Here is a 99,471-nt window from a genome sequence, read left to right on the forward strand (position 1 = left end):
GAGGTTCGGTGGGGGTCTCGCGGTGGGTGATTGTCCGGATCCCCACCGTGTTCCGGACGTGCCCGAGGGGCGGGCGGTGGCGGCCGGCGCGGTGGTCACCGCAGCGGCGTCGCCGTCACTGCGGGGTCATGCGCTCCGGCACGTCCGGGTGTTCCTTCAGCCAGGCGGCGACGGCTTCCTCCTCCTGGCCCTGGCCGCGGTCCTTGATCTCCTTCTCGAGCGTGCCGAGTTCGTCCTCGCTCATCGTGAATCCCTTGATCCACTTCGTGAGTTCGGGGTACTGCTCGGGGAACTTCTTGCTCGCGATGGTGTGGATGGTGTTGCTCTCGCCCCAGGCGCCCTTGGGGTCCTTCAGCTTGGTCAGCTCGTACTCGCTGTACGACCAGTGCGGCGACCAGAGGGTGACCGCGATGGGCTCCTTCTTGCTGTAGGCGCGCTTGAGCTCGGCCAGCATCGCCGGCGAGGAGCCGTCGACGACCTTGTACTCCTTGTCCAGGCCGTAGCCCGGCAGGACCTTGGTCTTGAGCAGGTCCATCTGGCCGGTGCCCGGCTCGATGCCGACGATCCGCCCGTTGAACAGGTCGGCCTTGCCCTTGAGGTCCTCGAGCGACTTGACGTCCTTGACGTACGAGGGGACGGCGACCTCCAGTGAGACCGGTTCGTACCAGGTACCGAGGTCGGTGAGTTTGTCCTTGTTCGGCTCGTAGAAGTTCTTCTGGGAGTGCGGCAGCCAGGCGTCGAAGTTGAGGTCGAGATCACCGGTGGAGAGGCCCGTGTAGACCGGCCCGACCTCCATCTGCTTCAGGTTCAGCGTGTAGCCGCGCCGTTCCAGGACGTTCTTCCACAGGTAGGTGATCGCGACGTCCTCCTCCCAGGGGAACCAGGCCACGTCCAGCGGACGCTTCGCCTCGGCGGGAGTGTCACCGGAGCCGGACGACTGCACGGGCGCGAGCTTGTCGACGATGCCCGGGTTGTCCTTCAGCCAGGCGCGGACGGCGTCCTGCTGCTTGCCCTTGCCGGCCTTGTTGATCTCGGCCTCCAGGCTGGTGAGTTCCTCCTCGGTCATCGAGAAGTCCTTCAGCCACTTGCCGACGGTGGGATGGTCGGCGGTGAAGTCCTTGCGGGCCAGGGAGTGCACGCCGTCGCCCTCGCCCCAGGTGCCCTTGGGGTCCTTCAGCTTCTTCAGGTCGAAGTCGCTGTACGCCCAGTGCGGGGACCAGAGCGTGACGACGATCGGTTCCTTCTTGCTGTAGGCCCGCTTGAGCTCGGCCAGCATCGCCGGCGTGGAGCTGTCGACGACCTTGTACTCCTTGTCCAGGCCGTACTCCTTGACGACCTTGTCCTTCAGCAGGCCCATCATTCCGGCGCTGGACTCGATGCCGGTGATCTTCCCGTCGAAGGTGCCGGCCTTGCCCTTGAGGTCCTCGAGGGAGTCGAAGTCCTCCATGTAGGCGGGCACGGCGAGTTCGAGCGACGTCTGGTCGTACCAGGCGCCGAGGTCCTCGAGCCGGTCGCCGTACTTCTTCCAGTACTCGGCGTGGGTGGTGGGCAGCCAGGAGTCCGTCTGGAAGTCGATGTTGCCCTGCGCGAGCGCGGTGTAGAGCGGGCCGGCGTCGAACTGCGTGGCCTCGACCTCGAAGCCCCGCTGCTCGAGGACCTCCTTCCACAGGAAGGTGGAGGCGACGCCCTCGTCCCAGGGGATGTAGCCGATGGAGATCTTCTCGCCGTTGCCGACGTTCTTGCCGTCGGCCGTGGTGTCCGTGCCGTCGGTGGTGCCGCCGAAGATGCTCATGCCGCCGGCCACCAGGGCGAGGACGACGACGCCGATCACGGCGACCTGCGGACGCGGCCGGTAGGACCAGATCTTGAGTCCTCCCTGCGCGACACGGGCCTTGGCGGCGGCGCGGCGGCCGAGCGGGGACACCTGGGTGCCCAGGGCACTGGTCATGCGGTCGAGGTAGATCGCCAGGATGACGATGGCGAGGCCGGCCTCGGCACCCAGACCGATGTTGAGCTGGCCGATGGCCTCGATGACCGCGCCGCCCAGGCCGCCGGTGCCGACCATGCCGGCGATCGCGGCCATGGACAGCCCGAGCATGATCACCTGGTTGACGCCCGCCATCACGGTGGGCAGCGCCAGCGGCAGCTGGACGCGCAGCAGGGTGTTGCGGGGCGTGGTGCCGAACGCCTCGGCCGCCTCCACGAGGTCCTTGTCGACCTGGCGGATGCCCAGCTCGGTCATGCGCACGCCGGGGGCGAGCGCGAAGATCAGGGTGGCGACGACGCCGGGGGCGGGGCCGGTCCCGAAGAACAGGATGGCCGGGATCAGGTAGATCATCGCGGGCAGCGTCTGCATGAAGTCCAGGACCGGCCGCACGACGGCGCTGACCCGGTCCGAGCGTGCCGCCCAGATACCCACGGGCACCGCGACGACCAGCGCGATGACGGTGGCGACGATGACCAGCGCCAGCGTGACCATCGAGTCCGCCCACAGTTCCATGGAGTCGAGGAAGGCGAATCCCAGGAAGGTGAGGACACCGGCGAAGGTGCCGCGCAGCCAGAAGGCGATCACCGCGAAGATACCGGCGAGCAGCAGCGGTTCCGGTGCCTGCAGGACGGCGTTGACACCGTCGTAGGCGCCGGTGAAGACGGCCTTGAAGAAGTCGAACAGCCAGGTCACGTTGTCGAGCAGCCAGTCGACGCCGCTGTTGACCCATTCGCCGAGCGGGATCCTAGGCACGGGCCATCACCTTCTCGCCCTTGCCCCGCTGGGAGTCGCAGGTGCCGGGAGCGGCCTCCTCGTCACCGAGGAAGCCCACGAGCCGCTGCCGGGGCACGACCCCGACGACCGCGCCCTCGCCGTCGAGGACCGCCACGGGGTGCGCCGCGCGGGCGCTGATCGCGCACAGCTCGGTGAACGGCGTCCGAGGGTTCGCGGTCTCGCAGTCGCAGTCGGCCTCGTCGCCGCGCACCTCCCGGTCCATCACGGCGCCGGCGGTCAGCACCCGGGAGCGGTCGACGTCCTGGGTGAAGGAGGCGACGTAGTCGTTGGCGGGGCGGATCAGGATGTCCTGCGCGGTGCCGATCTGCACGATGCGGCCGTCACGCATCACCGCGATGCGGTCGCCCAGGCGCATGGCCTCGTTGAGGTCGTGGGTGATGAAGACGATCGTCTTCTTCAGCTTCTTCTGCAGCTCCACCAGCTGGTCCTGCATGTCGCGGCGGATCAGCGGGTCGAGCGCGCTGAAGGACTCGTCCATCAGCAGCAGGTCGGCGTCGGTGGCGAGCGCGCGGGCCAGACCCACCCGCTGCTGCATACCACCGGACAGCTCGTCGGGCCAGGACTTCTCCCAGCCGGCCAGGCCGCACAGAGCGAGCGCCTCGTCGGCGCGGCGTTCGCGCTCGGCGCGGGGCACGCCCTGCACTTCCAGTCCGTAGGCGGCGTTCTCGCGAACGCTGCGATGCGGGAACAGAGCGAAGTGCTGGAAGACCATGCTTATCTTCTTGGAACGGACGTCACGCAGTTCCCGGTCGGACAGCGCGGTGAGGTCCTCACCGCCGAAACGCACCTGTCCGGCGGTCGGCTCCGACAGACCGTTGAGCATGCGCAGCAGGGTGGACTTGCCGGATCCGGACAGGCCCATGACGACGAAGATCTCGCCCGGCTCCACCGTGAACGAGGCGTCGATGACGGCGGCCGTGGTCCCCTGGTCGCGCAGCTCCTCACGGTCGGTCTCGTCGTTGCGCAGTCTCTCGACCGCCTGTCCCGGTCGTCTGCCGAACACCTTGTACAGATGTTCCGCTTCCAGTCTGGTTGACACGCGCACCTCGTTGTCTCGACGGCAATGGCAGGAGCGATGCCCGGCGGTAGGCTCACGCGGTCTTGAACTGCTGAAAACAGTTGAACCTGCAACCGGCATCGCTCCGTGCCCGCGCCTCCCCCGTTTCAGCCAAGGCAAACGTGTGTCCTGTTTCACAGAAGAAGCGCATGACGCGACGCGTCGCGCATCCCCACCCGCTGTCATGTGGCTGCGGGGCACTGTCGGTGGCGTACGGCATGATGCGCAACGTGACCGGACGACTCATGCTCCTCGACACCGCCTCCCTCTACTTCCGCGCCTACTTCGGCGTCCCGGACTCGGTCAGGGCCCCGGACGGCACGCCGGTGAACGCCGTGCGCGGGCTGCTCGACTTCATCGACCGCCTGGTCAAGGACCACCGGCCGACCGATCTGGTGGCGTGCATGGACGCCGACTGGCGTCCGAAGTGGCGGGTGGAGCTGATCCCCTCCTACAAGGCGCACCGCGTCGCCGAGGAGCGCCCGTCGGGCCCCGACGAGGAGGAGGTGCCCGACACCCTGTCCCCGCAGGTGCCGGTCATCGAGGCCGTCCTGGACGCCATCGGCATCGCGCGCGTGGGGGTCGCCGAGTACGAGGCGGACGACGTCATCGGCACGTTCACCGCGCGGGCGCGCGGTCCGGTCGACATCGTCACCGGCGACCGCGACCTGTACCAGCTGGTGGACGACGCGCGGGGGGTGCGGGTGCTGTATCCGCTGAAGGGCGTGGGCACGCTCCAGGCCACCGACGAGGCCGTACTGCGCGAGAAGTACGGGGTCGGCGGCGCGGGGTACGCGGACCTGGCGCTGCTGCGCGGCGACCCGAGCGACGGCCTGCCCGGCGTACCGGGCGTCGGTGAGAAGACGGCGGCCAAGTTGCTGGCCGAGTTCGGCGACCTGGCCGGGATCCTGGCGGCGGTGGACGATCCGGGGGCCCGGCTCACGCCGACCCAGCGCAAGCGCCTCACCGAGGCGCTGCCCTACCTGGCGGTCGCGCCCAGGGTCGTCCGGGTCGCGCACGGCGTACCGCTCCCGGACGTCGACACGACGCTGCCGCGGGCGCCTCGCGACCCTGACGCCGTACGGGCGCTGGCGGCCCGCTGGGGCCTGGGCGGGTCCCTGGAGCGGCTGCTGGCGACCCTCGCGCGGTAGGGGCCGAGCTGAGGGCGGCAGCACACGGGCAGGAGGGGTTCCCTGGACAGAGGTGTTAGGTTAGGTAAACCTAACCGAGCAACAGGGAGCCTCCATGGCAGAGCGACCGGGACGCCAGCCGCGCAAGCCGCACTCCGGGCAGGTGATCCGCACCGAGCAGCTGACCCCGCACATGCGGCGCGTGGTGCTGGGCGGTGACGGCCTGGCCGACTTCTCGGCGGACACGGCCACCGACCACTACGTGAAGCTGCTGTTCCCGGCCGAGGGCGTCACCTACCCGGAGCCGTTCGACATGAAGCGGATCCGCGAGGAGTTCCCGCGCGCCCAGTGGCCGGTGACCCGGACCTACACCGTGCGCCACTGGGACGCCGAGCAGCGCGAGCTGACCCTGGACTTCGTGATCCACGGGGACGAGGGGCTGGCCGGTCCCTGGGCCCTGCGGGTCCTGCCGGGCGAAACCGTGTTCCTCATCGGGCCCGGCGGCGCCTATGCTCCCGACCCGGCCGCCGACTGGCATCTGCTGGCGGGCGACGAGAGCGCGCTGCCCGCGATCGCCCGGTCGCTCGAGGCGATGCCGAGCGGGGCCAGAGTGCATGCCTTCGTGGAGATCGACGGCCCCCGGGAGGAACAGAAGATCGACTCCGAGGTGGCGGTCACCTGGCTGCACCGCGGGGACCGCCCGGTCGGCGAGGCGCTGGTGGAGGCCGTGCGGGGCCTGGAGTTCCCCGAGGGCCGGGTACAGGCCTTCGTCCACGGCGAGGCGCACTTCGTCAAGGAGCTGCGCCGTCTGCTGCGGGTCGAGCGGCAGATCCCGCGCGAGGACCTCTCGATCTCCGGCTACTGGCGGCTCGGTCACAACGAGGACGGCTGGCAGGCCTCGAAGCAGGAGTGGAACACACAGGTCGAGACGGAGCAGGAGCAGACGCCGCAGCAGGCCGCGGCAGCCTCCTGACCCGCCGCGCTCGAAACCCGAACCGGCGTCATCCGATCCGCCCGGCCTGAACGGGCGCCCTGCGGGGCGGCGCCGGTCGGGTGAACCCTGGGCCCCGCGCCGCGGTGGGCGGCGTGGCGAGGCCGGGCGGGCCGGGGTACTGGCCGAGGATCCGGCCGCGTGGCAGACACCTTCGAAGAACTTGTGGCCAAGCAGCGCGCGGCGGACGAGGCGCATGTCCGCGTACGCCATCTGCAGGAGACCTACGGCCCGCCCACCCGGACCAGGTGGAGCGGGCAGCAGACCAGTACCTGGGAGACCGCCTGGCGGGCCTGGCGCGACCTCGCCCGGGAGGTCCAGCTGGCGGTGAGCGAGTACGCACGGACCCAGGGAAAGCCGCGCCACGTGGTCGAGGCCGAGGTCAAGGAGGCGGTGCGGCACGAGGAACAGGGCGGGGCGGACATGTAGGGCCGTAACCTTGGCCCCCGTGAGACGCAGACGCCGGATCCTCCCGCCCTCCCCGCTGCCGCAGCGCGACGGTGTGGACCCGGTGCGGCTGCGGCTGCCCGCGGCGGGGCCGGGGGCCACCGTGCGGGAGCATCTGGTGGCCCGGCTCCCGGCCGGCGCCGGTGTCGTCGACGGCATGTTCGACGCGGGGCTGATCGTGGGGGCGGACGGGCGGCCCGTACCGGCGGACACCCCGTACGCACCGGGGTTGTACGTGTGGTTCCACCGGGAGCTGCCCTCCGAGGTACCGGTGCCCTTCCCACTGGAGATCGTGTACCGGGACGAGCACATCGTCGTCGCCGACAAGCCCCACTTCCTGGCCACCACACCGCGCGGCAGCCATGTCGCCGAGACCGCGCTGGCCCGGCTGCGCCGCGAGCTCGGCATCCCCCTGCTGGGTGCCGCGCACCGCCTCGACCGGCTCACCGCGGGGCTGGTGCTGTTCACCGTGCGGCCCGAGGAGCGCGGCGCCTACCAGACGCTGTTCCGGGACCGGCGGATGCACAAGGAGTACGAGGCCGTCGCCCCGCACGATCCCGCGCTCGCCCTGCCCCGGACCGTGCGCAGCCGGATCGTGAAGGAGCGCGGGGTGCTGACCGCCCGCGAGGTCGAGGGGGAGCCGAACGCGCTCAGCCGGGTCGAGCTCCTGGGCCACCGGGCGGACGGACTGGCCCGGTACCGGCTGGTGCCCGGCACCGGGCAGACCCATCAGCTGCGGGTGCATATGACCGCTCTGGGCGTGCCGATCCTCGGCGACCCGCTGTACCCCCAGGTGACCGCGCCCGTCCCGGCCGGTGACTTCCGGCGACCGCTGCAACTGCTGGCACGGACACTGGAGTTCACCGATCCGGTGACGGGTGTGGAGCACCGGCTGCACAGCCGCCGGACGCTCGCGGCCTGGACCTCGTACGAGCAGTGGGCAGCCGGTCAGTAACCGCCCCACCACCGCAGGAAGCGTTGCCGGGCACCGGCCGGGTGGGCGGCGGGTTCGGCGGCCGCGGTCGTCGTCGGTTCCGCCACCGGCCCGGCGGGCTGTGGCACGGGCGGGGCCGGGGCCCGCGGCGCGGGAACGTCGTGGTGCCCGAACGGCTCGGGGCGGTCGGCCGGCTCGGGACGGGCGGCGGGCGACGGCACGGCCTGCTCCGGCTCGGGGGCACCGATGTACCAGTTGGACCGCTGGGTCGGCTGGTGGTCGTGGTTCGGCTGCTGGGTCACCTCCTGGGGCGGCCTGGGCATGAACTGGACGGGCAGCTCGATGAGATGCCGTGAGGCGATGGACTCGGCGTGGCGCAGGTCCTCGTCGTCGACGTCGAGTTCGAGGTCGGGCAGCCGCATCAGCAGCGCGTCGACGCCGATCTCGGCGATGGCGCGCCCGATGTCCTGTCCGGGACACTCGTGCGGGCCGCCGCCGAAGGCGAGGTGGGAGCGGTTGCCCTGCATGTGGGCGGTGGGGTCCGGGCGTACCCGCGGGTCCACGTTGGCCGGTGCGGGGGCGAACAGCAGACCGTCGCCCTTGCGGATGCGCTGGCCGCCGAGTTCCGTCTCCTGCTTGGCGAAGTAGGCGAAGATGGTACTGAACGGCGGTTCGTCCCACAGTAGTTGCTCGACCGCCTCCGGCACCGTCATCTGCCCGCCGTTGAGCTGGGCGCGGAAGCGCGGGTCGACCAGCACCGTGCGCAGCACGTTGGCGAGGAGGTTGGCCGTCGACTCGTAGGCGGCAATGAGCACCACCCGCAGGTGCTCCCTGACCTCGTCGTCGGTCAGCCCGGCCGGGTGGGTGACGAGATGACTGGCGAAGTCCTCCCGCTGCTCCGCCCTGCGGCGCGCGGTGAGCCGGCTCAGGGCGCCCATGATGTACTCGTTGCTGGCGATGGCGGTCTCGGTGCCCCTGAGCATGTCACGGGCCGCCTCGACCATCCGGTCGTTGTACTCGTCGGGCATGCCCAGGACGTGGCACATCACGGCCATCGGCAGGTGCTCGGCGAACTGGCTGACGACCTCGGCCTCGCCCACTTCGCAGAACCGGTTGACGAGACGCTGGGTGCAGCGATTGATGTGTCGGCGCAGACTGCGGAAGTCGATGGTCGACACGGCGAAGTCGATCACGCCGCGCAGCCGCTTGTGTTCGTCGCCCTCGGCGTGGGCGCACATCGGCTGCCAGGCGATGTGCGGCATCAGCGGGTGGTCGGGTTTGACCAGGCCGTCCCGGAGCGGGGACCAGATACGGCTGTCCTTGGTGTACTGCGCGGGGGTGCGCACCATGTGCAGGTTCTCGGCGTGGCCGAGGACCACCCACACGGGCACGTCGTCGTGGAGCAGTGCCGGGGCCACGGGGCCGTGTTCGGCGCGGAGTTCCTCGTACAGCTTCTTCAGGTCCGCCGACTCGTGCAGCCGGGGCAGCCCCCCGGGGCCCAGGCCGTGCGCGGGGCAGCCGGGGGGCGGGCCGAGCCGGGGGGCGTCCGTTCCGGTCGGGGAGTGGGATTCAGGCGTCACAGTGGTCGCTCCGGAAAAGGAGGGAGAGCAGGGGGGCGGGAGGAGGTGGTTCGGGGCGCACGTCGCACAGGGGCGGGCCGGACGGCGGGTCTCAGGCGAGCGAGCCCGTCATGGCGAGCGAGTGCAGGAACCGCATCAGCGTCATCAGGACGTCCCGGCTGGAGGCCCGGCGCCGCACATCGCACTCCATGATGGGAATGTCCTCGGACAGGTCGAGCGCCGTACGCAGATCCTTCATCGGGTAACGGGGCGCGTCGGGGAAGGAGTTGACGGCGACGACGAACGGCACCCCGCGTTCCTCCAGCCGCCCCATGACGTCGAAACTGACTTCGAGGCGCCGCGTGTCGACCAGCACCACCGCGCCGAGCGCTCCCTCGAACAGCCCGTTCCACAGGAACCAGAACCGCTCCTGGCCCGGGGTGCCGAAGAGGTAGAGCACCAGCTGGTCGGTGATCTTGATGCGGCCGAAGTCCATGGCCACCGTGGTGGCCGTCTTGGTCGCGGAACCGAAGTTGTCGTCGACTCCGACGCCGGCCTGGGTCATGGTCTCCTCGGTGGTCAGCGGTTTGATCTCACTGACCGACCCGACCATGGTCGTCTTGCCGACCCCGAACCCGCCCACGACGACGATCTTCGCCGCGGCCTCGGCCGTGTGCGGCAGCTGATCCTCGGTCCGTGGGCCCGGGATGGTCTCAGAGCCTTTGAAGTCCATGCATCACCGCTTCGAGAAGGGAACGGTCGGGGAGCGCCTGACGGACGATCGGGGCGCGCGCCTGCACCAGTTCCGCCGTCAGCATCTCGGTGAGCAGCACGGTCACCACGCTGAACGGCAGGCTGAGATAGGCCGAGAGCTCGGCCACGGACAGGGGGGCGGCACAGAGCCGGAGCAGTGCCGCCTGCTCGGGTGTGGCGGAGGGCGGCGGATCCTCCACCCGCGCCACGATCAGTGTGACGAGGTCGAGGTTCGCGCGTTTCCCGTCCGCCCCGGCGACGACGTACAGCCGTTCCGGGTTGGGCAGCTCGCCTTCCTCGACCCGGGCCGATTTCGGAGGGGGGCCCTCCCCGGGGGTGCGCCTCTGGCGTTGCGGAGGCGTCATACGGTCTGCCCGTTCCGGCGGGGCGGGCTGGTGAGGTGGGCGCCGATGCGGACGACGAGGTCGCGCATCATGGCCCCCATCCGCCCGGGTTCGCAGGTCATGTCGGAGAGCACCGCGAGGTAGGCGTTGGCGCCGGCGGCCATCAGGTAGAAGTAGCCACCGTTGATCTCGATGATCACCATCTTCATCTCGCCGTCGCTGCGCGGGAGTTCCCCGGCGACGGCTCCGGCAAGGCTCTGCACGCCGGCGCAGGCCGCGGCGACCCGGTCGGCGGCGTCCGGCTCGCCGCCGTAGCGGGCGATGCGCAGGCCGTCCGCCGAGAGGACCACGATCATCTCGACGCCGGGTACGCCGTCGGCGAGCTCCTTGAGCATCCAGTCGAAGTTGGCGCGTTGCTGGATCACTTCAGGTCCCCCTCGTCGTCGGCCTCGGTACGGGCCGGTTCGTTGATCAGATGCAGGTACGCGGTCGGGTTCCGGGTGAAGTCGGTGGGGTGGACGCCGGGTTCGAGGTCCTTCTTCAGGCCGTCCCAGAACGCGTCGACCCACAGCCCGGGCTCGCGGTCGTCCTTCGGCTTCGCGGGCTCGGGTTCGGGCGTCGCCCAGGGGGACCGGACGGTCTCACCCCGTTCGGCGGCATCCCGTTCGGCCCGTTCGGCGGCGGCCTGTTCGGCGTACCGCTGGGACAGCGGGGTCTTCACCCGGCTGCGGCGCTGCGGCAGGCCGCCCGCGGTCCACTCGGTGACCACGGGGACCTCGTCCTCCATGGAGACGGTGGTGGGGATGGTCGGGCTGGTGGGGCGGCGCTTCTTGGGGGCGCGCTCGGGGCCCGGGAGCGCGTCGATCTGCATGGGCACCGAGGTCGCCCCGATGCCGTGGGCGAGGCCGACGCCGGGTTCGGTGGTCATCATGTCGCTCGGCACGACGAGGACGGCGCGGACGCCGCCGTAGGCGGAGGCCCGCAGCGAGACCTGCATGTCGTAGCCGGAGCAGAGCCGGCCGATGACGGCGAGGCCCAGGCGCGGGCTCACCCCGAGGTCCTGGAGGTCGACGCCGGCCTTGGCCTGCTCCAGCTTGGTCTCGATCCGGGTCCGGGCCTGCTCGTCGAGGCTGACCCCGGCGTCCTCGATCTCGATGGCGACGCCGGTCTGCACCTCGATGGCGGTGACGTGGACCTTGGTGTGGGGCGGCGAGTACCGGGTGGCGTTGTCGAGGAGTTCGGCGACGGCGTGGATGACGGGCTCGACGGAGATGCCCTTGATGTTGACCTTGGCGATGGACTTCAGGTCGATGCGGCGGTACTCGAGGATGCGGGACATGGCGCCGCGCAGCACGCTGTAGAGGGCGACCGGCTGGGGCCACTGACGTCCGGGACGGCCGCCGCCGAGTACGGAGATGGAGTCGGCGAGGCGGCCGATCATCGCGGTGCCGTGGTCGATGCGGAGCAGGTCGTCGAAGACCTCGGGGTTGCGGCCGTGGTCCTCCTCCATCTCCCTCAGTTCCTTGGCCTGCTGATGGACGATCGCCTGGACGCGGCGGGCGATGCTGACGAAGGAGCGCTGGGAGGAGTCGCGCAGCGCTTCCTCGTCGTCGATGATCTTCAGCATCGTCTTGAGGAGTTCGATCTGGTACTGGGGCAGATCACGCCAGGCCGGGTTGACCTCCTTGAGGTGGAGGAGCACTTCCCTGGGGGTGTTTCCGCGGTGCAGGAAGTCCAGGGCCTCGGGTACGACGGCGTCCGCGAAGTGCAGCGTCTCCGTGTCGTGGGCGGCGATCCGCGCCTCCAGATACGCACGGTGACGATCGTGCCCGGCACGCTCGTCCCGCAGGAGGCGGCCGCGGCGTACCGCCTCGGCCGCGGCGGCGGTCACCAGCAGGGTGGCGACGGCACCGCACACGCCGACGGCGATCCGGGCGGGCTCCGTCACCAGGGCGACGGCGGCTCCGGTTGCCGCGGCCATCAGTATGGCGGGGAGCAACAGCACGCGCGCATAGGGAAGTTCACGGCGAACGGGCGGGGATTGGACACTCACCATGTAGGCCTCTGAAACGAATCGGCTGATGGTCGGGGGACATACGAGATGTGCTGGATCAGGAAATCGAGGAAAACATCCGCACAATGGGGAACAAGCGCACGAATTCATCCCAACTCGGCGCGCTGCGGGCGAGCTTAGTCCGACCGGATCATCGCCGTGTCATATTCAGCAAGTGCCGGAAACGGCCGACGGGACAGGAGTACCCTCGAACCCATTTGCACGCTGGGATTCCGCTCGAACACCGTGCGTAACGGCGTACGGGTGTGCGGTACTCACTCACCGTGAAGAGTGAAGGGCGCCCGCGCCGCGCGGTGGCGCGGGCAAGGAGCGAGGTGGCGGGTCCTTCGGGGCCGCCCCTCTCGGAGAAGTCCGGGGCGGTGCCCGGCCCGTGCGGGTCCCGATTCTGCCCGCGGAACCACCACGTCATGCTCCCGGCAGGGGCGCACCGGACGCAGAAGCCCGGCGCGCACGGAGCGCGCCGGGCTTCACGGCGTACCGGACGGGCCGGTTCGGACCCGGGCCGACGGGGTGGGGCGCCGGGGCGGTCAGCCCACGGACGAGTAGGCCACCACTCCCCTCAGCAGCGCGTCCACCGCCCTGCGGGCGTTCTTCGCGACCGTCGAGCCCTCCGCCGCCGGTGCCGCGGCCGAGATCTGGCCCAGCACGTCGATGACCTGCTTGCACCAGCGCACGAAGTCCCCCGCCGGCATCTCCGCCTCGCGCAGCACCTCGTCGAGGCCCTTGCCGGACGCCCACATGTAGGCGGCCCAGGCGAAGCCGAGGTCGGGCTCGCGCTGCCCCACGCCCTCGGTCTGGGTGATCCGGAAGTCCTCCTCCAGGGCGTCGAGGCGCCCCCAGATGCGGACCATCTCGCCGAGCGCGGCCTTCGCCTTGCCGGTGGGCACCTTGGGCGCCATCGCGTCGTCGCTGACCCGGGCCTCGTACACCAGCGCCGAGACGCAGGCGGCCAGTTCGGCCGGGCCCAGCTGCTCCCAGACGCCCTCGCGCAGGCATTCGCTGGCCAGCAGGTCGAGTTCGCCGTACAGCCGGGCGAGCCGCTTGCCGTGCTCGGTGACCTCGTCGCCCCGCAGGTAGTCCAACTCGGTCAGCAGGGCGACGATGCGGTCGAAGGTGCGGGCGATGGTGTTCGTCCGGCCCTCGATGCGCCGCTCCAGCTGCGCGGTGTCCCGCCGCAGCCGGTGGTAGCGCTCGGCCCAGCGGGCGTGGTCCTCCCGGTCGTCGCAGCCGTGGCACGGATGCGCCCGGATCTCCTTGCGCAGCCGGGTGATCTCCCGGTCGTCGACCGCCTGGGAACGCCGCTTGCGGTGCCGCTCCGGCACTATGTGCCCGGCCTTGGTGCGCAGGGCGGACGCCAGGTCCCGACGGGACTGCGGTGAGCGCGCGTTGAACGACTTCGGGATGCGCATCCGCTCCAGCGCCTCGACGGGCACCGGGAAGTCGATCGACGCCAGCCGCTTGACCTGCCGCTCCGCGGTCAGCACCAGGGGGCGCGGGCCGTCGTGGTACTCGACGCCGCGGTAGCCGCCCGCACGGCCCGCGGGCAGCCCCGGATCGAGGACCAGCGCCAGCCCCGCGTACTTGCCGGTGGGCACGTGGATGACATCACCGGGCTTGAGCTTCTCCAGCGCGACGGCCGCCTCCGCCCGCCGCTGCGCCACGCCCTCGCGGGCCAGCTCCGTCTCCCGGTCCTTGAGGTCGCGGCGCAGCCGCGCGTACTCCTCGAAGTCGCCGAGGTGACAGGTCATGGAGGCCTGGTAGCCCTCGAGGCCCTCCTCGTTGCGCTGCACCTGCCGCGAGATGCCGACCACCGACTTGTCCGCCTGGAACTGCGCGAACGACGTCTCCAGCAGCTCGCGCGAGCGGTGCCGGCCGAACTGCTCGACCAGGTTGACCGCCATGTTGTACGACGGCTTGAAGCTGGACCGCAGCGGATACGTACGCGTGCCGGCCAGTCCCGCGAGGTGTTCGGGGTTCATGCCGCGCTGCCACAGCACGACCGCGTGGCCCTCGACGTCGATGCCGCGCCGGCCGGCCCGGCCGGTCAACTGGGTGTACTCGCCGGGGGTGATGTCGGCGTGCTGCTCGCCGTTCCACTTGACGAGCTTCTCCAGCACCACCGAGCGGGCGGGCATGTTGATGCCGAGGGCGAGGGTCTCGGTCGCGAAGACCGCCTTGACCAGGCCGCGGACGAACAGTTCCTCGACGACCTCCTTGAACGTCGGCAGCATGCCAGCGTGGTGGGCCGCGATGCCGCGCTCCAGGCCCTCCAGCCACTCGTAGTAGCCGAGGACGTGCAGGTCCTCGGTCGGGATGGAGGCGGTGCGTTCCTCCACGAGGGAGCGGACCTGCTCCCGCGCCTGGTCGTCGTTGAGCCTGAGGCCCGCGTACAGGCACTGCTGGACGGCGGCCTCGCAGGCGGCACGGCTGAAGATGAAGGTGATGGCGGGCAGCAGGCCCTGGGCGTCGAGCCGCTCGATCACCTCGGGGCGGCCCGGTGTCCAGACCCGTGAGCGCTGTCTGCGCTCACGCTCCCGGTCCGCCTCACGCATGGCGCGGCCGCGGCGCCGGTCGCCCCACGACGGGCGGGTCGCCTCCATCCGGGCCATCCGCACGAGGTCGGGGTTCACGGCCTTCTTCCGGCCCTCGCCCTCCTCGAACAGGTCGTAGATCCGGCGCCCGGCGAGCACGTGCTGGAACAACGGCACGGGCCGGTGCTCGGAGACGATCACCTCGGTGTCGCCGCGGACGGTGTCCAGCCAGTCGCCGAACTCCTCGGCGTTCGACACCGTCGCCGACAGTGACACCAGGGTCACCGACTCGGGAAGGTGGATGATCACTTCCTCCCAGACGGCGCCCCGGAAGCGGTCGGAGAGGTAGTGCACCTCGTCCATGACCACGTACCCGAGGCCGAGGAGCGTCTGCGAACCCGCGTACAGCATGTTCCGCAGCACCTCGGTGGTCATCACGACCACGGGGGCTCCGGAGTTGACGCTGTTGTCGCCGGTGAGCAGACCGACCTTGTCGGTGCCGTAACGGCGGCACAGATCGGTGTACTTCTGGTTCGAGAGCGCCTTGATGGGCGTCGTGTAGAAGCACTTCTTGCCCTGCTGGAGGGCGAGGTGGACGGCGAACTCGCCGACGATCGTCTTGCCGGAGCCGGTGGGCGCGGCCACCAGCACGCCCTTCCCCGCTTCGAGCGCCTGGCAGGACTCGATCTGGAAGGGGTCGAGGCCGAAGTCGTACATCTCGCGGAAGGAGGCGAGCGCGGTGGCCTGCTCGGCAGCGCGCCTGCGTGCTGCCGCATACCGCTCGGCCGGTGAGAGATCCTCTGTCATCGTGCTCTCGAGCGTACCGGGCCGCACTGACAACAGGACGATCATTATCCGGATCCGTTCCCGTCGGGCCCGCGGTACGCCCAGCTCAGGGGCCCACGACCCGTACCGCGCCACGGACACAGCGCGCGGTCAGCGGCAGCGGCCCGACCAGCTCGCCGTCCGCGTATCCGGTGACCTCCTCGGCCGCCAGCTCCACCCGCGACGCCCGGAACACGCTGACCTCGGGAAGGTGGACGTGGGTGCCCCGGTACACCGTCGGGAACACCCGCAGCAGCCTGGCGCGGCTGCAGTCGCCGACCACGGTGACGTCGAACAGCCCGTCCGTGAGGTCGGCGCCGGGGCAGATCCGCATGCCGCCACCGTACGACGCCCCGTTGCCGACGGCCACCAGCGTCGCCTCGACCTCGCGGACGGCGCCGTCGTCGAGGGTGATCCGGTACGGGATCGGGCGCAGTGCCGCGAGTTCGGCGACGACGGCGAGGTCGTACTTGAAGCGCCCCGCCGGCAGCCGCATCCGGTTGCCGCGGTCGTTGACCCGGGAGTCGAACCCGGAGGCGAGGACGGCTCCGAACCAGCGGTCGCCGACCCGTCCCAGGTCGATGTCGCGCACCCGTCCGCACTTGAGGGCGTCGGCGATCATCCGGCCTGCGGCGGCCGGTTCCCGCAGGGGCATGCCCAGCGAGCGGGCGAAGTCGTTGCCGGTGCCGACGGCGACCAGGCCGAGCGGGGTGCCGGTGCCGACGACGGCCTGCAGGGCCAGGTTCACCATGCCGTCACCGCCGACGGCGATCAAGGCGCCGGTGCCCTCCTCGACGGCGTCCCGCGCGCGGGCGAGCGCGTCCGCCGCGTCCTCGCCGAGAACGGTCCGCACGGAGAAACCGGCCGCACGCAACGCGGAAGCAGCCGGTCGCGCCGCACGGGCGCCCCGGCCGCGACCCGCGGTGGGGTTGACGAAGAGGGTGATCTCGCTGGTCACGGGAGTGACCTTACGAGGTCCGGCCCGGCCCTCAGGTCACGTCGTCATAACCGTTGACCCGGTCCCTGGCCGCCTGCTCGGGCACGGCGGCCACGGGTTCCGCCGGGGCGACGGCCTCGGGGGTGAGGTCCAGCTCGGAGGCCTCGTCGTCGGCGGGGCCCGCAGACACCTTGCGGGCGCGTCGTTTGTCGTTGACCAGCGAGAACGCCACAGCAGCGAAGTAGAGAAGGATGATGGGACCGGAGAGCGCGATCATTCCCACGGGGTCGGTCGTGGGCGTCGCGACTGCGCCGAAGACGAAGACACCCATGACGACACCCCGCCACCAACCGGTCATGCGGCGGCCGGAAACGATACCGACCATGTTCAGCATGATGAGCAGAAGGGGAAGCTCGAAGGCCAAGCCGAAGATCAGCACCATCCTGATGGTGAAGTCGAGGACCTCGTCGAGCGACAGGATGTTGGCCGATCCCCCGGGCGTGAGGCTGAGAAGCACCTTCACACTGATCGGCAGGATGACGTACGCCAGGTAGGCACCGCTCGCGAACAACGGGACCGCAACCGAGACGAAGATGTAGGTGTACTTCTTCTCGTGCCTGTGCAGTCCGGGGGCCACGAACGCCCAGAGCTGATAGAGCCACACCGGGCTGGAGACGACAAGGCCGGCCATGAGGCTCACCTTGATCGTCGTGGTGAACGGCGACGTCAGAGTATTGAACGACACAATGGCGCAGTTGCCGCCGTCGCTGTTCGCCAGATCCTCGCACTTCGGCACCGGCTCCGCGAGGAACTGCATGAGCTGCTCGCTGTAGAACGCAGCTGCGATCATCACCACGATGATCACGGCAACAGACTTGGCGAGCCGATTGCGCAGCTCACGCAGGTGTTCCACAAGAGGCATCCGCCCCTCGGGATCCTTCTCCTGCTTGCGGGCAGACTTGAGCAACCCACGTTCCCATCTCGTGCGGCGGGCCGGGGATCACCGGCCCTGCGTCAGCGCTTGGTCGTGTCCGTCGGCTCCGCGACCGGGCGGGAGCTGGTCACGTCGCCGGGGGCCGCCTGAATGGTGCGCTGTGCCGGGGGCTGCTCGTCGGCGGCCGGCGGATCGGCCGGGGCGGAGGACTTGTTCTCCTCCTTCATCGCCTTCGCCTCGCTCTTGAGGATGCGGGCCGACTTGCCGAGCGACCGCGCCATGTCCGGGAGCTTCTTCGCGCCGAACAGCAGGATGATGACGACGAGGATCAGAATGATCTCGGTAGGTCCGAGCCGTCCCATAAGTCTTTACCTTCTCACCGAGGCGGGTGGGTGGGTGGCTGTCCGACCGGTCGGACAGGTGCCCGAACGACGGCGCTGTCAGCGATCGTAACGCTCAGAGGTGAACCTCCGGCAATCCCCGTGCGTACTCCCGTCCGCGGTCCGGGCCTCGTTCTCCGGGCCGCGCTCAGCAGCGTACCTGCCGGTGCCCTCAACTCGACAGGGCACAGCGGGGACGCCGGATACGGGGCACTCAGAGCGCTTCGGCGGAGCGGGCCGCGCCGGTCGCCGCCCGCTCCAGGTCCTCCGCGGCCCGGTTGATGCGCCGCGCCGAGTCACTGACCTGTCTGCCGAGCCGCTCCGCCTCGACGAAGACCCGTACGGCGAACACCCCGAGCACCACGAGACCCAGGAACCCCACAGCAACCGCGAACATCGGCCAGAACATGGGGTCGAGCCTAGACCGTCCCGCCGCGGAGGTCCTACGCGGTGGAGTGCAGCCGCAGGGTGCTGACCCCGCCCCCGGTGAGCAGCTCGACGACCCGCTCTCCGGCCGGCCTGCGGACCGCGGTCTCGCACGCGGGGCAGGTGAACGAGTAGAAGGTGGTCCGTCTGCTGGCGCCTATGACCAGACGCAGCGCGCTCGCGGCGAGCTCGAAACGCCCCCTGCAGTCCGGGCAGCCCGCCCGGAACACGACCGGCGCCACGCTTCTCATCCCGGAGAACGCGGACGCCACCGTCATGCCCCGAACACCAGAGGTCGCCGACTCGCTCACAGTCCCCGCTCCTGCCTGTCGTCCTGCCCACCCCGGACCACGCGTACGGCGCGCGGTCCGCTCATCCGGCCGCCCCGGCCCCGTCGTACGCCGCCAGCGCCTCGCGGGCCGCCCGCCGGGCGCTCTCGGCGAGATCGTGCGGCGCGACGATCCGGCCGTCCCGCCCGAGCCGCAGCGCCAGCCGTCTCAGCGACGCCGGGTCGGGCGTCCGCAAGGTGATACGCAACCCGCCGTCGGCCAGCTCATCCGCGCTGTCGTGCGGGTAGTACTCGGCGACCCAGCGCCCGCCCGGACCCACCTCGACCACGACCTCCGGATCCTCCGCGGCCGGCTGTACCAGCCCCTCCGACAGGTCCCGCAGTTCGACCTCGGGCGGCGCGGACGGTTCGTCGAGGATGCGGATCTCGGCGACCCGGTCGAGCCGGAACGTGCGCCGCGCCTCGGAGCGACGGCACCAGGCCTCGACATAGGTGTGCCCGACGCTGACCAGGCGGATGGGATCGATCTCACGCTCGCTGAGCTCGTCGCGTGCGGGCGAGTAGTAGCGGATCCAGAGTCTGCGGCGCTCGGCGATGGCCCGGTCGACGTCCGCGAACACGCCGCCCTCGGACTCGAAGGTCACCGACAGCCGGGAGCTGGCGCCCGCCGCCTCACCGGCCGCCGCCTCCACCTTGGCGGTGGCCCGCAGCAGCGCCTGCCGGTCGCTCTCCCGCAGTCCGGGCAGCGTGGCCACGGCCCGTGCGGCGACCAGCAGGGCGGTGGCCTCGTCGGCGGCCAGCCGCAGCGGCTCCGCGGCCTCCGCGCCGAGGGCGGCCGGGTTGTGCCACCAGATGCGCTCGCCGTCGGTGTCGATGTCCAGCAGGTCGCCGCCGCGGAAGCTGGTGCCGCACATGGGCAGCACGTCGAGGTCCGAGACCAGCTCGTCCTCGGTGATGCCGAAGGCGCGCGCCACGTCCTCGATCCGGGCGCCGGGGCGCTCCCGCAGATACGTCACCAGGGAGAGCATCCGCCGGGTCTGGTCGATGGCGTTCACGGGCCTGACCGGTTTGCCTGCCACGTTCTCGTCCGTCCCCTCAGCCCTTGGCGACGGCGCGCAGCCGGTCCACCACGTCGGCCCGCAGCTCGGCGGGTTCCAGGACCACCACGTCCGCTCCGAACTCCACCAGCCAGGCGTCCAGGCCGTGCCCGTACGGAATCTCCAACTCTTCCCAGCCGTCACCGAGTTCCCGCACCGCGGTGGCTTTCGCCCGAAGGGGGTACCCCGCGTCGGAGCGCAGCCGGATGCGCGCGGAGCGGTCGGCACTCTCCCCCGCCCAGCTCGCCACCGTCTCGCGGACGGTGACGACGTCCGGCACCGGGGTGGTGTAACGAGTGCCGCGTGAGCGCACCTTGCCGGTGATCCGGGACAACCGGAACACCCGCTCGGCGCCTCGGTCACGGTCCCAGCCCGCCAGATACCAGTGGCCCCGCCAGCATTCCAGCGCCCACGGCTCGACGTGGCGGGATTCGGGTTGTACGGCGTTGGCCTTGCGGTAGTCGAAGACGACCGGCCGACGGTCGCGGCAGGCCAGCATCAGCGGTTCGAAGGCGGCCTCGTGCACGGGGATGCGCGGCTCGAGCGCACCGTGCGCCCCGTAGGGGTCGACGTCCTCGGGCAGCCCCGCCGCCCGCAGCTTCTGCAGGGCGCCGCTGGCCGCACCGGCCAGTCTGGCCTGCTGCCACACCTTGGCCGCCAGCCCCAGCGCGGCGGCCTCCTCCGCGTCGAGGGTGATGGGCGGCAGGCGGTTGCTGTCCCGCCGGGCCAGATAGCCGATCTCGCCGTCGAGGTTCTCGACGGTCTCGATGACGAGCCCGAGTTCGCGCAGATCGTCCTTGTCGCGCTCGAACATCCGGTTGAAGGCGTCGTCGGAGGCCGCCTCGAGGTAGGCCTCGACGGACTCGCGCAGCTCACGCTTGCTCAGTGGCCGCCGTGTCCCCAGCAGACACAGCGCCAGGTTCATCAGCCGCTCGGCCTTGGCAATGGCCATCGACGCCCTTCGCCTCCCTATGGTGCTCAGTCCGATGACCGTACCGCCCCGTGGTGGCGCGGCAAAAGCCGAGGGCCCATGCCCGGGCAGGCATGGACCCCAGGTGATCGACTCCGGTCGTCACCCGATCCGACGGCGATCAGGCCGCGATCGAGCGGGCGATCACACGCCGAGCAGGTCGACCACGAAGATCAGTGTCTCGCCGGGCTTGATCGCCGGAGTCGGGCTCTGGTCGCCGTAGGCGAGGTGGGCGGGAATGGTCAGCTGGCGACGGCCGCCGACCTTCATGCCCTGCACGCCCTGGTCCCAGCCCTTGATGACCCGGCCGCCGCCCAGCGGGAAACGGAACGGAGTGCCACGGTTCCAGCTGGCGTCGAACTCCTCACCCGTGCTGAAGGCGACACCGACGTAGTGGACGGTGACGGTCTGACCCGCCTGCGCCACCTCTCCGTCGCCCTCCCAGATGTCCTTGATCTCGAGCTCCGCCGGGGGCTCGCCGCCCGGGAAGTCGATCTCGGGCTTGTCGATGCTCACGTCTAACGCTCCTGCTTGTCTGCGGAAAGGCGAACACACACAGTCTTACATCACGCGCGGTCACAACTTCGCGAGGATGTCGACCGAGAAGACCAGTGTGGAGTCCTTCTTGATGTCACTGCCCTGCGGCGGGTTGTCGCCGTAACCCAGCTCCGGCGGAATGACGATGAGGACCCGGCTGCCCACCTTCTTCCCGGTGAGCCCCTGCGCCCAGCCCTTGACGACCTGCTGCAACGAGAACGAGGTCAGCTGCTTCCGGGAGTACGTCGAGTCGAACTCCTTGCCGCCGTCCCACAACACGCCCTTGTACTGCACGAGCACGCTGTCCTCGGCACCGACCTCCGGGCCGTCGCCCTCGAGGACGTAGCTCGACACGAGCTTCTTCGGGGCGGCCGCGTCGGGCACCTCGATGGCGGGGGCCTTGCCGTCGGTGTTGGTACCCACCTTGGGCAGACCGGTGTCGTCCTGGGCGACCTCGGTGCCCTCGGCGGAGCTCTTGGCGTTGAACGCGTCCTGCACGTCCACCACGAACACCAGCGTGTCGGTGCCCTTGATGCCCGCCTGCTCATTACCCTGCGTGCCGTATCCCCAGGTGGGCGGGACGGCCATCTCGACCCGGCTGCCGGTCTTCTTGCCGGCCAGCGCGTACCGCCAGCCGTCGATGATGCTGCCCTGGGCCAGCTGGATCGCCAGCGGGCTCTTGCGGTCGTAGGAGTTGTCGAACACCTTCGCGGTGCTCCACACCTGGCCCAGGTAGTGGGCCACCACGAAGTCGTTCTCGGCGATGGTCCTGCCGCCGCCCGCGATGACCGTCTTCACCGCGAGGTCCTTGGACGGATCACCGCTGCCCTTCTCGACCGTGGGCTTCTCGCCGAACTTCACGCCCGCGGTGATCGCCGGCAGCGGACCGTCGACGATCTTCGGCGACGGCGCGGCCGAGGCGTCCGGAGCCGACGGCGAGGCGCTCTCGCCGGCCCTGTTCGAATCGGACTCACCGTCGCCGCACGCGGCGAGAGTGACCAGTCCGGCGGGTACGGCAATGAGGAGTGAGCGTCGGCGCACGGTGGGGGCCTCGTAATCGTCGATCCTGTGGGTGGCGTCCGCGCAACTCTACGGCGTGAGAAGGGCGCCGCACTGAGTAACGTGCGGCGCCCGTGTGGCGTTCCGCGGTTCCCGGGATCCGCGGAGCGTCCTGTCTCACATTCCGGCGATCAGCTTCTCCACCCGCTCGTCCACCGACCGGAACGGGTCCTTGCACAACACCGTCCGCTGTGCCTGGTCGTTGAGCTTGAGATGGACCCAGTCGACGGTGAAGTCCCGGCGCTGCTCCTGCGCCCGGCGGATGAAGTCACCGCGCAACCGCGCCCGGGTGGTCTGCGGCGGAACGGACTTGCCCTCGAAGATCTTCAGATCGTCGCAGATCCGGGCGGCCTGCCCCTTCTTCTCCAGCAGGTAGTAGAGACCACGACGGCGGTGGATGTCGTGGTAGGCGAGGTCTATCTGCGCGACCCGCGGATGCGACATGGTCATGTTGTGCTTGGCCCGGTACCGCTCGATGAGCTTGTACTTCATGACCCAGTCGATCTCGGTGTCGATGCGGTCGAGGTCCTCGGCCTCGATCGCGTCCAGCGTACGGCCCCACAGTTCGAGCACCTGCTCGACGGTGCCGGTGCGGATACCGCGACGCTCGCAGAAGTCCAGCGCCTTCTCGTAGTACTCGCGCTGCACCTCCAGCGCGGAGGCCTCACGGCCGCTCGCCAGGCGGACCTTGCGGCAGCCGGTGATGTCATGGCTCACCTCACGGATCGCCCGGATCGGGTTCTCCAGGGTGAGGTCACGCATCACCGTGCCCGCCTCGATCATGCGCAGCACCAGATCGGTGGCGCCGACCTTCAGCAGCATGGTCGTCTCGGACATGTTCGAGTCGCCCACGATGACATGCAGCCGGCGATAGCGCTCGGCGTCCGCGTGCGGTTCGTCGCGCGTGTTGATGATCGGCCGGGAACGGGTCGTCGCCGAGGAGACGCCCTCCCAGATGTGCTCCGCCCGCTGACTGACGCAGTAGACGGCCCCACGCGGCGTCTGCAGCACCTTCCCGGCACCGCACAGCAGCTGGCGGGTCACCAGGAACGGGATGAGGATGTCCGCGAGTCGCGAGAACTCCCCGTGCCGCGCCACCAGATAGTTCTCGTGGCACCCGTACGAGTTGCCCGCCGAGTCGGTGTTGTTCTTGAACAGGTAGACGTCGCCTGCGATTCCCTCCTCGTGCAGGCGTCGTTCGGCGTCCACCAGGAGCCCTTCGAGAATGCGCTCCCCGGCCTTGTCGTGCGTGACCAGCTCGGTCACGTTGTCACATTCGGGTGTGGCGTATTCCGGATGCGACCCCACGTCGAGATAGAGACGGGCTCCGTTGCGCAGAAAAACATTGCTGCTTCGGCCCCATGACACAACACGGCGGAAGAGGTACCGCGCCACCTCGTCAGGAGACAGGCGCCGCTGTCCCCTGAACGTGCACGTGACGCCGTACTCGTTCTCCAGCCCGAAAATGCGGCGGTCCATGACTGAACATTACGCCCGATCCCCTGAACCCAAACGAGGTTCGAGGGCACGGTTCGGATCATTTTCCGAACCGACCGCAACGACAGCCCCCTGAACGGCAACCGCCAATACCCGTCCGGTGGAAATCAAAACCAGCAAAGCCACGGCTCCCGCGGCGGCCGGAACCGCGAACCCCCACTGCGCGCCGCCCGCCTCGACCACCGGGCCCGCCAGGCCCGTTCCCACCGAGGCACCCACCGTGAACATCGTCACCAGCCACGAGAACGCCTCCGTGACCGTCCCGGCCGGCGCGTGCCGGTCCACCAGCACGAAGGCACAGGCGATCACCGGGGCCAGGAACACACCCGCGAGCACCGTGAGGAAGGTCATCGCCACCGCGCCCGGCATCAGCGTCAGCGGCAGGTAACACACCGCCAGAAACGCGACCAGCACCTGAAGTCGCCGCGCCGGCTCACCCGCCCACTGCCGCGCCCCGTACGCCATACCACCGATGAGCGCGCCGAAACCGAGACCCGCCATCAGCCAGCCGTACACCTGGTCGCCCCCGTGCCCGTCCGCGTACGGCACCGACGCCACCGTGATGGAACCCATCGCGACACCGACGAACAGGAAGGCGCCCAGCAGCGCCAGCAGCCCCGGCGAGCGCAGCGCGCCCAGCCAGTGCGCCTCGCGCGGCGCCGAACGCCACGCGCGCGAGGGCGCCGACACGACCACGGACAGGGCGCCCAGCACCCCCAGCACGTTCAGCACCAGCAGCGCGGCCCGGGGCGACCACAGCGACGCACACACCGTCACGAGCAGCGGCCCGACGGTGAACATGACCTCCTGCGCCACCGCGTCCATCGCGTACGCCCGGTGGATCTGCTCCTGCCGGTGCAGCACCGAGGACCACAGGGCCCGCAGCCCGCCCTCCAACGGCGGCGTGAACAGCCCCGCGGCGGCCACCGACGCGTAGGCCGCGGTCCTCGGCTCGATCCCCACGAAGGCGAAGACCGCCATCGCCAGCGCCGACAGCACCGCGGCCGGCAACTGCACCCGCGGCTGCCCGCGCAGATCCACCAGGCGCCCCAGCACCGGCTGGCCGACCGCGTTGGCGACGCCGTACACCGCCGCCAGGGCACCGGCCAGACTGTACGAACCGCCCTGCGCGCGGACGAACAACACGATCGCGATGGCCGCGGTCGCGTTCGGCAGCCGCCCCACCAGCGTGCCCACCAGCAGCCGAGTGGCGTGCCGCGCCCGGAGAATCTCCAGGTATCCCGTGGCCATGCCGCGCCTCCACTCACTACCGGCGTCCACCGGAATCATCGACGTTGTACGTATAACTAAGGTCCCCATACGTACCATGTCGGCTGTTCACCAGTCCAGACGGAGTCCAGACGAAGGAGCGGCCCCACGGTGGCCCGAGCCCAGATCCGCCCCACGAGCAGGGACGTCGCCCAAGCAGCAGGCGTCTCCCAGGCCGCCGTGTCCCTCGTCATGGGCGACAAATGGCGCGGCCGCGTCTCGGAGGCCACCGCACAACGCGTACGCGACGCCGCGCACCGCCTCGGCTACCGCCCCAACCTCGCCGCCCGCAACCTACGCCTCGGACACACCCGCACCGTCCTTCTCGTCGTCCCCGCCCTCACCACCGAATTCTTCGCCGGCGTCTACACCGGAGCCGCCCGCGTCGCCGCCCAGCACGGCTTCGGCGTGGTCCTCTACCCCTCACCCGAGGGCATCGGCCCCGCCCGCAACCCCTTCGCCTCGGCGCAGGCCGCGCTCGACGGCGTCATCGCCTCCTCCATGGCCGCCGACGCCCTGACCGACATCCGCGGCGACCAGCTCCCCCTGGTCATGCTCGACAGCGACCCCGAGAGCAACCCGGGCGCCGCCACGGTCAACCTCGACATCGCCGACGGCATCCGCCAGATCACCCGCCACCTCGTGGCCCTGGGCCACCGCAGCTTCCTGCACCTGGCCGCCGACGTCCCCTCCTGGACCTTCGAGGTGCGCGCCCGCGAACTGACCACCCGACTGGCCGCGACCCCCGGCACCACGCTCCGCACGACCCGCTCGCCCATCTCCATCCAGGGCGCCGTCACCGCCGCCCAAGCCGCCCTCACCGGACCCGACCGCCCCACCGCCGTCATCTGCGACGACGACCAGCTCGCGGCCGGCACCTACAAGGCGGCCCGCCGCCTGGGCCTGCGCATCCCCGACGACCTCTCCGTCACCGGCCTCGACGACCTGGCCCTGGCCACGGCCCTCGACCCGGAACTCACCACGGTCCGCCTCGACGCGGAGCTCTTCGGCGAACGCGGCATGCAGGCCCTCCTCGCGGTCCTGGACCGCCGCGACCCCGAGGCCGGGGACATCCCCGTCCACCTGGTGCCCCGGGGCTCGACCGGCCCGGCCACCGCACACCCCTGAAACGGAAAGGCGACGGGGCGGGGACTGCCCCCGCCCCGCCACCGGCAGGCCGCTCCGAACGCGCCTACTCCTCGCTCTCGGCCTCGCTCCCGGCCCCGGTCTCCGTGTCCGCGTCGGCCTCCGCCTCGGACACCGTCTCCGCGCCACCGGCCTCCAGCAGCCGCGCCAGCCGTCGCCCCGTGATCCGCCGGAACTTCCGCTGCTGCGGCCGCGTGCGGTCCAGCACCGCCACCTCCAGCCGCTCCGCGGGAATCTCCCGCTCACCGCCGTTGGTGTCCCGCGACAGCGCCTGCACCGCCAGCTCCAGCGCCTGGGCCAGCGTCATCCCGTCCCGGTGGCGCTGATCCAGATACCCGCTGATCTGCTCCGCGTTGCCCCCCACCGCGACCGAGCCGTGTTCGTCCACGATGGAACCGTCGTGCGGCAACCGGTAGATCTGGTCGCCCTCCGGGGTCTCCCCGACCTCGGCCACCACCAGCTCCACCTCGTACGGCTTCTCCGCCGCACTCGAGAAGATCGTCCCCAGCGTCTGCGCGTACACGTTCGCCAGGCCCCGGGCGGTCACGTCGTCACGGTCATAGGTGTAACCCCGCAGATCGGCGTAGCGCACCCCGCCGATCCGCAGGTTCTCGTACTCGTTGTACTTGCCGGCGGCGGCGAAGCCGATCCGGTCGTAGATCTCGCTGAACTTGTGCAACGCACGGGACGGGTTCTCACCGACGAACACGATGCCGTCGGCGTACTGCAGCACGACCAAGCTGCGGCCACGGGCGATCCCCTTGCGGGCGTACTCCGCCCGGTCGGCCATCGCCTGCTGGGGTGAGACATAGAACGGCGTCGACACGGTTCAACCGTCCCTTTCTGTCGAAGTCACTGGATGGAGGTCCCTCGGCATCGAACCGCCCGCCCTACAGCAGCGAGGCCCGCGGGCCGTCCGGCTGCTCCAGCCGCCGCTCCAGCACGGACCGGGCGATCCCGGACGCCTCGTCCTCGGAGAGCCTGCGGTAGCCGTCCTCGGTGATCACCGTGACAATCGGGTAGATCCGCCGGGCGACATCGGGACCGCCGGTCGCCGAGTCGTCGTCCGCCGCGTCGTACAGGGCCTGCACGACCAGTGTGGTCGCCTCGGTCTCGCTCAGGTCGTCCCGGAAGAGCTTCTTCATGGCGCTGCGCGCGAAGACGGACCCGGAACCGGTGGCGGCGTAGCCCTGCTCCTCCGAGCGCCCGCCCGTGACGTCGTAGGAGAAGATCCGCCCCTTCTCCCGGTCCGTGTCGTACCCCGCGAACAGCGGGACCACGGCCAGGCCCTGCATCGCCATCGCGAGGTTGGACCGGATCATGGTCGACAGCCGGTTCGCCTTGCCCTCCAGGGACAGCTGCGTCCCCTCGACCTTCTCGAAGTGCTCCAGCTCCAGCTGGAACAGCTTCACCATCTCCACGGCGAGCCCCGCCGTACCGGCGATGCCCACCGCCGAGTACTCGTCCGCCGGGAACACCTTCTCGATGTCCCGCTGAGCGATGATGTTGCCCATGGTGGCCCGGCGGTCACCGGCGAGCACGACACCACCGGGAAAGCTCGCAGCCACGATCGTCGTGCCGTGCGGCGCCTCCACCGCTCCCTGGAGCGGTGGCAGCTTCCGCCGTCCCGGCAGCATCTCGGGCTGGTGATCGGAGAGAAAGTCCATGAAGGAGGAAGACCCTGGCGTCAGGAAGGCGGCCGGCAGCCGCCCGGTGCTAGGAGTGTTGGCTTCCACGAGGTTCCCTCCAGATAGGCGGCAGCCCGACGGATGGCGTCGGGATCGTCTCCCAACTTGCCGATGGCCGAATTGCAGTTGATGCACGGTACGCCACGGACCCTACCCGTCTTGCGGCAGTGATCCACACGTATGGCCGGGGCATTCCGCCACCGGCGAAGGCCGCCCGCGGTGCGGACCGACCGCACCGCGGGCAGCGCTTCACCAGCTACTCCCCCCGTACCCACGACCCTGACCTGCGACCTTCGAATCGAAGGTCGCCCCGGCCTACTGGCCGCCCTTCTGAACGAAGGACCTCACGAAGTCCTCGGCATTCTCCTCGAGCACGTCGTCGATCTCGTCGAGTACGGAGTCCACGTCGTCGTTCAGTTTTTCCTGGCGCTCCTTGAGGTCCTCAGAAGCCTGCGCGTCCTGCGTCTGCTCCTCGACCTCCTCCGTGGAGCGTGTGGCCTTCTGCTGCCCGCCGCCGGTGTCCTTCGTTGCCATAACCCTCACCCCGCTCAGCTCGCCCGACATGGTCGGCATTGCGCCGATCAGTGTTGATCAGTGTTGATCAGACCCTACAAGCCGGGTCCGACAGTGCCCCCGCACTTGCTCCAACGTACGGGGACCGTCTCGATGATTCCCGGCTCCGGGGTCTTCCACCCTGCCCGGCCGGCCCCTCCCGGGTTCCCAGATCGTGGTTCAGCTCCCGGACAACACCCTGACCAGGTCTTCCGCCGTGCGGCAGCGGTCCAGGAGCTCCTTGACATGATTACGCGTTCCGCGAAGCGGTTCCAGGGTTGGGACGCGCTGGAGCGAGTCCCGGCCCGGCAGATCGAAGATCACCGAGTCCCAGGAGGCCGCCGCCACATCGTCCGCGTACTGCTCCAGGCAGCGTCCGCGGAAGTAGGCGCGGGTGTCCTCCGGCGGCTTCGTCCGGGCCCGCTCGATGTCCCTCTCGTCCAGCAGCCGCTTCATGCGGCCGCGGGCGACCAGACGGTTGTAGAGCCCCTTGTCGGGGCGTACGTCGGCGTACTGGAGGTCGACGAGGTGCAGTCGGGCGGCGTCCCAGTCCAGGTCGTCCCTGCGCCGGTAGCCCTCCATGAGTTCCCGCTTGGCGACCCAGTCCAGCTCGCCGGCCAGGCTCATGGGGTCGTTCTCCAGGCGGTTGAGGGTGTCCTCCCAGCGGGCCAGGACGTCCTTGGTCTGGTCGTCGGCGTCGGCCCCGTACCGTTCCTCGACGTATTTGCGGGAGAGCTCGTAGTACTCCATCTGGAGCTGGACGGCGGTGAGTGTGCGGCCGCTGCGGAGGGTGACGAGCCGTTCCAGGGTCGGATCGTGCGAGATCTGGTGCAGCGTCCGTACGGGCTGGTCGACCGCGAGGTCCACGGCGATGAAGCCGTCCTCGATCATCGACAGGACGAGCGCGGTCGTGCCGAGCTTCAGGTAGGTGGAGATCTCGGACAGGTTCGCGTCGCCGATGATCACGTGGAGCCGGCGGTGTTTCTCGGCGTCGGCGTGCGGTTCGTCGCGGGTGTTGATGATGGGGCGCTTCAGTGTGGTCTCGAGGCCGACCTCGACCTCGAAGTAGTCCGCGCGCTGGCTGAGCTGGAAGCCGTGCTCGTGACCGTCCTGGCCGATGCCGACGCGGCCCGCGCCGGTGAAGACCTGGCGGGAGACGAAGAACGGGGTGAGGTGGCGGACGATGTCCGAGAACGGGGTCTCCCGCCTCATCAGGTAGTTCTCGTGGGTGCCGTAGGAGGCGCCCTTGTTGTCGGTGTTGTTCTTGTACAGGTGGATGGGCTGGGCGCCGGGGAGCGCCGCCGCCCGCTCCGCGGCCTCGGCCATGATGCGTTCGCCGGCCTTGTCCCAGAGGACGGCGTCGCGGGGGTTGGTGACCTCCGGGGCGCTGTACTCGGGGTGCGCGTGGTCGACGTAGAGTCGCGCGCCGTTGGTGAGGATGACATTGGCGAGGCCGATGTCCTCGTCGGTGAGCTGGCTGGCGTCGGCGGCCTCGCGCGCGAGGTCGAAGCCTCGCGCGTCGCGCAGCGGGTTCTCCTCCTCGAAGTCCCAGCGGGCCCGGCGGGCCCGGTGCATCGCCGCCGCGTAGGCGTTCACGATCTGGGACGAGGTGAGCATGGCATTGGCGTTGGGGTGGCCGGGGACGGAGATCCCGTACTCCGTCTCGATGCCCATTACTCGCCGTACAGTCATGCGGCCCTCCTTGCCCGGCGGCGTCCCCGGTCGGGGGCGCTGCTCAAGTACCGCTGGCGCTCCGTGCGTGTGCGGTGCCCGTCCCCGCACTGCGCGACTCGGCGGTACCGAAGAGCCTAGAACGCCTTTGCGCTGGTGGGGAGATCATTTGCGTCTTTGCCGTGTTCCCGGTCGTGTCCCGGAAAGCAGTCGGCTGCGGGTACCCGTCGAGGGCACCCGCAGCCGCCCTGCTTTTTACAGGTATTGACCGGTGTTTGCCACCGTGTCGATGGAGCGTCCCGTGTCCGCGCCCTGCTTTCCGGTGATGAGGGTGCGGATGTAAACAATCCGCTCACCCTTCTTACCGGAGATTCGGGCCCAGTCGTCCGGGTTGGTGGTGTTGGGCAGGTCCTCGTTCTCCTTGAACTCGTCCACACATGCCTGGAGCAGGTGGGAGACGCGGAGACCCTTCTGGCTCTTCTCGAGGAAGTCCTTGATCGCCATCTTCTTGGCGCGGCCGACGATGTTCTCGATCATGGCGCCGGAGTTGAAGTCCTTGAAGTAGAGGACTTCCTTGTCTCCATTGGCGTACGTGACTTCCAGGAAGCGGTTCTCCTCGCTTTCGGCGTACATCTGTTCCACCGCGGTCTGGATCATGCTCTGGACCGTCATGCCCCTGTCGCCGCCGTGCTCGGCGATGTCGTCGCCGTGCAGCGGGAGGCGCTGGGTGAGGTACTTGCCGAAGATGTCCTTGGCCGCCTCGGCGTCCGGACGTTCGATCTTGATCTTCACATCGAGCCGGCCGGGTCGCAGGATGGCGGGGTCGATCATGTCCTCACGGTTGGAGGCACCGATCACGACCACGTTCTGCAGGCCCTCCACGCCGTCGATCTCGGCGAGGAGCTGCGGGACGATGGTGTTCTCCACGTCGGAGCTGACACCGGAGCCGCGGGTTCGGAAGAGGGATTCCATCTCGTCGAAGAAGACGATGACGGGGGTGCCCTCACTGGCCTTCTCGCGGGCCCGCTGGAAGACCAGGCGGATCTGCCGCTCGGTCTCGCCGACGTACTTGTTCAGCAGCTCGGGGCCCTTGATGTTGAGGAAGAAGCTCTTGCCGGCGGCCTGGCCGGTGACCTCGGCGACCTTCTTGGCCAGCGAGTTGGCGACGGCCTTGGCGATGAGCGTCTTGCCGCATCCGGGAGGCCCGTAGAGCAGTACGCCCTTGGGCGGGCGCAGTTCGTGCTCCCTGAACAGGTCCGGATAGAGGTAGGGCAGCTCGACGGCGTCGCGGATGGCTTCGATCTGGTTGCCGAGGCCGCCGATCTGCTCGTAGCCGATGTCGGGGACTTCCTCGAGGACGAGCTCCTCGACCTCGCTCTTCGGGACGATCTCGTAGACGTACCCGGAGCGGGGTTCGAGCAGGAGGGCGTCACCGGGGCGGATGGTGATGCCCAGCAGGGGTTCGGCGAGCCGGACCACCCGTTCCTCGTCGGTGTGCCCGAGGACGAGGGCCCGTTCTCCGTCCTCGAGGATCTCCTTGAGGGTGACGATGTCACCGACGCGCTCGAACTCCATGGCCTCGACCACGTTGAGCGCTTCGTTGAGCATCACTTCCTGGCCACGCCGGAGCTCGTCGAGGTCGACGCTCGGGCTGACGTTCACCCGGAGCTTTCTACCGCCGGTGAAGATGTCGGCGGTGCCGTCCTCGTTCGCCAGGAGGAAAACTCCGAAGCCGGCCGGTGGCTGGGCCAGCCGGTCCACTTCCTCCTTGAGGGCCACGATCTGGTCGCGGGCCTCGCGGAGCGTGCCGGCGAGTCGTTCGTTCTGGGCGGACACGCCGGCCAGGTTGGTCTGCAGCTCGACGATCCGCTCTTCGAGAATCCTCGTGTGTCGCGGAGAGTCGGCGAGCTTGCGGCGCAGGACGGCGATCTCCTGCTCAAGGTAGGCGATCTGCCCGGCCGGGTCGTCGGACCCGCGTCCCGGGCGGATGCCGCGGTTCATGTCGTCGTCGTGGGCTGCCACGGTCCTCACCTCCTCCAAGGGGAGCTGGACGCTTCCAGACCCTACCTGGGCGGGTGTCGATTGAAACCCCTAGATCACAAAGACGGTCGAGGTGTGTCCGATCTTCACCCTTGCGCTCTCCCTCACGCCAGGGGAATACCCATCGAGGGTGACGGGAACCCCGGCGGAGGTAGGGTCGATGTGTTCAACACCCGTCGGAGCTGGCCGGATTCCCGTTCGGCCCGACGCGGGAGACGGCAGGGGAGATGAGCGTGCAGCAGGAGGCCGGAGTCGACGCCGAGGCTCTGGAGGTCTGGATCGACCAGGACCTGTGTACCGGTGACGGCATCTGCGCGCAGTACGCGCCCGAGGTGTTCGAGCTGGACATCGACGGTCTGGCTTATGTGAAGGGCCCGGACGACGAGTTGTTGCAGGCCGCGGGGGCGGCGGCGCGGGTGCCGCTGCCGGTTCTCACGGATGTGGTCGATTCGGCGAAGGAGTGTCCGGGCGAGTGCATTCACGTACGGCGCGTGGCCGACGGCGTGGAGGTGTACGGCCCGGACGCCGGGTGACCGTTGTGGAGCTTTCCGTCACCACCGTCCGATTTCTCCGATGTTCGTTCCCGCCTCACGCTCGCGTGGTTCACACGCTCCGGGCGTCAGAGGGCGTGGAGCGGACGAACGCGCCGTTGTCCCAGTGCCACTTCAGGCTCTTGCGCACATCGGGGCAGCAACTGGGTACGTCGGAGGACGAGTAGCCGAGGAGCGCCGCGGTGATCTCGCCGTCGCGTACGGCGAAGTCGTCGACGTTGGTGCGGTCCTTGGGGTCGACGAGGGTGGCCACCACGCGTGGAGTGCCGGCTCCGGCGGCCTCGGTCAGGACGTACATGCCGTCGGGCGGGGTGCCCATGGGTGCGTCGCAGTGGACGACCGCCACGGTCTCGGGCCGTCCGTCGCCGTCGAGGTCGCCGGCCGCCTCCTTCTTGACCACGGCCTGCACCGGACCGCATTCGATCGGGAACTCGACGTCCGCGGGGTCCGGCGGGGCGATGGGCGCCGGGGCACTCCTGGTCTGCGGGGCCTGCGGGTCGGGTGTCTGGGCCGCGGTCGCGGCCGGGGGCTGCAGCAGGCCGGAGAGCGCCACGACTCCGGCGACGGCCGTGGCGGTGGCGACCCAGTGGATCGGGCGGGTGTGCGTGTGGGCGAGTTCCGGGACGGCGGATGACTGCACGAGGAGTGTCTCCTGTGAGGGCTGTGCCGGTGGGGGTGGCCAGCATCGTGCCACACGTCACAGTGCGGGGGAACGCCGGGGTGGGCGGTTCCGGTGCGGGGCCCGGGAAGACACCGGCCGCCGTCGCGTCAACATGAGGGCGCCGTGGCGCAGTTCCCGGTGTGGTCCGGGAACTGCGCCACGGCGCCGGTGCGTTGTCGTGGTGGTGGGACGGGTCAGCGGGCGGTGCCCGCGTCGGCGTTGGGTCCCGAGTAGTCCTCGCCGTAGGCGCCCTTGGCGGGGCGGCGTCGACGCATGGGGGGCTCGACCCCGTCGGCGAGGCGGCGGGCGGTGAGCAGGAAGCCGGTGTGGCCGATCATCCGGTGGTCCGGGCGGACGGCCAGCCCTTCGATGTGCCAGTTGCGGATCATGGATTCCCAGGCGGTCGGCTCGTTGAAGGAGCCGATCTCGCGGATGGACTCGACGGTCCGGGCCAGCTGGGTCGTGGTCGCGACGTAGCAGCAGAGGATGCCGCCGGGGACGAGCGCCTTGGAGACGGCCTCCAGGCATTCCCAGGGGGCGAGCATGTCGAGGATGACGCGGTCGACCTCGGTGTCGGACAGATTGTCCTGGAGGTCGCCGACGGTGAGCTGCCAGGCGGGGTGCGGGCCGCCGAAGTAGCGTTCCACGTTGGCCTGGGCGATCTCGGCGAAATCCTCGCGGCGTTCGTAGCTGTGCAGCATGCCCTGGTCGCCGATGGCGCGCAGCAGGAAGCTGCTGAGCGAGCCGGAGCCCACACCTGCCTCCACGACGCGGGCGCCGGGGAAGATGTCGGCGAAGGCGAGGATCTGTCCCGCGTCCTTGGGGTAGACGACGGCTGCCCCGCGGGGCATGGACAGGACGTAGTCGGGGAGCAGGGGGCGCAGCGCGAGGTAGGCGACGTTCCCGGTGGTGCGGACAACGCTGCCCTCGGGTGCGCCGATCAGTTCGTCGTGGGGGAAGGAACCCTTGTGGGTGTGGAAGTTCTTCCCGGCCTCGAGCGTGAACGTGTAGTGGCGGCCCTTGGGGTCGGTCAGCTGTACCTGGTCCCCGACCTTGAAGGGCCCACGGCGGCGGGCGGCACCGGTCGGTTCGGACATGTGACCAGCCTACCGGTCCCGACGTGGGCCACTGACCACTCGAGGGCGGGGCGGACGTCAGGCGGGGCGGGCCATGGCCTTGACGAAGGCCCGCTCGACGTCGGCCGCGGACAGGACGCCGTAGATCTCGCCGGTGGTCTCGACGACCAGGTACTCGGTGGCGGGGGCGGCGCGCAGGGCCTCGAGGAGGTCCTCTCCCGCGAGCTCGGCGGAGACGCGCATGCCGTCGGTGAGTTCCTGGGCGAGTCCGCTGACCGGGACCCAGGGGCGGCGGTGTTCGGGTACGCCGACGATGGCGGCCTCGCGCACCAGGGAGAGCGGGGTGCCGTCGGGGTCGACGACGACGAGGGCCCGGGCTCCGGCGGCGTTGGCGCGGCGCAGGGCCTCGGAGAGCGGGGTGTCCGTCTCCACGGGCACCGCGCGGCGGGTGAGGGCGCGGGCACGCAGTTCAGGAAGGTGTTCGCGCAGGCGGGCCATGCGCAGGCTGTTGCCCGCACCGGTCCAGATGATCGCGGCGAGGATGGCGGCGAGCAGCGCGTCGAGGACGGTGTCCATACCGACGCTGTCCTCGGCGGCGGAACCGAGGGCTCCGGACTGGGTGAGCAGGGGGAGGCCGATCAGGACGGAGACGGCGAGGGCGCGGCCCACCCAGGCGGCGACGATGGTGCCGCTCATCGGCTTGCCGGTGAGTTTCCAGACGACCGCGCGGAGCATGCGTCCGCCGTCGAGGGGGAGGCCGGGCAGGAGGTTGAAGACGGCCACGATGAGGTTGGAGATCATCAGGCCGGCCAGCAGGACGCCGGGGACGGAGCTGGGTTCGACGGCGAGCAGGGCGACGTAGAACAGGCCGGACAGGACGAGGGAGAGCAGGGGGCCGACGAAGGCGAGCACGAACTCCCGCCCGGGTGTCTCCGCCTCCTTCTCGATCTCGGAGACGCCGCCGAAGAACTGGAGCTGGATGCGGCGCACCGGCAGCTTGAAGCGGAGGGCGGCGAGGGTGTGGGCGAGTTCGTGGACGAGTACGGAGGCGTAGAAGGCGACGGCGAAGAACAGCGAGACCAGATAGCTGGCGGCGCCCAGTTCGGGCAGCACGCGGTCGATCTGGCCGCCGAAGACCCAGGTGATCAGGATGGCGACGAGGAACCAGCTGGGGGCGACGTAGACGGGCACGCCGAACGGGCGTCCCATCAGCAGTCCACCGCGCTGCTGCTCCGGGGGACGCGGGGCGGGCCCCTTGCCGGATCCGGAGTGGGCGAGGGTGCGGTCGGCGCTGTGGGGCTCGGGGTGCGCGGACCGGTGGCCGTCCCGCGGAGCACCCTCGGACGGAACACCCGCGGGAGCAGGGGGCTCGGACCCGCCGTCCTCCGGGGTCCGCGGGTCATGGTGCTCGGCGGGCCGACTCGACTCACCCGGCTCCCCCGGACGGTCCGGGCCGGCCGGACCCCGCGGGTCGTGCGGGTGGGCGTCGGTGTCCGGGGCAGGGGGTCGCGCGGGCTCCCCGTTCCGGGGCGTGGCCCCGGTGTCCGCCGGGGTACCGCCGGTCCGTGACGGAGCGTCGCCGGAGGCCGACGGGTCACGGTCGGCGGTGCGGTCGTCGGGGGTGCTCGGGGTGGTTTCGGCCGGGTCGAAGCGGCCCCCGTCCGTGGGGGGTGCGCCCGCCGGGGCCCCCACGTGGCGCTCGGCCGGCTCGTCGTTGCCGGATCGCGGCTGCCCGCGTCCGCCGCTTGCGTCCACCGGTGTCCCCTCGTCGCTGCGTTTCCCGTGCCTGCCGGACGGGAGGGTCTGGTGTCGATGGTATGCGGCCGTCGCCACACCTCTCGCCTCGGCACCCCTGTCTCTTCCCGTGCGGCACCGCGCCCGCTCGCCCTCTCCGCTCCCCCTTTCCCTCCTTTTCCCCCGTTTCCCTTTTCCCCCTCTCTCCTTCTCTCCCTTCCTCTCCCTGCAGTCACCCTGCAGTCACCCTTGGTCTGCGGATCCCTGTCAGTACCGGGCCGTAAGGTCTGTGGGCATGGAGACGAGCACCGAGGGCACGGGACGGCCCGACAGCATGCCGGTCGTGGCGGCGGATCCGCCGGTGGTGGCCGGGGCCCCGCCCGGGAGAACTGCCGCGCCGCCCGCCTCGCTGTCCCCGTCGCGTGCCAGTGACTTCATGCAGTGTCCGCTGCTGTACCGGTTCCGGGTCATCGACCGCCTGCCGGAAAAGCCGAGCGAGGCGGCGACCCGGGGCACGCTGGTGCACGCGGTGCTGGAGCGCCTCTTCGACGCCCCGGCCGCCGAGCGCGCGGCACCGCGGGCGAAGGAGCTGGTCCCGGGCCAGTGGGACCGGCTGCGGGAGTCGAGGCCGGAGCTCGTGGAGCTGTTCGCCGAGGATCCGGAGGGTGAGCGGCTGGCGCGCTGGCTGGCGGAGGCGGAGCTGCTGGTCGAGCGCTGGTTCACCCTGGAGGATCCGAGCCGGCTGGAACCCGCCGAGCGGGAGCTGTTCGTCGAGGCCGAGCTGGATTCCGGGTTGAGGCTGCGCGGCATCATCGACCGGGTGGATGTGGCGCCCACCGGCGAGGTGCGGCTCGTCGACTACAAGACGGGCAAGGCGCCTCGGCCGGAGTACGCGGAGGGCGCGCTGTTCCAGATGAAGTTCTACGCCCTGGTGGTGTGGCGGCTGAAGCAGGTGATCCCGCGCCGGCTGCAGCTCGTGTACCTGGGCAGCGGTGATGTGCTGACGTACGACCCGGTCCGCGCCGATCTGGAGCGCGTGGAGCGCAAGCTGCTGGCCCTGTGGGAGGCGATCCGGCTGGCCACGGAGACGGGTGACTGGCGGCCGCGTCCCACCAAGCTGTGCGGCTGGTGCGACCACCAGGCGCACTGCCCGGAGTTCGGCGGCACTCCCCCGCCGTATCCGCTGCCGGTGCGGGCGTCCGGGCCGGCGTCGGCCGATGTGCCCCGGAGGCAAGCGGGACAGGGCACCCAGGGCACAATGGGGGCGGACTAGCGAAGGAGAGTCACGTGGCCATCCGCGTCCTACTGGTTGACGACCAGCCGCTGCTGCGTACGGGCTTCCGGATGATCCTGGAGGCCGAGCAGGACATCGCGGTCGTCGGTGAGGCCGGAGACGGCCTCCAGGCCCAGGACCAGGTGCGGGCGCTGCAGCCCGATGTGGTGCTGATGGACATCCGCATGCCGCGGATGGACGGTGTGGAGGCCACCCGGCAGATCACCGGCCCGGAGCGGGACGGCCCGGCGAAGGTGCTGGTGCTCACGACGTTCGATCTCGACGAGTACGTGGTGGAGGCGCTGCGGGCGGGTGCCAGCGGCTTCCTGCTGAAGGACGCCCCGGCCAATGAACTGGTGCAGGCGATCCGGGTGGTGGCCGCCGGTGAGGCGATGCTGGCCCCGAGCATCACGCGCCGGCTGCTGGACAAGTACGCCACGCATCTGCCGTCCGGTGACGAGCCGGTGCCGGACACACTGCACACCCTGACCGACCGTGAGGTCGAGGTGCTGAAGCTGGTGGCACGGGGACTGTCCAACGCGGAGATCGCCGCGGACCTGTTCGTCAGTGAGACGACCGTGAAGACGCACGTCGGTCATGTCCTGACGAAGCTGGGGCTGCGTGACCGGGTACAGGCCGCGGTGTACGCGTACGAGAGCGGTCTGGTGCGCCCTGGGGCGCAGTAGCTCCCGCTCCGGTCCGCACACCGGCTCCGAGCCGCACGCCGAGGGCGCCTCCGACTTCCGCGAGACGGGAAGTCGGAGGCGCCCTCGGTGTGTGAGCCCGCTCGGGGCTCCGCTGCGTCAGCCGCTCACGCCTCGTCCCAGCTCCCACAGCTGGAGCGTGGAGGAGGAGTTGAGCATGTAGGCGGTGCCGGTGATGTCGTCACGTGCGGCGCTGTACTGCTTGCCCTGCCACAGGGGCAGCACGGGCACGTCCTCCGCGACGATGTCCTGGATGTCGTTCAGGCTGCCGGCCGCGGAGAGCCGGTCGGCCTGGCGGCGGGACTCCGGGATGAGCTCCTTGCGGATCTCGCTGTTGGCGTACGGCGAGTTGAGGAAGTTGTCCTCGTCCAGGAACGGGGCGAGGAAGTTGTCGGCGTCCGGGTAGTCGGGGAACCAGCCCATGCCGTAGACGTCGAACTTGCCCTTCTGTCCGTCCGGCCGGAAGGTCTCCCAGGCCGCGCCCTTGATGTCGGTGTCGAACAGGCCGCTGTCGTTGAGCTGCTTGCTGAGCTGCTCGAACTCCGCCTTGGTGGCGGGACCGTAGTGGTCGGTCGTGTAGTGCAGCGTCATCTTCACCGGGGTGGTGACACCGGCCTTCTCCAGCATCTGGCGGGCCTTGGAGACGTCGGGGTCGCCGTACTTGTTGAAGAACGCGTTGGAGTGACCGGTGACGGTCGCGGGGACCAGTGAGTACAGCGGCTCGGCCTGGGAGCCGTAGACCTTGGCGACCAGTTCGCTGCGGTTGATGACCTGGGCCATGGCCTGGCGGACGGCCTTGGTCTCCACGCTGGGGGCCTTGGTGTTGAAGACCAGGTAGCGGATCTCCAGACCCGGCGACTCGACGAGGTCGATGGCGTCCTCGTTGTCGTTGCCGAGTTCCCGGATCTGCTCCGGCGACATGCTGCGGGACATGACGTCGATGTCATCGTCCTCGAGCGCCTGGCCCATGGCCTCGGCGCTCTCGAAGCTGCGCATCTCGACCTTGTCGTTGCCCACTTCCAGGGACCCCTTGTAGGAGGGGTTCTTGACGTAGGTGGCGCGGACCAGTTCGCCGTCCTCGACCTCGGTCTCGAGGGTGTACGGACCGGAGCCGTCGACGTCGAATCCTTCGCGCAGCTTGCCCTTGTCGTACTTCTTCTCGCTGAGGATGCCCGCGACCGGGGTCGACAGCTTGTAGGGGAAGGTGGCGTCGGCCGACTTGAGGTGGAAGATCACCTCGCGGTCGCCCTTGGTCTCGATGGTGTCGATCGTGGACAGCAGTGCGAACACACCGCTGTCGGACTGGATCGAGAGGGCGCGCTCGATGGAGAACTTCACATCGGCGGCGGTGACGGGCGAGCCGTCCGAGAACTTCAGGCCTTCGCGCAGGGTGCAGCTGTACCGCTCGTTGCCGGTGTCGGTGAAACCGCAGCTCTCCGCGGCCTCGGGCACCGGCTCACCGTCGCCACGCGGCTGGATCAGCAGGGTCTGCACCGTCTGGCGCAGCATGTTCCAGGTGCCGACGTCGTAGGCGTACGCCGGGTCGACCGGAGCGGGCTCCTCCTCCGAGACGGTGAACCGGTCCGTGGTGCCGACGACGATCGCGTCGCCGCCGCCGCTCCCACCACCGGTGTCGCCACAGCCGGCGAGTACCGGCGCGAGCAGGCCGATCGCGGCCGCCAGCACCAAAGTCTTGCGGTTCATGCTCGAGTTTCTCCAGAGCTGTCGACTCCGTGTATGCGGCATACGGGTTGTTACTGCCGGCCACGGGGATGGGGGTGATGTTCTCGCGATGAGATTAGTCCGCGCCCGCAGGGAGGGTCGCGGCGACCGGAGTTGAGCCCCCATCACGCAGTGGAACCGGGTGTGAACGCACCGGCGAACGTGGACGGAGCAGGATTGGGGCAGCGTTCCACCAATCGGGACACAAGGGAACGCGAACGGCCCCAGAAACGGCGCGGACACCACAAGCCGACCCCCCTGTCGACCCCCTGATGGGTGGTGAACATCACACGGCAACCGGGTCGGACGGTACCGGAATTCACCAGCCGGTAGCGCTCCGAATTCCTTCGGACACACAACCCGCCGACCCGAACGCGGGCCCTGGGAAATTCCGGTCCCGCAGGCCGCTCCACACGGGGTGAACCCCTAGCGCATTTCCGTCATCAGCCCGCGCAGAAAAGTCAGATCGACCGTTTCCAACGACGGTACGACGGTCCGCCGGGCGGCCGGCGTGATGGGGGCCACGGAGGGCACCGCCACGACGTGACAGCCCGCGGCCTCGGCGGCGGCCACGCCGGTCGCCGTGTCCTCGACGACGGCGCACCGCACGGGGTCCACACCGAGACCGAGGGCGGCGGTCAGGTACGGGTCGGGGTGGGGCTTGGTGCGCGGGACCTCGTCACCGGCGATCGACAGCGCGAAGTGGTGGGCGCCCAGCGAGGTCAGTACGCGGTCGATGATGCGCCGGTGCGAGGCGGAGACCAGGGCCGTGGGGACACCGTGCTCGGACAGCTCGGCGAGCAGCCGGGCGGCACCGGGCATCAGCGGCAGGGCACTGGAGATGCGGTCCTCGAAGCCGTCGTTGAGCAGTACCGTCAGTTCGGCCAGGGGGATGTCGGCTCCGGTCGCCTCGATCAGGAAGCCCGCGCTGCGGGTCATGGGGCCGCCGACCACGACATGGCGCCACGAGTCGTCGAGGGCGTGGCCGAGGGAGGCGAACACCTCGACCTCGACATCCCACCAGAAGCCCTCGGTGTCGACCAGGGTGCCGTCCATGTCCAGGAGCACGGCCTGCAGGGGGGAACCTTCGGCCGGGGAGGGGTCGAAGGTCTGGGGGAGAGTGCCGAGCGCGGTAACCGGAACCGTACTGGTCATCCACGTACCTCCTTCAAGGGACGATCAGGCCGGTTCCCACGAGGGGAACCGGCCTGCGGTGGACCGACAAGTGTACGTCGTGCGCGACGCAGCCGCTCAGTGCGCGCCGCGAGCCCGACGAACCGCCGGACGGGATCAGCGGGCGTTGAAGTACTTGGCCTCTGGATGGTGGATCACGATGGCGTCCGTGGACTGCTCGGGGTGCAGCTGGAACTCCTCGGAGAGGTGGACGCCGATGCGCTCCGGCTGGAGCATCTCCGCGATCTTGGCACGGTCCTCCAGGTCGGGGCAGGCGCCGTAGCCGAGGGAGAAGCGGGCGCCCCGGTACTTCAGGGCGAACATGTCCTCCATCGCGGCCGGGTCCTCACCGGAGAACCCGAGCTCGGAGCGGACCCGCGCGTGCCAGTACTCGGCGAGCGCCTCGGCCAGCTGCACGGAGAGCCCGTGCAGTTCGAGGTAGTCGCGGTAGGCGTTGGCCGCGAACATCCGCGCGGTCTCCTCGCCGATGCGGGAGCCGACGGTGACGATCTGGAAGCCGACGACATCCGTCTCCCCGGACTCCTCCGGGCGGAAGAAGTCGGCCAGGCACAGGCGCCGGCCGCGGCGCTGGCGCGGGAAGGTGAAGCGGGTGCGTTCGTTGCCCGCCTCGTCCAGGACGATCAGGTCGTCGTCCTTGGAGACGCACGGGAAGTAGCCGTACACGACGGCCGCCTCCAGCAGGTTGTCCGTCTGGAGCCGGTCCAGCAGACCGCGCAGCCTGGGCCGGCCCTCGGTCTCCACCAGCTCCTCGTACGTCGGCCCGTCGCCCGTGCGGGCCTGCTTCAGGCCCCACTGGCCCTTGAACAGGGCGCCCTCGTCGAGCCAGCTCGCGTACTCCTTGAGCTGGATGCCCTTGACCACCCGGGTGCCCCGGAACGGCGGCTCGGGGACCGGGTTGTCGGTGGCGACGTCCGAGCGGACGTGCCCGGCCTCGGGGCGCTCGTCGATCTCCACGGTGGCCGCGCGGACCCGGCGCTGCCGCAGCTCGGGCAGCTTGGCGCCGGGCACGCCGCGCTTGATGCCGATGAGGGCGTCCATCAGGCGCAGGCCCTCGAAGGCATCGCGGGCGTAGCGGACCTCGCCCTGGTAGATCTCGTGCAGGTCCTGCTCGACGTAGGCACGGGTCAGGGCGGCGCCGCCCAGGATGACCGGGTAGTCGGCGGCCAGTCCGCGCTGGTTGAGCTCCTCCAGGTTCTCCTTCATGATCACCGTGGACTTCACCAGCAGCCCGGACATGCCGATGACGTCGGCCTTGTGCTCGTCGGCGGCGTCCAGGATCGCGGAGACCGGCTGCTTGATGCCGAGGTTGACCACGTTGTAGCCGTTGTTCGACAGGATGATGTCGACCAGGTTCTTGCCGATGTCGTGCACGTCGCCGCGGACCGTGGCCAGCACGATGGTGCCCTTGCCCACGTCCTCGCCGTCCTCGACCTTCTCCATGTGCGGTTCGAGGTGGGCGACGGCCGCCTTCATCACCTCGGCGGACTGGAGCACGAACGGCAGCTGCATCTGGCCCGAGCCGAACAGCTCGCCGACCACCTTCATGCCGTCCAGCAGGGTGTCGTTGACGATGTCGAGGGCCTTGCGGGTCTCGAGCGCCTGGTCGAGGTCGGTCTCCAGGCCGTTGCGCTCGCCGTCGATGATCCGCCGCTTGAGCCGCTCGTCCAGGGGCAGCGATGCCAGTTCCTCGGCCTTGTCGGCCTTCAGGGACTTGGCGGTGGCGCCCTCGAAGAGCTGCATCAGCTTCTGCAGGGGGTCGTAGCCCTCGCGGCGCCGGTCGTGGATCAGGTCGAGGGCGGTGGTGACCTCCTCCTCGCTGAAGCGGGCGAGGGGCAGGATCTTGGACGCGTGCACGATCGCCGAGTCCAGCCCCGCCTTGACGCACTCGTCGAGGAAGACCGAGTTGAGCAGGATGCGGGCGGCCGGGTTGAGGCCGAAGGAGATGTTGGACAGGCCGAGGGTGGTCTGCACCCCGGGGTGGCGCCGCTTCAGCTCGCGGATGCCCTCGATGGTGGCGCCGCCGTCCTTGCGGGACTCCTCCTGGCCGGTGCAGATGGTGAAGGTGAGGCAGTCGATGAGGATGTCCTCCTCGCGGATGCCCCAGTTGCCGGTCAGGTCGGCGATGAGGCGTTCGGCGATCTCGACCTTCTTCTCGGCGGTGCGGGCCTGGCCCTCCTCGTCGATGGTCAGCGCGATCAGCGCGGCACCGTGCTCCTTGGCCAGCTGCGCGACACGCGCGAAGCGGGACTCGGGGCCGTCGCCGTCCTCGTAGTTGACCGAGTTGATGACCGCCCGGCCGCCGAGCCTCTCCAGACCGGCCTGGATGACGGGGACCTCGGTGGAGTCCAGCACGATCGGCAGGGTGGAGGCGGTGGCGAGCCGGCCGGCCAGTTCCTTCATGTCGGCGACGCCGTCGCGGCCCACGTAGTCCACGCACAGGTCCAGCATGTGCGCGCCCTCGCGGATCTGCTCCCGGGCCATCTCCACACAGTTGTCCCAGCGGCCCTCGAGCATCGCCTCACGGAACTTCTTCGACCCGTTGGCGTTGGTCCGCTCACCGATCGCCAGGTAGGAGGTGTCCTGACGGAAGGGAACGGTCTGGTAGAGGGAGGCCGCACCGGGTTCCGGGCGCGGGTCGCGCTCCGCCGGGGCGAGGCCGCCCACGCGCTCCACGAGCTGCCGCAGATGCTCGGGCGTCGTACCGCAGCAGCCGCCGACCAGCGACAGGCCGTAGTCGCGGACGAAGTTCTCCTGTGCGTCCGCCAGCTCCCTCGGGGACAGCGGGTACCGTGCGCCGTCCTTGGTGAGTTCCGGCAGACCGGCGTTCGGCATGCACGACAGCTGGACGCGGGAGTGGCGGGCCAGGTAGCGCAGGTGCTCGCTCATCTCGGCCGGGCCGGTCGCGCAGTTCAGGCCGACCATGTCGATGCCCAGCGGTTCCAGCGCGGTGAGCGCGGCGCCGATCTCGGAGCCCAGCAGCATGGTGCCGGTCGTCTCCACCGTGACCGACACGATCAGCGGGACCTCGTGTCCGGCGATCTCCATCGCACGGCGGGCGGCGATGACGGAGGCCTTGGTCTGCAGCAGGTCCTGGGTCGTCTCCACCAGCAGCGCGTCCGCGCCGCCCGCGAGCAGGCCCTCGGCGTTCTGCTGGTAGGCGTCCCGGATGGCGGTGAAGGTGGTGTGGCCGAGGGTGGGCAGCTTGGTGCCGGGGCCCATCGAGCCCAGCACCCAGCGGGGGCGGCCGTCCCGCGCCGCGAACTCGTCCGCCGCCTCGCGGGCGATGCGCGCACCCGCCTCGGACAGTTCGACGACACGGTCCGCGATGTCGTACTCGCCCAGAGCGGTGAGGTTGGCGCCGAAGGTGTTGGTCTCGACGCAGTCGACACCGGCGTCGAAGTACGCGGAGTGGACCGAACGGACGATGTCCGGGCGGGTCAGGTTCAGGATCTCGTTGCAGCCCTCGAGGTCCTCGAAGTCTTCGAGCGTGGGGTCCTGTGCCTGGAGCATGGTGCCCATCGCTCCGTCGGCGACCACCACTCGGGTGGCGAGCGCCTCTCGGAGAGCGGACACACGGGTCCGGCTGTCGGCGGAAGGGGTCAGCGGCAACGAGGCCATGTACGGGGCTCCCTCAAGTGCGACGGCTGTCGGCTTTGCAACTGTCCGAAAAGCACCCTCGTGGTGCTCCCGGGCAGAGGCACGCCGTCAGGGTATCGGGGACCGCGCCCCGATGTTCAGGACGTCCACTGGTCGGACGAAGATGGCCGGGTCCCGAGGTACCGCACGCGGGTGACACGACGGATGGCGGCGGACCATTGGCGGGAGGTCGACGTCGAGCGGTAGTGTTCGGCATTGCCGAACAGCGGCAGCGGCCGCGCGCGACGGCCGAAGGGGACGGAGGCAGCACGGCGATGGCACGGAACATCCAGTCGCTCGAACGGGCGGCGGCGATGCTGCGCCTGCTGGCGGGCGGCGAGCGGCGGCTCGGCCTGTCGGACATCGCCTCGTCCCTGGGCCTCGCCAAGGGCACCGCCCACGGCATCCTGCGCACCCTCCAGCACGAGGGCTTCGTCGAGCAGGACGACGCCTCCGGGCGCTACCAGCTGGGCGCCGAGCTGCTGCGCCTGGGCACCACGTACCTCGACGTGCACGAGCTACGGGCACGCGCCCTGGTCTGGACCGACGACCTGGCCCGCTCCAGCGGCGAGAGCGTCTACCTCGGCGTACTGCACCAGCAGGGCGTGCTGATCGTGCACCACGTGTTCCGCCCCGACGACAGTCGGCAGGTCCTGGAGATAGGGGCCATGCAACCGCTGCACTCCACGGCCCTGGGCAAGGTGCTGTCGGCTTACGACCCGGTGGCGCACAGCGAGGCCCTGGAGGCCGACCGCAAGGCGTTCACCGACCGCACGGTGTGCGAGCCGGACGCCTTCGAGCACATCCTCGACCTCACCCGCGCGCGCGGGTACGCGGCGGACGTCGAGGAGACCTGGGAGGGCGTGGCCTCGATCGCGGCCCCCGTCCACGACCGGCGGCGGATGCCGGTGGGCGCGGTCGGCGTCACGGGCGCGGTGGAGCGGCTGCGGCAGGGCGGCGAGCTGCGTCCGGAGCTGATCGCGGCGGTGCGGGACTGCGCCCGCGCGGTGTCGCGGGACCTGGGCGCCCGGCGGTTCTGAGCGGGCCGGGCAGGCACGGGCGGGACGAACACACTCCGAAGAGCGGGCCGGGGCGCCACAGGGCGTCCCGGTCGTCGCCGCGCCCGGGATCGGGCGAACCGGTCGGACACCGGTGGACACGACGGATCCCCGGCGAAGATCGGCAACTCGGCGCAATCGACGCAGTCGGTAACGATCGCACTTTCGGCGACCAGACCCTTGACGTGTGTGCGAGGCGGAGAAAGACTCCCGTCCATCGGTCGGCATTGTCGAACAGCTATCGGCAATACGCGTTAGAGTGTGACAACGCCAAGGGCCGACATCGCTCTCACCCCTGAGAGCGCCAATCCCCGGCGGGACCCGGGGGTCGGCTTCCCTGGACGAAGGACAAAGGAGTCGCGGGTGTCCAGCTCCGACATCTTCATCGGCGAGACCCTCGGTACCGCCGTACTCATCCTGCTCGGCGGCGGCGTCTGCGCCGCCGTGACGCTGAAGGCCTCGAAGGCCCGCAACGCCGGCTGGCTCGCCATCGCCTTCGGGTGGGGCTTCGCCGTCATGACGGCGGTGTACATCGCGGGGCCGCTCTCCGGCGCCCACCTCAACCCGGCCGTGACCCTGGCGCTCGCCGTCAAGGACGGCGAGTGGAGCAACGTTCCGGTCTACTTCGCCGGAGAGTTCCTCGGCGCGATGATCGGCGCGGCGCTGGTCTGGGTGGCGTACTACGGACAGTTCCAGGCCCACCTGACCGACCAGGAGATCGTCGGCGGTCCGGGCGCACAGGTCACCGCGGCCAAGGCCGTGGAGGCACAGGAGAAGGGCGCCGGCCCCGTGCTCGGCATCTTCTCCACCGGTCCGGAGATCCGGAACGCGGTGCAGAACCTCGCCACGGAGATCATCGGCACCATGGTGCTGCTGCTCGCCGTGCTCACCCAGGGCCTGAACGCCGAGGGCAACGGCCTCGGGGTGCTGGGCGGTCTCATCACGGCGCTCGTGGTGGTCGCCATCGGCCTGTCCCTCGGCGGCCCGACCGGCTACGCGATCAACCCGGCCCGCGACCTCGGTCCGCGCATCGTGCACGCCCTGCTGCCGCTGCCCAACAAGGGCGGCTCCGACTGGTCCTACGCCTGGGTTCCGGTCGTCGGTCCGCTGATCGGCGGCGCCCTCGCGGCAGGCTTCTACAACATCGTCCTCGCCTGACGGCGACCCTGCTGCCGCGCAACCCCGAGTCTTGTGGAAACGCCGTCCGTACAGCCCCGTAATCAAGGAACCCCCAGGAGCACACAGTGACCGACGACCAGACCGCCGGCATCGCCTCCCACGGCCACGGCCCGTTCATCGCCGCCATCGACCAGGGCACGACCTCCTCCCGCTGCATCGTCTTCGACCGCGACGGCCGCATCGTCGCCGTCGACCAGAAGGAACACGAGCAGATCTTCCCCAAGCCGGGCTGGGTCGAACACGACGCCACCGAGATCTGGACCAACGTCCAGGAGGTCGTCGCCGGTGCCGTCGAGAAGGCCGGCATCACCCGGGACGACATCAAGGCCATCGGCATCACCAACCAGCGCGAGACCACCGTCCTGTGGGACAGGAACACCGGTGAGCCCGTCCACAACGCCATCGTCTGGCAGGACACCCGTACCGACGCCCTGTGCCGCGAACTCGGCCGCAACGTCGGCCAGGACCGTTTCCGCCGCGAGACCGGTCTCCCCCTCGCCTCCTACTTCGCCGGCCCCAAGGCCCGCTGGCTGCTCGACAACGTCGAAGGGCTCAAGGAGCGCGCCGAGGCGGGCGACATCCTCTTCGGCACCATGGACACCTGGGTCATCTGGAACCTGACCGGTGGTACGGACGGCGGCCACCACGTCACCGACGTCACCAACGCGTCCCGCACGATGCTGATGAACCTGCACACCATGCAGTGGGACGAGAGGATCGCCGAGTCCATCGGCGTCCCGACGGCGATGCTGCCCGAGATCCGCTCCTCCTCAGAGGTCTACGGCGAGATCAAGGGCGGCAGCCTGGGCGGCCTGCTCGGCGGCATCCCGGTCGCCTCCGCGCTCGGCGACCAGCAGGCCGCCCTGTTCGGCCAGACCTGTTTCGCCGAGGGCGAGACCAAGTCGACGTACGGCACCGGCACCTTCATGGTGATGAACACCGGTGACAAGCTCATCAACTCCTACAGCGGCCTGCTGACCACCGTCGGCTACCAGATCGGCGGCCAGAAGCCGGTCTACGCGCTGGAGGGCTCCATCGCGGTCACCGGTGCGCTGGTGCAGTGGATGCGCGACCAGATGGGCCTGATCTCCACCGCAGCCGAGATCGAGACGCTCGCGCTCTCGGTCGAGGACAACGGCGGCGCCTACTTCGTGCCGGCCTTCTCCGGTCTGTTCGCCCCCTACTGGCGCTCCGACGCCCGCGGTGTGATCGCCGGTCTGACCCGGTACGTCACCAAGGCGCACCTCGCGCGCGCCGTCCTGGAGGCCACCGCCTGGCAGACCCGGGAGATCGCCGACGCCATGACGAAGGACTCCGGCGTCGAGCTGACCGCCCTCAAGGTCGACGGCGGCATGACCTCCAACAACCTGCTGATGCAGACCCTCTCGGACTTCCTGGACGCGCCCGTGGTGCGTCCCATGGTCGCCGAGACCACCTGCCTCGGCGCCGCCTACGCCGCCGGCCTCGCCGTCGGCTTCTGGAACAGCACCGACGACCTGCGCGCCAACTGGCGACGGGCCGCCGAGTGGACCCCCCGCATGGACGCGGAGATCCGCGACCGTGAGTACAAGAGCTGGCTCAAGGCCGTCGAGCGGACCATGGGCTGGCTCGGCGACGAAGACTGACACAGCCCGACGAGGAGCAAGAACCCGACATGACCACTCAGTCCACCCTGCAGTCCGTGCCTGCCCTGGGGACCCGCCCGGCCTCCCGCTCGAACCCGAGCCGGGCCGAGACCCGGGAGCGGCTCGCCAAGGCGTCGTACGACCTTCTCGTGATCGGCGGCGGCATCCTGGGCATCTCCACCGCCTGGCACGCCGCGCAGTCCGGCCTCAGGGTGGCACTGGTGGACGCCGGCGACTTCGCCGGCGCCACCTCCTCCGCCTCCTCCAAGCTCCTCCACGGCGGTCTGCGCTATCTGCAGACCGGCGCGGTGAAGCTGGTGGCGGAGAACCACTTCGAGCGCCGTGCGGTCTCCCGCCAGGTGGCCCCCCATCTGGCGAACCCGCTCACGTTCTACCTCCCCGTGTACCGGGGCGGGCCGCACGGCGCGGCGAAGCTCGGCGCCGGTGTCCTCGCGTACTCGGCGCTCTCGGCGTTCGGCGACGGCGTCGGCCACCTGCTCTCCCCCGCCAAGGCCGCGCGGGACGTGCCGGAGCTGCGCACCGACAACCTCAAGGCCGTGGCCGTGTACGGCGACGACCAGATGAACGACGCGCGGATGGCGCTGATGACGGTCCGCGCGGCGGCCGAGTCGGGCGCGGTCGTCCTCAACCACTCCGAGGTGACCGGTCTGCGGTTCACCAGGGGCCGGGTGACCGGCGCCGAGCTGCGCGACCGGCTCTCGGGCGACGAGTTCGGCGTCGACGCCCGCCTCGTGCTGAACGCGACCGGACCCTGGGTCGACCACCTGCGCCGGATGGAGGACCCGAACGCGGCACCGTCCATCCGGCTGTCGAAGGGCGCGCACCTGGTCCTGAAGCGGACCTCTCCGTGGAAGGCCGCCCTGGCCACGCCGATCGACAAGTACCGCATCACCTTCGCCCTCCCCTGGGAGGACATGCTGCTGCTCGGCACGACCGACGAGGAGTTCGAGGGCGACCCGGCGGATGTCGCGGTCACCGAGAAGGACACCGCCCAGATACTCGACGAGGCCGCGTTCTCCATCCGCGACCGGCAACTGGACCGCGATCTGATCACGTACTCGTTCGCGGGCCTGAGGGTGCTGCCGGGCGGCCCCGGGGACACCTCGAAGGCCAAGCGGGAGACGGTCGTCAGCGAGGGCCGCGGCGGGATGCTGTCCGTCGCGGGCGGCAAGTGGACCACCTTCCGTCACATCGGCCGTACGGTGATGCGCAAGCTCCAGGAGCTGCCGGGCCACCCGCTGGGTGACGACTTCGAGCCGGTCGCGTCGCTGCCGAGGAAGCTGCCGCTGCCCGGGGTGGCCAATCCGCGCGCGGTCGCCCACCGGCTGCTGGTCGACCACCCGGCACCCGGCCCGCGGATGGCGGCGGACACCGCCCGGCACCTGGCGACCCACTACGGTTCGCTGGCCTTCGACATCGCCCGGCTGGCCAATGACGACCCGCGGCTGGCCCGGCGTGTCCACCCGGATGCCCCGGAGATCTGGGCGCAGGTCCTCTGGGCCCGGGACCACGAGTGGGCCGAGACGGCGGACGACGTGCTCCGCCGCCGCACGACCCTGACGATCCGGGGGCTGGCCACGGACGAGGTCCGTGCCGGGGTCCAGGACCTGCTCGACGAGAAGTAGGGGGCGGGGCGCCGGCACCGGTTCCCCCACGGGAGCCGGTGCCGGGAAGGGGCGCCCGGGCCGCTCGCGCTCCCGGACCGCTCCGGCCACCGCGGGGTGTTTCCGGGGGCCTCCCAGGGCAGTCTTCGGTCATTCCCCTAGCAAGGGGGCTGCGTACGCCCCCTTGGCACGCCGTAAGGTTGGTGCGTACGCGAGGGCACGTCGGAAGGAGGCGCTGGGTGATCGAGCTCGAGGGGGTTCCCGAGCTGATCGACCCGGTCATGGTGGCCGCGTTCGAGGGCTGGAACGACGCCGGCGACGCCGCCTCCACCGCGGTCGCGCATCTGGACAGGGAATGGAAGGGCGAGGTGTTCGCGGCGCTGGACGCCGAGGACTACTACGACTTCCAGGTGAACCGGCCCACGGTGTTCATGGACGGCGGGGTCCGCAAGGTCACCTGGCCGACGACGCGGTTGTCGGTGGTCCGGATCGGCGGCGACAAGCCACGCGATCTGGTGCTGGTCCGCGGTATCGAACCGTCCATGCGCTGGCGCTCGTTCTGCAACGAGCTGCTGGGGTTCGCCCATGAACTCGGGGTGGAGATGGTGGTCGTCCTGGGCGCCCTGCTCGGTGACACCCCGCACACCCGTCCGGTCCCGGTCAGCGGGACCACGTCCGATCCGGACCTGGCCCGCCGTATGGATCTGGAGGAGACCAAGTACGAGGGCCCCACAGGGATCGTCGGAATCCTCCAGGAGGCGTGTACGCACGCCGGTGTCCCGGCGGTCTCGCTGTGGGCGGCGGTCCCGCACTACGTGTCGCAGCCGCCCAACCCGAAGGCGACGCTGGCCCTCCTGAACCGGCTCGAGGACCTGATCGACGTGCGCATCCCGCTGGGCGAACTGTCCGAGGACGCGCGCGCCTGGCAGGTGGGAGTGGACCAACTGGCCGCCGAGGACAGCGAGGTCGCCGAGTACGTCCAGTCGTTGGAGGAGGCCCGGGACACCGCCGAACTTCCGGAGGCGTCGGGCGAAGCGATCGCCCGCGAGTTCGAGCGCTATCTGCGCCGCCGTGACGGTGGGTCCGGCCCGTCGCAGCCCGGTGGGCACGCCACGGCCGACGGCGCGGACGGCCCGTCGTTCCGGCGGGAGGGTCCGGGCAGCCGGCCCCGCCCGCCGAAGCCGGACGCGGACGGCCAGGACTCCTCGGAGGACTGACCGGCACGAGGGGGCGCCCCGTCCATGGACGGGGCGCCCCCTCGTTCGTCCGCTCCTGCTGTGGTGCGCCGCGGCTACAGTGCCACGCCGAGCAGGGCGTCCACCGCGCGGGAGACGATGCCGGGCGCGCCCGCGTCCGTGCCGCCGTCCTGCTCCTGGGCCACGGCCCAGCGGTCGACGGCGGCCAGGGCGGCCGGGGCGTCCAGGTCGTTGGACAGGGCTTCGCGGATCTCCTCCACGAGCGCCTCGGCGGGCGGGCCGTCGGGGCGGGAGACGGCGGCCCGCCAGTGTCCGAGCCGGGTCTCGGCGTCCAGGAGGACCTGGTCCGTCCATTCCCAGTCGGCGCGGTAGTGGTGGGCGAGCAGCGCCAGCCGGATCGCCGCCGGATCGCCGCCGTCGCGTCGCAGTCGGGACACGAAGACCAGGTTGCCCTTGGACTTGGACATCTTCTCGCCGTGCAGGGCGACCATGCCGGCGTGGACGTACGCCTTGGCCATGGGGAACTCGCCGGTGAGCACCTGGGCGTGCGAGGCGCCCATCTCGTGGTGCGGGAAGACCAGGTCGGAACCGCCGCCCTGGACGTCGAAACCCATGCCCAGATGGTCGAGGGCGATGGCCACACACTCGATGTGCCAGCCGGGCCGGCCCCTGCCGAGCGATCCGCCGTCCCAGCTGGGTTCGCCCGCGCGGGCGGCCATCCAGAGCATCGGGTCGAGGGGGTTCTTCTTGCCCGGACGGTCCGGGTCGCCGCCGCGTTCGGCGGACAGCAGCCGCATGGCGGCCGCGTCGAGGTTCGAGACCCGCCCGAAGTTCGGGTCGGACTCCACGGAGAAGTAGACGTCGCCCTCGAGTTCGTACGCCGCGCCGAGGTCGCGCAGTCGTTCGACGAGCGGGACGATGCCGGGTATCGCCTCCACCGCGCCTATGTACTGCTGCGGCGGCAGCATCCGCAGGGCCGTCATGTCCTCGCGGAAGAGCCGGGTCTCCTGCTCGGCGAGCTCGGCCCAGTCGACGCCGTCCCGCTCGGCCCGCTCCAGCAGCGGGTCGTCGATGTCGGTGACGTTCTGGACGTAGTGAACCTGCCGCTTGGTGTCGAGCCACACGCGCTGCACGAGGTCGAACGCGTTGTACGTCGCGGCGTGTCCGATGTGGGTGGCGTCGTACGGGGTGATGCCGCAGACGTAGATACGGGCGACGGGGCCGGGGTCGAGCGGGGTCAGGCCCCCGGTCGCGGTGTCGTGGATCCTCAGGTCGCGCCCCTGACCGGGAAGGGCGGGGACCTCGGAAGCGGGCCAGGCATGCATCTCATGAGCGTAACCGGACCGCGGTCCCCAATACGAACCGGAGCAGCTCGGACGACCGAGAAGGCACTCTTGCGCACCGCCGCCGGACGTACCCCGTCGCGCGGGAGCCGCGTGCCGACGCTCGGGTCGGCAGCCGACGGTCGGGTCAGATGTGTGGCGCTCGGGTCAGACGGGTGGCCAGGGAATCGCCGGCCACCGACCGCCCGGCTGCGGATGGGCTCCGGAGGCGAGCAGGGACGCCACCCGCGCGCGGGTCGCGTCGATCTCCGCGCGGGTGATCAGCGGGGCCAGCGAGGCGGCCAGCGCGCCGCCTTCGGCGAGTGCCTTCCCGAGGATCTCGAGGACGTCGCGTGCCTCCTCGGTCAGCGGTTCCCCCGCCCAGCCCCACAGCAGGGTGCGCAGCTTGTCCTCGGCGTTGAAGGTGACCCCGTGGTCGATGCCGTAGAGCCGGCCGTCCCGCGTGGGCAGAAGGTGCCCGCCCTTGCGGTCGGCGTTGTTGATCACCGCGTCGAGCACGGCCAGCCGCCGCAGCCGTACGTCGTCGGCGTGCACGAGCAGCGCGGTGCGTCCCTCGCCCACCTCGGCGAACCCGACCGCCCTCCAGCCGGGTCCGGGCTCCTCCCGGTCCACCAGCGCGAGCAGTTCCGCCTCCGGCGTGGCGTCGATCCACAGCTGGCACATGCCCTCGCCGTGCGGCCCGTCCCGCAGCACCGTGGGCGGCACCAGCCCCCAGCCGGTCGCCTCGGAGACCTGGTACGCCGCGACCTCGCGCCCGGCGAGCGTCCCGTCGGGGAAGTCCCACAGGGGGCGCTCCCCCGCGACGGGCTTGTAGACGCAGGCGGCCTCGCGGCCCTCGTGGGTCACGGTGCAGTACAGCGCCGCGTTCGACGCCTCACGGATGCGTCCGCGTACGGTCAGCTCGCCCTCGGCGAGCAGCACCGCGTCGGCGGGGTCGGCGGTGGTCACGCCCCGCGGCGGTATCCGTTCTGGCGCGGACATACGTGTCCTTCCGGGTCGAGGGGGAGGCTGCACAGCGGGCACGGCGGCCGTCCCGCGTTGACGACGTCGAGGGCGCGCTTGGCGAAGGCACGGGCCTGGACTCCGGTGAGCCGGACCCGGAGCATCGGGGGCCCGTTCTCCTCGTCCTGGAGCAGCCTCTCCTCCGCCTCGGCGAGGTCCTCCTCGGACTCGGCGTCCAGTTCGACGAGTGCCTGCGCCTCGACGATCATGCACTCCTCCTCGCCGTCCCAGGCGAGGGCCATGGTGCCGACACGGAACTCCTCCTCCACCGGGGCGTCCAGCGGGGCGGTGTCGGCGATCTCGGCCGGTGCCACGGCGGGCACCGCGGCGCTGCCCCCGCTACGGCGTACGACCTCGTCGAGCAGTTCGTCCATGCGCTCGGCGAGCGCGGCGACCTGGGTCTTCTCCAGAGCCACGCTGGTCACCCGGGAGCCGGCTGAGGCCTGGAGGAAGAACGTACGGCGCCCTGGCAGTCCGACCGTGCCGGCCACGAAACGTTCCGGTTGGTCGTAGAGGAACACCTGACGGGACACGTCCTGTCTCCATTGAGAGTTGTGGGTACGGGTATCAGTCGTCATTGCTGCAATAGCTGCAATCGCTGCAACCGCTGCGATGTCCGGCACGGCGCTGCTGCGACCGCTTCACCCTACTGCGGCCGACGATCACGGTGCGCCCGCACCGCCCCCGACCGGGGCGTCGTCGGCGGGCGGTTCCTCGCGCGGCACCAGGGAGGCGAAGTCACCGGTGTCGCCGAGCCGGACGAGGTAGGGGCGCAGCCGTGTGTAGCGGATCGCGGTGATGGAACACGGCTCGACGGAGACCCGCTGAAAGAGGTCGAGATGAAGTCCGAGCGCGTCCGCGACGAGGGACTTGATGATGTCCCCGTGCGAGCACATGAGGTACACGGCGTCGGGGCCGTGATCGCGTTCCACGCGCGCGTTCCACTCGCGCACCGCCTCGGCGGCGCGTGTCTGCATGGCGCGCATGGACTCCCCGCCGGGGAAGGCGGCCGCCGACGGATGGGCCTGCACCACCTCCATGAGGGGTTCGTCCTTCAGTTCGGCGAGCTTGCGGCCGGTCCAGTCGCCGTAGTGGCACTCCCCGATGCGTTCGTCGGTGTGGGCGGTGAGGCCGGGCCGGGCCCTCAGCAGTGGCTGGATCGTCTCCTGGCAGCGCTGGAGAGGGCTGGCGACGATCTCGGAGAGGGGCAGTTCGGCGAGCCATCCGGGCAGTGCGGCGGCCTGCGCGGCCCCGCGTTCGTCCAGGGCGACGCCGGGCGACCAGCCGGCGAGCAGTCCCTCGGTGTTGGCGGTGGATCGTCCGTGCCGGACCAGGAGCAACGTGGGCATGCGGACCAGGGTAGGCGCACGCACGGGTGTGCCGTCAGGTGCTGTGCCGGGTGTGCCCGCGGTGGTGCCGGCCGACCGGGGAAGGGAGATCGCGTTCCGTGATCGTCGACTGTGCCATCCACCGGGACGGGCACCGTACGGAGAGGACCGCGGGCTTCTCCGACGCGTTGGAGGAGGCCCGGGGTGCGGGGGGTTTCGTCTGGATCGGGCTGCACGAGCCGGCGGCGGACGAGTTCGCCCTGGTCTCCCAGGAGTTCGGCCTTCATCCGCTCGCGGTCGAGGACGCGCTCAAGGCGCATCAGCGGCCCAAGCTGGAGGTGTACGACGACTCGCTGTTCATGGTCATCAAGCCGGTCGAGTACGAGCCGAACGGCGACATCGTCTCCACCGGCGAGATCATGATCTTCCTGGGTGACTCGTTCGTGGTGACCGTCCGGCACGGTGAGGGCTCCCCGTTGAAGGCCGTACGCAGCCGGCTGGAGCACGAACCGGAGCTGCTGGGCAAGGGACCGACGTCGGTGGTGTACGCGATCTCCGACGCCGCCGTCGACCACTATCTCGTCGTGGCGACCGAGCTTCAGACCGACCTGGAGGAACTGGAGGCGGAGGTCTTCTCTCCGGAGGGCGCCTCCACCCGGCTCACTGCGTCCCGGATCTACACCTTCAAGCGGCAGGTCCTGGAGTTCCGCCGGGCGACCGGGCCCCTGACACCGCCGATGGCCCGGCTGGCGGAGCCGGGCGCGTTCGGTGCGACGGTGCCCTTCGTGTCCAAGAAGGCGCAGCCCTTCTTCCGTGACGTGCACGATCACCTCACGCGTGTGAACGATTCCGTGGAGGGGATGGACCGGCTGGTCTCGGACATCCTCTCGGCGCATCTGGCCCAGGTGAGCGTCCGTCAGAACGACGACATGCGGAAGATCTCCGCGTGGGCGGCCATGGCCGCGGTCCCCACCATGCTCGCGGGGATCTACGGCATGAACTTCGAGCACATGCCGGAACTGCGGTGGGAGTGGTCCTATCCGGTGATAATCCTGGTGATGGCCGCGCTGGAGGTGCTCCTGTACCGGTTGTTCAAGCGGCGCGGATGGATGTAGCGGGGCGGGAGGCGGTCCCGTCCAAGGGGGTCAGGCGAACTCGGGCGCGGTGCTCGCGGGGCCGCCCAGGGCGTTGCGGCGTTCCGGCATCCTCAGGGAGACCATGCGGCGCCAGCCGCCCAGGCGCTCGTAGGCGTACACCGCGTGGATGCCGGCCGCCAGGAGCGCCCCTCTGGTCCGGGACCAGCCGAGGATGTCTCCCATCCGGGCCATCACCGCGAGGCTGACGTCGCGGTGGACGCGGATCTCGGTGAGCGCGCACGCGCGCAGGGTGCGCTGGATGGCGCGGCCGTGCCCGGCGTACGCGAGGCGCAGCAGTTCCTCGTGGCAGTAGGCGAGGTGGTTGTCCTCGTCGTGGGAGATCATCGTGACGGCGCGGCCGAGTTCGGGGTGGTCGGCGAAGTGCTTGCGGAGCAGTTCCATCTGCTCGGAGGCGCGCTGCTCGGTGACGCGGCTGTGCGCGAGGTAGGTGACGATGTCCTGGACGGTGAGCGGTTCGTCGCGCCTGAGCTTGTCGTGCGCCAGGCCGATGCCGCTCCGCTCGAGGAGCACGGTGTAGTCGGTCTCGGGCGGGACGGGGACCGGTCGCACGCCGCGCTTCTTCATCAGGGCGTCGAAGATGCGGCCGTGCTTGTCCTCGTCGGCGCCGTGCCTGGTGATCTTGGGGGCGAGTGCGCGCTGGCTCTCGGGAACCAGGGCCGCGATCCGGGCGTTCTCCCAGCCGCCCTGCGACTCGCCGCTGGCGGCGATGGAGCAGAACAGCGCGAAGGAGTCGTCGTCGTCGAGGATCTCCTGGAACAGACTCTTGGCCGACAGCATCTTGGGCCCCTCTCCGCAACGATTCCGCACGTTCCGTGGTCCGGTGGTTCCGTGGTCCGCGAAGAACGAGTCAATTGCGAGGAGGCGCGCACGGCAACAGGTGCGCCCGACGACTCCGCCAGAAGGAGGACCGGTGCGGGAACGCGGAGGCGTAACCGGAGGGGGCCGCCGGGCGTTGTGGTGGGTGACGGCCGTGGCGGGGAGGACCCCCGAGCCCCCGCCACGGTCGTGGAAACTTCGCGTGCGGCGCCCGGCGCGCCCCCGGACAGGGCCTATGCGAGGCCCGCGCGCTCCAGCGCCTCGGTGCCGGCGCGCAGGGAGGCGAGGCGCTCGTCGAGCGTGAAGCCCGCGGGGGCGAGGGTGAGGGTGGTGACCCCCGCTGCCGCATAGGCCTTCATCCGGTCCGCGATGCGGTCCACGGAGCCGAGCAGTGTCGTGGAGTCGATCAGGTCGTGCGGCACGGCCGCGGCGGCGCCCTGCTTGTCGCCCGACAGGTACTTGTCCTGGATCTCGGCGGCTTCCCGCTCGTAGCCCATGCGCCCGGCGAGCTGGTTGTAGAAGTTCTGCTTGCGGCTGCCCATGCCCCCGACGTACAGCGCGGTGTAGGGACGGAAGGTGTCGGCGAGGGCGGCGACGTCCTTGTCGTCGCCCACGGCGAGCGGGAGCGTGGGGCAGACGTCGAAGCCGTCGAGGGTCTTGCCAGCCTTCTCGCGGCCCGCCCTGATGTGCTTGACGGCGGTGTCCTCCAGGTGGTCGGCGGAGGGGAAGATCAGCAGCGCGCCGTCGGCGATCTCACCGGTCTGCTCGAGGTTCTTCGGGCCGATCGCGGCGATGTAGAGGGGGATGTGCTCGCGCTGCGGGTGCACGGTGAGCTTGATGGGCTTGCCCGGACCACCGGGCAGGGGCAGGGTCCAGTGCTCACCGTCGTGGGAGAGACGCTCGCGCGTCATGGCCTTGCGGACGATCTCGACGTACTCGCGGGTCCGCGCGAGGGGCTTGTCGAACTTGACGCCGTACCAGCCCTCGGAGACCTGCGGGCCGGACACGCCGAGACCGAGGCGGAACCGGCCGCCGGAGAGGGAGTCGAGGGTGGCGGCGGTCATCGCGGTCATCGCGGGCTGTCGGGCCGGGATCTGGAAGATGGCCGAACCCACGTCGATCCGCTCGGTCTGGGCGGCGACCCAGGTGAGCACGGTGGCCGCGTCGGAGCCGTAGGCCTCGGCGGCCCAGCAGACCGCGTATCCCAGGCGGTCGGCCTCCTGCGCCACGGCGAGGTTGTCCGAGTCCATTCCGGCACCCCAGTAGCCGAGGTTGATCCCGAGCTGCATGACCCTCTCCCCTTACTCATCAGTAACGTCGCTTGCGGTGACCCTATACCCCCGGCGGCCGGGCCGGGGGGCGGTGCCGCGCCCCGGGAGTCCGGGCCCGGGGGACCTGGGCAACTCGGGGAAAACGGTTGTCCACAGGCACCCACACCGCAGGTGTCGGCCAGTAATCTCGGCGTTCATGGAGCAGAGGCATCTCGGCCGTACCGGCCTGCGCGTGTCCCGCATCGGTCTCGGGACCCTGACCTGGGGTCGGGACACCGACGAGCACGACGCCGCGGACCTCTTGAAGACGTTCTGGGAAGCGGGCGGGACCCTCGTCGACACCGCCGACGTGTACGGCGACGGGGAGGCCGAGTACCTGCTGGGGCAGCTCATGGACGGGCTGGTGCCGCGCCGGGACCTCGTCATCTCGACGAAGGCCGGGAGCGTACCGGACCCGGAGCGCAGATTCGACGGCTCACGCGGTCATCTGCTCTCCGCCCTGGACGCCTCGCTCGCCCGTCTCGGCACCGATCACGTCGACGTGTGGCACGTCCATGCCTACGACCCCTCCACCCCGCTGGACGAGACGCTCCAGGCCCTCGACATCGCCGTCGCCAGCGGGCGTGCCCGCTATGCCGGGGTGTCCAACTTCTGCGGCTGGCAGCTGGCCAAGGCGGCGACCTGGCAGCTTGCCGCGCCGGGGATGCGGGCCCGGCTGGCGAGCACCCAGATGGAGTACTCGCTGCTCCAGCGGGGCGTGGAGCGGGAGGTGCTGCCGGCGGCCGTCGACACGGGGATCGGGATCCTGCCGTCCTCGCCGCTCGGGCGGGGCGTGCTGACCGGCAAGTACCGGGGCGACGCCTTGCCGCCGGACTCGCGGGGTGCCTCCGAGCACATGGCGCCGTTCGTCGCGCCGTATCTCGACGACACGGCGAGCAGGATCGTGGACGCCGTGACCACGGCGGCGGACGGGCTCGCCGTGACCGCGCTCCAGGTCGCCCTCGCGTGGGTGCGGGACCGGCCGGGCGTGGCCGCTCCCATCGTCGGCGCGCGCAACGCGCGGCAGCTCGCGGCGGCACTGTCAGTGGAGGCGCTTAGTCTTCCTGACGAGATCTGCCGGGCGCTCGACGACGTGTCGGCGCCCGTGCACCGCTATCCCGATCACGACTGGAGCACGCTGTGAGCACGGAGCCGTCCGAGACCGCGGAGGACGCCGAGCCGGGGACGCCGGACGAGCCGACTCGGACCGAACGGGCCGGGGCGGAGGCCGACCCGGCCGAGCAGGGCGGGGACGCGGCCGAGGGGCGGCAGGTGTCCGAGGCCGAGGCCGAGTTGCTCGCGCAGCGGGCCGAGCGGGAGCGGATCGAGCGGCGGAAGGCGGAGCGGCGGGAGCCGATCGAGGCCGGCGCCAAGCTGAGCGGCCGGGCGGCCGATCTGCTCGCCGCCGTGCGGGCCGTGGAGAGCGGCGAGAAACCGGTGGCCGCCGTGTTCGAGGAGGCGGCGCCCGCGCCGCGGCGGCCCGCTCCCGAACCGGCGCGACCGGCGCCGCCGGTGACCGTCGAGGCGGCCCCCGCCACCGAAGTGGTCGCGGCCGTACGCGCGGTGCTGGCCCGGGGCGGTGCACCCGAGACGCTCGCCGCACAGACCGCCGGAGCGCTGGGTGAGGGGGCCGCGGAAGCCCTGCGCGCCGATCCGTGGCAGCTGCTGCGGGTGACCGGTGTACGGCCCGCGCAGGCGGACGGGTTCGCCCGCGCGCTGCTCGGCTCCGCTGCCGGACCCGACGACGCGCGGCGGGTGCGCGCCGTGACCGGGTGGCTGCTGGAGCAGGCCGCGGCGGCCGGGCACACCGCGTTGGAGATGTCCGTGCTGACCGCCGCCCTCGATCAGCAGGGGGTGCCGGATTCCGAGGAGGCCGTGCGGAACGCGATCTCGGACGGTGACGTCCTCGTCTTCCAGGACCCGATGCCGGAGGCGGGCGTTCCGGTACCGCAGCGGGGCGGTGCCGGAGCCCAGGAGCGCGAGGACGGAGCGGACGAGGCGCGGCCCGTCAGGGTCCTCGTGGGGCTGGAGCGGTACGCGATGGCCGAGGAGAGCCTCGCCGACGGCCTGGCCCGGCTCGTCGGCTCCGCTCCCCGGCAGGACGCTCCGGGTGCCGAGTGGGAGCGGGTTGCCGCCTCGGCGGGCGGCTCCGGGGGTGAGCTGATCCGCGCGGTCGCCGGCCACGGCCTCGTCCTGCACACCGGTGGGCAGGCGTCCCTCGCCGAGCCGGCGGCCCTGCTGCGGGCGGCGCACGGGCTCGGACTGCGCGCCTGGGCCGCCGCACACGGTCCGACCGGGCGCGCCCGGTTCGCGGCCCTGCTGGAGGCCGCCGCGACCGGGGGTGCCGGGGTGGCCGACGATGCCGGAGCCGAGGGCCCCGGGGTCGCCACCGTCGCCGGGCTGCTGTCCGGTGCCGAGGGGCCGGGGCGGGACGCCGACGGGGCGCTGCGGCTGGACCTGCTCGTCGTCCTGGACGCTCCCCAGCTGGACGTCGAGGCGGCCGCGCTGGTCACGGAGTCGCTGCCGGACGGTGCCCGGCTGGTGCTGGCCGGGGACCCGGGGGTGCTGTGGTCCGTCGGTCCGGGACGGGTGTTCGCCGATCTGCTGGCGGCGCGCGTCTGCCCGCAGATCGCCTCCCGGCGGCCGGATCCGGGGCCGCTGGGCGAACTGGTCTCCGGTATCAGCGTCGGTGAGCTGAACCAGGTGGCGGCGCCCGGCAAGGAGGTCGTCATCGTGCCGGTGCGGGATGCGGGCGAGGCCGTGCACCGGACCGTGCAGCTCGTGGTGGACTCGGTGCCGCGCGCGATCGGGGTGCCGGCCGAGGAGACGCAGGTGATCACCCCGGGGCACGGGGGCGCGGTGGGCACGCGCGCGCTGAACGCCGCGTTGAAGGAGCGGCTCAATCCGGGGCCGGGGCGCTTCGGCGGATTCGACCCGGGTGACCGGATCGCCTACTCCCCCGCCCGGGGCCGTACGGTGCCGGGCCGGGTGGTGCAGGCCGACGCCGACGGCCTGCACCTGTCCTGCGCGGGCGAGGCCGTCGTCGTGCCGCAGGAGCGCGTGGAGCAGTCCGTACGGCACGGCTGGGCGCTGACCGCGCACCAGGCCGCGGGGTGCCGGTGGCCCGCGGTGGTCGTGGTGCTGCCGGGCGATGCCGTTCCGGCGTTGAGCCGGCCCTGGGTGTACACCGCGTTCAGCCGGGCGGACCGCCATCTGTCCGTGGTGCACGGGGTGGAGCAGGCGCTGCCGCACGCCGTGGCGGAGGTGGCGGCCAAGCCCCGGACGACCCGGCTCCCGGTGCTGCTGGCGCCTCAGATCCCGGCAGCGGCCGGCTGACTCCCGCCCCTCGACGGCGACGGCGGTGACACCGAGGGTGTCACCGCCGTCGCCGTGCATCCGGACCCCGGGACCGGGGCCCGGGACCGGTCAGCGATCCACGTCCAGGGGCTCCAGGTCCTCGTCCTCGTCCGGGATCCGTACCTGCCGGACCTCGAGGTCGCCGTCCCTGTCGTCGAGGTCGTCGTCCAGGTCCTCGTCGAAGACCGCGCTGACGTCGAAGCGGCACACGACCCGGGCCGGGTCCACCTGCTCGAACGGGGCCGCCAGCCATTCACCGGGCTCCGCCGGTTCGTCCGATGCCGTCACCCAGAGCGTGGAGTCCCCCTCCTCCAGGCCGAACTCCTTGTGCCGGGATGCGATCTCGTCCGGTTCGAACTCGCCGAACAGGACGCCGAGCGCGCCGTGGACGGTGTCCGAGGCGTCCGAGCCCTCCTCGCCGTCCGCCGCCTCGACCCGCTGGGCGTGCGCCAGCAGCCGCTGTGGCTCCACGACGGCGTAGTCGCGACGGATCAGCACGCTCAGCGCGTTCGGCTCCTCCGGTCCGGTGTAGGGCGGCAGGGCGTCCTCCGCCCCGGGGATCTCGAAGGGCGTCACCTCGTCGTGGCGGTCGTAGAGCAGTTCGTCGTACGCCTCAGCGGCCACGGCCAGCTCGTTGAACGCCTCGTAGACGGCCGGGTCGTCCTCACCCGACCGGCGCTCGACCGCGGCCAGGTGGCGGTCGAGCGCGGTCTTGACCGCCTCGGCGGCGGCGCGTACCTCGGCAGCGGTGGGCTGCGCAGCATCAGACATAGTGCAGACGCTATCCGTACCGGGGCCCAGCACGCACAATAGATGCGATGCCGGAATACGAATTTGTCGACGTGTACGTACCGCGCGGGGTTTCCCGCAAGGAGGCGGCACGTCTGCTGACGGACCACGCAGAGTACGGTCACTGGGAGTTGGACCGTCTGAGCCTGCTGCGCGACGGCAGCCGCAAGGTGCGGTTGCGGCGGCGGATCATCCGCCAGGTACGTGCGACCTGGTGAGCCCGGGCCGCCTGTCGACAGCTACGAGATCACCCATGGAGTGGGCCCCGCGATCGCGGGGCCCACTCCATGTGACTGGTGTCACGCAGCAGCCCGCGCCTTGCGGTAGAGGACCGCTCCGGCGAGCAGCGCGCCCGCGCCGACCGGCAGGGCGAGGCCCATCGGCAGCTCGCTGCCGGTGCGGGCGAGCTGCGCTTCGGCCTGGGGCACGGCGACGGACCGGGGGCCCGGCTGGTTGTCCTGCGAGGGGTCGGCCGGGGTCTCGTCGCGCGGAGCGGACGGCGTGCTCGGTTCGTCACCGGGCTCCTGTGGCTTCGCCGGGGTGCCCTGGTCGCCGTTGGCGCAGTCGTCGCCCGTGGCGGCGTTGCCGGCGCCGATGACGTCGACGCTGTTGCCGCAGACGTTCACCGGGATGTGGATCGGCGCCTGGATCTGGTTGCCGGAGAGCACACCGGGCGAGCCTGCGGTGTGTCCGTCGGCGTGCGCGCCTCCGTGGCTGCCGGAGTCACGGTGGTCGCCGGACTCGCCCTGGCCGGCCGAGGTGGAACCACCCTGGTCGGCGCAGGAGTTCCCCACGGACGGGTTGAGGACGCCGACGACGTCGACGGTGTTGCCGCAGACGTTGACCGGCACGTGCACCGGCGCCTGCACCGTGTTCCCGGAGAGCACGCCGGGCGAACCCACGGCGGCGCCCTGCGCGCCGGAGTCGGCGTGGGCGACCCCGCCCGCGGCGGCGACCCCGCCCGCGGCGGCGATCACGCCGGTGGCGGCGGCCACGGTCATCAGGCCCTTGCGGGTGACCTGTCGCATAGTTGAAATTCCTGCCTTCGACCTCGTGCCGGGAATTCCGTCCGTCGGATTCCCGGTGTTGCGACGTTCTGCGAGACCGGTCGGCCCCGGAGCGCATGGCGCGCGCCCCGGGGCCGACGAGCTCAAACACTGGAAAATGCTTGCCCTAAGGGGCGAGGCACAACGTCACTGGTTGACGCAGACGTTGCCGACGGCGGGGTTCAGCAGCCCGATCACGGAGACCGTGTTGCCGCAGACGTTCACCGGGACGTGCACCGGGGCCTGAACGACGTTGCCCGAGAGAACACCCGAGGAGTGCACGGCGGCACCCTGGGCACCGGAATCGGCGGCGGCCATGCCCGCACCCGCGAGAACCAGTCCACCGGTGGCGGCGGCGACAGCGACGACCTTCTTGATCATTATTCCTCCTCGTTGGCAATGCGATCCCAAGTCGCGGATCACATCACGGGTAACGAGGAAGGAGTAATGAGGCTACGAGCTTATCTTCGCATTCACTCTTCCCGGTCAACTCCGCACGTCTGCACGATTGTTGGAAATGCCGAAATGCCTCAGGACGCGTCCAGGAACCGGTCGAGCACCCGCACGCCGAACTTCAGGCCGTCCACCGGCACCCGCTCGTCGACCCCGTGGAACATGCCGGCGAAGTCCAGCTCCGGCGGCAGCTTCAGCGGGGCGAAGCCGAAGCAGCGGATACCGAGGTCGTCGAAGGACTTGGCGTCGGTGCCGCCGGAGAGCATGTATGGCACCGCCCGCGCGATCGGGTCCTCGGCGCCGAGCGCCAGCTGCATGGCGTCGACGAGCCGGCCGTCGAAGTCGGTCTCCAGCGCCTTGTCGGCGTGCACGTCCTCCCGCCTCACCCGCGGGCCGAGGATGCGGTCCAGGTCGGCCAGGAACTCCTCCTCGTATCCGGGCAGGAAACGGCCGTCGACGTGGGCGGTGGCCTGGCCGGGGATGACGTTGACCTTGTAGCCGGCGCCGAGCATGGTGGGCGCCGCCGAGTTGCGCAGCGTGGTGCCGATCATGCGGGCGATGCCACCGAGCTTGGGGAGGGTCTCCTCCATGTTCTCCGGGTCGAGCTCGGTGCCGAGCGCGTCGGAGAGCTCGTCCAGGAAGGCCCGTACGGTCTTGGTGACCCGTACCGGCCACTTGTGCCGGCCGAGCCGGGCCACCGCCTCGCTGAGTTCGGTGATCGCGTTGTCGTCGTTGGTCATCGAGCCGTGGCCCGCCGTGCCGTCGACGGTGAGCCGCATCCAGTGCATGCCCTTCTCGGCGGTCTCGACGAGATAGAGGCGCAGCTTCTCGTTGACGGTGAAGGAGAACCCGCCCACCTCGCCGATCGCCTCGGTGACGCCCTCGAACAGCTCGGGGTGCTTGTGGACCAGGTGCTTGGCGCCGTAGGTGCCGCCGGCCTCCTCGTCGGCGAGGAAGGCGAGGACGACGTCGCGCGGGGGCTTGCGTCCGCTGCGCATGCGGTCGCGGACGACGGCCAGCGTCATCGCGTCCATGTCCTTCATGTCGACGGCGCCGCGCCCCCACACGCAGCCGTCGGCGATCTCGCCGGAGAAGGGGTGATGGGTCCAGTCCGCCGCATTGGCCGGTACGACGTCGGTGTGGCCGTGGATCAGCAGCGCGGGCCGCGAGGGGTCCTCCCCCTCGATACGGGCCACGGTGGAGGCGCGGCCCTTGTGGGACTCGAAGATCTGCGGTTCCAGGCCCACCTCGGCGAGCTTCTCGGCGACGTACTCGGCCGCCTTGCGCTCGCCGGGGCCCGAGTGGTCGCCGTAGTTGCTGGTGTCGATCCGGATCAGGTCGCGGCAGAGGTCCACGACCTCGTCCTCGCCGGTGACGCCCTTGGCCGTGTCCGTCACGCTCACGTGGTTCCTCCCGCTGTCGCTGCTGGTGGGTCCCCCTCATCCTCTCCCCTGGACGCGTCCGTCCCAAGACCGGACCCGGCCCGTCACACGGCGTTCACGCCGGGACGGAGCAAGCCCGGCAACGCGCCCACCGGGGTGATCAGCCACCCCGGAAAGCCTGGTAATGTTTACTTCGTCGCAGCGGGGGAAACCCGCGCGTCAGACACCTTGTCCGGGTGGCGGAATGGCAGACGCGCTAGCTTGAGGTGCTAGTGCCCTTTATCGGGCGTGGGGGTTCAAGTCCCCCCTCGGACACCAGTGAGAACGCTGAAGGGCCCTTGATTCTCAAGGGCCCTTCAGCGTTGCCCGGCCGGCCGGGTCGGCACGTCAGGCACAGCCCGTCCCGCACACCGGGCTTCCGCTTCGACGACGACAGGACAGAATGGTCGCCATGACCACGCGTTCCTGCCCCTGCGGGCTGCCCGAGGCGTACGAGGCTTGCTGCGGGCGGTACCTCCCCCAGTCTCGGCTCCGCTCGACCGGGGGGACCCCCACGGATGCCGCCGCCGCGCCAACCGCCGAGAAGCTCATGCGGTCGCGGTACTGCGCCTTCGTGCGGCTGGACGCCGGTTATCTGCTGCGGACCTGGCATCCGCGGACGCGGCCGGAGCTGGTCGACCTCGATCCCGGGATGCGGTGGACCGGGCTGGAGATCCTGGACACCGACGGCGGGTCCGCCTTCCACTCCACCGGGACGGTGACCTTCCGGGCGTCCTACCGGGGTGGCTCACTGCACGAGCGCAGCCGGTTCGAGCGGGTCGGCGGGGCGTGGGTGTACGTCAACGGGGATTTCCTGAGCTGACGTCACTCAGGGCGCCAGGATGTCCAGTTCCTCGAGTGCGCCGACCGTGATCTGACGGGTCAGCTCCTCCGCGCGGACGGCGTCGCGCTCGCGGACCGCCTCCGCGACCTGGACGTGCAGCGTGACGGCGGCCGGGTCCGGGTCGTCGAACATCACGTCGTGGTGCGTGCGGCCGGCCAGGACCTCGGCGACGACGTCGCCGAGGCGGGCGAACATCTCGTTGCCGGACGCGGTGAGGATCACGCGGTGGAAGGCCATGTCGTGGACGAGGTAGCCCTCCAGCTTGTGGCCGCGGGAGTTGGCGACCATGCCGATGGCGCACTCGGTGAGCTCGGCGCACTGCTCGGCGGTGGCACGGCGGGCGGCCAGGCCCGCCGCGACCGGTTCGATCGCCGAGCGCAGCACCGTGAGCGAGCGCAGCTGCCGGGGGCGGTCCGCGCCGGCCAGGCGCCACCGGATGACCTGGGGGTCGTAGACGTTCCACTCGCAGGTCGGCAGGACCGTCACGCCGACGCGGCGCCGGGACTCGACCAGATGCATGGACTCCAGCACGCGGACCACCTCGCGCATCACGGAGCGCGACACGTCGAAGCGCTGGGCGAGTTCGTCGGTGCGCAGGACGCTGCCCGGCGGGTATTCGCCCGCGGTGATCTCGGGGCCGAGGGTGTCCAGTACACGGCCGTGCAGTCCCCGGCCCGTTGCGCTCATGGACACAGAGTACGGGGCAGATCACAGAAGAGAAAAGTCAGACGTTTGCGTCACACACTCTTGTATTCGTCTTACCAATAGGTTTCAGTTGCCTCGACATCACGTGTCAACGAAGACATAAGACAGTGAGGCAGCGATGAACACCCCCCATGTCGTCGTGGTCATGGGCGTCGCGGGCACCGGCAAGACCACCATCGGTCCCCTGCTCGCGACCCGGTTCGACGTCCCGTACGCCGAGGCCGACGAGTTCCACCCGGAAGCCAACATCGCCAAGATGTCGGCCGGTACCCCGCTCACCGACGAGGACCGACTGCCCTGGCTGGATGCCATTGGTGACTGGGCTCGCGGGCGGGTCGGTCTCGGAGGGGTCGTCAGCTGCTCGGCGCTGAAGCGCTCGTACCGCGACCGGCTGCGGGCCGCCGCGCCCGGCGTGGTCTTCGTGCACCTCACCGGTGACCGCGCGCTCATCGAGGACCGGATGTCGCACCGCGAGGGGCACTTCATGCCCACGGCCCTGCTCGACTCCCAGTTCGCCACGCTCCAGCCGCTGGAGCCGGACGAGGTGGGAACCGCCGTGGACGTGACGGGCAGCCCGGAGGAGATCACCGAGCGGGCGGTCACCGCCCTCGAGGGCCTCTCCGAGCCGGCTCCGTAGGTCCCGCCCCGGACCCCGCATTCCCCGGGGCGCACCCCGTCGCCCCGGTTCTTTCTCCAACTCCCCGTACTGACAAGGGATCCACCGTGACCAGACTCAGTGTCGAGATGCTGGCAGCGGACGTACCCGAGCCGATCACCTCGGCCGGCCACGCTCAGCTGGGCATCGCCGTCCTGGCGGGCATCGCCGTCATCGTCCTGCTCATCACCAAGTACAAGTTGCACGCCTTCCTGGCGCTGACCATCGGGTCACTGGCGCTCGGCGCGTTCGCAGGGGCGCCCCTCGACAAGGCGATCAGCAGCTTCAGTGCCGGACTCGGCTCCACCGTCGCCGGTGTCGGCGTGCTCATCGCCCTCGGGGCGATCCTGGGCAAGATGCTCGCCGACTCCGGCGGCGCCGACCAGATCGTCGACACCATCCTCGCCAAGGCGAAGGGCCGCACCATGCCCTGGGCCATGGTGCTGATCGCCTCGGTGATCGGTCTTCCGCTGTTCTTCGAGGTCGGCGTCGTCCTGCTGATCCCGGTCGTGCTGATGGTCGCCAAGCGCGGCAACTTCTCCCTGATGCGCATCGGCATCCCGGCGCTCGCCGGTCTGTCCGTGATGCACGGTCTGGTCCCGCCGCACCCCGGCCCGCTGGTCGCCATCGACGCGCTCAGCGCCAACCTCGGCGTGACGCTGGCGCTCGGCGTGCTCGTCGCCGTCCCGACGGTGGTCATCGCCGGTCCGCTGTTCGCCAAGTACGCCGACCGCTGGGTGGACGCCCAGGTTCCCGACCGGATGATCCCGCAGCGCGCCTCCGAGGAACTGGAGAAGCGCCCCGGCTTCGGCCCGACCCTGTTCACCATCCTGCTGCCGGTCGTGCTGATGCTGGGCAAGGCCCTGGTCGAGATCGCCGTCGGCGACCCGGAGAACGGCGTTCAGCGCGTCTTCAACGTCATCGGCTCCCCGATGATGGCCCTGCTCGCCTCCGTGCTCGTCGGCATCTTCACGCTGGGCATGCCCGCCGGATTCAACAAGGCCCGGATCTCGCAGCTGGTCGAGAAGGGGCTCGCCCCGATCGCGGGCATGCTGCTGATCGTCGGCGCGGGCGGCGGCTTCAAGCAGACGCTGATCGACTCCGGCGTGGGCCAGATGATCATGGAGATCTCCAAGGACTGGTCGATCCCGACGCTGCTGCTGGGCTGGCTGATCGCGGTGGCGATCCGGCTGGCGACCGGTTCGGCGACCGTGGCCACCATCTCGGCGGCCGGCCTCGTCGCGCCGCTCGCGGCCGACCTGTCGACCACGCACGCCGCCCTGCTGGTCCTCGCCATCGGCGCCGGCTCGGTCTTCTTCAGCCACGTCAACGACGCCGGCTTCTGGCTGGTGAAGGAGTACTTCGGCCTGAGCGTCGGCCAGACCATCAAGACGTGGTCGGTCATGGAGACGATCATCTCGGTGGTCGCCGGTGGTCTGGTCCTGCTGCTCTCGCTCGTCATATAGGGGTACGGAAAAGTGACGGCTCATTCCCTGTTCGACATCAGTGGCCGCACGGCCCTGGTGACCGGATCCAGCCGGGGCATCGGACTCGCTCTCGCTCGCGGACTGCTCGAGGCGGGCTGCAGGGTCGTGCTCAACGGGCGGGACGGCGAACGCCTCGCCGAGGTCGCGGCCGAACTGCCGGGCGACGTCCACACGGCCGTGTTCGACGTGACCGACAGCGCCTCGGTGGCCGCGGGGATCGCGGACGTGGAGGAGCGGGTGGGCCCGCTCGACATCCTGGTCAACAACGCGGGCATGCAACTGCGGGCCCCGCTGCTCGAGTTCACCGACGCCGACTGGCGCCGCATCCTCGACACCAACCTCACCAGCGCGTTCCTGGTCGGCCGGGAGGCCGCCCGCGGGATGACGGAACGCGGCCACGGGAAGATCATCAACATCTGCTCGCTGCAGAGCGAGGTGGTCCGCCCCGGCATCGCGCCGTACGCAGCCACCAAGGGCGCGCTGAAGATGCTCACCAAGGGCATGTGCGCGGACTGGGGCCCGCACGGGGTCCAGGTCAACGGGCTCGGCCCCGGCTACATCGAGACCGAGCTGACCGAACCACTGGTGAAGAACGAGGAGTTCAGCGCCTGGGTGCGCAAGCGGACGCCCGCCGGGCGCTGGGGGCGTACCGAGGACCTGGTGGGCGGGGTGCTGTTCCTCGCCTCTCCCGCGGCCGACTTCGTCGGCGGGCAGGTGCTGTACGTCGACGGCGGCATGACGAGCGTGCTGTGAAAGAGGTGGCGGAGATGCTCGGTTGTGTGATTCACGGTCAGGGCGACCTGCGGGTCGAGGAGCAGGCGGTGCCGGCCCCCGGCCCGGGCCAGGCGCTGGTCGCCGTCCGGTACGGCGGGGTGTGCGGTTCCGACCTGCACTACTGGCGGCACGGCGGGGTGGGCGACTTCCGGCTCCGGGAGCCGATGCTGCTCGGGCACGAGGTCGTCGGCACCGTCGTCTCGTACGGTGACGGGGCCTCGGGTCCGGCCGCCGGCACGGCCGTCGCCGTGCACCCGGCGACCCCGTGCGGGGTGTGCCCCGAGTGCGTGGACGGGCGGCGCAACGTGTGCCGGGACACCCGGTACCTGGGCAGCGCGGCTCGCTTCCCGCACGTGCAGGGCGGTTTCGCGGCGCAGATCGTCGTCCCCGCCGAGCAGCTGCGTCCGCTTCCCGCCGGGCTGGAGCTGCGGCGGGCGGCTCTCGCCGAGCCGCTGTCCGTCGCCCTGCACGCGGTGCGGCGGGCCGGGGAGGTGGTCGGCCGGCATGTGCTGGTCACCGGGGCCGGGCCCATCGGCTGCCTGGTCGTGGCGGCGGCGAAGGCTGCCGGGGCGGCGAAGGTGACCGTCACCGATCTGCTGCCGAAGGCGCTGGAGTACGCGCGGGCCGCGGGCGCCGACACCCTCGTCCGCGCCGACGACCCGGACGACGCCGGGTGGCCGGCGGAGGTGGACGTGGCGATCGAGGCGTCCGGCGTGGCCGCGGGGCTGGAAGCCTGTCTGCAGCGCGTGCGGCGGAGCGGGGTCGTCGTGCAGCTCGGCATGCTCCCGGCGGGGCAGAGCCCGTTCGCGGGCAACCTGGTGGTGAGCCGGGAGATCGAGCTGCGCGGGGCGTTCCGCTTCGACACCGAGTTCGACGCGGCGCTCGACCTGCTCGCGGCCGAGCCGTCGTTCGACGACCTGGTCAGCGCGGTCGTGCCGGTACGGGAAGCGGAGTCGGCGTTCACGCTCGCCGCGGACCGGAGCAGGTCCTGCAAGGTCCTGCTGGACTTCGCCTCCTGAGTCCTTCCGGCCACCGCCTTCCCGGCACAGCCCCGGCGGGTCCACCGACCCGCCGGGGCCGACGCGTTCCCCCGGCCGTGCGTCGCCCGTCCGTCCTATGCGCCGCGCTCGGCCTCCTTGTCCAGTTGGAAGGCCTCGTTGCCGAGCCCGATGCGGGCGTGGACCTCGGGCGCGCGGGCGCGCAGGACCAGGCCCTGGACCAGGCCGGCGACGAGGGCCAGCCCGATGACGCCGGGCAGCAGCCGGCTCAGCGCGGAGCCGGGGCCGGCTCCGACGAGCACGTCGAAGTCCTTGACGGTGTAACCGGCGATCACGACCAGGGCGAGGCCCGCCAGCGCCGAGGTGGCCAGCCGCCAGGCCTGGGCGCCGGCGGCCCCGCGGCGGACGAAGAAGACGACGACGGACAGCGAGGCGATCGCCATCAGCACGATCACGCCGAGGGCGCCGATGTTGCCGAACCAGGTGAACAGGTGCAGGACGGGCGCGGTCGGGTCGCCGGTCGGCTTGTCGTCGGTGAGCGCGAAGGCGAGGACGAGCACCACGGCGATGCCCGTCTGGAGCAGCGAACCGGTGCCGGGGGCGCCGCTGGCGCCGGTGGTGCGGCCGAAGGCGCCGGGCAGCAGGCCCTCGCGGCCCATGGCGAAGGCGTACCGGGCGACGACGTTGTGGAAGCTGAGCAGCGCGGCGAACATGCCGGTCACGAAGAGGACGTGCAGGACGTCCGTGAAGGTGCCGCCGAGCCGGGCCTCGGTCAGGTGGAAGAGCAGTCCCGCGCTCTGCTCCTGCGAGGTGGCGACGACATCGGCGGGGCCGGTGGCCACGGTGAGCGCCCAGCTGCTGATCGCGAAGAAGACGGCGACGCCGGTGACCGCGAGGAACATCACGCGGGGCACCAGGATGTGCGGCCGGCTGGTCTCCTCCGCGTAGACCGGGGCCTGCTCGAAGCCGAGGAAGGCGGCGATGCAGAAGCACAGGGCGGTGCCCACGCCGGCGCCGGTGAGGGTGTCCGGGTTGAAGGCGTGCAGCGACAGCCCTTCCTTGCCGGGGTCGGCGATGGCGGCGACGTCGAAGACGACGACCAGGAGCACCTCGATGACCAGCAGGACACCGAGCACACGCGCGTTGACGTCGATCTTCAGCCAGCCCAGCGCGCCGACGGCGACCGCGGCCGCGAGCGCCGGTGTCCACCAGGCGACCTCCAGGCCGGCGTAGGCGGCGAAGAGCCCGGAGACCTCGAAGCCGAAGATGCCGTAGATGCCGACCTGGAGCGCGTTGTAGGCGACCAGCGCGACCATGGCGGCGCCCGCGCCGGCGGTGCCGCCGAGGCCGCGGGAGATGTACGCGTAGAAGGCGCCGGCGTTGTGGACGTGCCGGCTCATCTCGGCGTAGCCGAGGCTGAACAGCACCAGCACGGTGCCGAGGACCACGAAGAGCAGGGGCTGGCCGACGATGCCCATCACCGCGAATGTGGTGGGCATGACACCTGCGACCACCATGAGGGGGGCGGTCGCGGCGAGCACGGAGAGCAGCAGACCGCCCGTGCCGAGGCGGTCGGCGCGCAGGGCGCGCTCCTGTCCCTTGAAGGTGCTGATGCCGTCCGCTGCGGATCTGCTCGGGCTCGAACTGTCCGTGGTCATCGGGAGACCGTCCTTGGGTCGGGATTGGTTGTCGGGATTGGTTGTCGGGTGTGGCTGCGGGCGTGATGCGGCGAGCCGGGTCGGCCGGATCGGGCTCGTGCGGGTTCATCCGGTGCCGAGGGCGGCGGCCCGCGCGGCGCGGAAGGCGGTGAGCGGGTCTCGGTCGGGGTACGACCAGGGGGCCGTGGTGGCCTTGTCGCCGATGCGGTGGAACAGGGCGGCGGCCTCGGCGCCCCGGCCCTCGCAGACCTTGGCGTGGGCGAGGAAGTTCAGGTCGATCAGGCGGCGCGGATGGCCTTCGTGCTCCCACTCCAGCCACCAGTCGAAGGCGGCCTTCATCACCTGCCGGGCACGGCGGCCCACCCAGTGGCCGGAGGCGGCCGGATCGGCGCGCTCGTGGCCGGCGGCGGCGAGCGCGCGGTAGCGCTCGGCGTGCGCGATGACCGGCAGCATCGCCAGGGGGGAGTCGGCGGGCGCCTGTTCGGCGGACCAGTTGGCGAAGTCGTAGACCTCGTGCAGCGGGTCCGGGCCCGTCTCCACGCGGCGTTCGGCGAGCCAGGCGACCACCAGGTGGTGGGCGTGGTGGTGGTCAGCGTACCGGGTGCGGACCTGTTCGAAGATCCGCACCACGTCGCCCTCGGCACCCCGGGCGCACTCCAGCAGCAGCAGACCGAGCCACGGGGTGGGGTCGGCGGGTGACGCCGCGGCCGCCCGGCGGCAGGCCTCGCGCGCGCGGTCCGCCTTCTCCTTGCCGCGCAGGGCGCGCCTCACCAGGGCCAGGGCGAGCAGGACCGACGCGTTCCCGGAGTCGGGCTCGGCGAGCAGCCAGTCGCGGACCCAGGCGGCGCTGGAGGCCTCCCGGGCGAGCACGGTGATCCGGTGGCCGCGGCGGTCCCAGTCGTCCCCCGTACGGACGAGCAGCGAGCGGGCGTTCTGCCACCGGCCTTGCGCCAGCGCGGCCCGCGCGGCGACGAGTTCCTCGTCGTCGAGGGCCTCGTCGAAGGCCTGTGCCGCACGTCTGCGCGCACGGCCGAGGGGAGGCGGGGGTGGAGACACCGCGGACTTCCTCACGCGCTCTTCTTGTGGCTCGGCCCATGTCGGACGGTCGGTCGGTACGGCAGTGGTCGGCTGCCGATAGCCATGGACTGATCACGGACAGCAAACCGGCAGCCAACAGTCGACGTCAAGGGCGCCCGAGTCATTACACGCGTCAACCAGCGTCATGGACAGGTCACTTGGGATCCGGCGGCCCGGCCCGTGTCCGTCCGGCGGGACAGAGCCGGCAGTCCCCGGAAGCCGTGCCTGCCGCAGACGGCGGGGCCTGCTTGGATGGGGTCATGAGTGCCGCTGACGGGCCCGCGCGTGCCGCCGACGAGATCCTCGACATCGTGGACGAGGACGACCGGGTGACCGGCCGGTCCCCGCGCGGTGAGGCCTACGCCCGGAAACTGCGGCACCGTTGCGCGTTCGTCCTGGTCAGGGACGCCGAGGGCCGGATCTTCGTGCACCGCCGCACCCCGACCAAGCTGGTCTTCCCCTCCTTGTACGACATGTTCGTCGGCGGGGTCGTGGGTGCCGGGGAGAGCTACGACCAGGCGGCCCTGCGCGAGGCCGAGGAGGAGCTGGGCGTGTCCGGGCTGCCGCGCCCCGAGTACCTCTTCAAGTTCCTGTACGACGACGGCGCCGGCCGGACCTGGTGGTCCGCGGTCTACGAGGTCCGCTGCGACCTGCCCGTACGGCCCCAGGCCGAGGAGGTGGCCTGGCACGCCTTCCTGACCGAGGCGGAGCTGGAGCGACGCCTGAGCGAGTGGGCGTGGACACCGGACAGCCTGGCGGCGTACGAACGGCTCAGGGCCACCCGGGCCCGGGAGCGGGAGCGTCCGGGCTAGGTGCTGTCCGGGCAGGGCGTCCCGGTAGGGTCACGGCGTGATCGACTTCGTACGGAACGTCCGGCTGTGGTTCGCGCCCGAGGACGTGCGGCAGGAGGGGGAGACGCCCGACTACCGGTTCTCGCTGGCGAACGAGCGCACGTTCCTGGCCTGGCTGCGCACCGCCCTCGCGCTGATCGGCGGTGGCTTCGCCGTGGACCAGTTCCTGCCGGACCTGCGCTGGGGCTGGCGGGTCGGGCTCGCGCTGACGCTGCTCGCCGCCGGGGTGCTGTGCGCACTGCGCGCGGTCGACCACTGGGTGCGCTGCGAGCGGGCCATGCGGCGCGGTGAGGACCTGCCGGTGTCCCGGTTTCCGGTGCTGCTGAGTCTCGTCGTCGCCGTCGTCGCCGTCGCGATGGTCGTCGCGGTGCTCGTCGGGTGGGAGGGGTGAGCGGGCCGGCCGGGGCCCGGGCGGCCCGGGACCCCGGTCTGCAGCCCGAGCGGACCCGGCTCGCGTGGCGGCGTACGACCCTCGCGTGCACCGTCGCGTCCGTGCTCGCGGTGCGCATGGCGCTGCACGGCGGGGTGTCGGCCGCCGGGGTGGTCCTGTGCGCGCTGTGCTGCGCCTGCTGGCTGGGGTTCCTCCTGGTCGCCCACCGCCGGATCCACGCCCTCGCGGCCACGGCCGCCCCGGCCGCGCCCTCCCCCCGGCGTCTCGCCGCGGCGGTGCTCTGCACCGGGGCCCTGGCCGTGTGCGGGACGGCCCTCGTCCTGCTGGACCGGACCTAGTCGCGCCGTTCGGAGAGATCGGTGACGCGGCTCCCGAAAGGCCGCCTCACCGGTCCTCCGGCTCCCCGTCCACGGTGACCACGATCTTGCCCCTGGTCCGGCCCTCCTGGTTCAGCCGGTGGGCGTCCGCCGTGCGTTCCAGCGGGAACGTCTTCGAGACGTGCACGCTCACCGCACCCTGTTCCGCCAGTTCGGAAAGGTGCCCGAGATCCTGGGGATCGGGACGGACGAAACAGTAGCGGCCCCCGTACTCCACCACCGCGTTGTCGACGATCGACGCAAGTCGGCCCTCGGGGGCCAGGAGGTTCGCCGAGACCTTCAACGCGTCGCCGCCGACCGTGTCGAACACCGCGTCCACGCCTTCGGGGGCGAGCCCCCGCACCCGCTCGGCGAGGCCCTCGCCGTAGGACACCGGTTCCCCGCCCAGCTCGCGGACGAAGTCGTGGTTGTGCTCACTCGCCGTACCGATGACCCGGGCGCCGAGGTGTACGGCGAGCTGGACGGCGATGGAGCCGACGCCGCCGGCCGCGGCGTGCACCAGGACGGTCTCGGCCCGTTTCACCTCGAGGGCCCTGTGCAGCACCTGGTAGGCGGTGAGTCCGGCGAGGGGCAGTCCGGCGGCTTCCTCGAAGGACAGGTTGCGCGGCTTGCGCGCGAGGGCCCGTACCGGGGCGGCCACGTACTCGGCGAAGGTGCCGCGGGAGAGGAAGTCCTCACGCACATAGCCGATGACCTCGTCGCCGACGGCGAACTCGGGGACCGCGGCACCGGGCCGTACGACCACACCCGAGACGTCCCAGCCGGGGATCACCGGGAACACCGGGGCCAGGACCGGGTCGAGATAGCCCTCGCGGCACTTCCAGTCGACGGGGTTGACGGCCGCCGCCCGCACCTTCACGAGTACCGAGTCCGGACCGACCCGGGGGTCGTCGGCCTCCCCGTACTCGAGCACCTCGGGGCCGCCGTATCGCGCATAGCTGATCGCCTTCATGGGGTAGACCCTCCGGCGTCGCCTCCCGCCGCGCAAGCCCGGTGGCCGAACGGGCGTGTCGTGTGCGCGTGCGGTGGACGGGGCGTGGCTCCGGTCACGTTTCGCTCGCCCCCTGGACGACATACCGACCGGTCGGCATCATGTGTCGGGTACCGTCACCTGCCCGTAGGAGCGAGAATGAGCCCCGACCACCCGCCCGGACTGGATCTCGACCGGCTGAGTGCCCTGCTCGAGCGGGAGCGCCCCGGTCTGGTGAACGGCCCGCTCTCCGGTCGGCTGATCGAGGGCGGCAGGTCGAACCTCACCTACGCGCTCTCCGACGGCACCACGCGGTGGGTGGTACGGCGCCCGCCGCTCGGGCACGTACTGGCCACCGCGCACGACATGAGGCGTGAACACCGGGTGATCAGCGCGCTGCACCCGACCGCCGTGCCGGTGCCCCGCACCGAGCTGCTGTGCGAGGACGAGGAGGTGCTCGGGGCACCCTTCTACGTCATGGAGTTCGTCGACGGCGTCCCGTACCGGACGGCGGACCAGCTGGTGCCGTTGGGACCGGAGCGCACCCGTCGGGCCGTGCTCGGCCTGGTGGACACGCTCGTCGAGCTGCACGCGGTGGACCCCGGCGAGGTGGGTCTGGCCGACTTCGGCCGCCCCGAGGGCTTCCTGGACCGGCAGCTGCGGCGCTGGGGCAAGCAGTTGGACGCCTCCCGCGACCGGGAGCTGGCCGGGATCGACGAACTGCACGCCGCGCTGGGGCGGGAGCTGCCCCGCTCCCCCGCGCCGGCCGTGGTGCACGGCGACTACCGCCTCGACAACGTCCTGATCGGCGAGGACGACGAGATCAAGGCGATCCTCGACTGGGAGATGTCCACGCTCGGCGACCCGCTGACCGACCTCGGCCTGCTGGTGATGTACAGCATGCCGCTGGACGTGCCCGGCTCACCCGTCTCCACGACGGCCGAGGCGCCCGGACATCCGGCGCCCGCCGAGCTGATCGAGCGGTACGCCGCCCGCTCGGGACGCGACGTCTCCGCGGTGTCCTGGTACACGGCGTTCGCCTGGTTCAAGCTCGCCGTGATCCTCGAGGGCATCCACTACCGCTACACGCTGGGCCAGACGGTCGGCCGCGGTTTCGACCGCATCGGCGCTCTGGTCCCCGTCTTCATCGAGCACGGTCTGACCACTCTTCAGGAAGGCTGACGGGACATGGACTTCGCGTTCGACGCGCGCACCGAGGAACTGCGCGCCAGGCTGCTCGCCTTCATGGACGAGTACGTCCACCCGGCCGAGCAGGTCGCCCACGAGCAGCGCGCCGGGCTGGCCTCGCCCTGGGACACCGTCCCCGTGGTGGAGGACCTCAAGGCCGAGGCCCGCCGGCAGGGGCTGTGGAACCTGTTCCTGCCCGACTCCACGTACGGCGCCGGCCTCACCAACCTCCAGTACGCCCCGCTCGCCGAGATCACGGGCCGTTCCCCGCAGCTGGCGCCCACCGCCACCAACTGCGCGGCGCCCGACACCGGGAACATGGAGGTGCTGGCCCAGTTCGGCGACGAGCAGCAGAAGAAACAGTGGCTGGAGCCCCTGCTGGCGGGGGAGATCCGCTCGGCGTTCGCGATGACCGAGCCGGAGGTGGCCTCCTCGGACGCCACCAACATCACCACGCACATCGAGCGGGACGGCGACTCGTACGTCGTCACGGGCCGCAAGTGGTACATCTCCGGGGCGATGAACCCGGACTGCCGGATCTTCATCGTGATGGGCAAGACCGACCCGGACGGGGCGGACATCCGCCGTCAGCAGTCGATGATCCTCGTGCCCCGCGACACGCCCGGCGTCACGATCCAGCGCGCCATGCAGGTGTTCGGTTACGAGGACCACTCCCACGGCGGCCACGCCGAGGTGGTCTTCGACCGCGCGCGCGTGCCGGTGGCGAACCTGATCGGTGAGGAGGGCGGCGGTTTCGCCATCGCCCAGGCGCGGCTCGGCCCCGGCCGGATCCACCACTGCATGCGGTTGATCGGCATGGCCGAGCGGGCGATCGAGCTGATGTGCCGGCGGGCCGTGTCCCGTGACGCCTTCGGCAAGGCGCTGGCCCGGCAGGGCGTGGTGCAGAACTGGATCGCGGACGCGCGGGTCGCGGTCGAGCAGTTGCGGCTGCTGGTGCTGAAGACGGCCTGGATGATGGACACCGTGGGCAACCGGGGCGCCCACACCGAGATCCAGGCCATCAAGATCGCCACCCCGCGCACGGTCGTCGGCATCCTCGACCGGGCCATCCAGTTGTACGGGGCGGGCGGGGTCAGCCAGGACTTCCCGCTGGCCGAGCTGTACGCCGGTGCCCGCACGCTGATGATCGCCGACGGCCCGGACGAGGTGCACCAGCGGTCGCTGGCGCGACGGGAGCTGAAGAAGTACCTGTAGGAGGCTCCGGCGTCTCAGGGACGGAGTGCGCGCAGCAGCAGGTCGGCGAGGTGGTCGGCGACCTGCTGCGGCGTGAGGGGCCCGTCGGGGCGGTACCAGGTCGACAGGTGGTGCACGGAGCCGAAGTGGTAGTCCACCACCAGGTCGGCCGGGGTCGCCGTGGAGAACACGCCCGCCGCCTGACCCTCCTCGATCAGTGCGCGGAAGCGCTCGTGGTAGCGGCGGCGCTCGGCCCGTACCTGCTTGTTCTTCTCCGGACTCAGATGGTGCATGGAGCGGAAGAAGATCGACGCGTCGTCCAGGTTCTCGATCGTCGTGACGACGACGTCGGCCGCGGCGCCGCGCAGGCGCTTCTCGATCGGTTCGTCGGCGCTCGCGTAGGAGTCCAGGCGTTCCTGCTGGAGGCGCAGCATGCGCGCGTAGACCTCGTGCAGCAGGTCGTCCTTGGAGCCGAAGTAGTGGTAGAGCGCGCCCTTGGTGACGCCGGCCGCCTCGACGATCTCCTGCACGGAGGTGCGGTCGTAGCCCTGCTCCGCGAAGAGCCGGGTGGCGGCGGCCAGGAGCCGCTGCGGTACCGGGGGCCCGTCACCGTCCGTCGTCCTGGGCACTGCCGCCACCTGCCTTCCGTGTCGTTGTCGCTGTTCGTTGTCGCTGGTCGCTGCCGGCCGTCGTCACCACCGGTCGTCGCCGCTGGTGCCGCCGGCCGTCCCGCGTCGGGGAAAGCGGTTCCCCGACGGGGATCTTTTCACTTGCCGTCCGCGACGCGTCGGGCAGGATCTCCGGTTGCCGCGCGGGCTCGCGTGCGGTCATGGCCGGTCGTGGCCGTCCGGGCGGCTCACCGGGTGGCCTCCCAGTGCCGCTGGATGCGGTTCATGCCGCCGAGCCAGCGCTCCGGGTCGGCGGCGCGGGCCCGGTAGTACTCGGCGACCTCGGGGTGCGGCAGGATCAGGAAGCGGTCCTCCTCGATGCCGCGGAACAGGGCGTCGGCCACGTCCTCGGGCTCGATCGCGGTCGGCTCGAGCACCAGCTCGCCCGCGCTGCCGCTGCCGGTGAGCATGTCGGTGCGCACACCCTGCGGGCAGATCGCGTGGACCTGCACACCGCGGTGGCGGTACGTCAGGGACAGCCATTCGGCGAAGGCGTAGGCGCCGTGCTTGGTGACGCTGTAGGAGGCGGTGCCGATCATGGTGAGCAGTCCGGCGGCGGAGACGGTGGAGACGAAACGGCCACTGCCGCGTTCCAGCCAATCGGGGAGCAGCGCGTGCGCCGCGCGGACGTGGGCCATGACGTTGACGTCCCAGGAGAGTGCCCAGCCCTGTTCGTCGAGCGGCCCGCCGGGCTCCCCGCCGCCACGGCCGACGCCGGCGTTGGCGCAGTAGACGTCGATCCTGCCGCCGAGCGCGTCCAGGGCCTCGGGGACGACGCAGGACGCGTCGCCCGGGACCGCGATGCCGCCGATCTCCTCGGCGACGTCCTTGACGCGGCCGGCGTCCAGGTCGTTGACGACGACCTGGGCCCCCTGGTCGGCGAAGCGGCGGGCGAGTGCCGCCCCGATGCCGCCCCCGGCGCCCGTGACGACCACCTTCGCACCCTGCACGGCTTCCACCATCGGTCTCCTTCGACGCGGCGGCCGACCGCCTGCCCGGCCGGCTCTGTTTCCCGGTGATTCCGGCGATTCCGGCGATCTCGGCCCGGCCGCGGTGGTGACGCGCCGCGTTGCCGCCGTCACGCCGCTCGCACCACGCCAGACTAACCGGTCGGTATGCCAGGCGGAAGAAGAAGACGTGAACCGGCCAGGTCCGACTCGTTCCCCGGCACGGTTCGCGCGCGTTAACGTGCGTGGGCATGACACCCGCAGCGATCACGGAGGTCACGGTATGAAGCTGTCCAGACGGAGCCTGCTCGCCACCACCACAGCCACCCTCGCGGCCACCGCGGCCACCGCCGTCCCGGCGCACGCGGCCCCCGGACGGGCCCCTGCCGCGGGCCGGAGGCTGCGCACCGGCTTCGAGCAGCTCGCGGCGGACGGTTACGCGCTGCTCGAGGGCCGGCGCGTCGGTGTGGTCACCAACCCGACGGGCATCACCCGGGACGTACGGCACATCGTCGACGTCATGCACGCCGACGACCGCGTGGACCTGACCGCCGTGTTCGGACCCGAGCACGGCTTCCGGGGCACCGCGCAGGCGGGCGGATCCGAGGGCCGCCACGACGACCCGGCGACCGGCCTGCCCGTCTACGACACGTACCTGAAGAGCGGCCGGCCCCTCGCCGACGTCTTCACCGCGTCCGGCGTCGACACGGTCGTCTTCGACATCCAGGACGTGGGCGCCCGCTTCTACACGTACATCTGGACGCTCTACGACTGCATGGAGGCGGCGCGGCTCGCGGGCAAGCGGTTCGTCGTCCTCGACCGGCCGAACCCGATGACCGGACGGGCGGCGCTGGGGCCCGTGCTGCACCCGGAGTTCGCGACGTTCGTCGGACGGCAGCCGATCTCGCAGGCGCACGGGATGACGGTGGCGGAGCTGGCGCGGTTGTTCAACGCGGAGTTCCTGGCCGATCCGGTGCCACTGGAGACGGTGCGGATGTCGGGCTGGCGGCGGTCCGACTTCTACGACGCCTCGGGGCTGCCGTGGGTACCGCCCAGCCCCAACATGCCGACGCCCGAGACGGCCCTGGTGTACGCGGGGACGTGCCTCTTCGAGGGCACCAACCTGTCCGAGGGGCGCGGGACGACCCGGCCGTTCGAGCTGCTGGGCGCGGAGGGGATCGACGGACGCTGGGCGGCCGAGGCGAACGGGCTCGGCCTGGCGGGTGTGCGGTTCCGTGAGGCGTACTTCGCGCCCACGTTCTCCAAGTTCCAGGGGAAGACCGTCGGGGGCGTGCAGCTCCATGTGCACGACCGTGACGCGTTCGATCCCGTACGTACGGGAGTGGGGCTGCTGGTCACCGCCAAGCGGGTGTGGAGCGGATTCGCCTGGCGCCCGGACAACTGGATCGACAAGCTGACCGGCTCCACGCTCGTGCGCACGATGATCGACGCGGGCGCGGACACGGACGAGGTCGTGGCCGGCTGGCGGGACGAACTGGCGGCGTTCCGGCGGATGCGCCGGGAGTATCTGCTGTACCGCTGACACGCGGGCGTTCGCCCGGTGAGCAGTCCGCCGGGCACGCACCGTAAGCGGCCACGGCGGCCACGGCGACAGGAACGGTGGCAGGGACGGCGGCGGGCCGGGCAGTGGCTCGCCGCCGTCCGGCTTCCGCATGCCGGTCGTCCACCTGCTCACCGAGCACCACCCGCACGTCGTCCACCTCTGCCACCTGCGGCGATGCCGCCTCGGCCGCGTCCACCGGGCACAGCGGGGGATCAGGGGAGCGATCGGTGCGCATAACGTCGCGTTCTTCAGGAACCCGTGGGGGCCGCGGGGAGTTCTCAGACTGTCGAGGGGTGTGCGCGGTGCGCCGCGGCACGGGGGCTCCTCCCGACGGGGACGGGGCGGGACGCTACCGCCGGCGTCCCCGCGATGGAAGGTGAACACGCGTCACTTTCCGCTGCGGTGGCGCTGGAGCTGATCACGAGGGGCCACAACTGAATCATCGGACACGGGAGTTGACCGGTGACTCACCACGACCGACCGATGGCCGGCCCGTGACCGCCCGACAGGGGGCCGTCGAAAAAAGATGGAGCCGATTCGCGTGTCGATACGTCTACTCGACGACGTCCGTTCGACGACGCCGAAGTGACCGGATTGCAGGTGCAGGTGTGACGGAGGTGCAGGATGATGGCCGGTTTCCGAAGTCTGGCGAGACAGGTCCGCGATCCACGGTGCGACCTGGCGCTGCGGCGCTATTCGCTGCGCAAGTGCCTTGAGCGATTCGCTCCGTACGGGCACAGGGCGACCTGGGACCATCTGTGCTCACGTGCCGGGTTCGATCCCGAGGACCGCTCCGTCGACCCGGTGCGGCTCGTGGCCGCACTGGACGAACTGGAGGAGGCCCGGGCGGTCTGGCAGTCCTACGAGGTCGAGTTCGCCGAGCGCCGCAGGAAGGAGAAGCACGACGGCCTGCGCAGGCCGGGCAGCGTGGACGACTGGCACCGGCTGACCTGGGGCGGTTTCGGCGTGGCCTGGTGCGACGACCCGCGAGTACATCCGCGTGAGCCGCTGGCCGAGGTGCTGCGACGACTGATCGCCGCGCTGGAACGAGAACCGGGTTCGGCCTGCCCCGTGTGCCGGGGGGAACGGCTCATGTGGCGGTACGACCTGGACCACGAGCCGTCGACGGGCCCGGTCTGCACGGACTGCGGAATCCTGGTGCCGCGCCCCGTCCTGACCGCCGGGGCACTGGCGGGCGCCAGGCGGTCGAAACTGCTGGTGTCGGCCTGAGAGGTGTGGGGGCGCGCCGGGGATGCCGCGCCCCCACTGTCACACGGACCCTCGTCCGGGCGGGACCCGGCCCGCCCGGTTGCCCGGCCGTCCGCCTGCTGTGCCCTCGGGGTTCTCGGGCAGCAGTCGGGAGCCTGTCAGGCGTTCGCCGAAGACGTCGTCCGGGTTGGACAGGACGCAGGTGTCCAGCGAGAGGCAGCCGCAGCCGATGCAGTCGGTGAGGTGGTCGCGCAGCCGGTTGAGCTGCTTGATGCGCTCGTCCAGTTCGGCGCGCCATGCCTCGGAGAGATGTGCCCAGTCGCCCCGGGTGGGAGTACGTTCCTGAGGGAGCGCGGCGAGCGCCCCGCGGATCGTCGCGAGCGGGATGCCGACGCGCTGGGCGGCCCGGATGAACGCCACCCGGCGGAGGGCGTCACGGCTGTAGCGGCGCTGGTTGCCCGCGGTGCGACGACTGCTGATCAGGCCCTTCGACTCGTAGAAGTGCAGGGCCGACACGGCGGCGCCGCTGCGCGCGGAGAGCTGGCCGACCGTGAGTTCGTGGATCTTCTCCGGAATCTGGGGCACCCGTCGAAGCCTACCCGTCCCGCACGGCGCCGGTCCGTTGACAAGGGCCGCACCGCCGACCATGCTAAGCAGTCGCTTAGACAGACGCGCGCGGGTGGGCGCGTGCGATCACGTGACGCGAAAGGCCGGGACATGGCAGAGCCGAGAATCTTCACGTCCGTCGACGACCTGAAGGCGGCGGTGGGCGAGCAGCTGGGGTACACGGACTGGCTGGAGGTCGACCAGAAGCGGATCGACCTGTTCGCCGAGGCCACCGGTGATCACCAGTGGATCCATGTCGATCCGGAGAAGGCGGCGGCCGGGCCGTTCGGCACGACCATCGCGCACGGCTATCTGACGCTGTCGCTGCTTCCGCTGTTCGGCCCGCAGCTGCTCTCCGTCGAGGGCGTGAAGATGGGCGTCAACTACGGCACGAACAAGGTGCGCTTCCCCGCGCCCGTCCCCGTCGGGTCGCGGGTGCGCGCCACCGCGAAGGTCACCGCCGTCGACGAGGTGGCGGGCGGCGTCCAGGTGACCACGGCCTTCACCGTGGAGCGCGAGGGCGGCGAGAAGCCGGTGTGCGTGGCCGAGTCGGTGGCCCGCTACTACCTCTGAACGGTGCCCGTCCGGTCGGCGCCGACCATCCGCAGCACGAGATCGGCGTAGAGGGCGCCGACCTCCTCGGGGGTCCGGGCGCCGTTGATGTTGAACCAGCGCGCCACGTCGACACAGAGGGAGAGCACGGCGCGGGTGGTGCCCCGCACGTCGGGGACGTCGAACTCGCCCGTGCGCACGCCCTCCTCGATGATCCCGCGCACCTCGGCGTCGACCTGCCTGCGCAGGGCGATGATCTCGGCGCGGGCGTCGGGACCGAGCGAGTCGAGTTCGTACTGCACGACCCGCGCGGTGGTACGCCCGCCGGCGTGCCAGCGGACGAAGGAGCTCACCGCGTCGGCGAGCCGTTCGGTCGGGCTGCCTTCGGCACGGGCCGCGGTGCGCAGGATGTCCACGGCCTTCTCGTGGCCGATCCTGCTGATGCGGTGGAGCAGCTCTTCCTTGGTCTTGTAGTGGATGTAGAGCGCGGCCGGGCTCATGCCGGCGCGGCCCGCGATGTCGCGGGTCGTCGTGGCGTGGTAGCCGCGTTCCGCGAACGCCTCCACGGCGGCGAGCAGCAGCCGTCGTGCCGCGTCGGGCGTGACCTCACCCCACGGCTGCGCCTCACCGCCGGCCGTGTCCTCCGCCGCACTCATCGCTCACCCCATTCGCTGACAGGGGTAACACCATACCGGCAAGGGTGAGCGGTCGCTTAGGGCCGGTCCGCCGGAGGATCCCCGGCAGGCCCCGTGTCAGAGCTTCTGCAGCGGGTCGTGTTCGGCGAGGAGCTTCTCCAGGCGGGCCTGGTCGACACGGTTCACGATCTGCCCGGCCTCCTGACGGTCACGGATGACCTTGGCCAGGGTGAAGGCGGAGGTGACGAGGTACAGGACCGCGATGCCCAGGAAGGCGCGGACCCAGGCGTCGGCCTCGAGGTTGAAGATGCCGACCGCGGTGGCGGCCATAGCCACTCCGAAGGACGCCACGGCCTGACCGTAGAAGGCGGCCGTGCTCTGCTGCTTGACCGGTGTGTCGCTCATGGGGACAAGAATCGGCGGATGTGGCCGCGGCCACATCCGCTCGGATACTCAGGCGGTACTCAGAACGCCGAGACCCCGGTCAGGGCGCGTCCGATGACCAGTTTCTGGATCTGGCTGGTGCCCTCGTAGAGGGTCATGACACGGGCGTCGCGCAGCAGCTTGCCCGCCGGGTACTCGTCGATGTAGCCGTAACCGCCGTGGACCTGGAGGGCGTTGTTCGCGGCGCGGACGGCCGCCTCCGAGGCGAAGAGCTTGGCCTTGGAGGACTCCACGGCGAACGGCCGTCCGCGGTCGATCAGGTCCGCGACCCGCCAGGTCAGCAGCCGGGCGGCGTCGACGTCCACGGCGATGTCGCTGATCAGCTCCTGGACGAGCTGGTGGTGGGCGATGGTCTTCCCGAACTGCTCGCGCTCTCCCGCGTACCGCACGGCGGCGTCGAGCGCGGCCTGGGCTATGCCGACACAGCCCGCCGCGACCGACATGCGCCCCTTGGCGAGGGCGGACATGGCGACCGGGAAACCCTTGCCCTCGGGGCCCAGCATCGCGGACGCGGGCACGCGCACGTCCTCCAGCACCAGCTCGGCGGTGGCCTGACCGCGCAGACCGAGCTTGCCGTGCAGGGCGCGACGCGTCAGTCCGGGGGTGTCGGCGGGAACGAGGAAGGCGGACATCCCCTTGTGGCCGGGGGCGTCGGTGGAACGGGCGAAGAGCAGGACCACGTCGGCCCAGGTGCCGTTGGTGATGAACATCTTGGTGCCGTTGATGACGTAGTCCCCACCGTCGCGCACCGCGCGGGTGGAGACCTCGCCGGCGTCGGAACCCGTGCCCGGCTCGGTGAGGCCGAAGCAGCCGACGTACGCGCCCGAGGTGAGTCCGGGAAGCCAGGTCCGCTTCTGCTCCTCGTCGCCCCAGGCGGCGACCGTCTTGGCGACCAGCCCCAGGGACACGGAGACGATCCCGCGCACCGAGGAGTCGCCGCGGCCCAGTTCCTCGGTGACCAGGCAGTACGCGAGGTGGTCGCCGCCGCAGCCCCCGTACCGCTCGTCGATCGTCAGCCCGAGGAACCCGACCTCGCCGAGCTTCTTCACGATGCCGCGGTCGACCTCCTCGGCCCGGTCCCAGGCCGTGGCGTGGGGGACGACCTCCCGCTCGACGAAGTCCCTGGCGAGCCGGCGGACTGCGCTGTGCTCCTCACCGAGCTCCAGGTTCATGACGGCCACCTCATCTAATTAGCACTGCTAGTTTTTCGATGCAGCCCTACTATGTGCGCCATGGCCCGACCGCGCAAGCCCCTGCTCAGCCCCGACCGGATCGTCGAGACGGCCCGTGCGCTCGTGGACGCGGAGGGCCTCGCAGCCGTCTCGACGCGGCGGCTCGCCGCACAGCTGGGGGTCAGCGGGCCCTCGCTGTACAACCACTTCCGCACCAAGGACGAGATCCTCGAGGCGGTGGCCGACTCGGTGAGCGCGCTGGTCGACCTGTCGATGTTCGAGGACGGCCGGGACTGGCGGACCGCGCTGCACGACTGGGCCGTCTCCTACCGCGCCGCACTGCGCGACCACCCCAACATCGTGCCGGTCATGGCGCGCGGCCCCGGCCGCCGCCCGGCCGGCCTGCGGCTCGCCGACGCGGTCTACGGCGCGATGGTCGACGCCGGCTGGCCGCCGGCGCAGGCCACGTCCATCGGTGCGCTGATGCGGTACTTCATCATGGGCTCGGCGCTCGGTTCCTTCGCGGGCGGTTTCGTGGACGACGCCGGCGCCTACGATCCCGCCGACTACCCCCACCTCGGGCAGGCCCATCTGCTCGCCGAGAAGCAGGAGAAGATCGACGAGCGGGCCTTCGAGACCGGACTGACGGCCCTGCTGGACGGTCTGGCCGAGCAGTACGAGCAGGTGCGGGGCGGCACGGTTTAGACGCGTACGGCGCTACGGGGGGCGGCGGGGGCAGGGGGCGGTGGCTGCGCGGACGGTTCGGCCGGCGCCGAAGGGTCCGTGCCGCATGCTGGGGCGCATGACGTCGAAGGACCCCCGGGCCCCCGGGCCCCCGGGCTCGCCCGGCTCGCCGGGCTGATCGCCGACGAGACACGGGCCGCGTGCCTGCTGGCCCTGCTGGACGGCCGGGCGTGGACGGCGGGCGAGCTGGCGCGGCACGCGGGCGTCGCCCCGTCCACGCTGAGCGAGCACCTGGGCAAGCTGGTCGCCGGCGGGCTGCTCGCCGAGGACCGGCAGGGCCGGCACCGGTACGTACGGCTCGCCGACGCGCGGGCCGCCCGACTGGTGGAGGAACTGGCCGGGCAGGTCGCCCCGGACGCGGCCGTGCGTCCGCGCACCCTGCGGCAGGCCGGCGCGGACTCGGCGATGGCCCGTGGACGCACCTGCTACGACCATCTCGCCGGCCGGCTCGGCATCGCGGTGACGGACGCGTTCACCGCACGCGGACTGCTCCGCCGGGACACCGGGTTCGCACTCACCGACGCGGGCCTGCGCTGGTTCGACGCCCTCGGCGTCGGACTCGACCGCCGCGCCCGCCGCCCGCTGGCCCGCGCCTGCCTCGACTGGACGGAACGCCGCCACCACCTCGCCGGAGTCGCCGGCGCGGCTCTGTGCCGGCACGCCCTGGACGCACGGTGGTGTGTCCGCATCGGCTCCGAGCGCGCGGTGAAGGTGACGGAGACGGGCGAGCGGGCGCTGTCCGAACTGCTGGGGATCGAGGAAGCGGCCCTGCGCTGACCGGCGCCCCGCCGTACCGCCCCCTACCACGCCCCAGCGCCTCGGCAGGCGCTAGAAGACCACCAGGGCTCGTCCGCCCTTGCCCGCCGACATGGTGTCGAAGGCCGCCGGGATGCCGTCCAGGGTGATCCGTTCCGTCACCAGGGCGCCCGGGTCTAGACGGCCCGCTCGGATGTGCCCGCCGAGGACGGGGAGGTCCCGGGCGGGGTCGGAGTTGCCGTAGACGCAGCCGGACAGGGTTCTGCCCCAGTGGAAGATCTCCAGGGCGTTGAAGGTGACCTGCTGGTCCTTGCCCCCGATGCCGACGACCGTGGTGCGGCCGCCACGCCGGGTGGAGTCCCAGGCGGTGCGGATGGTGGTCGCGCGGCCGACGCATTCGACCGCCGCGTCCACGCCCTGTTTCCCGGTGAGGGAACGGATCTCGCGGGCCGTGGTGTCCGAGGCGACGAGATAGTCGGTCGCCCCGGCGGAGCGCGCCAGTTCCTCCTTGGCCGGGGAGACGTCGACCGCGACGATCGTCGTCGCGCCGGCGAGCCGGGCCGACTGGAGGGCGGCGAGGCCCACTCCCCCGACACCGAACACCGCGACCGACTCGCCCGGCCGGACGTGCGCGCAGTGGTGGACGGCGCCGTAGCCGGTGAGCACGGCGCACCCCAGCAGGGCGGCGTCGGTGAGCGGGACGCCGTCCGGAGCGGGCAGGACGCAGGACGCGGGCACCACCGTCTCCTCGGCGAAGGCTGCGACGTTCAGGCCGGGGTGCAGCGGGGTGCCGTCGTCGGCGCGGTGGGCGTGCACCCGGGCGGCGCCGCTCAGGGCGTCGGCGCACAGCCACACCTCGCCGCGTGCGCAGGCGGGGCAGGCGCCGCAGGAGGGCGCCCAGTTGAGGACGACGCCGTCGCCGGGAGCGACCCGGGTGACGCCCTCGCCGACGGAGACGACCGTGCCGGCGCCCTCATGGCCGAGCACGGCCGGGACGGGGAGGCGCATGGTGCCGTCGGCCAGGGACAGGTCGGAGTGGCAGACACCGGCGGCGGCGAGCCGGACCCGGACCTGGCCGGGGCCGGGCTCGGGCAGGTCGATCCCCGTGGTCTCCAACGGGGCGTCGACGGCGGACAGTACGGCGGCGCGGACGGCCATGATGGATGGACTCCCCTAGAACTGGAGGGACTTGGTCTGGAGGTACTCGGTCAGGCCGTGCACGCCGAGTTCGCGCCCCACGCCCGACTGCTTGTAACCCCCGAACGGCGCGAGGGGGTTGAAGCGGCCACCGTTGATGTCGACCTGACCGGCCTCCATGCGGCGGGCGAACGCCGCCGCCTCGGCCTCGTCGCCGGCCCAGACCGCACCGGCGAGTCCGTAGACGGTGCCGTTGGCGATGCGCAGGGCGTCCTCCTCGTCCTCGTAGCGCAGGACGGACAGGACGGGCCCGAAGATCTCCTCCTGGGCGATCGTCATGTCCGGGGTGACGTCGGCGAAGACGGTGGGGCTGACGAAGCACCCCTTCTCGGGCGGGGCGTCGGGGCCGCCTGCGACCAGGCGCGCGCCCTCGGCGACGCCCTTCTCGATGTAGCCGCGCACGCGTTCCTGCTGCTTGGCGTTGACGAGGGGGCCGATGCGGTCGCCGTACTTCGCGGCGGCGGCCGCGGCGAGCTCGACGGCCTCGTCGTACTGGTCGCGGTGGACCAGCATGCGGGTCCAGGCGCTGCACGTCTGGCCGGAGTTGGACATCACGTTGGCGACCCCGACGTTGACCGCCCGGGCCAGATCGGCGCCGGGGAGGATCACGTTGGCCGACTTGCCGCCCAGTTCGAGGGCGACCTTCTTGACCGCGCCCGCGGCGACGGCGCCGATCCGGCGGCCGACGGCGGTGGAGCCGGTGAAGGAGACCAGGTCGACGCCCGGGTGTTCGGCGAGGGCCTGGCCGGCCACCGGGCCGAGGCCGGTGACCAGGTTGAACACACCGGCCGGAACCCCCGCCTCGTGCACCGCCTCCGCGAAGAGCCGGGCGACCAGCGGGGTGTCCTCGGCGGGCTTGACGACGATCGTGCAGCCGGCGGCGAGGGCCGGGGCGGCCTTCGCGACGATCTGGTGGAGGGGGTAGTTCCAGGGCGTGATCGCGCCGACCACACCGACCGGTTCGTGCAGGACGGTCGAGTTGCCCGTCCTCTCCTCGAAGGGGTACGTCGCCGCCAGCTCGGCATACGAGCCCGCCACCGCGACGGGCACGCCCGCGTGCACGGTCTGCGAGAGCTTCAGGGGTGCGCCGAGCTCGGCCGTCACCGTCCGGGCGATCTCCTCCTGCCAGGCCACCAGCACGTCACGGAGGGCGGCGAGGCGGGCGGCGCGCTCGGCGGGCGGGGTTGCGGCCCAGGCCGGCAGGGCGGCACGGGCGGCCCGTACGGCGGCGTCCACGTCCTCGGCGGTGCCCGCGGGGACGGTGGCGATCACCTGCCCGTCGGCCGGGTTCACGACCTCGATCACGTCCGGGCCGGCGGCAGGGCGCCAGGCACCGTCGATGTACATGCCGTCGTATGCCTTCATCGCGCTTCCTCCGGGGCAGGGGTCGACGTCCGCCACATAAACTAGCGATGCTAATTTCCTGGCGCCAGAGGGACCGTGTCACTCGTTCGGGTAGGGCCAGCCGTGCCTGGGCGGCCGCGGTCGCCGTGCCGGCCGAAGACGGACAGGCGGGCGGTGCCGGCGCCCGGAACGGAGCGGACGAACGCGTTCAGCCCGATCGACGTGGCGCGTCGGCGCGTCTCGCGTCGGCCGGGGACCCTTCGCCGGCCGAGGACCCTTCGCCAGGTGCCGGTGGGCCGCTCCGCTCCGCCGGCCGGGACGGTGCGCGCAGCGCCACCCCCGCGGAGAGGAGCAGCAGCGCGCCCAGCATGACGAACGGGGCCGCCACGCCCGCCGCTCCGGCGATCAGGCCGGCCGCGGCGGGGGCGGCGGCCTGGCCCAGCCGGTTGCCGGTCAGGCGGAGGGCCAGAGCGGTGGAGCGCGCGCCGGCCGGGGATGCCTGGACGACCGTCGTCATGGAGAGCGGCTGGCCGACGCCCAGGCAGAAGCCGAGCACCGCCAGCATCACCGCCAGGGCCCACACCGGCACCGGCAGGGCGATGCCCGCGCAGAGCAGTGCCGCCAGCAGACAGGTCACCGTCAGCAGCAGGGTGCGGCCGAGCAGCCGCAGCAGCGGGGTGAGGACCAGCCGGCAGGCGATGGTGGCCGCGGCCCGCAGGCTGAGCAGAAGACCGATGACGGACGGGGCGATGCCCCGCTGCTCTCCGACCACCGGCAGGTAGGCGGTGAGGATGTCAGTGGCGGACAGCACGGCCAGGCTGACGAAGATGCCGGCGGGCACCCCCCGGGCCCGCAGGATGCGCCCGACCGGGACGCGCGCGCCCGGTGCCGGACGGGACCCGGGCGGCGTCGGACGCTCTGTGCGCCACAGCGAGGTGAACGCCATCGCCGCCCCCGCGCCCGCCGCCAGCAGGGCGAACGCACTGCCGGCTGCCCTGTCGGCGCCGCCGACCAGCGCGCCCGCCGCGATCGGGCCGATCAGCTGCCCGAGGGAGGCGCCGATGGTGAAGTGGCCGAAGTTGCGGTCCTGTTCGTGCGGCGCGGACCGGCGGGCGACGAGCGACTGCGCGCCGATGACGAAGCAGAGGTGGCCGAGCCCCATCACCCCGCTCCACAGGGCCATCGCCCACAGGGAGCCGGCGAGCCCGCTCAGGGCGCAGCCGCCGGCGATGAGGACCACACCGACGGACAGCAGGGGCGCGCAGCGGCCGTGGTCGGTGCGCCGGCCGAGCGGCACGGCGGCGAACAGGGGCAGCAGCGCGTACACCCCGGCGATCACACCGACCGCCCGCTCGTCCGCGCCCAGGGCGAGCGCCCGGTAGGAGACGGCGGGCCGGGCCATCGACACGGCCCCCTGCGCGAAGCTGAAGGCGATGACGAGGCGGAGCAGCCAGCCGCGGTTCCCACCGGGCGCCATGATCGGGTCCTCTCTCGAGCCGGGCCGGAGTCTCAGATGATGCCGAACAGGGTTCCCGCTGCGAGGATCACCGGACAGACCAGGGCCGCCCACTTCACCACGAACCGCGTGCGGTCGCCGAACTCGACCTTCGCCATGCCGGCCAGGACGTGGACCGCGGGGACGAGCGGGCTCGGCATGTGCGGGGGCCGGCGGGGCACGGGCTCCCGGATCCCCCTGGAGTCGGGTTCCCCCGTCCTCCACCAAGAGGAGGGCGCGCCCCGGGAGCGGGGACGGCCGCGACACGGGGGACGGGATCGCGCAACCCCCTTGCGCCGGGGAAACCTCAATCCTACGGTGTTGCATAGGAATCGCACGCAAGGGAGCAGCGAAGATGAGCGATGGGGGCACCGTCCGCGCGAGCGCATTCGAGCGTGGGGGAGCACGCAAGGCCGCCGAGGGACTCGACCACCTCTCCGGTTTCGGCAACGAGCACAGCTCCGAGGCGATCCCGGGCGCCCTGCCCGAGGGGCGCAACTCACCTCAGCGCGCGCCGCTCGGGCTGTACGCGGAGCAGCTGAGCGGTACGGCGTTCACCGAGCCGCGGGCCGAGAACCGCCGCTCCTGGCTGTACCGGATCCGCCCGTCGGCCGCGCACCCGGCGTTCACCCGCACGGGCAACGGCGCGATCCGCACCGCGCCCTTCACCCAGACCGTGCCCGACCCCAACCGCCTGCGCTGGAACCCGCTGCCCGCGCCGACGGAGGGCACCGACTTCCTGGCCGGCCTGTGGACGCTGGGCGGCAACGGCGACGTCACCCAGCGCACCGGAACGGCGGTGCACCTCTACCACGCGACCGCCTCGATGGACCGGGTGTTCAGCGACGCCGACGGTGAGCTGCTGATCGTCCCGGAGCAGGGCGGGCTGCTGCTGCGCACGGAGTTCGGGCTGCTGCATGTGGAGCCGGGACACATCGCGCTGATCCCTCGCGGGGTGCGTTTCCGTGTGGAGCTGCTGGACGCCTCGGCCCGCGGTTATGTGTGCGAGAACTACGGGGCGCCGTTCCGGCTCCCCGACCTCGGTCCGATCGGCGCCAACGGGCTGGCCAACGCCCGGGACTTCCGGGCCCCGGTCGCCGCGTACGAGGACGTCGAGGGGCCGGTGGAGGTGGTGAACAAGTTCTGCGGCAACCTGTGGTCGGCCACCTATGACCACTCCCCGCTGGATGTCGTCGCCTGGCACGGCAACCATGTGCCGTACGCCTACGACCTGCGCCGTTTCAATGTGATGGGCACCATCTCGTACGACCACCCGGATCCGTCGATCTTCACGGTGCTGACCTCGCCGAGCGACACCCCGGGGCTGGCCGGGGTGGATTTCGTGGTCTTCGCCCCGCGCTGGCTGGTGGGCGAGGACACCTTCCGTCCGCCGTACTTCCACCGGAACGTGATGAGCGAGTACATGGGCCTGATCGAGGGCGCGTACGACGCGAAGGCGGAGGGCTTCGTCCCCGGTGGGGGCTCGCTGCACAACATGATGTCGGCGCACGGCCCGGACCGGGAGACGTTCGAGCGGGCGAGCTCCGCCGAGCTGCGCCCGCAGAAGATCGACGACGGCCTGGCCTTCATGTTCGAGACCCGCTGGCCGCTTTCCCTGACCCCCCAGGCGGCCCGGGCGGAGCACCTGCAGCAGGGTTACGACAACGTGTGGCAGGGTCTCGAGCGTCACTTCCGCCCGTTGCACTGAACGTTCCCCGACCGGTACGGATGACCTCGTGACCTCCTTCGCTCCGGACTCGATCGTCCTGAACCGCAAGCTGCCGCTCTGGTACCAGGTGTCGCAGTCGCTGCGCGCCTCGATCCTCGGCCGCTCGCCCCAGGACCCGCTGCGCCTGCCCACCGAGGAACAGCTGGCCGGGCACTACGGGGTGAGCGTGCTGACCATGCGGCAGGCACTGAAGGAGCTGGAGGACGAGGGGCTGATCACGCGGCACCGCCGGCGCGGCACGTTCATCGAGCCGGACGCCCGGCGGGGCACCCCGGTACGCCTGCTGGGCTCGGTGGACGCGATCGTGGCCCAGCAGTCCGGTATGACGACCGAACTGCTGGAGCACGGTCCGGCGCCGGTGCCGGCCGAACTCGCCGAGTACTTCCCGGACCTGTCCGAGACGGCGGCGTACCACCGGCTGCGCAGCGACGAGAAAACGGGAGAGCCGACCAACCACGCCCGCAACTACGTCCGGCCCGAACTGGCCGCCCGTATCGACCTGGACGACCTGGTGCGCTGGCCGATGACCAAGGTGCTGCGGGATGCCGTCGGGGCGGACATCAGCCGCATCACGGACACGGTGGAGGCCCGGCTCGCGGACCCGGAGACGGCCCGGCTGCTCCAGGTCCCGCTGCTCAGTCCGATCCTGCACTACACCGGAATCACGTACGACACCGACGGCCGGCCCCTGGACGTGGCCGTCATCAACTACCGGGGCGACCGCTTCTCCTTCACGGTGACGCTGGACGCCACCTGATCCGCCGGCACCGGCTGCCCGCGGGGCCGAAGGCCGTACGATGCCCAGCGTGACGCACGACGACGCTCCGCTGCTGGCGGACCTCATGCCGTGGTCCGTCGCACCGCCGCGACTCGGCCGGGGGTGGCCGGCGGCCCCCGACCCGGCGGCCCTGAAGGCCCGTTGGGGCGCCCTGCTGAAGGCCGTGGGGCCCGACCGGGAGGCCCTGTTCCAGCCGACGCGTTCGCGGACGGTGCACACGGCGGTCGGGCAACTGCCGGGCCGGGCGGGCGGCACGGAGAAACTGGCGCGCGCCTCGGGCCCGTGCCCCGAGCCGGTCCGCGTGCTGCACTCACCCTTCGACGAGCAGTGGCTGATCCCCGACCAGCGGCTGATCGACGCGGCCCGCCCCGAACTGTGGCGGGTGACCGACGAGCGGCAGATCTTCGTCGTCGAGGCCACCGCGGGGCGGGGCGAACGCACACGGGGTGAACCCACGCGGAACGAACGCCCGCCGGGGGGACGTGCCGGGAGCGGTGGGGCCGGCGCCGACGACCCCGCCGGTCCGCTGCTGCTCGCCACGTCCCTGCTGCCGGTGCTTCGCCCCGGCCGTGTCCGCCCGCTGTACCGCCGGCCCGGAGGCACGGAACCGAACCTGGCCCCGGCCCTGTCCGAGCACCTCGCGGCACGGCTCGGCCGGGAGGTCCCGGCCGTCGACGTGCTCGCCTGGACGATGGCCGTGGTGCGCAACGGGCCCGGCGGGCTCGCGGTGCCGCTCACCGGGGACGCCGACGTGTGGGCCGCGGGCGTGGAGGTGGGTCACCGACTGCTGTGGCTGATGCGGCGCGACGGGGAGCGCCCCCGGCTCCCGGGCGGGCGCCGCCCCTACGTCCGGGCCCCGCTCCCCTCCCGACCGCTGACCGTGCGCTACGACCCCGACGAGGAGGCCCTGTTCCTCGACGAGGGCCGCATCTCACCGGTACCGTCGACGGCCTGGGAGTTCGAGGTGGCCGGGGTCCGGGTGCTGGAGCGGTGGTGCGCGGCCCGCACGGACGGGGCCGAGCCGGGCACCCTGGACGCGATCCGTCCGGCCGTCTGGCCGCAGACCTGGACCTCGGAGCTCCTGGAGCTGATCACGATCCTCGCACTCATGACCGAACTTCGCCCGCGTCAGGTCGCGTTGAGGGACCGCTTGGCGGCCGACCCGATCACGCCGACGGAACTGCGCCGGGTGGGCGTGCTCCCGGCGCCGAGAGCCGCGCATCGGCCCGCCTCGGTACTGGACGCCCACGAGGAGGGACCGGAGGGCCAACTCGCCCTGCTCTGACGCGTCGGCAGCGGCGCGACGCCCGGACGGCGGCCGAGGCGGATGCGACGGGCACAACGGGTGCGACGGGCGCGACGGGAGTCGACACGGCGGGCCCGTGGGCCGGGAAGGGGTGCGGAAGGGAGGGCGACGCGCTGGCGCTCGGGGATGTGCGTCGTGTGCCGTGGGGTGACAGGGGACGCGCGCGGTGCCGCGCCAGGACGGTGGGTCCGCCCGGGCGCGGGTCTAACGGCTGCCGAGCAGGGAGCGACGCAGCCGACGCAGCGGGGCGAAGAGCGAGACACGGCTCGTCCGTGCCCTCATGCCTCTGGCTCCGTTGTCGCGTGCGGTCAGCTCGCGCATCAGCGACGTCGCCTCGATCGTCTCCCGCTGCGGGACGGCGGGTCCCGCCAGCACCGAGAGGTGGCGGTCCAGGCGCGTACTGGTCGCGCTGCTTCCACAGGTGATCGCAGGGACCCTGGCCCTGCTGTGCACCGTTATCCGTTCCATGTCACTCCCCACCCGTACGAGTCCACCCCGGGCAGGGTAACCCTATCGCCCCGTACGGGCACTCGTGCATCGCGGGCCCAGGATTCACCTTCCCCGTAAGGAGGTTGACGAACACTCGACGGTTACTCTCCGAATCCGACCGCTTTCAGGGTGAGTTGGACGAAAGGCCGGGTGGTGGGCTGCGGTGACCCCCCGTCAGGCTCGACGGTCACCGCGAGTGACGTGGCGGATGTGTCGAGGTCGGAGGCGACCAGGGGCGTGTCGGTCTCGAAGAGCCCCAGGGAGCGCGGTTCGGCGCCCGGGCGCATCAGCCACAGTTGGCGCACACGTCCGTTCGGCGGGTTGCCGTATCCGCCGAGGGTGACGACCGCGCTCCCCGCCGATGCGGAAGCGATCACTCCGATCGTGCCGCCCTCCGCGCCCCGGCCGCTGCTCGCGCGGGCGTCCGGGGCCGCGAGAACGTGTGCGATCTCACGTGAACGGTCCCGTTCGGCGGTCAGCTCGTCCTGGGTCCGGTCCGCCTGGACGGCGAACAGCGAGGCGACGACGAGGGCCGCGGCGGCGGTGGCCGTCGCGAAGGGGACGAACAGCGGCGCCCCGCGCCGTTCACGGGCCGCCGGTACGGACTCGGCACCCCATACGTGGGGCGGCAGTTGCGGGGCCTGCGCGCGTGTCTGTTCCCGGGGCCCGGGCACGGCTTCGGGTGCGGGATCCTGCGGGGTGGTCCGCACGGCGGCCAGTACCCGGTCGCGCAGGGCGGACGGCGCCGGGGCGGCGGTGGACCAGGCGAGGCGGACGGCGTCCTCGGCCAGGACGCGCACCTCGGCGGCGCAGCGGCGGCAGCTGCTCAGGTGCTTCTCGAAGCGGACGCGCTCGGCGGGTTCCAGCGCGTCGAGCGCGTAGGGGGCGGCCAGGGAGTGGAGGTCTTCTCGGCGCAACAACCGGTCCAGGACGCTCATGCGGCACCTCCCAGGCAGTCGCGCAGCCGGGTGAGACCGTCGCGCATGCGTGTCTTGACCGTGCCCAACGGCAGGGAGAGCCGCTCGGCCACCTCACGGTAGGTGTAGCCGTCGTAGTAGGCGAGGGTGACCGACTGTCGTTGCAGGGCGGTGAGGCGGTCCAGGCAGCGGCGCACCCACTCGCGTTCCAGACCGGCCTCGACCTCCTCGGCGACCTGGTCGAAAGCGGGTCCGCTGCCGTGCCGGGCTGCTTCACGCCGCTCGCGCTCACCGGCCGCGCGGGCGCTGCGCACCCGGTCGACGGCCCGGCGGTGGGCGAGCGTGAGGACCCAGGACAGTGCGCTGCCCCGCCCGGGGTCGAACCGGGCGGCGGAGCGCCAGAGTTCGAGCAGCACCTCCTGCGCGACCTCCTCCGACTGGGCGGGATCGCGCACCACCCGCCGTACGAGCCCGTACACCGGTCCGGACACCAGCCCGTACAGCGTCTCGAATGCCTTCTGGTCGCCGCCGGCCACCCGCACCAGAAGCTCGTCCGCCTCCAACGCTCCCCCCCCTCTCCCGGCCCCGCGGGGGCCATCTGATCACCGAGGCGTTCGTCGTGATCATGCCTCCGGATGGGATTACGGATCAGCGGGCCGAAAACGCGGGTCGAACAGCGGGAAATAATACGGACGTTCCTCCCCGTCCCGACTTTCGACCAATCCGGCCAGGACTCCGCTCCGAATCCCGGTGCGTCAGGCAAGTTGGCACTGAGGACGGACGGCATGACACCTAACTCCAGGACCGGCGCGGGACGCAGCAGCCTCGCGACCCTGATCTGCGGCGCGCTGGCCGCCGGCGGCCTCGCCGCCGTCGGCGCGACCGCGCTGGAACCGGGGGCGGCCTCCGCCTCCAGCCACCGGGAGGCCCCACTGATCTCGGGCACCCCGCAGTACGACAACACCGATCTGTACGCGTTCGTCAGCCCCGACAAACCGGACACGACGACGATCATCGCGAACTGGATCCCGTTCGAGGAGCCGGCCGGCGGACCGAACTTCTTCACGTTCGCCGAGGACGCTCAGTACGACATCCACATCGACAACAACGGCGACGCGCAGGGCGAACTGCTCTTCCGCTACACCTTCAGGACGCACACGAAGAACGAGAAGACGTTCCTCTACAACACGGGTCCGGTCACCGGCCTGGACGACCCGGACCTCAACATCACCCAGACCTACGACATCGAGCTGCTGAAGCTGAAGGACCAGCACCCGGTGTCCCGTACGAAGATCGCGGACGACGTCCCGGTGGCGCCGTCGAACGTCGGCAAGGCGTCCATGCCGGACTACGGCACGCTCCGCGAGCAGGCCGTACACGAACTGGCGGGCGGCGCGACGACGTTCGCCGGCCAGGCCGACGACCCGTTCTTCCTGGACCTGCGCGTCTTCGACCTGCTGTACGGCGGGAACCTCTCCGAGGTCGGCAACGACACACTCAAGGGCTACAACGTCAACTCCCTGGCCCTCCAGGTCCCCACGCACATGATCACCGAGTCGGCGGACCAGCCGGTCGTCGGCATCTGGTCCACGACTCGGCGCAAGAACGCCAAGGGGGAGTTCACCCAGGTGTCGCGGCTGGGGAACCCGCTGGTGAACGAGGTCGTCAACCCCCTGAAGGACAAGGACACCTTCAACGCGTCCGCGCCGTGGGACGACGCCCGGTTCCTGAAGAACGTCACGCACCCGGAACTGCCGAAGCTCATCGAGGCGATCTACAAGATCGAGGCGCCCGCCGAGCCGCGCGACGACCTGGTCGACGTCTTCCTCAAGGGCGTCGAGGGGCTCAACCGGCCGCCGCACGTGACGCCGTCGGAGATGCTGCGCCTCAACACGTCGATCGAGCCGACGGCCGAACCGAAACGGCTCGGGGTGCTGGACGGGGACAACGCGGGCTTCCCCAACGGGCGGCGGCTGACCGACGACGTGATCGACGCGGCGCTCCAGGTGGTCGAGGGCGAGCTGGTCGGCGCGGAGAACGACCTGGGCGACGCGGTCGACGCCAACGACAAGGAGTTCGGCGCCTCGTTCCCGTATCTGGCCGACCCGACGGAGGGCTCGCGCGGTCCGCTCGCCGAGGGCGTGGACAGCGGCAACGACGTACGCAACCAGCTCGGTGACGCACTGCGGCCGGCCGGCGCCGAGGGCTTCGACGACACCACCCTGATCGCCGCGTCCGCCGGTGCGGGAGCCGGCGGGATCCTGCTGATCGGCGGGGGCCTGCTGTGGTGGCGCAGGATGCGCGGCCGGGCGTACTGACCGGCTCCGCGACCGCGGACGACTGAGGACGACCACCCGCAGACCGAGGAGAGACATGCCTCCGCGTACGAACGACCACGCCCCGGAGGGCGGCCGGGGCACCGGGCCCGCCGAGCCCACCGCACCACCGAGGACGGCGCGCGCGCAGCCGGGCGCCGAGGCCGGCCCCGGCGCCCGCACGGCCGCCCTGCGCCGGCATCCTGCCCGGCCATCACCTGCCGGAACCATTTCTGCTCCACCCCGGCCATGTGGCGCAC

92 protein-coding genes, 1 tRNA gene and 3 pseudogenes are annotated in these 99,471 nt (G+C 71.2%); 38 read left to right on the top strand and 58 right to left on the bottom strand.

What is annotated here, in order from left to right; all coding sequences use genetic code 11:
• Nucleotides 1–115: 115 nt before the first annotated feature.
• The gene (locus JL475_RS19345; RefSeq protein WP_202279042.1) at nucleotides 116–2,740 is read right to left on the bottom strand and encodes an ABC transporter permease/substrate binding protein; all 2,625 of its coding nucleotides are present in this window, start codon (nucleotides 2,738–2,740) and stop codon (nucleotides 116–118) included.
• Nucleotides 2,733–3,821 carry a glycine betaine/L-proline ABC transporter ATP-binding protein gene (locus JL475_RS19350; RefSeq protein ID WP_202279043.1) on the bottom strand — a complete coding sequence of 363 codons (1,089 nt, stop codon included), beginning with the start codon at nucleotides 3,819–3,821 and terminating at the stop codon, nucleotides 2,733–2,735. Before JL475_RS19350 ends, JL475_RS19345 begins: the two co-directional genes overlap by 8 nt.
• 236 nt (nucleotides 3,822–4,057) lie before the next feature.
• Between JL475_RS19350 and JL475_RS19355 the strand changes: the two genes are divergently transcribed.
• The 4 genes from JL475_RS19355 to JL475_RS19370 all read left to right on the top strand — a co-directional run bounded on the left by JL475_RS19355 (nucleotide 4,058) and on the right by JL475_RS19370 (nucleotide 7,362).
• Nucleotides 4,058–4,990, top strand: coding sequence for a 5'-3' exonuclease (locus JL475_RS19355; RefSeq protein WP_202279119.1), 933 nt, complete (start codon nucleotides 4,058–4,060; stop codon nucleotides 4,988–4,990).
• 94 nt (nucleotides 4,991–5,084) lie between these two features.
• On the top strand, nucleotides 5,085–5,942 hold the full coding sequence (locus JL475_RS19360) for a siderophore-interacting protein (protein WP_202279044.1): 858 nt from the start codon (nucleotides 5,085–5,087) through the stop codon (nucleotides 5,940–5,942).
• Between the two features lie 159 nt (nucleotides 5,943–6,101).
• The gene (locus tag JL475_RS19365) at nucleotides 6,102–6,389 is read left to right on the top strand and encodes a hypothetical protein (RefSeq protein ID WP_202279045.1); all 288 of its coding nucleotides are present in this window, start codon (nucleotides 6,102–6,104) and stop codon (nucleotides 6,387–6,389) included.
• Nucleotides 6,390–6,399: 10 nt separating this feature from the next.
• Complete coding sequence (locus JL475_RS19370) at nucleotides 6,400–7,362, top strand: RluA family pseudouridine synthase (RefSeq protein ID WP_202279046.1); 963 nt, start codon at nucleotides 6,400–6,402, stop codon at nucleotides 7,360–7,362.
• Here the strand turns inward: JL475_RS19370 and JL475_RS19375 are convergent.
• From JL475_RS19375 to JL475_RS19455, 17 genes are all read right to left on the bottom strand, one after another.
• Entirely contained in the window at nucleotides 7,356–8,921 is a 1,566-nt protein-coding gene (locus tag JL475_RS19375; RefSeq protein WP_202279047.1) for a cytochrome P450, read from the bottom strand. The genes JL475_RS19370 and JL475_RS19375 overlap by 7 nt on opposite strands.
• A gap of 91 nt (nucleotides 8,922–9,012) precedes the next feature.
• Nucleotides 9,013–9,633, bottom strand: a complete 621-nt coding sequence (locus tag JL475_RS19380) for an ATP/GTP-binding protein (RefSeq protein WP_202279048.1) — start codon at nucleotides 9,631–9,633, stop codon at nucleotides 9,013–9,015.
• On the bottom strand, nucleotides 9,614–10,018 hold the full coding sequence (locus tag JL475_RS19385) for a DUF742 domain-containing protein (protein ID WP_202279049.1): 405 nt from the start codon (nucleotides 10,016–10,018) through the stop codon (nucleotides 9,614–9,616). The genes JL475_RS19380 and JL475_RS19385 overlap by 20 nt, the downstream gene beginning before the upstream one ends.
• Nucleotides 10,015–10,422 carry a roadblock/LC7 domain-containing protein gene (locus tag JL475_RS19390; RefSeq protein WP_202279050.1) on the bottom strand — a complete coding sequence of 136 codons (408 nt, stop codon included), beginning with the start codon at nucleotides 10,420–10,422 and terminating at the stop codon, nucleotides 10,015–10,017. Before JL475_RS19390 ends, JL475_RS19385 begins: the two co-directional genes overlap by 4 nt.
• Complete coding sequence (locus JL475_RS19395) at nucleotides 10,419–12,053, bottom strand: sensor histidine kinase KdpD (protein WP_202279051.1); 1,635 nt, start codon at nucleotides 12,051–12,053, stop codon at nucleotides 10,419–10,421. Before JL475_RS19395 ends, JL475_RS19390 begins: the two co-directional genes overlap by 4 nt.
• Before the next feature lie 545 nt (nucleotides 12,054–12,598).
• A complete protein-coding gene (locus tag JL475_RS19400) occupies nucleotides 12,599–15,454 on the bottom strand; it encodes an RNA helicase (protein ID WP_202279052.1) in 2,856 nt (951 codons plus the stop codon).
• Between the two features lie 40 nt (nucleotides 15,455–15,494).
• Nucleotides 15,495–16,385: a diacylglycerol kinase gene (locus tag JL475_RS19405; protein WP_202279053.1), complete on the bottom strand. Its 891-nt coding sequence runs from the start codon at nucleotides 16,383–16,385 to the stop codon at nucleotides 15,495–15,497.
• A gap of 31 nt (nucleotides 16,386–16,416) precedes the next feature.
• Complete coding sequence (gene tatC / locus JL475_RS19410; protein WP_202279120.1) at nucleotides 16,417–17,286, bottom strand: twin-arginine translocase subunit TatC; 870 nt, start codon at nucleotides 17,284–17,286, stop codon at nucleotides 16,417–16,419.
• A gap of 92 nt (nucleotides 17,287–17,378) precedes the next feature.
• Nucleotides 17,379–17,660, bottom strand: coding sequence for a Sec-independent protein translocase subunit TatA (tatA, locus tag JL475_RS19415; RefSeq protein WP_202279054.1), 282 nt, complete (start codon nucleotides 17,658–17,660; stop codon nucleotides 17,379–17,381).
• 232 nt (nucleotides 17,661–17,892) lie between these two features.
• On the bottom strand, nucleotides 17,893–18,087 hold the full coding sequence (locus tag JL475_RS19420) for a hypothetical protein (RefSeq protein ID WP_202279055.1): 195 nt from the start codon (nucleotides 18,085–18,087) through the stop codon (nucleotides 17,893–17,895).
• A gap of 34 nt (nucleotides 18,088–18,121) precedes the next feature.
• Nucleotides 18,122–18,415, bottom strand: a complete 294-nt coding sequence (locus JL475_RS19425; RefSeq protein ID WP_202279056.1) for a hypothetical protein — start codon at nucleotides 18,413–18,415, stop codon at nucleotides 18,122–18,124.
• Between the two features lie 61 nt (nucleotides 18,416–18,476).
• The gene (locus JL475_RS19430) at nucleotides 18,477–19,472 is read right to left on the bottom strand and encodes a YafY family protein (RefSeq protein WP_202279057.1); all 996 of its coding nucleotides are present in this window, start codon (nucleotides 19,470–19,472) and stop codon (nucleotides 18,477–18,479) included.
• Nucleotides 19,473–19,488: 16 nt separating this feature from the next.
• The gene (locus tag JL475_RS19435) at nucleotides 19,489–20,442 is read right to left on the bottom strand and encodes a YafY family protein (RefSeq protein ID WP_202279058.1); all 954 of its coding nucleotides are present in this window, start codon (nucleotides 20,440–20,442) and stop codon (nucleotides 19,489–19,491) included.
• Nucleotides 20,443–20,604: 162 nt separating this feature from the next.
• Nucleotides 20,605–20,976 (bottom strand): FKBP-type peptidyl-prolyl cis-trans isomerase, encoded by a 372-nt coding sequence (locus tag JL475_RS19440; RefSeq protein ID WP_202279059.1) that lies wholly within the window; start codon nucleotides 20,974–20,976, stop codon nucleotides 20,605–20,607.
• 60 nt (nucleotides 20,977–21,036) lie between these two features.
• The gene (locus tag JL475_RS19445) at nucleotides 21,037–22,038 is read right to left on the bottom strand and encodes an FKBP-type peptidyl-prolyl cis-trans isomerase (protein ID WP_202279060.1); all 1,002 of its coding nucleotides are present in this window, start codon (nucleotides 22,036–22,038) and stop codon (nucleotides 21,037–21,039) included.
• Nucleotides 22,039–22,173: 135 nt separating this feature from the next.
• Nucleotides 22,174–23,535 carry a Pup--protein ligase gene (gene pafA, locus JL475_RS19450; RefSeq protein WP_202279061.1) on the bottom strand — a complete coding sequence of 454 codons (1,362 nt, stop codon included), beginning with the start codon at nucleotides 23,533–23,535 and terminating at the stop codon, nucleotides 22,174–22,176.
• Between the two features lie 9 nt (nucleotides 23,536–23,544).
• Nucleotides 23,545–24,804, bottom strand: coding sequence for an MFS transporter (locus JL475_RS19455; protein WP_202279121.1), 1,260 nt, complete (start codon nucleotides 24,802–24,804; stop codon nucleotides 23,545–23,547).
• Between the two features lie 129 nt (nucleotides 24,805–24,933).
• On the opposite strand from JL475_RS19455, the gene JL475_RS19460 reads away from it, so the two are divergent.
• Nucleotides 24,934–25,950, top strand: a complete 1,017-nt coding sequence (locus tag JL475_RS19460) for a LacI family DNA-binding transcriptional regulator (protein ID WP_202279062.1) — start codon at nucleotides 24,934–24,936, stop codon at nucleotides 25,948–25,950.
• Nucleotides 25,951–26,014: 64 nt separating this feature from the next.
• Here JL475_RS19460 and prcA read toward each other — a convergent pair whose 3' ends face one another.
• The 6 genes and pseudogenes from prcA to arc all read right to left on the bottom strand — a co-directional run bounded on the left by prcA (nucleotide 26,015) and on the right by arc (nucleotide 31,901).
• Nucleotides 26,015–26,794, bottom strand: coding sequence for a proteasome subunit alpha (prcA, locus tag JL475_RS19465; protein WP_202279063.1), 780 nt, complete (start codon nucleotides 26,792–26,794; stop codon nucleotides 26,015–26,017).
• 64 nt (nucleotides 26,795–26,858) lie between these two features.
• Complete coding sequence (gene prcB, locus JL475_RS19470) at nucleotides 26,859–27,704, bottom strand: proteasome subunit beta (RefSeq protein ID WP_202279064.1); 846 nt, start codon at nucleotides 27,702–27,704, stop codon at nucleotides 26,859–26,861.
• Nucleotides 27,656–27,847, bottom strand: a pseudogene (locus JL475_RS19475) (endonuclease domain-containing protein); the annotation flags it as partial. The pseudogene JL475_RS19475 and the gene prcB, both read right to left, overlap by 49 nt.
• Nucleotides 27,848–27,971: 124 nt before the next feature.
• Complete coding sequence (locus JL475_RS19480) at nucleotides 27,972–28,190, bottom strand: ubiquitin-like protein Pup (RefSeq protein ID WP_109380473.1); 219 nt, start codon at nucleotides 28,188–28,190, stop codon at nucleotides 27,972–27,974.
• 198 nt (nucleotides 28,191–28,388) lie between these two features.
• Nucleotides 28,389–29,900, bottom strand: a complete 1,512-nt coding sequence (dop, locus tag JL475_RS19485; protein WP_368860230.1) for a depupylase/deamidase Dop — start codon at nucleotides 29,898–29,900, stop codon at nucleotides 28,389–28,391.
• A gap of 234 nt (nucleotides 29,901–30,134) precedes the next feature.
• The gene (gene arc / locus JL475_RS19490) at nucleotides 30,135–31,901 is read right to left on the bottom strand and encodes a proteasome ATPase (RefSeq protein ID WP_202279065.1); all 1,767 of its coding nucleotides are present in this window, start codon (nucleotides 31,899–31,901) and stop codon (nucleotides 30,135–30,137) included.
• 245 nt (nucleotides 31,902–32,146) lie between these two features.
• Here arc and JL475_RS19495 point away from each other — a divergent pair, with 245 nt between their 5' ends.
• Nucleotides 32,147–32,452, top strand: a complete 306-nt coding sequence (locus JL475_RS19495) for a ferredoxin (protein WP_202279066.1) — start codon at nucleotides 32,147–32,149, stop codon at nucleotides 32,450–32,452.
• Between the two features lie 70 nt (nucleotides 32,453–32,522).
• Here the strand turns inward: JL475_RS19495 and JL475_RS19500 are convergent, their stop codons facing one another.
• From JL475_RS19500 to JL475_RS19510, 3 genes are all read right to left on the bottom strand, one after another.
• Complete coding sequence (locus JL475_RS19500) at nucleotides 32,523–33,110, bottom strand: hypothetical protein (protein WP_202279067.1); 588 nt, start codon at nucleotides 33,108–33,110, stop codon at nucleotides 32,523–32,525.
• 215 nt (nucleotides 33,111–33,325) lie between these two features.
• The gene (locus JL475_RS19505; RefSeq protein ID WP_055597854.1) at nucleotides 33,326–34,228 is read right to left on the bottom strand and encodes a tRNA (adenine-N1)-methyltransferase; all 903 of its coding nucleotides are present in this window, start codon (nucleotides 34,226–34,228) and stop codon (nucleotides 33,326–33,328) included.
• Between the two features lie 57 nt (nucleotides 34,229–34,285).
• A complete protein-coding gene (locus tag JL475_RS19510; RefSeq protein WP_202279068.1) occupies nucleotides 34,286–35,962 on the bottom strand; it encodes a site-2 protease family protein in 1,677 nt (558 codons plus the stop codon).
• A 274-nt stretch (nucleotides 35,963–36,236) separates the two neighbouring features.
• Between JL475_RS19510 and JL475_RS19515 the strand changes: the two genes are divergently transcribed.
• Together JL475_RS19515 and JL475_RS19520 are read left to right on the top strand one after the other, a co-directional pair.
• The gene (locus JL475_RS19515) at nucleotides 36,237–37,214 is read left to right on the top strand and encodes a RecB family exonuclease (RefSeq protein ID WP_237407629.1); all 978 of its coding nucleotides are present in this window, start codon (nucleotides 36,237–36,239) and stop codon (nucleotides 37,212–37,214) included.
• A 14-nt stretch (nucleotides 37,215–37,228) separates the two neighbouring features.
• On the top strand, nucleotides 37,229–37,900 hold the full coding sequence (locus tag JL475_RS19520) for a response regulator transcription factor (protein ID WP_055597029.1): 672 nt from the start codon (nucleotides 37,229–37,231) through the stop codon (nucleotides 37,898–37,900).
• Nucleotides 37,901–38,017: 117 nt separating this feature from the next.
• Here JL475_RS19520 and JL475_RS19525 read toward each other — a convergent pair whose 3' ends face one another.
• The 3 genes from JL475_RS19525 to metH form a co-directional block, all read right to left on the bottom strand.
• Entirely contained in the window at nucleotides 38,018–39,622 is a 1,605-nt protein-coding gene (locus JL475_RS19525) for an ABC transporter substrate-binding protein (protein ID WP_202279069.1), read from the bottom strand.
• 444 nt (nucleotides 39,623–40,066) lie between these two features.
• A complete protein-coding gene (locus tag JL475_RS19530) occupies nucleotides 40,067–40,795 on the bottom strand; it encodes an HAD family phosphatase (protein WP_202279070.1) in 729 nt (242 codons plus the stop codon).
• A 135-nt stretch (nucleotides 40,796–40,930) separates the two neighbouring features.
• Entirely contained in the window at nucleotides 40,931–44,452 is a 3,522-nt protein-coding gene (gene metH, locus JL475_RS19535; RefSeq protein WP_202279071.1) for a methionine synthase, read from the bottom strand.
• Nucleotides 44,453–44,745: 293 nt separating this feature from the next.
• On the opposite strand from metH, the gene JL475_RS19540 reads away from it, so the two are divergent.
• The 5 genes from JL475_RS19540 (at nucleotide 44,746) to JL475_RS19560 (ending at nucleotide 51,174) form a co-directional block, all read left to right on the top strand.
• The gene (locus JL475_RS19540) at nucleotides 44,746–45,510 is read left to right on the top strand and encodes an IclR family transcriptional regulator (RefSeq protein WP_202279072.1); all 765 of its coding nucleotides are present in this window, start codon (nucleotides 44,746–44,748) and stop codon (nucleotides 45,508–45,510) included.
• Between the two features lie 381 nt (nucleotides 45,511–45,891).
• Entirely contained in the window at nucleotides 45,892–46,686 is a 795-nt protein-coding gene (locus JL475_RS19545) for an MIP/aquaporin family protein (protein WP_202279073.1), read from the top strand.
• A 110-nt stretch (nucleotides 46,687–46,796) separates the two neighbouring features.
• A complete protein-coding gene (gene glpK, locus JL475_RS19550) occupies nucleotides 46,797–48,332 on the top strand; it encodes a glycerol kinase GlpK (protein ID WP_202279124.1) in 1,536 nt (511 codons plus the stop codon).
• Nucleotides 48,333–48,361: 29 nt separating this feature from the next.
• Nucleotides 48,362–49,978, top strand: coding sequence for a glycerol-3-phosphate dehydrogenase/oxidase (locus JL475_RS19555; protein WP_202279074.1), 1,617 nt, complete (start codon nucleotides 48,362–48,364; stop codon nucleotides 49,976–49,978).
• Between the two features lie 218 nt (nucleotides 49,979–50,196).
• Nucleotides 50,197–51,174, top strand: coding sequence for a PAC2 family protein (locus tag JL475_RS19560; RefSeq protein WP_202279075.1), 978 nt, complete (start codon nucleotides 50,197–50,199; stop codon nucleotides 51,172–51,174).
• A gap of 74 nt (nucleotides 51,175–51,248) precedes the next feature.
• On the opposite strand, the gene mshC is transcribed toward JL475_RS19560, so the two are convergent.
• The 4 genes from mshC to JL475_RS19580 all read right to left on the bottom strand — a co-directional run bounded on the left by mshC (nucleotide 51,249) and on the right by JL475_RS19580 (nucleotide 54,847).
• A complete protein-coding gene (mshC, locus tag JL475_RS19565) occupies nucleotides 51,249–52,478 on the bottom strand; it encodes a cysteine--1-D-myo-inosityl 2-amino-2-deoxy-alpha-D-glucopyranoside ligase (RefSeq protein WP_202279076.1) in 1,230 nt (409 codons plus the stop codon).
• Nucleotides 52,479–52,643: 165 nt separating this feature from the next.
• Nucleotides 52,644–53,444 carry an SCO1664 family protein gene (locus tag JL475_RS19570; protein WP_307825106.1) on the bottom strand — a complete coding sequence of 267 codons (801 nt, stop codon included), beginning with the start codon at nucleotides 53,442–53,444 and terminating at the stop codon, nucleotides 52,644–52,646.
• Complete coding sequence (locus JL475_RS19575) at nucleotides 53,441–54,031, bottom strand: DUF3090 domain-containing protein (protein ID WP_202279078.1); 591 nt, start codon at nucleotides 54,029–54,031, stop codon at nucleotides 53,441–53,443. The genes JL475_RS19570 and JL475_RS19575 overlap by 4 nt, the downstream gene beginning before the upstream one ends.
• A 129-nt stretch (nucleotides 54,032–54,160) precedes the next feature.
• Nucleotides 54,161–54,847: a histidine phosphatase family protein gene (locus tag JL475_RS19580; RefSeq protein ID WP_202279079.1), complete on the bottom strand. Its 687-nt coding sequence runs from the start codon at nucleotides 54,845–54,847 to the stop codon at nucleotides 54,161–54,163.
• Between the two features lie 98 nt (nucleotides 54,848–54,945).
• On the opposite strand from JL475_RS19580, the gene corA reads away from it, so the two are divergent.
• Complete coding sequence (corA, locus tag JL475_RS19585; RefSeq protein WP_202279080.1) at nucleotides 54,946–55,941, top strand: magnesium/cobalt transporter CorA; 996 nt, start codon at nucleotides 54,946–54,948, stop codon at nucleotides 55,939–55,941.
• Between the two features lie 30 nt (nucleotides 55,942–55,971).
• Here corA and JL475_RS19590 read toward each other — a convergent pair whose 3' ends face one another.
• Both JL475_RS19590 and JL475_RS19595 read right to left on the bottom strand, forming a co-directional pair.
• Complete coding sequence (locus tag JL475_RS19590; RefSeq protein ID WP_202279081.1) at nucleotides 55,972–56,760, bottom strand: ferritin-like domain-containing protein; 789 nt, start codon at nucleotides 56,758–56,760, stop codon at nucleotides 55,972–55,974.
• A gap of 272 nt (nucleotides 56,761–57,032) precedes the next feature.
• Nucleotides 57,033–58,088 (bottom strand): LLM class F420-dependent oxidoreductase, encoded by a 1,056-nt coding sequence (locus JL475_RS19595; protein WP_202279082.1) that lies wholly within the window; start codon nucleotides 58,086–58,088, stop codon nucleotides 57,033–57,035.
• 178 nt (nucleotides 58,089–58,266) lie between these two features.
• On the opposite strand from JL475_RS19595, the gene JL475_RS19600 reads away from it, so the two are divergent.
• Nucleotides 58,267–59,253 carry an aldo/keto reductase gene (locus JL475_RS19600; protein ID WP_202279083.1) on the top strand — a complete coding sequence of 329 codons (987 nt, stop codon included), beginning with the start codon at nucleotides 58,267–58,269 and terminating at the stop codon, nucleotides 59,251–59,253.
• Nucleotides 59,250–61,445, top strand: a complete 2,196-nt coding sequence (locus tag JL475_RS19605; protein WP_202279084.1) for a helix-hairpin-helix domain-containing protein — start codon at nucleotides 59,250–59,252, stop codon at nucleotides 61,443–61,445. Before JL475_RS19600 ends, JL475_RS19605 begins: the two co-directional genes overlap by 4 nt.
• 90 nt (nucleotides 61,446–61,535) lie before the next feature.
• Here JL475_RS19605 and JL475_RS19610 read toward each other — a convergent pair whose 3' ends face one another.
• On the bottom strand, nucleotides 61,536–62,237 hold the full coding sequence (locus tag JL475_RS19610; RefSeq protein ID WP_202279085.1) for a hypothetical protein: 702 nt from the start codon (nucleotides 62,235–62,237) through the stop codon (nucleotides 61,536–61,538).
• A 47-nt stretch (nucleotides 62,238–62,284) separates the two neighbouring features.
• Between JL475_RS19610 and JL475_RS19615 the strand changes: the two genes are divergently transcribed.
• Complete coding sequence (locus tag JL475_RS19615) at nucleotides 62,285–62,473, top strand: DUF5703 family protein (RefSeq protein ID WP_020276814.1); 189 nt, start codon at nucleotides 62,285–62,287, stop codon at nucleotides 62,471–62,473.
• Nucleotides 62,474–62,554: 81 nt separating this feature from the next.
• On the opposite strand, the gene JL475_RS19620 is transcribed toward JL475_RS19615, so the two are convergent.
• The 3 genes from JL475_RS19620 to JL475_RS19630 form a co-directional block, all read right to left on the bottom strand.
• Nucleotides 62,555–63,283, bottom strand: coding sequence for a chaplin (locus JL475_RS19620; protein ID WP_202279086.1), 729 nt, complete (start codon nucleotides 63,281–63,283; stop codon nucleotides 62,555–62,557).
• Between the two features lie 165 nt (nucleotides 63,284–63,448).
• Complete coding sequence (gene chpH / locus JL475_RS19625) at nucleotides 63,449–63,682, bottom strand: chaplin ChpH (protein ID WP_202279087.1); 234 nt, start codon at nucleotides 63,680–63,682, stop codon at nucleotides 63,449–63,451.
• 149 nt (nucleotides 63,683–63,831) lie between these two features.
• Nucleotides 63,832–65,157, bottom strand: a complete 1,326-nt coding sequence (locus tag JL475_RS19630) for a M20/M25/M40 family metallo-hydrolase (protein WP_202279088.1) — start codon at nucleotides 65,155–65,157, stop codon at nucleotides 63,832–63,834.
• Between the two features lie 209 nt (nucleotides 65,158–65,366).
• On the opposite strand from JL475_RS19630, the gene JL475_RS19635 reads away from it, so the two are divergent.
• Both JL475_RS19635 and JL475_RS19640 read left to right on the top strand, forming a co-directional pair.
• Nucleotides 65,367–65,454, top strand: a tRNA-Leu gene (locus tag JL475_RS19635).
• Between the two features lie 124 nt (nucleotides 65,455–65,578).
• Nucleotides 65,579–65,998, top strand: coding sequence for a YchJ family protein (locus JL475_RS19640; protein ID WP_202279089.1), 420 nt, complete (start codon nucleotides 65,579–65,581; stop codon nucleotides 65,996–65,998).
• A gap of 6 nt (nucleotides 65,999–66,004) precedes the next feature.
• On the opposite strand, the gene JL475_RS19645 is transcribed toward JL475_RS19640, so the two are convergent.
• Complete coding sequence (locus tag JL475_RS19645; protein WP_202279090.1) at nucleotides 66,005–66,706, bottom strand: FadR/GntR family transcriptional regulator; 702 nt, start codon at nucleotides 66,704–66,706, stop codon at nucleotides 66,005–66,007.
• 136 nt (nucleotides 66,707–66,842) lie between these two features.
• On the opposite strand from JL475_RS19645, the gene JL475_RS19650 reads away from it, so the two are divergent.
• The 4 genes from JL475_RS19650 to JL475_RS19665 all read left to right on the top strand — a co-directional run bounded on the left by JL475_RS19650 (nucleotide 66,843) and on the right by JL475_RS19665 (nucleotide 70,659).
• Nucleotides 66,843–67,361 (top strand): gluconokinase, encoded by a 519-nt coding sequence (locus tag JL475_RS19650; protein ID WP_202279091.1) that lies wholly within the window; start codon nucleotides 66,843–66,845, stop codon nucleotides 67,359–67,361.
• An 86-nt stretch (nucleotides 67,362–67,447) separates the two neighbouring features.
• Nucleotides 67,448–68,845 carry a gluconate:H+ symporter gene (locus tag JL475_RS19655; RefSeq protein WP_202279092.1) on the top strand — a complete coding sequence of 466 codons (1,398 nt, stop codon included), beginning with the start codon at nucleotides 67,448–67,450 and terminating at the stop codon, nucleotides 68,843–68,845.
• Between the two features lie 12 nt (nucleotides 68,846–68,857).
• Nucleotides 68,858–69,619 (top strand): SDR family oxidoreductase, encoded by a 762-nt coding sequence (locus JL475_RS19660; RefSeq protein WP_202279093.1) that lies wholly within the window; start codon nucleotides 68,858–68,860, stop codon nucleotides 69,617–69,619.
• A 14-nt stretch (nucleotides 69,620–69,633) separates the two neighbouring features.
• Nucleotides 69,634–70,659 carry an L-idonate 5-dehydrogenase gene (locus tag JL475_RS19665; protein ID WP_202279125.1) on the top strand — a complete coding sequence of 342 codons (1,026 nt, stop codon included), beginning with the start codon at nucleotides 69,634–69,636 and terminating at the stop codon, nucleotides 70,657–70,659.
• A 95-nt stretch (nucleotides 70,660–70,754) separates the two neighbouring features.
• Here JL475_RS19665 and JL475_RS19670 read toward each other — a convergent pair whose 3' ends face one another.
• Complete coding sequence (locus JL475_RS19670) at nucleotides 70,755–72,296, bottom strand: APC family permease (RefSeq protein WP_202279094.1); 1,542 nt, start codon at nucleotides 72,294–72,296, stop codon at nucleotides 70,755–70,757.
• 105 nt (nucleotides 72,297–72,401) lie between these two features.
• Nucleotides 72,402–73,352, bottom strand: coding sequence for a hypothetical protein (locus tag JL475_RS19675; protein ID WP_202279095.1), 951 nt, complete (start codon nucleotides 73,350–73,352; stop codon nucleotides 72,402–72,404).
• 281 nt (nucleotides 73,353–73,633) lie between these two features.
• Here JL475_RS19675 and JL475_RS19680 point away from each other — a divergent pair, with 281 nt between their 5' ends.
• The 3 genes from JL475_RS19680 to JL475_RS19690 are packed head-to-tail and all read left to right on the top strand — an operon-like array spanning nucleotide 73,634 to nucleotide 74,953.
• Nucleotides 73,634–74,185: an NUDIX hydrolase gene (locus JL475_RS19680; RefSeq protein WP_202279096.1), complete on the top strand. Its 552-nt coding sequence runs from the start codon at nucleotides 73,634–73,636 to the stop codon at nucleotides 74,183–74,185.
• A 37-nt stretch (nucleotides 74,186–74,222) separates the two neighbouring features.
• Nucleotides 74,223–74,615 (top strand): DUF202 domain-containing protein, encoded by a 393-nt coding sequence (locus tag JL475_RS19685; protein WP_202279097.1) that lies wholly within the window; start codon nucleotides 74,223–74,225, stop codon nucleotides 74,613–74,615.
• On the top strand, nucleotides 74,612–74,953 hold the full coding sequence (locus JL475_RS19690) for a DUF202 domain-containing protein (RefSeq protein WP_202279098.1): 342 nt from the start codon (nucleotides 74,612–74,614) through the stop codon (nucleotides 74,951–74,953). Before JL475_RS19685 ends, JL475_RS19690 begins: the two co-directional genes overlap by 4 nt.
• 46 nt (nucleotides 74,954–74,999) lie before the next feature.
• On the opposite strand, the gene JL475_RS19695 is transcribed toward JL475_RS19690, so the two are convergent.
• Nucleotides 75,000–75,944, bottom strand: a complete 945-nt coding sequence (locus tag JL475_RS19695) for an NADP-dependent oxidoreductase (protein ID WP_202279099.1) — start codon at nucleotides 75,942–75,944, stop codon at nucleotides 75,000–75,002.
• 177 nt (nucleotides 75,945–76,121) lie between these two features.
• Here JL475_RS19695 and JL475_RS19700 point away from each other — a divergent pair, with 177 nt between their 5' ends.
• Complete coding sequence (locus JL475_RS19700; protein ID WP_202279100.1) at nucleotides 76,122–77,144, top strand: phosphotransferase family protein; 1,023 nt, start codon at nucleotides 76,122–76,124, stop codon at nucleotides 77,142–77,144.
• 6 nt (nucleotides 77,145–77,150) lie between these two features.
• The gene (locus tag JL475_RS19705; RefSeq protein ID WP_202279101.1) at nucleotides 77,151–78,365 is read left to right on the top strand and encodes an acyl-CoA dehydrogenase family protein; all 1,215 of its coding nucleotides are present in this window, start codon (nucleotides 77,151–77,153) and stop codon (nucleotides 78,363–78,365) included.
• Between the two features lie 14 nt (nucleotides 78,366–78,379).
• On the opposite strand, the gene JL475_RS19710 is transcribed toward JL475_RS19705, so the two are convergent.
• Together JL475_RS19710 and JL475_RS19715 are read right to left on the bottom strand one after the other, a co-directional pair.
• Nucleotides 78,380–78,973, bottom strand: a complete 594-nt coding sequence (locus JL475_RS19710; protein ID WP_109380545.1) for a TetR/AcrR family transcriptional regulator — start codon at nucleotides 78,971–78,973, stop codon at nucleotides 78,380–78,382.
• Between the two features lie 227 nt (nucleotides 78,974–79,200).
• A complete protein-coding gene (locus JL475_RS19715) occupies nucleotides 79,201–79,974 on the bottom strand; it encodes an SDR family oxidoreductase (protein ID WP_202279102.1) in 774 nt (257 codons plus the stop codon).
• 268 nt (nucleotides 79,975–80,242) lie between these two features.
• Between JL475_RS19715 and JL475_RS19720 the strand changes: the two genes are divergently transcribed.
• Nucleotides 80,243–81,502: an exo-beta-N-acetylmuramidase NamZ domain-containing protein gene (locus JL475_RS19720; protein WP_202279103.1), complete on the top strand. Its 1,260-nt coding sequence runs from the start codon at nucleotides 80,243–80,245 to the stop codon at nucleotides 81,500–81,502.
• A 648-nt stretch (nucleotides 81,503–82,150) separates the two neighbouring features.
• A complete protein-coding gene (locus JL475_RS19725) occupies nucleotides 82,151–82,753 on the top strand; it encodes a hypothetical protein (RefSeq protein WP_202279126.1) in 603 nt (200 codons plus the stop codon).
• A 39-nt stretch (nucleotides 82,754–82,792) separates the two neighbouring features.
• Here the strand turns inward: JL475_RS19725 and soxR are convergent, their stop codons facing one another.
• The gene (gene soxR, locus JL475_RS19730) at nucleotides 82,793–83,317 is read right to left on the bottom strand and encodes a redox-sensitive transcriptional activator SoxR (RefSeq protein ID WP_307825107.1); all 525 of its coding nucleotides are present in this window, start codon (nucleotides 83,315–83,317) and stop codon (nucleotides 82,793–82,795) included.
• 132 nt (nucleotides 83,318–83,449) lie between these two features.
• On the opposite strand from soxR, the gene JL475_RS19735 reads away from it, so the two are divergent.
• Nucleotides 83,450–83,911 carry a MaoC family dehydratase gene (locus JL475_RS19735; protein ID WP_109380518.1) on the top strand — a complete coding sequence of 154 codons (462 nt, stop codon included), beginning with the start codon at nucleotides 83,450–83,452 and terminating at the stop codon, nucleotides 83,909–83,911.
• Here JL475_RS19735 and JL475_RS19740 read toward each other — a convergent pair.
• From JL475_RS19740 to JL475_RS19750, 3 genes are all read right to left on the bottom strand, one after another.
• On the bottom strand, nucleotides 83,902–84,546 hold the full coding sequence (locus JL475_RS19740) for a TetR/AcrR family transcriptional regulator (RefSeq protein ID WP_202279104.1): 645 nt from the start codon (nucleotides 84,544–84,546) through the stop codon (nucleotides 83,902–83,904). The genes JL475_RS19735 and JL475_RS19740 overlap by 10 nt on opposite strands.
• A 96-nt stretch (nucleotides 84,547–84,642) precedes the next feature.
• A complete protein-coding gene (locus tag JL475_RS19745) occupies nucleotides 84,643–84,930 on the bottom strand; it encodes a YiaA/YiaB family inner membrane protein (protein WP_202279105.1) in 288 nt (95 codons plus the stop codon).
• A 59-nt stretch (nucleotides 84,931–84,989) separates the two neighbouring features.
• Nucleotides 84,990–86,141 (bottom strand): acyl-CoA dehydrogenase family protein, encoded by a 1,152-nt coding sequence (locus JL475_RS19750; protein ID WP_202279106.1) that lies wholly within the window; start codon nucleotides 86,139–86,141, stop codon nucleotides 84,990–84,992.
• A 60-nt stretch (nucleotides 86,142–86,201) separates the two neighbouring features.
• Between JL475_RS19750 and JL475_RS19755 the strand changes: the two genes are divergently transcribed.
• Nucleotides 86,202–86,846, top strand: coding sequence for a TetR/AcrR family transcriptional regulator (locus JL475_RS19755; protein ID WP_202279107.1), 645 nt, complete (start codon nucleotides 86,202–86,204; stop codon nucleotides 86,844–86,846).
• A 78-nt stretch (nucleotides 86,847–86,924) separates the two neighbouring features.
• A complete protein-coding gene (locus JL475_RS19760; RefSeq protein ID WP_202279108.1) occupies nucleotides 86,925–87,662 on the top strand; it encodes a helix-turn-helix transcriptional regulator in 738 nt (245 codons plus the stop codon).
• Between the two features lie 51 nt (nucleotides 87,663–87,713).
• On the opposite strand, the gene JL475_RS19765 is transcribed toward JL475_RS19760, so the two are convergent.
• From JL475_RS19765 to JL475_RS19780, 4 genes and pseudogenes are all read right to left on the bottom strand, one after another.
• On the bottom strand, nucleotides 87,714–88,799 hold the full coding sequence (locus tag JL475_RS19765) for a zinc-binding dehydrogenase (RefSeq protein ID WP_202279109.1): 1,086 nt from the start codon (nucleotides 88,797–88,799) through the stop codon (nucleotides 87,714–87,716).
• Between the two features lie 15 nt (nucleotides 88,800–88,814).
• Nucleotides 88,815–90,203, bottom strand: coding sequence for an aldehyde dehydrogenase family protein (locus JL475_RS19770; RefSeq protein WP_202279110.1), 1,389 nt, complete (start codon nucleotides 90,201–90,203; stop codon nucleotides 88,815–88,817).
• A gap of 187 nt (nucleotides 90,204–90,390) precedes the next feature.
• On the bottom strand, nucleotides 90,391–91,659 hold the full coding sequence (locus tag JL475_RS19775) for an MFS transporter (RefSeq protein WP_202279111.1): 1,269 nt from the start codon (nucleotides 91,657–91,659) through the stop codon (nucleotides 90,391–90,393).
• Between the two features lie 32 nt (nucleotides 91,660–91,691).
• A pseudogene (locus JL475_RS19780) lies at nucleotides 91,692–91,850 on the bottom strand (citrate:proton symporter); the annotation flags it as partial.
• Between the two features lie 182 nt (nucleotides 91,851–92,032).
• Between JL475_RS19780 and hmgA the strand changes: the two are divergent.
• From hmgA to JL475_RS19795, 3 genes are read left to right on the top strand one after another with little or no spacing between them, the layout of a single operon-like run.
• Nucleotides 92,033–93,385 (top strand): homogentisate 1,2-dioxygenase, encoded by a 1,353-nt coding sequence (gene hmgA / locus JL475_RS19785; protein ID WP_202279112.1) that lies wholly within the window; start codon nucleotides 92,033–92,035, stop codon nucleotides 93,383–93,385.
• Nucleotides 93,386–93,413: 28 nt separating this feature from the next.
• Entirely contained in the window at nucleotides 93,414–94,163 is a 750-nt protein-coding gene (locus JL475_RS19790; RefSeq protein WP_202279113.1) for a GntR family transcriptional regulator, read from the top strand.
• A gap of 40 nt (nucleotides 94,164–94,203) precedes the next feature.
• A complete protein-coding gene (locus JL475_RS19795) occupies nucleotides 94,204–95,469 on the top strand; it encodes a type ISP restriction/modification enzyme (RefSeq protein WP_202279114.1) in 1,266 nt (421 codons plus the stop codon).
• Nucleotides 95,470–95,694: 225 nt separating this feature from the next.
• On the opposite strand, the gene JL475_RS19800 is transcribed toward JL475_RS19795, so the two are convergent.
• The 3 genes from JL475_RS19800 to JL475_RS19810 all read right to left on the bottom strand — a co-directional run bounded on the left by JL475_RS19800 (nucleotide 95,695) and on the right by JL475_RS19810 (nucleotide 97,459).
• Nucleotides 95,695–95,958, bottom strand: a complete 264-nt coding sequence (locus JL475_RS19800) for a hypothetical protein (protein ID WP_202279115.1) — start codon at nucleotides 95,956–95,958, stop codon at nucleotides 95,695–95,697.
• A gap of 122 nt (nucleotides 95,959–96,080) precedes the next feature.
• Nucleotides 96,081–96,917: an anti-sigma factor gene (locus JL475_RS19805; RefSeq protein ID WP_202279116.1), complete on the bottom strand. Its 837-nt coding sequence runs from the start codon at nucleotides 96,915–96,917 to the stop codon at nucleotides 96,081–96,083.
• A complete protein-coding gene (locus tag JL475_RS19810) occupies nucleotides 96,914–97,459 on the bottom strand; it encodes a sigma-70 family RNA polymerase sigma factor (protein WP_202279117.1) in 546 nt (181 codons plus the stop codon). Before JL475_RS19810 ends, JL475_RS19805 begins: the two co-directional genes overlap by 4 nt.
• 222 nt (nucleotides 97,460–97,681) lie before the next feature.
• Between JL475_RS19810 and JL475_RS19815 the strand changes: the two genes are divergently transcribed.
• Together JL475_RS19815 and JL475_RS40120 are read left to right on the top strand one after the other, a co-directional pair.
• Nucleotides 97,682–99,214 carry a DUF4331 domain-containing protein gene (locus tag JL475_RS19815; RefSeq protein WP_202279118.1) on the top strand — a complete coding sequence of 511 codons (1,533 nt, stop codon included), beginning with the start codon at nucleotides 97,682–97,684 and terminating at the stop codon, nucleotides 99,212–99,214.
• A gap of 55 nt (nucleotides 99,215–99,269) precedes the next feature.
• Nucleotides 99,270–99,471, top strand: a pseudogene (locus tag JL475_RS40120) (hypothetical protein); the annotation flags it as partial.

It is taken from the genome of Streptomyces sp. M2CJ-2, from assembly GCF_016757295.1.
GTDB lineage: Bacteria > Actinomycetota > Actinomycetes > Streptomycetales > Streptomycetaceae > Streptomyces.

What these genes read in the sequence shown, in the direction of transcription:
- JL475_RS19355 (WP_202279119.1), top strand. Translation starts at nt 4,058, where the DNA reads ATGATGCGCAACGTGACCGGACGACTCATGCTCCTCGACACCGCCTCC.
- JL475_RS19360 (WP_202279044.1), top strand. Translation starts at nt 5,085, where the DNA reads ATGGCAGAGCGACCGGGACGCCAGCCGCGCAAGCCGCACTCCGGGCAG.
- JL475_RS19380 (WP_202279048.1), bottom strand. Translation starts at nt 9,633, where the DNA reads ATGGACTTCAAAGGCTCTGAGACCATCCCGGGCCCACGGACCGAGGAT.
- JL475_RS19385 (WP_202279049.1), bottom strand. Translation starts at nt 10,018, where the DNA reads ATGACGCCTCCGCAACGCCAGAGGCGCACCCCCGGGGAGGGCCCCCCT.
- JL475_RS19395 (WP_202279051.1), bottom strand. Translation starts at nt 12,053, where the DNA reads ATGGTGAGTGTCCAATCCCCGCCCGTTCGCCGTGAACTTCCCTATGCG.
- JL475_RS19400 (WP_202279052.1), bottom strand. Translation starts at nt 15,454, where the DNA reads ATGATCGTCCTGTTGTCAGTGCGGCCCGGTACGCTCGAGAGCACGATG.
- tatC (WP_202279120.1), bottom strand. Translation starts at nt 17,286, where the DNA reads ATGCCTCTTGTGGAACACCTGCGTGAGCTGCGCAATCGGCTCGCCAAG.
- tatA (WP_202279054.1), bottom strand. Translation starts at nt 17,660, where the DNA reads ATGGGACGGCTCGGACCTACCGAGATCATTCTGATCCTCGTCGTCATC.
- JL475_RS19420 (WP_202279055.1), bottom strand. Translation starts at nt 18,087, where the DNA reads ATGTTCTGGCCGATGTTCGCGGTTGCTGTGGGGTTCCTGGGTCTCGTG.
- JL475_RS19435 (WP_202279058.1), bottom strand. Translation starts at nt 20,442, where the DNA reads ATGGCCATTGCCAAGGCCGAGCGGCTGATGAACCTGGCGCTGTGTCTG.
- pafA (WP_202279061.1), bottom strand. Translation starts at nt 23,535, where the DNA reads ATGGACCGCCGCATTTTCGGGCTGGAGAACGAGTACGGCGTCACGTGC.
- JL475_RS19455 (WP_202279121.1), bottom strand. Translation starts at nt 24,804, where the DNA reads ATGGCCACGGGATACCTGGAGATTCTCCGGGCGCGGCACGCCACTCGG.
- JL475_RS19480 (WP_109380473.1), bottom strand. Translation starts at nt 28,190, where the DNA reads ATGGCAACGAAGGACACCGGCGGCGGGCAGCAGAAGGCCACACGCTCC.
- dop (WP_368860230.1), bottom strand. Translation starts at nt 29,900, where the DNA reads ATGACTGTACGGCGAGTAATGGGCATCGAGACGGAGTACGGGATCTCC.
- JL475_RS19495 (WP_202279066.1), top strand. Translation starts at nt 32,147, where the DNA reads ATGAGCGTGCAGCAGGAGGCCGGAGTCGACGCCGAGGCTCTGGAGGTC.
- JL475_RS19505 (WP_055597854.1), bottom strand. Translation starts at nt 34,228, where the DNA reads ATGTCCGAACCGACCGGTGCCGCCCGCCGCCGTGGGCCCTTCAAGGTC.
- JL475_RS19515 (WP_237407629.1), top strand. Translation starts at nt 36,237, where the DNA reads ATGGAGACGAGCACCGAGGGCACGGGACGGCCCGACAGCATGCCGGTC.
- JL475_RS19525 (WP_202279069.1), bottom strand. Translation starts at nt 39,622, where the DNA reads ATGAACCGCAAGACTTTGGTGCTGGCGGCCGCGATCGGCCTGCTCGCG.
- JL475_RS19530 (WP_202279070.1), bottom strand. Translation starts at nt 40,795, where the DNA reads ATGACCAGTACGGTTCCGGTTACCGCGCTCGGCACTCTCCCCCAGACC.
- metH (WP_202279071.1), bottom strand. Translation starts at nt 44,452, where the DNA reads ATGGCCTCGTTGCCGCTGACCCCTTCCGCCGACAGCCGGACCCGTGTG.
- JL475_RS19540 (WP_202279072.1), top strand. Translation starts at nt 44,746, where the DNA reads ATGGCACGGAACATCCAGTCGCTCGAACGGGCGGCGGCGATGCTGCGC.
- JL475_RS19555 (WP_202279074.1), top strand. Translation starts at nt 48,362, where the DNA reads ATGACCACTCAGTCCACCCTGCAGTCCGTGCCTGCCCTGGGGACCCGC.
- mshC (WP_202279076.1), bottom strand. Translation starts at nt 52,478, where the DNA reads ATGCATGCCTGGCCCGCTTCCGAGGTCCCCGCCCTTCCCGGTCAGGGG.
- JL475_RS19580 (WP_202279079.1), bottom strand. Translation starts at nt 54,847, where the DNA reads ATGCCCACGTTGCTCCTGGTCCGGCACGGACGATCCACCGCCAACACC.
- JL475_RS19590 (WP_202279081.1), bottom strand. Translation starts at nt 56,760, where the DNA reads ATGCTGTCGGCCAAGAGTCTGTTCCAGGAGATCCTCGACGACGACGAC.
- JL475_RS19595 (WP_202279082.1), bottom strand. Translation starts at nt 58,088, where the DNA reads ATGCAGCTCGGGATCAACCTCGGCTACTGGGGTGCCGGAATGGACTCG.
- JL475_RS19600 (WP_202279083.1), top strand. Translation starts at nt 58,267, where the DNA reads ATGGAGCAGAGGCATCTCGGCCGTACCGGCCTGCGCGTGTCCCGCATC.
- JL475_RS19610 (WP_202279085.1), bottom strand. Translation starts at nt 62,237, where the DNA reads ATGTCTGATGCTGCGCAGCCCACCGCTGCCGAGGTACGCGCCGCCGCC.
- JL475_RS19615 (WP_020276814.1), top strand. Translation starts at nt 62,285, where the DNA reads ATGCCGGAATACGAATTTGTCGACGTGTACGTACCGCGCGGGGTTTCC.
- JL475_RS19620 (WP_202279086.1), bottom strand. Translation starts at nt 63,283, where the DNA reads ATGCGACAGGTCACCCGCAAGGGCCTGATGACCGTGGCCGCCGCCACC.
- chpH (WP_202279087.1), bottom strand. Translation starts at nt 63,682, where the DNA reads ATGATCAAGAAGGTCGTCGCTGTCGCCGCCGCCACCGGTGGACTGGTT.
- JL475_RS19640 (WP_202279089.1), top strand. Translation starts at nt 65,579, where the DNA reads ATGGTCGCCATGACCACGCGTTCCTGCCCCTGCGGGCTGCCCGAGGCG.
- JL475_RS19645 (WP_202279090.1), bottom strand. Translation starts at nt 66,706, where the DNA reads ATGAGCGCAACGGGCCGGGGACTGCACGGCCGTGTACTGGACACCCTC.
- JL475_RS19650 (WP_202279091.1), top strand. Translation starts at nt 66,843, where the DNA reads ATGAACACCCCCCATGTCGTCGTGGTCATGGGCGTCGCGGGCACCGGC.
- JL475_RS19665 (WP_202279125.1), top strand. Translation starts at nt 69,634, where the DNA reads ATGCTCGGTTGTGTGATTCACGGTCAGGGCGACCTGCGGGTCGAGGAG.
- JL475_RS19670 (WP_202279094.1), bottom strand. Translation starts at nt 72,296, where the DNA reads ATGACCACGGACAGTTCGAGCCCGAGCAGATCCGCAGCGGACGGCATC.
- JL475_RS19680 (WP_202279096.1), top strand. Translation starts at nt 73,634, where the DNA reads ATGAGTGCCGCTGACGGGCCCGCGCGTGCCGCCGACGAGATCCTCGAC.
- JL475_RS19695 (WP_202279099.1), bottom strand. Translation starts at nt 75,944, where the DNA reads ATGAAGGCGATCAGCTATGCGCGATACGGCGGCCCCGAGGTGCTCGAG.
- JL475_RS19700 (WP_202279100.1), top strand. Translation starts at nt 76,122, where the DNA reads ATGAGCCCCGACCACCCGCCCGGACTGGATCTCGACCGGCTGAGTGCC.
- JL475_RS19705 (WP_202279101.1), top strand. Translation starts at nt 77,151, where the DNA reads ATGGACTTCGCGTTCGACGCGCGCACCGAGGAACTGCGCGCCAGGCTG.
- JL475_RS19715 (WP_202279102.1), bottom strand. Translation starts at nt 79,974, where the DNA reads ATGGTGGAAGCCGTGCAGGGTGCGAAGGTGGTCGTCACGGGCGCCGGG.
- JL475_RS19720 (WP_202279103.1), top strand. Translation starts at nt 80,243, where the DNA reads ATGAAGCTGTCCAGACGGAGCCTGCTCGCCACCACCACAGCCACCCTC.
- JL475_RS19725 (WP_202279126.1), top strand. Translation starts at nt 82,151, where the DNA reads ATGGCCGGTTTCCGAAGTCTGGCGAGACAGGTCCGCGATCCACGGTGC.
- JL475_RS19735 (WP_109380518.1), top strand. Translation starts at nt 83,450, where the DNA reads ATGGCAGAGCCGAGAATCTTCACGTCCGTCGACGACCTGAAGGCGGCG.
- JL475_RS19740 (WP_202279104.1), bottom strand. Translation starts at nt 84,546, where the DNA reads ATGAGTGCGGCGGAGGACACGGCCGGCGGTGAGGCGCAGCCGTGGGGT.
- JL475_RS19745 (WP_202279105.1), bottom strand. Translation starts at nt 84,930, where the DNA reads ATGAGCGACACACCGGTCAAGCAGCAGAGCACGGCCGCCTTCTACGGT.
- JL475_RS19750 (WP_202279106.1), bottom strand. Translation starts at nt 86,141, where the DNA reads ATGAACCTGGAGCTCGGTGAGGAGCACAGCGCAGTCCGCCGGCTCGCC.
- JL475_RS19755 (WP_202279107.1), top strand. Translation starts at nt 86,202, where the DNA reads ATGGCCCGACCGCGCAAGCCCCTGCTCAGCCCCGACCGGATCGTCGAG.
- JL475_RS19765 (WP_202279109.1), bottom strand. Translation starts at nt 88,799, where the DNA reads ATGGCCGTCCGCGCCGCCGTACTGTCCGCCGTCGACGCCCCGTTGGAG.
- JL475_RS19770 (WP_202279110.1), bottom strand. Translation starts at nt 90,203, where the DNA reads ATGAAGGCATACGACGGCATGTACATCGACGGTGCCTGGCGCCCTGCC.
- JL475_RS19775 (WP_202279111.1), bottom strand. Translation starts at nt 91,659, where the DNA reads ATGGCGCCCGGTGGGAACCGCGGCTGGCTGCTCCGCCTCGTCATCGCC.
- hmgA (WP_202279112.1), top strand. Translation starts at nt 92,033, where the DNA reads ATGAGCGATGGGGGCACCGTCCGCGCGAGCGCATTCGAGCGTGGGGGA.
- JL475_RS19795 (WP_202279114.1), top strand. Translation starts at nt 94,204, where the DNA reads ATGCCCAGCGTGACGCACGACGACGCTCCGCTGCTGGCGGACCTCATG.
- JL475_RS19800 (WP_202279115.1), bottom strand. Translation starts at nt 95,958, where the DNA reads ATGGAACGGATAACGGTGCACAGCAGGGCCAGGGTCCCTGCGATCACC.
- JL475_RS19805 (WP_202279116.1), bottom strand. Translation starts at nt 96,917, where the DNA reads ATGAGCGTCCTGGACCGGTTGTTGCGCCGAGAAGACCTCCACTCCCTG.
- JL475_RS19815 (WP_202279118.1), top strand. Translation starts at nt 97,682, where the DNA reads ATGACACCTAACTCCAGGACCGGCGCGGGACGCAGCAGCCTCGCGACC.